Here is a 115,343-nt window from a genome sequence, read left to right on the forward strand (position 1 = left end):
CCAGTTTCCTCGGCGCATGGAGCAGCTACTTCCTCGATGGCGCGACCGGCGGCGTAATTGTGGTCGCGCAAACGCTGGTCTTTTTAGTGGCCTTTGTCTTCGCGCCAAAACATGGCGTACTGGCTTCGCGACGCCGTGCGCGTCAGACCATGGAGGACGGCGTAAATGGCTGAATTATTGTTGAGTCCGTTCCAGTTCGAATTTATGAACATGGCGCTGATCACCACCTTGGTACTGTCGCTGCCGTGCGCGATGCTGTCGGCGTTTCTGGTGCTGAAAGGTTGGTCGTTGCTCGGTGATGCGATGAGCCACGCGGTATTTCCTGGCGTGGTGATCGCCTGGCTGATTGGCCTGCCGTACGCCATCGGCGCGTTTGTCGCTGGCATGGTGTGCGCCGTCGCTACCGGTTACATCAGTGAGAACAGCCGCATCAAACCCGATACGGTAATGGGCATCGTCTTCTCCGGCATGTTTGGCGCCGGTTTGGTGCTGTATCTGAAATTGCAGCCCGAAGTGCATCTCGACCACATCTTGTTCGGCGATATGTTGGGCATCAGCCTGGCGGATATTATGCAGACATCATCTATCGCGCTGATTGTTAGCCTGTTGATTGGCATCAAATGGCGAGATTTACTGCTGCACGCGTTCGATCCCAATCAGGCGCGCGCCTGCGGCATCAACGGCAAACTGATGCATTACGGCTTGTTGTGTTTAATCTCGTTAACCATCGTCGCTGCGCTGAAATCGGTGGGCGTGATTTTGTCAATTTCCATGCTGATCGCGCCTGGCGCTATCGCTTTACTGCTGGCACGTCGTTTCGTGCAGGTGATGTTGCTGGCGATTGGCATTGCGGTGGTGACAGGTTTCAGCGGCGTGTACGCCTCGTTCTTCCTCGACAGCGCGCCGGGCCCAACCATTGTGGTGATCTACGCGGCGCTGTTCGTGCTGGCGTTTTTGTATGTCACGGTGAAGGATCGGCGCACGCAGCACGTGCCTGGCTAATGATTTTGGTCGCCAGGCATTAAGTCGCCTCTAACCCCTCATCCTCGAGGGGTTGAAAACCACTTATCTTGACGCACTCCAGCATGCGCGATGGACAGGCTGAATTTAAAACGACCACCTCACGCCCGCGTTATAGCGCCAGCCTTTGGCGCCGTTGCCGTCGATCTCTTTGCGGTAATCGGCTTCGGCATACAGCGCAACGTCGTTATTCAGCGTGGCGCTGCCGCCTAAACCAACGTCCCACATCTGACCAAACTTGCCGCTTTCGAAGATTTGACTGTCTTCAGTATCCGCCGCACCGATTTTGGTTTTCGCGGTGCCGCCCCAGCCTTTGTAGTAGTTGGCGCGAACGTACGGCGTGTAGGCATTCTGGCTGGCGTCCAGCCAGGTGCGATCGAGGCGCGCGCCGAGTCGTCCGATGGTTTGATCGTAATCGTTGTACGACACGCGCGTGCGATCCTGATCGGTGAAGCTGTCCATCTTCATCTGCAGCCAGGTGATTTGCGCCTGCGGTTCAAGGCGCACGCCGTTGGCGAAGGTGAACGGATAGCCCGATTCCACCGACGCCGTCCAGCCTTTGCCTTTCGGTGTTGCCACCTCTTTCTGCCGGGCGATGTCGGTTTCACCGCGATACCAACCCCAACTCAGCGAGCCATCGAGGTAGAATCCGCTGTCGCGCAGCCAGGTGCCGTACAGCGAAATGCTGTCGCTGTCGAAACTGGTAGAGCTGTAACCGTCGGCTGCATGAGGACGAATGCGCGTGTTACCACGCGTGTAGGCCACGCCGCCGCGCAAGCTGTCTTGTGGGCCGTCGGCGCGCAGTACGTTGCCGCCCAGCTGTACCGCGCTGTAATCCAGATCGAAGTCGTAGCCGTAATCGGCCAAACTGCGATTGCTTTGATATTTCAGGTTGGAGCCGAGATAGCGGATAAACATCTCGCCGCCCACGGCATCGGACGCGGTTTGCTGCTGACGCAGTTCGCCGAGACGTTTATGCAGATCGTCGGTCACCGCCAGCGAGTAATACGCCAAACCCACCGGCGCGGAGATGTAGGACGGCACCTGCGGCGTCACGGCCAGCCGCGCGGCACGCTGATTGCTGCCCGCTTGTGGCTGGCACAGCGAACCGTCTTCACAGACAAAGGAGTTAGCGAGTCGATAATCCCACGCACCGGATGTTGAACTGCCCGGCGCGAAGCTGGCCAAACCATATTGCCACGGCCCGGACGCCACATAGCCGCTCTTGAGCGCAAAACTGGTTGCGCTGGCGCTGCCGGTTACCTGCGCCAGCGACACACCTTCGCTGGCGGCAATCACGCCATCGCGATTGCTATCCAGCTGCGGGCCGCCGATCAGCGTATCGTCGATCAAGGTGGTGCCCGACACATTGCCGTTTACGCGCAGGTTGTCGCTCTGCGTGGCGGTAGAGTTGAGTTTCAGGCTGCCGCCCGCCGATGCCAGTTGGCCATCAATGGTTAAAACATTCGCCGCCGCGTTGCCGCCGTTAGTGAGATCCAGCGTACCGGCGTTATTTACCACCAGCGAATCATCGGTCGCGCCTTGCAGCAGCGGATTGACGTTATCACCGGCAAACAGCGTACTGCCGGCGTCGATATTGATGGTGCTGTGCGCTAGCTTGATGTTGTCGGTTAGCGTCCACTGGGTGGCGAAGAAGTTGAGCGTGCTCCAGCCCGCGCCGAGGTTGGTGCCTTTGCTGACATCATCGCGGGTAAACGAGCCGCCGCGCGCCGTCAGTTCGCTGAGATTGAGCGTGCTGCCAGCGCCGTTTTCGGTGGTGATGTGACGGGTATCGGCCAGGCTGACTCTCTGCACCGTTGCCTGATTCGCCGCACCATTGCCCATCGTCAGGCTGCCGTTCAGCGTGCCGCCGGTCACCACCAGTTCATCGCTGCCGCTGCCGGTATTCACATCGCCGACCACCGCGCCATCGAGCAGCGCGATCACATCATTGCCTGCGCCTCCGGCTACGACGACCTGATCCGGGAACGGCGCGGAGATGGTGCCCTGGTTGATAAATACCGTATCGCCACCGCGCAGATCGATCAGCGGAGAGACGCGGCTGAGTGAGGCAATCGAACCCTGATTGATCACCTGGCTGGCGGTGCTGGTGACGATCGCCGAACCGCCGTTGAAATCGCGAATGCCAATTGAGCCCTGCGAAATCACTTTGCCGCTGGTGTTAGCGCGAACGCCGGTACCCTGGCCGGAAACCAGAATGGCGTAATCCTTGCCGATCACCAGATCGTTGCTGGTGGTTGAGCCATCGGCATTTTCGAAGCGATAACCGGTAGCACCACCGCTGACGTTGAGCAACGCGCGACCATTGGGATCAAATGAGGTCGCCGAACGCACGCCGTTGCCGCCGCTCACATCGAGCATCACGTTATCCAGCGAGATATTGCTGGTTTCCGCGCGGTTGTTGATTACGCTGCCGCTGCCATAAGCGCCGAGAATGATGTCGTTGGCTTCAAAGCCCTGCGCGCCATGATCCAGCAACAAGCCATCGGCTTTGCCCATCGCATAAATATTGCTCGCGCCCTGCCCGTCGCCGTAGATTTTCAGCCAGCCGCCGTTGCCAACGCGTAACGCTGCGGTGCCGTCATCAACGCGTAGGGAACTGTCCACCGGTACGTATTGGCCGTAGCCGCTGCTGACATCCACGCCGATGCCCGATGCGATACGCATGCTGCCACGGTTGATGAAATTACCGCCGTCATGCACGCGCGCGCCGGTGCTGTTTGGTCCGGTGAGATCGACGACGCCTTGATACTGATTAAACAACCGTGCGCCACCGCTCACATCAAAAGCGGTGCTATTGCTGCCGTTACCGGTGATTTGCGAGGCGGCGTAGATTTCCGACTCATCACCGCCGACCACCGCCGCGGTGCCGTTTTCGCCATTCAGGGCAATGTCGCTGGTGATCACGCCCTCGGCGCTGCCGCTGACGCGCATCACGGTGGCATTTTTGCCGGTCACGGTGTAATTGTCGGTGCGGGAAACCATCGCGTCGTATCCGCTCACCTCCATCCCAGTGCTGTTTTCCCCGCTGAGCGTTACATTGCCTGGCGTTTCGGCATACAGCCACGCGCCGTTGACAATCTCGTATAGCCTTGAGTTTTCAGTGCTGACATCAACGCTGCCGCCGTGGCTGATCAAACGCGTGCCGGGATCCGCGGCGCGAAAACCGTATTGGTTCCTGTCGTGGAACACCACGCGATTGCCATCACCTAAATCAAGTAGTCCACCGGCAAACACCGCGCCCGCCAGCGCGTTTGAGCCAAACAAATTGATGGTGCCGTTTTGATAGAAGCGCGCCAGCTCATGATAGGAGATCAATCCTCTGCTGGGTGAGAAACTCTCGGCATCCACGTTATACACATTGAGCAAGCCGATATTGATAACTTCAGTCGGCGTTACGCCATCGGTGTACTCGGGATTGCCGTACGCATACAGACCGGTGCTGCTGCGCGTCACGGTGACATCGCCACGGTTGAAGGCAAAGGCACCATTCTGCGCATAAATACCGTTGGTGCTCTGACCGCCTAAGGTGATGTCGCCGGTATTAATCAACTGGGCGTGATTGCTGACAACCAGCGCCTGCTGATTGTCACCAACGCCGCTGAGCGCCGCATGGTTGACCAGCAGCGTATCGGGATTGAACTGGGTTTGCGGGTTGATCGGGTCGCCTGTCAGGGTGAATTTATTGCCATCCGCCACCGCGCCGGTCGCGCCATTGCTGAGCAGCCTGATGCGGGTCGCCGCATCAATGGTGGCGTGCGCGCCGTCACTGATCTCAATAGCACGCGCGTAATTGCCGGCAACGTTGAAGGTCGCGCCATTGGTGTTGACGTCGGTGAACTCACCGCTGCCGTACACGCCCGTGGAGAACGAGTTGTTCATGGAAAGCGTGCGGCCGGTGCCGTCAAAATCTGCCCCATCTGCAACGCGGAAAATATTGCCGTACGGCACGGTTGCGCTGTAGCTGCCGTTGGCGGGCAAGTTGATTCTGGCGTTGGGGCCAAGGGTGTAAAAACTGATATGCCGTGCGGTATACACGTTGGGATCAGGCACGGATAGCGGCACCGCATTAGCGCTGACATCAACCACCGCAAGCCCTTCGGCACGAATACCAATATTCGAGCTTCCGCCGAGCCGGATCGGTCCGGTCAGTTTCGCGTAAGCCGTGCCGCCCGGCTCGCCCTTCACCCATACCGCCGTGTTAAAGGAATTAACAAACCGATCGCCATCGCCAGGCACGCTGATCGCGCCGCTGGAAAATGCCACGGAGTCATTGCCATCGCGCGCGAAGACTTTTAGGCCAGTGCTGTTGTAGCCGTTGACATTGATGGTGCCGATATTGCCAACCTTGCCGAGGCTGCCCGAATCGAGCACCAACATGCCAACGTTCTCGGCGGGTTGAACTTGCGCCTTGCCGTTAACGTCGATGACGCCATTGTTCAGCGTGACCGCGTGAGGCGCGAGTTCCACCTTCATCCCTGCCGCGTTTTGCACTTTGGATCCAATAACGATGTGGCCATTATTCACGGCTTTTGAATCAAGGAATTGATAGATGCCGCTGGCGCCGCCACTTAGATTGACGGCGACATCTTCGGTGGGATCATTTTTGCGATTTTGCGGTGTGCGCCCGATGTAGATGGTGCCATCTTTGGCGTTAACGAAACCGCCTTTGCCATCGCTGCTCAGCAAGACGCCCGCCGCCGTGCCGCCGCTGCTGACATCGCTTACGCCAACGTTGATGTTGCCGTGGTTCACCACTTTGCTGTTGTAGGCATTGATGCCGGTACTGAAGCCCGCGCCAGGTTGCAGGTTGATCACGCCACGATTGATAAACCGACTTTCATAACTGACGTCAACCGCGCTACCGCCCGCGCCAACCGTGCTGCTATCGACGCCTTTGCCATTGGCGTTATTAAGAAAACCGGCGTTGATGACGCCGTTGTTGAAGCCGCGCGCGCCGCTAAGCAACTCCAGGCCAGAACCGGTGCTGGCGAGTTTGCCATCGACTATCGCCTTCGCCCCGTTGCTGGCACGCATCACCGCGCTGTTGCTGTTCACCACTTCCAGCGTTTTGCCGCGATTGATTTTCACTGTTGCCTTCGGACCAACGGCGCTGAGCACCACCTGATCGAATATCGGTAGCGCCACTTCATCATCGAAGTTGTTGGTGCTCATGCGATACACCACGCGCCCTTCGCGCAGCGCGTAGGCTTTATTGAATTCTGTGTTGTAACTTTCGGTGCTGAGGTTGGCGTTGGAGAGCTGATCGATCAGCCAGTCGTTGTAATTGCGAAGTTCATTGAGATTGGTGACGTTGAACGTGCTAGTGCCGCCATCCAGCGTGTTGACGGTAAACACACCCGCGTATTCCACCACGTTGCCGACATCGTAAGCCAGGCGATCGCCACCGTACGGCGTGGTGCCGGCGGTGAAGGCGATACGGTTATTGGAATTCCAGTTCAAATTGCCTTTTTTGCTGGCGGTAAATAACTGGCTTTGCTTCGCCGCCATCGACCAGCTATTACTGGAGGAAGTCGTCGCCGCGTTATACTTGCCAATATCGATATTCAGCGTGCCATTACTGACGGAAGCGACACGCGCGTTGATATATTGTTTGTCGTTTACATCAAAATAATCTGGCACGACGGTATCCAGACCTACAGCAGGTAAATCAACCAGTTCTGCAGTATTAAATACCTGATAGGTGGTGTAGGTATTTTCTTCGTAATTGGGGATGCCAATAGCGTAATTCTGCGCACCGATTTGCAGCCGCGCCGCGCCAATCACGTTGTCATTGATAATTCGCCCAATATTGCGCAACTCACCAATCGTTACGCTGCCCGTACCGTTTTCACCCGGCGCGAACTGCGGCAATCCGCTCACCGTTTGCGTGCTGCCATTACATAAACAGTAAGCACCAACCTTATTGTCATTAATTTCAGGCGTATAAGGCTTTAATATCGCCGCCGTTGTCGGCAACACAGGGAACATCACGCCTTGCGCAGCCACAAGGCTTAGTAACACCGGATTTAATTTAAACACAATGTTTTCCTCAACAGAGAAAAGACAATACGCGCACGGATTATTACCGTTGCGCTTTAGGTTTGTTTAAGTAATCGAATTATTTTGTTTCAGCTTTTTAATGTTTGAAATCGGGTGAAATGAGTATCTACGCTTTAGCTGGCAAGCGTCCAGTTTGAGTTAAGGATTTGTGAGGTGGGAGATAGGATTTAGGAATTAAGCCAGGGGGATTTTATAATTACCCGGATCTAATAGTCGTAAAGATGATGATATTGAAACATCAAGTAAACTATATGGGATTTAATAAAACTCTCATGAATACATTGTGATTTATTCGAATCTTTTATTCAGCCAAAGGCCAGGCCGCTAATCCCTTTAATTCCTGCAGTACAAACATACTCTGCATCTCCAACTGCGCGATAAATCGCGCCGCTACAAAATGTGCGGAATTTATACTCCAGCGATCGCTTACTTTTGCATTCCCACTCAAGGTGAAATACTCAACATGGATTTCGACGCAAACACCCATCGCTGCACCATCTTGATTGATCAGCAACTGCCCGCCGGATTGGCAATGAACGCTGCCAGCATTATCGGCATTAGTTTTGGCAAATTACCAGGAAATTTGGTGGGGCCGAATCAGCAAAGCCAGGATGGCGTTGATTATCCCGGCGTCATCTACGCGCCGCTGGCGCAATCCTGCAAAACGTACGAAGAGTATGGCGAGCGTATTGCTGACGCGCACAGCGATCAGATTGAGTTGGTGGCGCTCGGTTTGATAGGTCCAAAGAAAAAAAATTACCCTTTTAACCGGCAATTTGAAGCTGTATCGCTAAACATCCTCTTCGGCGGCGAACCACGCAGGCGGCTGGCCGACATAGCGACTGAATGCCACGCTGAAGGCGCTGGCGGAGCAATAGCCAACGCGCTCTGCCACTTCGGCTACCGCCATGCTTTTACCGCGCAGCAGATTTTTCGCCAGCGCCATGCGCCACGTCAGCAGGTAGACCATCGGCGCCACGCCAACCGCTTCGCGGAAACGCACAAAGAAAGAGGAACGTGACAGCGCGGCGGTTTTCGCCAGTTCGGCCACCGTCCAGCTGTGCGCAGGGTTTGCATGGATGGCGCGGATTGCCGCCGCCAGCCGTTCGTCAGCTAACCGCTCATCACGCCCGGACACGCATTGCAGATCGGCATTGATCGCAGCGCTTCGATTAACAGCAGCTCTAGCAAGCGTTCCAGTACCACATGACGCGCCGGACGCTGTGCGCGGCACTCATCCATCACTAACTGCACAAGCGTGGTCAGGCGCGATTCGCCGCGCATGGAGAACACGCAGCTTGAGCCGTATCAGCCGCTATTAGATGGCGTTTTCAGCGCGATGCAGCAGCCACAACCGACCACCAAGGCACTGGATGTGGCGGAAGCGGTGTGGCGTGCGGCGACCGATCCGCATGCTCCGATGCGCATTCCAGCTGGCGAAGATGCGGTGGCGCTGGCGAACGAAGTGGGTTAACTGTGAATTTCGGCGACTGCCATGGTGAAAACCAGCGGCAGTTCGCCGAGGTTCGCATAACTGTGCGGTGCGGCGGTTTTCGCCACCGCTGAACTGCCGCGCGGCACCTGCAACTGCTGTTCATCAACCGTTAACGTAAGTTCACCTTGCTCGACATGCAGCAGTTCGTAAGTGCGCTGCGGATGGCCCGGCGAGGCGAACTGTTCGCCGGGGAACATCTCCCAACGCCATAGCTCGATCATATCCGGGCCTTGCGTGCCCGCCAGCAAACGCGCCGTGCCGCCCTTGTCACCTTGCCAAAGTATTGGAATGTCCTCTTGAGCAACCAGATGCGCCAGCGGATCGGCGGTGACATTCACAATATCGGCCACCGATATTCCTAGCGCTGCCGCCACTTTGCACAAAATGGCGATGCTGGGATTCGCGCTGCCTTTTTCAATCTCAACTAACATGCCTTTACTGACGCCCGCGCGGCGCGAGAGCTCATCCAGCGACAGTTTTTGCTGTTGGCGGAAACTTTTGACGCTGGCTGAAACGGCGGCACTGACATAGTCGATATCAGAACCTGTTTCGGTCAATTTATTGACTTTCGTCTTCATCGGTCACTATTATGGAATAAATTAGTCATTACAGGATTATGTTATGTTCGCCTTTCGCCCGTCAATCGATCCTTCCGTTTCTGCTTTAGCGCCTGACTTTACCGCGCTCAGCATTTTAGTTCAGGCTGCGCCAGTGTTGCGTCCGCAAGTTGGTGAAGAAGCTTTAGCGCAAGCTTGTCGCGATGTGCTGCAGGATGATTTTCCGTGGGCAGAAGCACATCTGACGCAATGGGCGGAAATGTTCAAACATTTTGGTGCCAAACCGAAACGTACGCCCTGTTCGGCAGATGCCTTGCGCAAGCGCGTGCAGCGCGACGGATCATTGGCAGCCATCGATCCAATCGTGGATCTCTACAATGCGGTGAGCATTCGTTTCGCCATTCCGGTTGGTGGTGAGAATGTGGCCGCTTACGTGGGCAACCCGCGGCTAACGCGCGCCGATGGCAACGAACCCTTCGATGTCTATAAAGAAGGCGTCTTGAGCCATGAATCTCCCGAACCTGGCGAAGTGGTGTGGCGGGATGACGCAGGCGTAACCTGTCGTCGCTGGAACTGGCGACAAGGTGTGCGCACGCGTCTCAGTATTGAGCAAACGCAGATGTGGTTTGTGCTGGAGCGATTACCAGCGATGCCACTCGAAGCATTGCAACATGCGGGCGATATGCTGGAGCAAGGTATTCAGCAGATGATGCCCGGCGTTATTATCGAACGCAGTATACTTGGCAATATCAATCACTAATCGCTATGTTGTCACTCTCGCCTGTCACCTTTGAGGAATCGAAATGCACATCAGCCTGCTGGCGCAACAGCCTCAGTTTTTGGATGCGGTGACGCAAATGCTGCATCAAGAATGGTCAGATTTCCCCAACTGGCGCGATGCGGCAGTGATTGAGCAGCGATTACAGGCGCGCAATGCCGCCGAGGCCAAAACGCTGACGCTGGTGGCAACTACAAGCGATGGCGAATTGATGGCGACCGCCAGCATTATCCATTACGAACTGCACGATATCGCCGAGCGCGAGTTTTGGCTCGGCGAAGTCATTACTGCCGCAACACACCGTGGAAAAGGGTTGGCGAGTGGCCTGGTGACGCGCTTAATTACCGAAGCGCGTCAGCGTGGGATCACCGCGTTGTGGCTGTATACGCCGGATCAACAAGCGCTCTATCGCCGCTTCGGCTGGCAGGATGTAGAGCAGCGCGTGATTGCTGATGAAGATGTTACGGTGATGAAGCTGGTGCTCTAAGTGGATTTTGCCAACGCCTGTAACGCCGCCAATCCATCGCGTGCCATCCATGTGCGCAGCGGCGCAAACAGCGGTTGCGGCAGATTCTCAGGTGCGAACCATTGCCAGCCGTGGCACTTTTCAGGCTCCATCAGTTGTGGTTCACCGATTGCGTCCTGCGCCACCATCAGTAGCGTAATGTAGTGCTTGTTGACCTCGGGAAACACATCGCTAACGAACGCGCCGTTTTGCAGTTTACCAAGCTGTAAGCCGGTTTCTTCCAGCACTTCGCGACGCGCGCAGGCTTCCGGCGATTCGCCAAACTCCAGATGCCCGCCCGGCGCAGACCAGTCGCCCGCGCCGTGGCTGCCTTTGCGTTGCCCTAGTAACAGTTTTCCATCGCGGAAAATTAAAACGCCGATTCCCACTTGTGGCGACATGGTTGCTCCCTGGTTTGCCAGGCCGTCATAAATGACGACCCTGCGTTAAAAATTGCCCCACGTTTTATCACATTCTGTGCCGTGCGTTTATCGCTGCGCTTTAAGCCGCAGCGCCATCACCATCAGCAACACAATGCCTACGCTCATGATTATCCACGCACTATCGAGCGAGGCGGCGCGGTCACGCACGATGCCAGCGATCAGCGGCATCAACGCCGCCAGCAAATAACCGCCGCCCTGCACGAAGGATAGCAATGCGCCCGCTTCTTCCGGCGTGTGCGCGTGATCGAGCGTGACGATCAGCGAGAGCGGGAACAGCGCGCCAATGCCTAATCCGAGCAGCAATGTAGGCAACCACGCCTGCGCCCCGCCAAGCCACAGCAGACTGATCAAGCCCAGCAGAATCAAAGTTAACACCACCAGCAGCGGACGGCGACGATCGCGGAAGCGATGAATCAACGCCGACAGCACAAAACCCGCGGCAACTTCCGTCAGCGTGAGCGCGCCCAGCACATAGCCACTTTGTTCAGGTTGCCAGCCGTGCTGCATGTAAAATGGCGGCAGCCACGCCAGCACCAAGGTGTACGCGCCGGTGCCAATGCCAAAGAAGATCATCAACAGCCAGGCACGCGGTGAGCGAGCAGTGCGTGGAGCCTGGCTGCTTTGCATTGGCGTTACGCCGCGTGAAAACGTCAACCACAGCAACAGCGCGATGACTGCGGGGACAACAGGAATTGCCAGCGTTAACGCTAAACCTTGCGATTTCGCCAATGGTGCGGCGCTGGCGGCAGCAATCGCTGCGCCCGCCATAATCCCGGTGGTGAACAGCGCCATCAGCGTGCCTGCTTTCGTACCAAAGTGACGTTTGATCTGCGCTGGCATTAAGGCCTGAATCAATCCGATACCGCACCCCGCCACCAGCGCGCTGGTAATCAACGCTGTGGCAGATTGGTCGAACCCACGCGCGACGCTCGCCAGCGCCAGCAACAGCAATCCGGCAGCGATACCGCGTACTTCGCCGAGCCGGCGCAACAGCAGCGGCCCGGCCAGCGCCGCCAATCCCATCATGATGACCGGCAACGTGGTCAGCAGGCTAAGCTGCGTGGCGCTGAGCTGCGCGTCGCGCTGCAGGAGTGGAAAGAGCGGTCCCATCGCCGCCATAATCGGCCGCAAATTCAGTGCGATAACAAAAACCAGTAAGGCAAACATCCCAACCGCAGGTAAAGTACGATTCACTTTGCATCTCCATGCTCATTAAAAGTATCTTAACGTTAAGATAATTTTCGCAGCAGCAACAGCCCATGCGCACAAAGCAACAAATGGGGATGAGATGGCGAATATTAATCACCGCACAATCCGTAGCGGCGCAATTTATTGCGCGATGAATCGCGCCGCTACGGATTGTGCAAACAGGCAACAACAACATCTGGAGAAATCAATTTGACCGATCACGTCGATTTTGTAGTTGAACAGTGGGCCAGCGCGATGCCGGAGCTGGATGCATCGTCGATGGCGGTATTTGGTCGCATGCTGCGTATCATGAAACATCTGGCGAAAACGCGCGCTGAAGCGCTGGCACCGTTTGGATTTCGCGATGGCGAATTTGATGTGCTGGCGACGCTGCGGCGCGCGGGTGCACCCTATCGCTTATCGCCGACCCAGCTGTATAAATCATTGCTGGTGACATCGGGCGCGATGACCAATCGCCTCAATCGGCTGGAAGAAGTGGGGTCGATTGTGCGCGTTGCCGATCCCGACGATAAGCGCAGCATGCTGGTGGCGCTGACTGAAGAAGGATTAGCGAAGATCGAGCAAGCCCTGCTGGTACACACGCAAACGCAAAATAGCCTGCTGGAAACGCTGGATGCAGCGCAGCAAGCGCAGCTGAAAACCTTGCTGAGTCAATTGTTGGTGGCAACAGAAGCGGAAAGGTAAAAACGCTGTCGCTGATGTGTCAAATAATGAATTAATTCAGCGCATTTTCCATTAAAGTAACCGTCCCGCCAGGCCTTTTTACGGATTAAAAATGAGCAATAAATACGCCCCATCGCAGATTTTTCTTCACTGGTTGACCTTCCTGTTGGTCGTCACTGCGTATTGCACCATGGAATTTCGTGGACTGGCGACGCGCGGTTCGTGGCAAGGCTTTGCCATGATTATTGGTCACTTCAGCGCAGGAAGTTGTGTGCTGGTGATTATGCTGTCACGCATCCTGCTGCGTTTCCGCCATCGCAGCCCGGCGATTTTGCCCAAGCCGCCGCACTGGCAAACCGGTCTGGCGCATCTGATGCATCTGGCGATCTACGTGTTTTTCATTGTCTTGCCCACGCTGGGCATTTTGTCGCGCTTCTATATGGGCCGCACCTGGTGGATTTTTGGCATTCCGATGCCGGTGAGTGGCGATCCGGATCCGGATTTCGCCGACATGATTGCGGACTGGCATGAAACCCTCGCGCCCTACGGATACTGGCTGATCGGCATTCATGCCGTGGCCGCGCTGGCGCACCATTATCTGTTCAAAGACAATACGTTAGTGCGCATGATGCCTGCGCGCCGCGCGCGCGCTAAAACGTCAGACTGAAGCTGTCATCCAGCAACGCCAGAATCTCGCTATCCGGCAAGCCGTTCTCCAGCGTGATGCTCAGCCAATGCTCTTTGTTCATGTGGTAAGCCGGATAAACGCCGGCCAACTGGCGCAGCGACCCAATCAGTTCAGGTCGCGCTTTGATGTTCATCACATCAATTACCGGCCCATCCGGTAAACCGAGTTTGTGACTCTCCAGCGGGAACACCAGCGCAAACCATTTGCGGTGCCGCGGATGACGCAGCACCGCATATTCACTGTGCTTTTTCCACGGGTAATCGGGTTCTACCTGATAGTGCTGAATGATGTAGTCGAACAGCTGCTGGCGTTGCATGCATCCTCCGTGGTGAACGCGGGATAAGGGCCGCCGAAGATGGCGGCCCTGAGACTTTATAAAGCTGAAGCAAAAGTTGCCAGTGTTCGATTAAAACGCGCAGATTCTTCGATAAATGGCGCATGGCCAGAATCAGCAAACATCCGTATCTGAATGCGCGAATTGATACGCTTTACTCTGGCGAGAGATGCAGCAGGATTCACCAATGCATCATGCTCACCGTAGATGAACAGCAGCGGCACACGCACATTTTTTACTCCTTTTTCTAATGCAATGGTCATGGTGGGCACCGCTCGTTGCATGGGCCACGCAGCCAGCGCGGCGTTGGCCAGCAGGCGTTCAAAGGTGGTGCGGTCAGGTTGCTGGTAAAAACACAGCTGCAGAAAGGCCCGCTCGCCATCCAGATGTGTTTTCAAATCACTTGCCGTCATTGCGCCATATACGTCGTGCGCCGGAATCAACGTGGGATTGAGCTCTACCACGCCGCCGACGTAGATAGCGCCACTGATATTACCGTCACCATAGGCCGCCAGATAGTTGGTGATCACCGCCCCGCCCAATGACCATCCGACTAATAACGGCTTATTGGCATGGCTTTGATTAATTACTGCGCGGAGATCGTCGGCCCAGCGTTTCCCATCGCGGTAAGCTGATTCTTGTTCAGGCTTGTCGGATAAACCGTGCCCACGCATATCGAAAGTAATCAGCCGATAGCGTTGCTGTAACTGCGCATCACTGATCTGTTTTTCCCAGTTTAAGTGGCTGCCAAGCAAACCATGAATAAACACAATAGGTAAACCATCAGGATTACCTGATTCCTGTACTGCCAGTTTCACGCCATCTGGCGCGGTAATGGTGTACTGCTTCTCAGCGGCGAACAGCGAGGCAGAAAAGAGCATGAGAACGACGCTAAACAGCGTGCGTTTAAAAAGTAACAGCATAAAAATCTCCTTAAATGAATGATTCCCGGCTATCCTAAACCCTGACACTGATGTCAGAGTCAAGCCGCTTTATGGGGAGTCACTTATGCAGTTATCAATTGGAGAGCTGGCAAGAGAGACAGGCGTGAGCGTGCGCGCCATTCGTCATTACGATCGCCATCATCTGCTAACTTCAACACGTGCCTGCAATGGATACCGTTTTTTCCCGCCACAGGCGATAACCCAGGTGCGCCAGATTCAACGGCTCATCAATACCGGTTTCAGCATTGCCGAAATCTGCTCTTTTCCGGATTGTATGCGCATGATCGAAGGGGCAGCATTTTGCCCGGAAACTCAGGCTGTGCAATATAAGCGACTGGCGGATATTGAACGCCAAATTAGTGAACTCGAATCTCGTCGGGCATTGCTGATGGCCACGCTGGCTGAAGGCATCACCCGATGATGTGGTTTTATCAACAGTGCGGTCAGTAATGTGCTTTGCGGATAAATTTTTGCGCTAAATCAGCGCCCTTAAACCAGGGAAGTGAGTGATGTTCCATCTGATTTTCAGCATACCGAGCTGGTATGTGATCGCCCGATTTTTGTTCCCGTTAGCCATGCCCTTGCTGTTAAAAATCATCCTTTCTCTGCTGGTGTTGCTGGCTTCGCAATATCTGCTGGTGAGCCGTTTTACCTCTGGCAGCATGTTCTCGCCGGAAATGCCGCGCGCCATCGTCATCCTGTTCAACTGGGGTTTCAGCGCCGTTTTATTCCTCGCGCTGACGCAGTTTGTGATTGATGTAGTGGCGCTGGTTTCACTGTTGTTCCGCCATCCGTTCGAAATCGTGCCCGCGGTGCGTTATGTGGCGGCGGCGTTTGCCTTGATTCTGGCCACGGTTGGCGTTTATCAGGCTATCCGCGTTCCGCCCATCAAAGATGTGACCATCGAAATCGACAACCTTCCGAGCGAATTCGAAGGCTATCAACTCTTGCAGTTAACGGACATGCACATCACCAAACTTTTTAATGAGAAATGGACGCGCGCGCTGGTGCAAAAAGCCATGACGCTGGACGTTGACTTGATTCTGGTCACTGGCGATGTGATTGACGGTACGCTGCAGAACCGTCGTGCGGACGTCGAACCGCTGCGCGGATTACACGCCCGCGATGGCGTTTTCGCCATCACCGGCAATCACGAATATTTCTTTGAGCAGGAGCGCTGGACCGCACATCTGGCGTCGCTAGGTCTGGAGCCGTTACTCAATCGCCATACGGTGATTAAGCGCGATAACTCCGAGCTGGTGATCGCCGGCATGCCGGATACGTCAGCAGCACGACGTGGCGCAGTTGGCCCCGATTTGGAACTGGCGCTGGCCGGTGCGCCGGAAAACGCTCCGGTGATCTTGCTCGACCACCAGCCGCGCAACGCCCGGCAAAACGCACAGAAAAACATCGATCTGCAGCTGTCCGGCCACACGCACGGCGGGCTAATTATTGGCTTTGATCGCCTGTTTGCCAAACCCAACGCGGGCTTCGTGTCAGGGCTGTATCATGTCGACGGCATGCAGCTCTACGTCAACAACGGCACCGCGCTCTGGCCTGGCATGGCGGTGCGTTTGGGCCGCCCCTCAGAGTTGACCCGCATTACGCTGCAGCGCAAACCGTAACGCACTTAAGATTGTGGGATTGCCCGCGAGGCATCCCACAATCTCATCATCTGTGCGATTCCGCGCTCAACTTCGTGGAGAGGAACATCATCGCGGGCTAGCGTTGAGATCCCCAGCATAAAACTGTTGAAGCTGACCGCCAGCGAAAGCGTCTCCTCCTCATCCCGCAACTCACCGCTGCCGATCCCTCTTTCAACGCAATGCTTTATCCCTTCACGGGTGCGCATGCGCGATGCTTCAAGCGGTTTAAGCACGTGGCGATTTTCCTCAGAACAGGAAGACATCACGCTTAGCGCAACCATGCATCCACGCGGATGCGCAGGATCGTACTGCATTCTGGCGGAGTTGAGCAGCGCGGTTTCCAGCGCCTGGCGAGCGGGCACGCGGGTATCCCACAAAGCTTCCGTGACCTGAGCATGGGTTTGCAAATAACAGTTCACGGCTTCAGCAAAGAGTGCCTCTTTCGATCCAAACGCGGCGTAGAAGCTTGGCGCGGTGATGCCTTTGCCTATTGAGGCTTTGAGCTGCGCCAGCGAGGTTGATTCATAGCCGTTTTCCCAGAAAAGGTGCATCGCTTTGATCACCGCTTCATCCCGGTCAAATTGTCTTGGTCTGCCTGTTCTCATCATCACATCCTCCGCCATTTATACTAATCGATACAGAATTCATTGACAACGCACAGCTCGCCTCCGCAATATAAATACCGATCGATACATATATCCATGGCGCTTCGCGGCGCTGTTGCAAATCAAGAGCAGGCTAAATAATGAATTCAACGTTTAAGCACGAAGAAGCCCAACGGCTGCCAATCCCGGCGCTTTTGGCGCTCGCAATGGCAGGTTTTATCTGCATCCTGACTGAAACCATACCCGCCGGATTGCTGCCACAAATCAGTCAGGGGCTTAATATTTCCCCCTCGCTGGCCGGTCAATGGGTTACCGCCTATGCAGCCGGTTCGCTACTGGCCGCGATTCCGCTCACATTGCTGACCCGAAGCTGGTCGCGCCGGGTTGTGCTGCTGAGCACCGTGTGTGGATTTCTGCTGTTTAACACTCTTACCGCCGTCTCTTCTGACGTTGTCATCATCTTAATAGCGCGATTTTTTGCGGGTGCGTCAGCCGGTTTGGCGTGGAGTCTGATTGCGGGCTATGCGCGAAGAATGGTGGTTCCATCGCTGCAGGGACGCGCATTGGCGCTCGCCATGGTGGGCACGCCCATCGCTCTTTCACTCGGTGTTCCGGCAGGCACATGGATGGGTTCGTTGCTGGGATGGCGTCTGACATTTGCCGCCATGTCGGGTCTCTCTCTCATTCTTATCGGCTGGATTTTGCTGGCCGTGCCGAACTATCCCGGCCAATCTGCTACGCAAAAAATGCCGCTCGGCGCAGTGTTACGCCTCCCCGGCGTAGGTGCCGTGCTGGGTGTGGTGCTGACCTGGATGCTGGCGCATAACATTCTCTATACCTACATTGCACCGTTCATTGCTTCAGCCGGTCTGGCGCATCGCGTGGATGTGGTGCTGCTGATCTTTGGTATGGCGGCATTGGGGGGAATATTCATCACCGGTAAGATCATTGATACGCATCTGCGCAAAGCGGTGCTGCTGTCACTCTCCATCTTTGCTGCGGTGTCGGTGATTTTTGGTCTGAGTACGCCAACACCCGCCGTGATCTATGCGGGCATAGCCGTTTGGGGACTCACCTTCGGCGGTGCCGCGACGCTGCTGCAAACGGCTCTGGCAGATGCCGCCGGCGAATATGCCGATGTCGCGCTCTCCATGAATGTCGTCACCTGGAACAGCGCTATCGCCCTCGGCGGTTTGACCGGCGGAATGTTGCTGGAACATGTCGGCTCCCAATCTTTTCCGTGGGCGATTCTGCTATTGCTGTTGGTCGCGTTGGGAATTGCGCTGCGTGCTAAGCAGGGTTTCCCGGCTGAGAACAGCCGGGAAACCGGCATTACACCGGTGGCTTAGCGTAAACATACATTGCACATGCTGTAGCGGCGCGATTTATCGCGCAAATAATTGCGCCGCTACGATTCGTGAACTCGGTAATTTACGCTTTCGCAAACGCCAACAAATCAGGATTAATCTGCTCAGGATGCGTCGCGAACATACCGTGCGACAAGCCTGGGTAGGTTTTCAGCGTGCCCTGTTTCAGCAGCTTAATCGCCTTATGCGCCGAATCATTAATCGGCACCACCTGATCGTCTTCCCCGTGCAGCACCAATACCGGCACCGTGATCGCTTTTAAATCTTCGGTAAAATCGGTTTCCGAGAACGCAGCGATACAGTCGTACTGCGCCTTAGCGCCGCCCGCCATGCCCTGACGCCACCAGTTATCGATCAAGCCCTGGCTCACTTTCGCACCCGGACGGTTAAAGCCGTAGAACGGCCCCGCTGGCACATCGATAAAGAACTGCGCGCGGTTAGCGGTTAGCGCCGAGCGGAAACCGTCAAACACTTCTTTTGGCAAACCTTCAGGATTGGCGGCGGTTTGCAACATGATTGGTGGCACGGCGCCCATCAACACTGCTTTCGCCACGCGACCTTTTTCGGCATGCGCCACATAACGCGCCACTTCGCCGCCACCGGTAGAGTGACCGATATGGATGGCATTGCGCAGGTCCAGCGCTTTGGCCAGTTCTGCCACGTCAGCGGCGTATGTGGTCATATCATTGCCGCTATCGGTTTGGTCGGAACGTCCGTGGCCGCGACGGTCGTGGGCGATAACGCGATAACCTTGTGCCAGGAAGAACAACATTTGGTTATCCCAGTCATCGGCGCTTAACGGCCAGCCGTGATGAAACACTACCGGTTGGGCGTTTTTTGGGCCCCAGTCTTTGTAAAAGATTTTGGTACCGTCTTGAGTGGTGATGATGCCGTTGCTCATGAGTAAGTCCTCTGTATGTGATTGTCTGCGTTCGATGGGCTTATTGTTATGGAAAGCGGCAGCGGCTAATATTGTCAAATATGACACATTAAGGGCCGTAACTGACAAATGATAAAAACTGACGAAAGCAGCGTTGTCGCGGAGATTGGCTTGGTGATCTATCCCGATTGCCAACTCGCGGCGATATATGGCTTAACCGATATGTTCAGGATTGCTGCGGAATGGGCCGAGAATATATCGGGTGAAGAGCGCAAGCGGACGATTCGTGTCTCACATTGGCAGATTGATGCGCACAGCGATCACATGGTTTGCGTCTGGGATAGCCATCCCGATACAGCACATCGCCTGAGCCACGTGATTGCGCCGCCAAGTCTGGTGGTGCCAGCGAAAATGGTGCCCATGAAGGTGCCCGCCGACTGGATGGGTGAGCTTTATGACGCAGGCGTAACGCTCTGTTCGGTGTGCGCCGGTGCCTTTGTGCTGGCCGAAACCGGACTAATCGATCACCGTCGCGCCACCACGCACTGGGCCTTTGCGCAGACGCTGTCGGAGCGTTTTCCTTCGGTAGACGTCGCGGTGGAAAATATGGTGATTGACGATGGCGACATTATTACCGCCGGTGGGATTTTGGCGTGGACCGATTTGGGTTTAACGCTGATCGAAAAAGTGCTCGGCACCGGCACCATGCTGGCGACCTCACGCTTTTTACTGATCGACCCGCCGCGACGCGAGCAAAGCACCTATTCGGCATTTATCCCCAATTTCGATCACGGCGATAGCCAGATTCTGCGCGCGCAGCATCATCTTCATGCCCATGTTGCCGAGCATCACAGCATTGAGAGCATGTCGGCGCTGGCAAGCATGACGCCACGTACTTTTCTGCGCCATTTCCAGAAAGCGACCGGCCTGCGGCCAACGGATTATTTGCAGCAGGTACGCATTATGAAAGCGCGCGATGCGCTAGAGCTGAGTAATCGTTCGGTCGATCAGATCGCCTGGGAGATCGGCTACAGCGACCCTTCCGCTTTCCGCAAAATTTTCCGCAAACTCACCGGCGTCACGCCCGGCCAGTATCGGCAGCGGTTTGGTACCCGGCAACATAATTAACGCCCATCACAGCAGGAAAATTGCCGTTTTCCTGCCATGATTACGTTCGTCCCGTTCCGATTACTTGCTAAGGATTCCTATGCCACTGCGTTCGCTTCAGGCTCTGTGTCTGGTTAACTTTTTTATGGCTGACGTACAAGATGGTCTTGGGCCTTTTCTCGGCATATTTCTGACAGAACGCCACTGGAATGCAGGAGATATTGGCTGGGTGATGACCGCCGGTGGCCTTGCAGGTCTGGTTGCCACCCTGCCGGCGGGTTTAGCCACAGACGCTACTCGCCATAAACGATCGTTGCTGCTCATCGGTTCACTCCTGATCACCCTATCCACCTTGCTGCTGTGGTATTTCCATCAGGGATGGATCGTGGTTTTATCGCAGATTGTGACTGGCCTTTCTGCCGCGCTCATCGCGCCGATGTTGACGGGTATTACCCTTGGCCTGGCCGGTCCGCAAGGATTCAGCCATCAAATGGGGAGAAATGAAGCCTTCAACCACGGCGGAAATATGACAGCCGCCATTATTGCGGGTGCTTCAGTGTGGTTGTGGGGCACGGGTGCGGTGTTTGTACTCATGACGACGATGGCGCTGTGCGCAGGTGCAGCCGTGCTGGCTATTCGCCATAACGACATCGATAACCTTGCCGCGCGCGGGCTTTCTGGCAGCGAATCGGCCAGCAACGTCCCGCGTCTTTATCAGATTGCCCGTAATCCTGCCGTCATTATTACGGGAGTTACGCTGTTACTCTTCCATCTTGGCAATGCCGCGCTGTTACCTATGCTGAGCCTGCGGGTGGCGGCAGCGCACAACGCAGCCATCAGCCCCGGACTTTATGCTGCCGCCACGGTGGTTATTTCACAATGTGTGATGATTCCCATGGCGCTGTATGCTGCACGTCACGCACCGCGTTTTGGCTACCCCGTGCTGATCACGGCGGCGCTGCTGGTGCTGCCATTACGTGCGTTGATTGCCTCCGCTTTTGACGGCGCTTATTTCATGATTCCGGTACAGATTCTGGATGGCGTAGCGGCGGGTCTGCTGGGCGTGGCGGTGCCGGGTTATATCGTGAAGGTGCTTGAGGGCAGCGGACATACCAATGCCGGTCAGGGTTTTATCATGCTCATGCAGGGCGTCGGCGCGGCAATGAGTCCCGCGTTGGCGGGAAACATTGCCGCAGCCTATTCCTATCGCAGTGCGTTTGCCGTGCTAGGCGCAATCGCCCTGGCGGCGCTGATCACCTGGTGGATAGGCAGCCGTTATTCAGAGAAAAACGGCGTGCCACGCTCAGCGCGTTCTTAGCTAAGGCTCAATTAACTCAGCTGGAAACGCCCAACGGTGTTCGCCAGCTGCGAGGCCTGATCTTCCAGCGAACTGGCGGCGGCAGACATCTCTTGCACCAGCGCGGCGTTCTGCTGCGTGGTGCTGTCCATCTCGTTCACCGCGATGGTCACCTGACTGATGCCGCGCGCCTGCTCATCGGAAGCAATCACAATTTCACCGATAATGGTGCGCACCGAATTCACCGCCTGCGTCATCTCCTGCATGGTCTTGCCCGCATCCTGCACCAGCTGCACGCCGCTGCCGACGCGCTGCGTGGATTCTTCAATCAGCGCGCCGATATCTTTCACCGCATTGGCGCTGCGTTGGGCCAGATTACGGACTTCCGACGCCACCACGGCAAAGCCGCGTCCTTGTTCTCCGGCACGCGCCGCTTCTACTGCGGCGTTCAGCGCCAGAATATTGGTCTGGAAGGCGATGCTATTGATGATGGCGGTGATGTCACCAATTTTCTTCGCGCTGTCGTCAATTTGCGCCATGGTTTGCACCACTTCGCCCACCAGCGTTTCACCACGGCTGGCAATGTGCGTAGCGTTGTCGGTGAGCGTTGTCGCCTGATGCGCGTTGGTGGCGTTGTGTTTCACCGTGGCAGTGATTTGCTCCATGCTGGCGGCCGTTTGCTCCAGCGCGGCAGCTTGCTGCTCGGTACGCGAGGCGAGATTGAGGTTGCCGCTGGCGATTTCACCCGCGCCCTGACGCACCGACGAACTGGCATCCTGAATCTGTCCCACGATATCGCGCAGCTGGTTCTGCATGGTATGCAGCGCATAGAACAAGCTGCTGTTATCGCGACCTTTCAACGTGATGACGTTATCGAGTTTGCCATCGGCGACGGCCAGCGCGATGGTCGCGGCTTCCAGCGGTTCGCCACCAATCGGCTTCAGCACTTTGCGGCTGAACAGCATGCCAAGCAGCGTACACACCACCAGAATGCTGATGATCATCAGGATCACCGCGTTAATCAGTTGACGATGCGCCGCCGCCATCACCTGGCTGACCGGCGCAACCACGCCGAGATACCATTTCTGATCGCTGTTACCAATCACCACCGGCTGCCAGGTCACCAGCGCATCTTCACCCAGCAACGCATCATGATGTTCCATCACGCTGCTGCTGAAGTTATGGGTATCACCTTTCCACGGCTTGCTGGTCTGGCTTTTATCCGGATAGGAAACCACATTACCCGCGCTGGAGAGCAACATCGCATAGCCGCTGCCATCCCACGGTTTGATTTTGTTGACCTTCTCCTGCAGCGACGCCAGCGAAATATCGGACGTCACCACGCCCCACAGTTTGCCCTGGCTCACAATCGGCGCCGCTACCGAAGTCAGCAGCGTCGGCACGCCGTTGTAGGCGTAGCTGTAAGGCTCAATCAGCATATCTTTCTGACTTTTTTGCGGCAGCAGATAGTAATCGCCCTGACCTGGCGTGAAGATCGAGGTCAGCGGATGCAGGTTAAAATTGCCGGTTTGATCGCGATCGACGAAGAAGGCGTAGCGACCTTTCGGTGCCGCATTGGCTTGGGTGGCGAACTCCGCGTCACGTCCGTCGAAGGCGTTCTCTTCGAAGATCACCGAGATCGACAGGTAATCGGGATTATCGCGCAGCGCCGATTCCATCAGCTTATCAGCAACTTTACGGTCCTGAATGCCCGCCGCTGGCAATGCGATCAAGCTGTGGCCGAGGTTATGCGCCACATCGCGCGCGTAGCTAAGTTCATGCTGAATTTGCAGCGCCTGGCTTTGTGCAATCTGCTGCAGATAGCTTTCGGCCAGTGACTTTTGTTCGTTACTGGATTGCCAGCTCAGCACGCCGATGGTTACGGCAAAGCCGAGTGTGATGGTTAAGGCGCCCGTCAGCAGCATCTGCGTGCGGGTGCTCATTGTTTTCTTGGGTGATGCGTGTTTGGCCATTATGGCGCTCCTGGAGTTGACACTTTTCGGTATTCAGAACCACTCCCTGTGCGCGTGCATCCTTTGAACACTCTATCGGCGCGCGGCGGTGGAACTTGATGGCAACGCACCAAACTCCGTTGGGGCGCCATTTATGGCGACCGTCATCAGGTCAGCGCCCAATACACGCTCTCTCTGCTGGTCAATGAGCCGATTACAGACTATTATTCAGCTCAATATATGAGCCGAATATCCGTTCTATTCAGCTCACGCGATTCAGGAGTGACTTTATGATGTGGATTTGGCAGCAGCCTGATTGGCCGCAGTTTCGCTGGCAGGATGAGAAATTACTGCCGCGCCTGCGCCAGTTGCAGCAGCAGCGCGGCGTCTTGCTGGGCCGCGCCAGCGTGCAAGATAACAGCGATCAACAAACGCTGGATACGCTGCTCAGCAATATCCTCTCTTCCTCAGCGATTGAAGATGAGCGCGTCAACGCGCAGTCGGTACGATCGTCCCTTGCCCGCCGTTTAGGTGTATCGCTCGATCAGCCTTACCCGGTTTCCGAACGTTCCGAAGGTTTGGCAACCATGATGATGGATGCCATCACGCAACGCGATCAGGAACTCACGTTGGCGCGTTTATGCCAGTGGCATCGCTGGTTATTCCCCGCAAGCGAATGGACCATCAAGCGACTGAATGTCGGCACGCTGCGCGGTGATGAACCGATGCAGGTCGTTTCGGGGCGTATCGATCGGCCAACAGTACATTTCGAAGCACCGCCGCGCGCCGGGCTGGAGGCACAGCTTGAAGAATTTATCGCGTGGTTTAATCACAGCCGCGCGGATCCGCTACTCGACCCGCTGTTGCGCGCCGCGCTGTGCCATCTGTGGTTCGTTACGCTGCACCCGTTTGATGACGGTAATGGACGCATCACCCGCGCCCTGACCGATTTGGCGCTGGCGCAGGCGGATAGCCAGAGCATCCGCTTGTATGCCATGTCCGCATCGATTCTGGCGCAACGTGCCGATTATTACCGCATCCTGCAGCAGACGCAGCGCGGTGCGCTGGACGTCACAGATTGGCTGCTGTGGTTTTGTGATGTGCTGAATGACAGCCTTGAGCGCGCGCTGGAAACCGTCACGCGCACGCAAAACAAAGCGCGCTTCTGGTTAATGCACAATGCTGCTGAGCTGAGTGCGGAGCAAACCCGCGTGCTGAATCGCTTACTGGATGGCGGTGAACAGGGATTTAACGCAGGCATAAGCGCCGGCCAGTATCAGAAGGTGGCGAAAGTGAGTAAAGCCACGGCGACGCGACATCTGACAGAACTGCTGGCGAAAGGTTGTCTGGAGAAATTACCCGGCGGCGGGCGCAGCACGCGCTACCAGATTAAACATTGATGAGTAACCAGGTGCGCATCAATGCGCACCTGACAAAACGGCTTAGGCCGCTTTAACCGCGCGGACTTTCTTTTCCGGCGCTACCGCTTCCGCTTCGCTCTCGGTTTCCGCAGCGGCTTCAGGCGTTGGCGCGACCTCTTCTGCCTTTACAATATCCGGCAGCTTGCTGGTGCGCAGGATATGCTGCACCGCGTCTTTCTGTTCAGCCAACAGCAGACCCAATGCTTCGGCCTGCGCTTCACCCAACTCTGGCTGATGTTGCTGTAGCCAATCGGTAAAGGCGTCTGCCATATCGAGCATTTTGTCCCAGGCATCCGCGTCTTTTTTATTGGCAAACGTCATCTTTTCTTCACCCTTTCTGACTACAACATATTTGGTTTCGACTGCCATGATGCACCTCGATTAACTGTATTTATATACAGTATATTCTGATCAAACTTTTCCAGGCAATGACTTTCTGCTGTTAAGCCAGTAATTCTTCCAGGAACAGCGCCAACGCTTTGCGCGGATCGTCCTCTTCCGAGACGATCATCTCAATGCCCCACTGCCCTAATACCTCTTTTGCCACCGGGTTATTGCGGTTGGTGAACAGGTACGATTTAGGACGCGCGGTGGCCAAGCCGGTTCGGCCCCACATTTTTGTCAGGCGGTAGAATAACAGACGAATATTGAAATCGCTGATGCTGTAGCCCACAAACAATACCGAGTTGCCCATGACGTCGTGCGTGAGTTTGATATCCAGCGGCGAATCAAAATAGAGGCGTTCAAAGTAGCTGCTTTCATCCAGCACAATTGACGTATCGTCGTCGAAATCACCATGCAGTTTGATGATGTGGCGCTTATCTTCAGTCAACGACACCAAATCTGCCGCGTTCGCTACTTTACTGTAAGGCACGTTGTGCGCCTCATGCGCCATTTCAAGCCAGCGATCGTAATTGGTGGTGTAGATGCGTGAGAAATTGCCTTGGGTGATCATGGTATGGATTTCAGAACTGCGCACGTCAATATCCGGGCGATGCCATTCGCGATCCATCCAGCTGCGCAGCGGTCCCAGCGAGCCTTTACGCTGCTTGTAATACTCCGCCAGCGACAGATGCGTGCCGTAGGTATTGAAGATTTTCGGGTCGTAGCCCAGCTCTTTAGCCAGGTGCGCAATCAGCTCATGCCATTCCGGCAGGCCAAGATTGCGTGAAATGCCTGCACCGGCGAACAGGATCAGTTTACCGGCGTCGTAGGCGCGTTTTAGCTCGGGTTTCATGCCAATCCCCGCGATGTTTTCAAAAAGGTTGCGAAGCGATCCAGCGCCAGGCGACGCATCGAAATCTCATTTTTCAGCTCGCCCATTTCGGCGAAGGTTTGCGTATGCCCTTCCGGGATAAACACGCAGTCCCATTGAAATTCGCGTGGACCAGCAGGCTCGGTGGCGATGGTGCCGCGCAGTTCGCCTTCGAACTGATACATTTTTTGCCCATCGCAATAGCCAAGCACGGTTTTTGCCGTGACGCAGGCGCTATCTAAACCGTTCACCAGTTTGGTGAAGCGCTCGGCATTCAGGCGGCTCCAGAAGATGCGCGTCAATCCGGCCGGTAAGCCGTTCAGGCCATCCAGATAGAGCCCGGTGTGTTCGACAAACAGTGGACGACCAATAATAGAGAACGCTTTGGTGAGCTTGTCGCGCACCAGTTCAACCTCATTTTCAGTCTGAATCTCTTCAATACGGCGTGCGATGGGCAGCACTTCGACACCGACCGGCTCAAGGATGGTACGCACCTCGGCCAGCTTTAGTTCATTGGCAGACAGGAATCGTATTTTCATTGCAATCAGTATGTTGAAGGTGAGTTTAAGCTCTGTAAAAGCCTTTCCGTTGGTCGTTGATTCTAGCGCGCCTACCGGGCACTGGGTAGGAACAATCTCTGATAGGAGAAAACAAAATTATGACTTTATCGATGCAAGAATCTAGAATAATTATGCGATTCAATTTAATAAATATGACAGTAAAAATGAGAACCTCAGATGATTTCTTATTTTAGCTCCAGATATTCCATGCTAAAAGATTTACCCTTCATTTTGCAGGGTAATAACCCAGAAAAAAAATTGCGCTTAACTCTGCTCATTGCTGGATTTTCCAGCATCCTGGCGGGTTTTTATATGGTAGCGACGAATTTCATTAAGGGAGAAAATGGTGTTTCCGCCTTATATTGCCTGAGCACCGCGATGGGATTTTATATTGTCATTGCGGCATTCCGTGACAAGCTGAACAAACATCTCTACATCATCGTGCATGCTTTGTTACTGATCATAATGCTGTTGTTTCTGCTGGATAATGACCACAGAGTAGAAAAACACTCAGAGTACAATTATCTGGTGGCGTTAACCGTCGGCTCAGCATTGGTATTACGCCAGCAAACACCTTACTTAAGTAAAATATTCCCGTTAATCTGCCTGGTGGTTTATCTGTTTTTTATCTCGACCGGATTAACCTGGCAACATAGCGCGTTTCAGCTCAATATTCCGCATGAATCCGGCTTTTATATCGTCAACTGTGCAGTGCCAATGATCGCGCTGTTGTTGACGGCATTCACGCTGCGCGGCAACTACTCCGAAACCGATTTGATCAAACGCGAACTTTCACAAGCCATCGAAAAGAATCAGCTGGAGCTCTATTACCAGCCACAAGTCGACAGCAATAAAAAGCTGATTGGATTTGAAGCCCTGCTGCGCTGGAAGCATCCTGTTAAAGGCTTTATCTCACCCGAAGTGTTTATTCCAGTGGCCGAAAAAAGTGGCTTGATTATCGACATTGGCAAGTGGGTGATGGAACACACCTTACAGCAAATCGCCGAATGGGATCGCGGTCAGCACCTTAGTGATTTGGTGTTTTCTGTTAACATCAGTCCGCTGCAGTTAATACACCGCGATTTCACCCAGGATACCTTGTTATCGCTGTCGCATTATAAAATCCGCCCCGAACGCCTCAAGTTTGAAATTACTGAAACCACCTTTGTCTACGACCAGAAGCGTATTGGCGACGTAATCAGCCATTTTAGCCAATTAGGTGTTAAATGGGCGATTGATGACTTTGGCGTCGGCTATTCATCGCTTAAATCGATCAGTGATTTTGCCATTGATGATATTAAGATTGATAAATCATTAATCATGCAGATTTTTAAAAATGAGTCATCGGCGATTGTGGTGCAGAAAACCATCGAGTTATCGCGTGAAATGGGTCTGAATGTGCTGGCTGAAGGCATCGAGAGTGAGGAGTATTTCACCTACCTGCGCGATAAAGGCTGTCATCTGTTTCAGGGCTACCATTTCGCCCGCCCGCTGCCGCCCGCAGATGCGCAGGTATGGATCAAAAAAGCCAAAATATAATCTGCTGTTTTACAGGGTCGCCATTTATGGCGACCGGCACACGAAATATTAACTAAAACAGCAGTTTCGCGAGGAAAAGTCCTAACCCAAGTGTCATGAATTGCATTGCTACCAGCCATTTAGTTTGTATCATTATCGCCTCATACAAATCGCTGTTTATCGACTCCACCTTAACTCCTCTGGACTCGACATCTTGCTTAGTCGCATCATTAGATTTGTTCGCTGGCACATCGGTGAAAAGTACATTAACCTGACTTTCAAGTCTGCTGCCTCTTTCCTGCATTCCCTTACCTCCGTTGAATGAATGCACATCACACAAAACCGTAAGCATCCTGGCACTAAAATATTTTTAAAACATTAGCGTTTCGAATAACAGAATGATGTTTTAGGGAGATCATTGGTCTAATTAGTGGAAGCCATAACTAACAATAGAAAATTTAATGTGAGCCGACCTAAAACCCAATGAAATAAAAAAAGCCCACAACTTTCACATCGTGAGCTTTCTCGCAAAATTAAGCAGAACAGAAAATTACTGATAAACAATCCCCGGCGGATTCACCTGCGAGGTTTCCACCGCCTCTTCCTGTTCGCCCCAGCGTGCCAATACTTGTTTGTACTCGCCGCTGGCAATCGCGCCATTGATCGCCTGCTGCAGTGCCACATCCAATCCATTACCTTTTTTAGTGGTCACCGCCACCCAAGCGCGGAACGGGCCGTGACCGACGATTTTGGTCTGCCCGCGCGAAGCGACTTTCCATGCTGCCAATGATTGAGGGCCAAACGTTGCATCCGCACGTCCCGAAAGCAGCGCCAGCGTGGCCGCCGCATCATCGTTGAGATAGATCGGCTGCACCGGCGCTAAGCCCTGCGCGCGGTTCTTCTCATCCCAGCTGAGTAAAATCCGCTCCTGATTGGTGCCCGAACCCACAATGATGCGCTTACCCGCCACATCTTCGCGGCCCTTAATCGCGGTTATCGCGCTGTTGGTTTTCACCGCAAAGGCGTGGTTATCCGCGCGATAAGTGGCGAAATCGAACTTCTTTTTGCGCTCTTCGGTGACGGCAATATTGAACATCGCCACGTCATACCGTCCAGCGGTAATACCCAGCGGCCAATCTTCCCAGGCGGCTGGCACCAGCTTCAGCTTTAAACCCAAACTGTCCGCCAGCAGACGCGCAATATCCGGATCGCTGCCGATCAGCGTTTTATTATCCGACGCCCATAAACCGATCGGCGGCGAGTTCATCGCCGTGGTGGCGACGGTCAAATAACCCGGATTCACAAAGTGAAAACCCGCCGGAATCTTCGCGATAGCCTGGGGATTCGCGGCTATATTGATCGGCGTTTCGTTGTTTTTGGCATCCAGCGTTTCTGCTGCGATGGCTGGCGCGCCTGACATCACTGTCAGCAACGCCGCAATAATCACTCTTTCCATTAAAGTACCCGCGCCAGAAAACGTTTGGTGCGCTCGTGGCGCGGCTGATTCAGCACCTGATTACTGCTGCCCTGCTCAACAATGCGTCCATCGACCATAAACACCACGTTGTCCGCCACTTCACGCGCAAAACCGACTTCGTGCGTGACAATCACCAGCGTGGTGCCGGAACGCGCCAGTTTTTTGATCACATCCAGCACTTCACCCACCAGCTCGGGATCAAGCGCTGACGTCGGTTCATCAAATAGCATCACGCGCGGATTGAGCATCAAGGCGCGCGCAATCGCGATGCGCTGCTGCTGGCCGCCCGACAAATGGCGCGGCCAGGCATCGGCTTTGTGGCGCAAACCGACCACATCCAGCAGCTCACCGGCACGATCAATCGCTTCACGGCGAGACAGTTGACGATGCGCAATCGGCGCTTCAATCAGATTCTCCAGCACCGTCAGATGCGGGAACAGATTGAAGTTCTGGAACACGTAGCCAACGTTGATGCGCTGACGCAGAATTGCCTGCTCTTTCAGCTCATACAGCTTGTCGCCGCGACGCTGATAACCGATGTAATCGCCATCGATCTGGATATAGCCTTCATCAACGCGCTCCAGATGGTTAATGGTGCGCAGCAGCGTCGATTTGCCCGAGCCAGACGGCCCGAGAATCACCGTCACCGATCCCGGTTCCAGCTCCAGTGACACATCATCCAGCGCTTTCAGTTTGCCGAACGACTTGCTCACGCCGGTAATGCTAATGGCGCCAGCGGTATGCAGATTGCGGTAATCAATGGCTTCGGACATGGGAAAGCTCCTCGGTTGCAGGTTTGGCGCTGCGGTTACGCCATTGACGCCAGCGCGACGGCTGCGGTTCACGGGTGACACTGCGCGCCAGCCAGCGCTCAACGCTGTGCTGCAACAGTGACAGAACGGTGGTGATGATCAGATACCAGGCCGCGCCGACCATCAGCAGCGGAATCACCTGCTGTGTGCGGTTGTAGATCATCTGAATGGTGTAAAACAGTTCCGGCATAGCCAGCACGTAAACCATTGAGGTGCCTTTGGCGAGGCTGATGATTTCATTAAAAGTGGTAGGAATAATCGCGCGCAGCGCCTGCGGCAGAATGATGCGGAAGGTACGGCGCGTGGAGGATAATCCCAGCGCCGAAGCCGCTTCAAACTGGCCGTGATCGACACCCAAAAAGCCGCCGCGAATGATCTCAGCACTATAAGCGCTCTGTACCAGCGTCAAACCAATCACCGCCGCCGGGAACTGGCCGAGCACATTGATGGTCTGGAAATGGCCCCACGACAGCGCGGTAAACGGAATGCCCAGCGACAGCGTGTCGTACAGATAGGAGAAGTTGTAGAGGATGATCAGCACCACGATCAGCGGCAGCGAGCGGAACAGCCAGATATAGCCAAACGCCAGCGTACTCAGCAGCCAGGATGACGAGAGGCGCGCCAGCGCCAGCAAACCGCCAAAAATCAGGCTGAGGAGGGTGCCAAACAGCGTCAGCAGCAGCGTTTGCCCCAAACCGCTGAGGATCACCGGATCAAAAAACCATTTGGCGAACACGCCCCATTCCCAGCGCGGATTGAACGCAACCGAATCAATCACGCTGGCCAGAATAAACAGCGCGACAATCGCGCCGACGGTACGTGCCGGATATCGCGCCGGCACCACGGTTAAACGTTGTGGTTCATTACGCATTACAACTCCTTAGCTGGCCTGCGCCACGCTATGTACATCAATCACTTTCAGGAAGCGCAAGCGTCCATCGTGTGGCGGCTGGCTGTAGACTTCCATATCCTCCAGCAGCTCAAACTGCGGCTGATAACCGTGGCCGATATACAACTTCACCGCTTCTGGCTGGCGGAAACCGGTGGTGAGAAACACGCGCTGATAGCCCGCACGCAGCGCACGGCGCTCCAGTTCCTGCAGGATCAGCAGCGCCAATCCCTGACGACGCAGATCGCTGCGCGTCCAGATGCGTTTAAACTCAGCGGTCACCTCGTCGTAGGGTTTATATGCGCCCATCGCGATGATCTCGCCGTCACGCTCCAGCACAATAAACAGCCCGCGCGGCGGCAAATACCATTCGGTCAGCTCCACCTCTTTTTGGCTGGTGAAGAACGCGCCGTAGCGCGCGGTATATTCACCAAACAGTCCGGTCAAAATCGGTTGCAGCTCAGGCGCTTCCGGTGATACTTCGCGGAACAGTTGCTCGCTCATGCTGCCTCCTTAATCGCCCAATCCGGCCGGATTGATCTCTGAACTGTCGATACGCTCCACGCCTTCACCCCAGCGCTTCAGCACCTTGTCGTAATCGCCGTTCTTGATCACGCCATTCAGCGCGGTGTTGATCGGCTGCACTAAACCGCCATCTTTCTTCACCGTCACCGCGATGTGCGCCGCTTTAGGCCAGCCGCCATCGACGCTGCCAACCAAACGCGTCTGCTTGGTCAGCGCCGCTTTCCAGGCGCCAATTACGTTCGGACCAAAGTAGGCATCGGCGCGGCCTGACTGCAGCGCCAGCGTTTGGGCCGCATCGTCTTTGGTATACACCGGCGTAAACGGCTTCAATCCTTTAGCCTGATTCTCTTTATCCCAGGCCAGCAGGATCGATTCCTGATTGGTGCCAGAGCCGACGATAATACGCAGTCCGGCAATATCTTCGGCTTTGGTCAGCGACTTAATTGGACTGCTGGATTTGACGTAAAAACCGAGTGAATCTTTGCGATAGGTGGCGAAATCGAAGCGCTCTTTGCGCTCTTTGGTGACGGTTACGTTACTGATCGCCGCATCGTATTTGCCCGATGCCACGCCCAGCGGCCAGTCTTCCCATGACGTTGGCACCACGTTGAGTTTCAGACCCAGGCTGTCGGCGACTAAGCGGGCGATATCCACTTCGCTGCCGAGCAGGGTTTTGTTGTCATCGCTGAACACCGTCAGCGGCGGCGAATTCAGCGCGGCGACCGCCACGGTGAACGAACCCGGCACGGCGAAGCGATGTCCAGCCGGGATCTGCGCCACTGCGGCGTCATTTTTCGCGGTATTGATCGGCGTTTTGTTGGCTTCAACACTGATGCTCTGACCGTTAACCGCCACATCTTCGGCGAATACGGCGCTGCTCATGCCCAGCAACAACAGCGCAATAAGGGATTTTTTCTGCATAGCGTCTATTCTCAAGTTTTATTTTTGTGTGTATTGGTTAACCGGATCTTTCAGACCAAAGCTGGCGCGCAGCGTGGTTCCGGGGTATTTGCTGCGGGTTAAACCGCGCGCTTGCAGAATCGGTACCACGCGATCAACAAAGCGTTCGAAGGTATCTGGCGTGCCGCCCTGAATGATGAAGCCATCGGTCGCTTCGCTCTCAAACCACAGCTGCAAACCGTCGGCCACCTGCTCTGGCGTGCCGTGGAACAGCGGACGCGGCGTTGCGGCTTCCAGCGCCGCCTGGCGCAGCGTGTGGCCATGCTCGCGCGCCTTGCGTTTGATTTCGTCGGTGGTGCTGCGGAAGCTGTTTTGCCCGATATCGCCGAGTTCCGGGAACGGCTCATCCAGCGGATATTGTGAGAAATCGTGATGATCGAAGAAGCGACCGAGATAGTTGAGCGCATCTTTGATGGAAACCAGCGCGGCGGTGGTTTGATACTGCTGCTCCACATCTTCCGCACTGTCGCCAACAATCACGCCAACGCCCTGGAAAATGTGCAGATCGCCCGGTTCGCGGCCATTCGCCACCAGCTGTTTTTTCACATCGCGGTAGAACGCCTGCGCCTCTTCGCGCGTCGGCTGATGGGTAAAGATGGCGTCGGCGTGTTTAGCGGCCAGCTTGCGGCCATCTTCCGATGCGCCCGCCTGGAACACCACCGGACGTCCTTGCGGCGTACGTTCGATATTCAGCGGCCCTTGCACCTGGAAGAAATCGCCGTGGTGATTCAGCGTGTGCAGCTTCTCAGGATCAAAGAACTGGCCGCTCTCTTTATTACGCACGAAAGCGTCGCCTTCCCACGAATCCCACAGCCCTTTCACCACTTGCAGATACTCATCAGCGATGCGGTAGCGCAGCGCGTGTTCCGGATGCTGCTGGCGCGAGAAGTTCTTCGCCGAACCTTCCAGCGGCGAGGTCACCACGTTCCAGCCCGCGCGACCGCCGCTCAGATGATCGAGGCTGGCAAACTGCCGCGCCACGGTGAACGGCTCGCTGTATGAGGTGGAAACCGTGCCGACCAAACCAAGATGCTCAGTAACGCCCGCCAGCGCCGACAGCAAGGTCAGCGGCTCGAAGCGATTGAGGAAGTGGGGAATCGATTTTTCGTTGATAAACAGGCCATCAGCAACAAACAGGAAATCCAGCTTGCCCGCTTCAGCCTTGCGCGCAATGTGTTTGGCGTAATCAAAATTGATGCTGGCATCGGCCAGCGCCGCCGGATGACGCCACGCGGACATATTGCCGGACGCGCCATGCAGAATGGTGCCCAATCGCAGTTGTCTTGCAGTCATAATGTTCTCTCTTTTGCCAAGGCGCAGCCTGACGGCGACATGCCTGTCGCCGTGCAGAACCGGAATTAAAAGGGTGAATCGCGTTAGTTCAGAATGGCGTCACGACATCGCGCGTTGAGGTGCTGCAACGCTTGCTGAGCCAGTTGCGTAAAATAGTGAGCAGCGGGGGCAATCAGCGCTTCATCAGGATTGAAGCCGCCATGATGCAGACCAAATTCGCTCGCGCTGCCAATGCTGACAAACGCGCCGGGGATCTGCTGTAAGTAGTAGGCAAAATCTTCGCCGCCGAGATGTAACTCAGCGGTCTGCACGCGGTATCCCGCCTGCTGCGCCACGTTGCTGGCAAACTGCGCCCAGCGCGCATCGTTCTCCAGCACCGGCGGACCCGGATGCCAGCTGAAGGTGGCGCTGGCACCGTTGGCGGCGGCGATATTCTCCACCAGCGTGCGGGCGCGCTGCTCCAGCTCCGCGCGCACCTGTTTGTCATGGGTGCGCACCGTGCCGCCAAATTCGGCCTCGCCGGGCAGTACGTTCCAGGTTTTGCCAGCGTCGATACGCGTGACGCTGAGCACTAAGCTGTCCAGCGTATTGAAGCTGCGGCTGGTGAGCGATTGCAGCGCCTGAATAATCTGGCTGGCGACCACAATGCTGTCCACGCCCTCTTCCGGATGCGCGGCATGCGCGCCTTTGCCGGAAACGCGCACGATAAATTTATCCGCATTGGCGTAAAACGCGCCGCCACGGGTGGCGAAGGTGCCGGTCGACAAACCGGGTTCATTGTGCATGCCGAAAATCGCCTGCACACCGTCCAGCACGCCCGCATTGATCAACTGGCGTGCGCCGGTGGCGTTCTCTTCCGCCGGTTGGAACAGAATACGGATGCGCCCCGGCAAGTGATCTTCAACGGCTTTCAGCTGCAAGGCCGCGCCCAGCATCACCGCGCTGTGAACATCGTGGCCGCAGGCGTGCATTACGCCGCTGTTGCGCGAGCGGTAAGTGAGTCCGGTGGCTTCGTGAATCGGTAGCGCATCGATATCGGCGCGCAGCGCAATCAACGTGTCGCCGTGCCCCACTTCTACGATTACGCCGGTTTCCAGCGGATAATCCAGCAGACGCAAACCGGCGTCCTGTAACCAGCGGCGCAGGCGCGCGGTGGTTTCGACTTCGCGACCGGATAACTCCGGCCAGCTGTGCAGCTCACGTCGCCAGTCAATCAGCTGATGTTCGCTAAATTGCGTCATACCTGCCTCCGGAAGCAGCGAATCATGCGGTGACTAAACGGTGAGTGGCCAACAGTTCGAGTGATTTCACGCGCGCCTGCTCTTCAGCCACCGGCGTATCAATCACGAACTCTTCAATGCCAAAATTCTGATGCAGCTCATCCAGCTTGGCATGCACCTGCGCGGCGGTGCCTTTCAGCAGCGATGGCGTGCGCGGTTCAATCACGTAATCGGTATAACCGCCCTGACGCACGTAGCGTTCGGCCTGCTCGACGCTGCCGACGTTAACGCTGGGGCCATCTTTCACGCTGACGTGGTAAACGCGCAGGTTATCCACCAGCAGATCGGCTTCCGCCGGCGAATCCGCCACCACCACTTGCACCGCCACCAGCGCGCGCTGGCCGTTGCTGTGTTGGCGATAGCTGTTGAGGACTTTTTCCATCAGTTGCGGATCGCCGTTGTGATGCGCCGCAAACACCAGCTGCCAGCCGAGTTCTGCCGCCAGTTTAGCGCTCTCTTCGCTGGCACCCAGCAGGAAGCGATTGGCCGGACGCGGCGGCTGCGGCGTGGCGCGCAGAATCTCTTCATCGCCCACTGGCGGCACTTGCAACCAGCTATCCAGCAGCGTCAATTGCTCGGCGAAGCTGCCTTTCTCCTGCGGATGCACGCCGAGCTGCAACGCACGCGTTGAGAGTGGCAAGCCGCCTGGCGCTTTGCCGACCCCAACGTCAATGCGGCCCGGCGCTAAGGACGCCAGCAAGTTGAAGTTTTCCGCCACTTTGTACGGGCTGTAGTGTTGCAGCATCACGCCGCCGGAGCCGACGCGAATATGTTGCGTCTGGCCGATGATCCAGGCGATCAGCAGTTCCGGCGACGGACTCGCCAGGCGATCGGTATTGTGGTGTTCCGCTAACCAGAAACGGTGATAGCCCCAGGCTTCCGCCTGCTGCGCCAGCTGTAACGTGCGGTGAAGCGCGTGGCTGGCTGTCTCTCCGTCGGCAATCGGCGATTTATCCAGCAAACTCAGTCGGTATGACATGCGCCTTATCCTTTTCGTCATGAATATGGCGAGTAGTTTGTGGCGGAGAAGGCGGATTCGTAAAACATGATATTGTCGTATCTATATTTACTTTATGCATATCAGGGAGATAGATTGGACCATGTGGTTTAAACTCCTTTGAAAACACACAATTATCCCCACAGGATATGGATTGTTGTGGTGATGTTTTGAAAATGTGACACTCAATATAAAATTATTAAAACATCGTTTCAAAATGTGACGCAATTCATCCAATCGCCATTCCCTTATTTTTCCAGCCACTATTTTCTCTATGCTGACACCACGCGGCATCCTTCGACAAATTAATGCGCCGCACCTTCCTGCCTCCCCTTAGCTGGAGAAAAAGCATGACGTTTAAAAAATTACTTCTGGTCGTTTCGTTATCCTCTGCAGCAGCGTTTTGCCCGGCAGTGGCTTCCGCCAAGGTCATTAAAGTGGCCGAAGTTCAACCGGCGGGTTATCCCACCGTGGTGGCGCTTGAACACATGGGCGAGAAGCTAAAAAAAGCCACTGATGGCCGATTAGAAATGAAGGTTTACGCCGGTGGCGTACTAGGCGATGAAGACCAAACGCTGCAGCAGGTGCAACTGGGCGCCATTGACATGATCCGTGTTTCGCTGGCACCGGTCACCACCATCGCGCCAGAAACCAGCGTATTAACCTTGCCGTATGTTTTTCGCGATGAGGATCATATGCACAAGGTGCTTGATGGTGATATCGGGAAAAATATCGTCGAGAAATTCGATAACGATCCTAACGCCCGCATGATATTCCTCGGCTGGACCGACGCCGGTGTGCGCAACATGATCACTAAAAAGCCAATCGCCAAACCCGACGATCTTAAGGGTATGAAAATCCGCGTGCAAAACAGTGCGATTTCGTTGGCGACCTTAAAAGCCATGGGCGCAAACCCGGTGGCAATGGGCGTGAGCGAAGTGTTTAGCGCCATGCAAACCGGCGTGGTGGATGGCACTGAAAACAACCCGCCAACCTTTGTTGCCCACAACTATATGCCCGTCGCCAAATACTACACCCTCACCAGCCACTTCATTCAGCCTGAAATGATTCTCTACTCTAAACCGTTGTGGAATCGCCTCTCGGCTGACGACCAGGCGTTGCTGAAGAAATTAGGCAAAGAGGCACAGGAGGAAGAACGTCAGCTCTGGGCAACTTACACCCAACAATCCATTGAGAAGATGAAAGCCGGTGGCGTGACCTTCCAGGAAACCGATCGTGAAACCTTCATGAAAGCCACCCAGCCAGTGCGCGATCAGTTTGGCGGGAAATATCAGGATTTGATGAAACAAATTGCTGATGTGAAGTAATCCTCCCCACGCCACGTGCCTGCGTGGCGTTTTAATCAGGTAAACATTATGACTGCATACTCTCGTCTGATGGATGGGCTTTATTTGCTGTGCATGGCGATCGCCGCTGTTGCCTTGTTGATCATGGTGACGGTGATTCCCATCGGGATTTTCACCCGCTATGTGCTGAACGACGCGTTATCCTGGCCAGAACCGGTCGCCATCATTTGCATGGTCATCTTTACCTTTATTGGTGCGCCAGTCGGGTTCCGCGCCGGTACGCATATTTGCGTCTCGATAATGACCGACCGGCTCTCGCCGGTGAATCAGCGCTGGCTGCTGAAGTTGTCTGACGCGCTGATGATCATCACCTGTCTGGTGATTTTCCGCGCCAGTTACAACCTGTGTGAAGCGATGTGGGTGCAAACGCTGGCCTCATTACCGGTGGTGACCTATGGCGAAATGTATCTGCCGATCCCAATCGGCGCGATTTTCACCCTGCTGTTTGTCATTGAAAGATTGGTTAATGGCGATCAAAGCCAACGCGCCATCGTGACTCTTGGCGGCACCCACTAAGCGGAGAAGAAAATGGACGCACTGATTTTGATAGGCAGTTTGGTGGTATTACTGCTGGTGGGTTTCCCGGTGGCATTTGCCGTTGGATTGAGCGCGTTTATCGGGGCATGGTGGATCGATTTACCACTGGAAGCGGTGGTAATTCAGATTACCAACGGCATAAATAAGTTTTCACTGTTAACCATTCCGTTCTTCATTTTGGCTGGTGCGATTATGGCGGAAGGCGGCATTGCCCGACGGCTGGTCAACTTTGCCTATATTTTCGTTGGTTTTATTCGTGGCGGTTTGTCGCTGGTGAATATTGTCGCCTCAACCTTTTTTGGCGCGATTTCGGGCTCTTCGGTGGCGGATACCGCCTCGATTGGTTCCGTGATGATTCCGCAGATGGAGGAGAAAGGCTATCCGCGTGATTTCGCTGCGGCGGTAACGGCCAGCGGCTCGGTACAAGCGGTGTTAACCCCGCCCAGCCATAACTCGGTGATTTATTCGCTCGCCACCGGCGGTGTTGTCACCATCTCATCGCTGTTTGTCGCCGGCATCATTCCTGGCCTGTTACTGGGTTTTTGCTTAATGGTAATGTGCCTGGGATTTGCGCGTAAACGCGGCTATCCCAAAGGTGAGCGCATCCCTTACAAGCAGGCGTTGAAAATCTTCTTCGATGCGTTTTGGGGATTGTTCACCATTTTCATCATTCTCGGCGGAATTCTGTCCGGCGTGTTCACCGCCTCGGAATCGGCAGCCATTGCCTGCATCTGGGCGTTCTTTGTCACCATGTTTATTTATCGTGATTTCAAATGGACGCAATTGCATATTCTGGTGTTTCGTACCATCAAAACGGTAACCATTGTGATGGTGTTGATCGCCTTCGCCGCCGGTTTTGGTGCGGTAATGACCTTTATGCAATTACCCACCATTATTACCGAAGCCTTTACCCAATTTTCCAGTAACAAGTATGTGATTTTGATGTGCATTAATCTGCTGCTACTGGTGGTGGGGACGCTAATGGATATGGCACCGCTGATCCTGATTCTGACGCCGGTACTATTACCGGTAGCCACCGCACTCGGCGTCGATCCGGTGCATTTCGGCATGATAATGCTAACCAACTTAGGCATTGGTTTAATTACGCCACCGGTCGGCACGGTACTATTTGTCGCCAGCGCAGTGAGTAAGCAAAAGATTGAGCAAGTGGTCACCGCCATGCTGCCTTTCTATGGCGTGTTGTTTATTGTGCTGATGTTGATTACCTATATTCCGGCGTTATCGCTATGGCTACCGCGTTTAATGGGCGTGATGTAACAACCGGTCAAATCATTGTGCTTTAAATCTGCTGCGGGCTCTGACACATCTACTGCGTCACGGGCCGTCCTCGCACCGCTAGCGCGGTACCTTCGGCTTTCACGTCGTGCCGACGGATCATTCGGGGATCGGCCGTCCTGGCCGGCCCCGAACTGCCTCACGCATCCCTGCGTGAGGCTCCTGGCCCAACGTAAAAGCCTCAGCGCTGCGGATAGCCCTTTTGCCGCAGCAGACGCGTCAGCGCCTCTGGCAAATGTGCCCTTTTCAACAACACGCACTGAAGGTTTGGAGCAGGCCGGGGCCGCTTTTGGGCCGGCAATCCGCAGCGCTGAACGAAGCGAGGAAGCCAGGAGAGCCCGCAGGACGCGGGCGAAAGGCGGAGCCGGGACAGGACGTCCCGTCTCCGCCGGTCCGTCAGGCAGACGAGCGAAGTGAAGGTACCGCGTAAGCGGCGCGAGGACCGCCGGACCAAAAGTGGCACCGGTCAGCGCCATCGCCAATGGCTTAGCTAATAAGCATTACGCCATTTATGGCGCCCCATCGTATGAACAGAACGCCTATTTATTTTTTTTAGCAAAGCTTAGTGCAATTCCTTGGTTCAACTCCCGTGTGCGGCATTCAATGATGAAAACCGCCCGTCGGGCTATTGATTAAAAAGGGAAACACCATGACTAAGCATTTTCACTTGCAGGCGTTGAGTTTGGCCCTGCTATCAGGGATTTTTAGCGCCCACGCGGCAGACACGCCCGTTAAAGGCGGCACGCTGGTTTACCTCGAACAACAGGCACATACCAACCTTTATCCACCCGCCGGTGGCTTTTATCCCAATGGCGGTATTCTGAATCAAATTACCGATAAGCTGACGTGGCAGAATCCTGAAACCTTAAAAGTGGAACCGTGGATTGCCGAAAGCTGGAGCAGTAACGCCGATAAAACCGAATATACCTTTAAAATTCGTCCCGGCGTCACTTTCTCCGATGGCACGCCATTAGATGCCAATGCGGTAGCCAAAAACTTTGATACTTACGGTCTGGGAAATAAAGCCCAGCGCCTGCCGGTTTCCGAAGTGATCAATAATTACGACCGCAGTGAAGTTATTGATCCTCAGACGGTGAAATTCTATTTCAAAAAGCCATCTCCCGGTTTTTTACAGGGCACCGCTACCATCGGTTCGGGCCTGGTTTCCCTCAGTACGCTGCAGCGTAGCTTCGACCAACTCGGCGATGCGCGTCATATTATTGGTTCCGGTCCATTTGTGGTCAGCGATGAGAAACTCGGCCGCGAGGTCGATTTAACCGCGCGCAAAGATTATCAATGGGGCCCGAAAAACCTCGCCCAGCAAGGTCCCGCCAATCTCGACGGCATTAAATTCATCGTCACGCCGGAAGACAGCGTGCGTATTGGCGCGCTGCTGGCCGGCCAGGCAGACTTTATTCGTCAGGTGCAAGCCTACGACGAAAAACAGGCGCAGCAGCAAAACTTCCCGATTTACGCTGCACCCACACGTGGCGTTAACGACAGCATCAGCTTCCGCCCGGATAACCCGCTGGTCAGCGATGTGAAAGTCCGTCAGGCGCTGCTGCACGCCACCAACGCTCAGCAAGTGGTGCAAACCCTGTTCTCACCGAACTATCCGCAGGCCACCTCGGTGATCGCCACCTCGGCGGCCGGTTACGTCAATCTGGCCGACAAGCTGAAATTCGATCCGGCGTTATCGAAAAAGCTGCTGGATGAAGCGGGCTGGAAACCGGGCAGCGACGGCATCCGCGAAAAGGATGGCAAGAAACTGGCGCTGACCATTTATGAATCGCTGCCGCAACCGCAGAACAAAGAGGTGCTGCAGCTGGTGGCACAGCAGTGGCGTCAGGTTGGCGCCGCGCTGGCGGTGAAAGCCGGTGATGCCGGCAGCCGCGTGCTGGATAACCTCGATCCGCTGAAAACCCCGCTGGTGGTGTCCGAAGTGGGCCGCGCCGATCCTGACGTGGTGAAGAGCCAGTTCTATCCGACTAACCGTGATGCGCTGCTGCAAAAAGGCGGCTCCAGCGACAAGGTGCAGAACTTCCGCGACGACAAGCTGAACACGCTGTTGCTGGGGATCTCCTCGGAAGTCGATCCGGCAAAACGCCTGGCTGTGACCGGCGAGGCGCAGCGCTATCTGCTCGATCAGGCCTATGTGATTCCGATCTTTGAAGAACCGCAGGTGTTTGCCGGTGCGCCGTGGCTGAAAGGCGTGAATTTTGAAGCCGTGGGTCGTCCGTCGTTCTACGGCGCGTGGCTGGAAAAACACTAAGGCAGGTTAATGATGCAACGTTCACTGCTGCGAAGAGTGGGCCAAAGCGTTTTGGTGCTGTGGGCCGCGTTTACCCTGTCGTTCTTTCTGCTGCAGGTGCTGCCCGGCGATGCGGTGCTGATCAAGTTTCAGAACCCGGATCTGGGCCTTAGCCCGGATCAAATTGCCGAAATGCGACTGGCTTACGGCGCGGATAATCCGCTCTGGCAGCAGTACGTGCACACGCTGCTGGCGATGGTGCGCGGCGATTTTGGTTACTCGGTGCAGGCGGGCGTGCCGGTCAGCGAACAGCTGATCAGCAACCTGCCCGCCACGCTGCAACTGGCGCTGCTCGGTTTTGTGCTGGCAACCCTTATCGCGTTCGCGCTGGCGGCGTTATCGCGCTTGCCAGCGCTGCGCTTCCTGCGTTCGGTGCTGCAATCAATTCCGGCGCTGTTTATCTCCCTACCGACCTTCTGGCTCGGCATCGCGCTGATTCAGCTGTTCTCCTTCCAGCTGCGCTGGATCCCGGTGATCAATCCGTCGGCGCTACAGGGTTTGATTCTGCCGGTGATTACCGTGGCGATCCCAATCTCCGCGCCGCTGGCGCAGATTCTGTTGCGCAGCATCGATCAGGTTTCTACCCAGCCGTTCGTGGCGGTCGCGCGCGCTAAAGGCGCCAGCGAAAGCCATGTGCTGTGGCATCACGTGATGCGCAATGCGCTGCTGCCGGTGCTGAACGTTGCCGGTTTGCTGCTCGGGGAACTGATCGCCGGTGCGCTGATTACCGAAACCGTGTTTGGCCTAAGCGGCGTCGGTCAGCTGACGCAGCAGGCGGTGAATAATCAGGACGTCGCGGTGTTACAGGCGGTGGTGATGATCTCGGCGCTGGCGTTTGTGCTGATTAACCTGCTGGTCGATGCGCTGATGCCGCTGTTCGATCCGCGTCTGCAATCCATTGCCGGAGGCAACCGATGAGTCTGGTCGATTACTCAACTGCGCGTCAAAGCAACGGCAACGCACGTGCGTCCCGCGTGCTCAACATCCAGCCAGGTTTGTGGCTGGCGTGGGGCGTGATGCTGTTGGCGCTGCTGGCGGCATTTGCGCCGGGTCTGTTTACCCATTTCAGCCCGACGGAAGGCGTGCCTGGCGCGCAACGTCTGCCGCCGCAGGCCGCTTACTGGCTCGGCACCGATCAGCTGGGCCGCGATCTCTACGCGCGCATTATTTATGGTGCGTCACAGTCGCTGTCGGCGGCGGTCGCAGCGGTGGCGATGGGGCTGATTGGCGGCACCACGCTCGGCGTGCTGGCGGGCGCGATGGGCGGTCGCACTGAGAACTGGCTGATGCGCTTAGTGGATGTGCTGCTGTCGATTCCTTCGCTGCTGCTGTCGCTCAGCATTCTGATTCTGCTGGGTTTTGGCACCGTGCACGCCGCGCTGGCGGTGGGCATCGCCTCGATTGCCAGCTTTGCCCGCCTGGCGCGTGGCGAAGTGGTCCGCGTACGCCGCAGCGAGTTCGTCGAAGCGGCTTACGGCAGCGGCGGCAGTTTCGGGCGCGTGTTGTGGCGTCACATTTTACCCAACTCGCTAACGGCGGTGATCGCCTTCGCCGCCTTGCAGTTTGGCCAGGCGATTCTGGCGTTATCCACGCTCAGCTTCCTCGGCTACGGCACGCCGCCGCCGACGCCTGAATGGGGTTTATTGATCGCCGAAGGACGTAACTATCTGGCGACCGCGTGGTGGCTCACCACCTTCCCCGGCATTGTGGTAGTCGCCGTGGTGCTGGCCGCCAACCGCATCAGTCGTCAACTGGCCGGAGGTGACGCATGAGCGCGTTATTAGCCATTGAAAATTTAACCCTCAGCTATCGCCAGCGCGGCGAGTGGCGCGCGGTGGTTCACAACGTCAGCTTTGAGTTGCAGCCGGGTGAAATGGTGGCGCTGGTCGGTGAATCCGGATCCGGCAAAACCACCACCGCGCAGGCCATTATTGGTTTGATGGCGGAAAATGGCCGTCGTGACAGCGGCAAAATTGTGCTGAACGGCACCGATATCGCCGGCTGGTCTTCTAAACGTCTTGATAGCTTGCGCGGCGTCAGCATCAGCTTAGTGCCGCAGGATCCGGGCAACTCGCTCAATCCGGTGAAAACCATTGGCGATCAGGTCGGTGAAATGTTGCAGCTGCACCTGAAAATCAGCAAAACCGAACGTCAGCAGCGCGTACTGGAGCTGCTGCAAAAAGTGGGGCTGAGCCATCCGGAACAGCGTCTGACGCAGTATCCGCATCAGCTTTCCGGCGGCATGAAACAGCGCGTGCTGATTGCTATCGCCCTCGCCCTGCGTCCGCAGATTATCATTGCCGATGAACCCACCAGCGCGCTGGATGTCACGGTGCAAAAACGCATTCTCGATCTGCTGGATGTGCTGCGCCGCGAATCCGGTACGGCGGTGCTGTTTGTCACGCACGATTTGGCGCTGGCGGCAGAACGCGCCGATCGCCTGCTGGTATTTCGTCATGGCGAAGTTCAGGAACAAGGCCCGGCGCCGCAGGTGATCAACGCGCCTAAGCATGCTTACACGCGGCAGCTGTTGCAGGACGCCGATCCGGGCGACAGCGCGCTGTCCGTGCCGACACAGGCCAACTTCTCGTCGCCAGCGATTCAGCTCTCCGGTATCAATAAACAGTTTTCCCTCGGTCGCCAGCAGCAGCTGCAGGTAGCGAAAGAGGTATGCGTGACCGTAGCGCGCGGCACCACGCACGCGCTGGTAGGCGAATCCGGCTCGGGGAAAACCACGCTGGCGCGCATTCTTTTAGGCTTTGAGCAGGCCGATAGCGGCCGCGTGGTGATCGATGGCATCGATGCCACCGCGCTGCGCGGCGAAGCGCAACGTCAGCTGCGCCGCAAGATTCAGTTTGTGTATCAAAACCCGTTTGCCTCACTGGATCCGCGCCAGACGCTGTTCGCCATCATTGAAGAGCCACTGCGTAACTTTGAGAAACTCAGCAGCGACGAGCGCCGGCAACGCGTCGCAGCCGTGGCGCAGCGCGTGGCGTTACCGCTGGAGCTGCTGACGCGCAAACCGCGCGAGTTGTCTGGCGGCCAGCGTCAGCGCGTAGCCATCGCCCGCGCCCTGATTCTGCAACCGGCGATTCTGGTGCTGGATGAAGCGACCTCAGCGCTGGATGTCACGGTGCAGGCGCAGATTCTGCAACTGCTGCAACAACTGCAACGCGAGCTCGGCCTTACTTATCTGTTTATCACCCACGACCTCGCCACCGTGCGCCGCATTGCGCACAGCGTCACCGTGCTGCGCGCCGGTGAAGTGGTGGAGCAAGGTGACACTGTCACGCTATTTAGCGCGCCGCAGCATCCGTATACCCGATCGCTGATTGACGCGATACCCGCTTTCCGTCCGCTGATTAAGGAGTCTGCATGACGCGCAAACGCATTGGTTTTTTCACTCGCCTGCTGGATGACACTTCCGCACAGCAGCGCTATCGCCTGGCAACTGAACAGATTCAGCACGCCGAGCGCACCGGTTTTGACAGCGCGTGGATTGCTCAGCACCACTTTCACGAGAAAGAAGGCGGCTTGCCTTCACCGCTGCTGTTTCTGGCCCACGTTGCGGCGCACACCCGCACTATTCGGCTTGGCACCGGCATCATCACGCTGGCGATGGAGAACGCGCTGCGCGTCGCCGAAGATGCAGCGGTGCTGGATTTGCTGAGCAACGGTCGGCTCGAAGTCGGTTTAGGTTCGGGCGGCACCGCGACCTCGTTTCTGCCGTTCGGTATCACTATCGACCAGCGCGCCAGCGTGTTTGCCGATCATCTGCATCAGCTGCTGAGCGCCTGGCGCGGCGATACGCTGGGCCATCCGGAGAATCATCTTTACCCCGCAGCGCCGACGCTGGCGCAGCGCGTGTGGATCGCCACCTTCTCGGTGGAAGGTGCGGCGCGCGCAGGCCTTGCCGGGCACGGTTTGATGCTGTCGCGCACCCAGCCGCGTCCGGCGGGCCAGCCTGATTTGCCGCTCCACCAGATACAAAACCCGATGATTGATGCCTATCTGGCGGCTTTACCAGCAGGCATTGCGCCGCGCATTCTGGCATCGCGCACCGCTTTTGTGGCCGATTCCAACGACTACGCGCGCCGTCTTGCCGAGCCGGGCTTAAAGCGCCAGGCGCAGCATTTCCGTGAATCGGGACACGTGATTGGCAACACGCTGGACGAACAGGCGCGTCAGCTGGATGCGCACTTCGGCGATGCCGACACGGTGCGGCAATCGCTGCTGGCCGATACGTCGCTGCAACGCGTCACCGATATCAGCTTCCAGGTGCACTCCATTGATCCGCCACACGCCGACATTCTGCGTTCTATCGAATTGATTGCCGAGCATATTGCGCCCGCGCTGCGTGCGCTAAGCCACGCTTAACAGGAGAATTTCATGTCTCAAACGTTTGATTTACTGGCCGCGCTGGCGGATATCGATCCCGCGTCTGAACTGGCGCAAGCCCGCGCCGAGCGTCACGCCGCCACCCAGCACACGCAAGGCAGCTACGACGTGCTGTTTTCGCAGGATGATGAGGATTTGCCGTTAGCAGAACGTTTCGCCCTCGCCGCGCAGGTCGCGGCCTGGCATGGCGCGTCGAGTCTCGAAGCGCATTACCGCCAGCCGGATCAGCCTAACAACGCACGCTTCGCTGCGGGTCTGGCGTTTGCGGAACTGCTGAGCCTGCATCCGGTCGATGCTGCGCCGCAGCACATCGAGACGCTGCAAACTGCCGGATGGTCGCCACGTGGCATCGTCACGCTGGCGCAGCTGATTGCCTTTGTCAGCTTCCAGAGCCGCTTGCTTGCGGGTTTGCGTTTGCTCAACGGTGAAGAGACGGCGTCGCAGCCGCATGCGGTGGCCGGTAAATGGCACGATGCGCCGCTCACCGTCAGCGGGAAAACCGCCCTCACCGCCTTTACCCAACAGGAACTCGGCTGGGAACCGTGGCTGGCAGCAAAACCGCTGCATGAATTTAGCGCTGAAGAGCAGGCAACGCTGGCGAAATTCGGCCATAGCGACTCTGATTACTTCCGCCTGCTGGGCCGCAATCAGCCGCTGCTTGAGCAGCGCACGCTAACCGATAAAGGCATCTTCTACACCGCAGGCGGACTCTCGCGCGCCGAGCGAGAACTCGCCGCCACGGTGGTGAGCAAGGTCAACGGCTGCATCTACTGCGCCTCGGTGCATGCGCGCAAAGCCAGCCAGCTGTCGAAAGATGAACCGGCGGTGCAGAAGCTGCTGAATGTCGCGCCGGGCGCTGAGCTGTCGCACGGACAATCGGCGCGCTGGGCGGCGCAGATCGATCTGGTTGCTACCTTATCGATTACGCCTGCCGCCACCAGCCTGAAACAGCTGCAGGCGCTGCGCGCTCAGGGATTCAGCACGCTGGAGCTGCTGGACCTGATTCAATCCGCCGCCTTCTTTGCCTGGGCAAATCGCCTGATGCTGACGCTCGGCGAACCTTTCTTACCTGAACACACACAAGGATGACCATGACGGATCTTTCACATCAACAGCTGGTGCGCTGGCGACGCGAGCTGCATCAGCATCCTGAACTGTCGGATCAGGAATTTGCCACCACCGAGCGCCTTACCCGCTGGTTGCAGGAACTCAACGTCAAGCTGCTGCCGCTGGATTTGAAAACCGGTGTCGTGGCAGAAATCGGTCACGGTGAACCGCTGATTGCGCTGCGTGCCGACATCGACGCCCTGCCCATCGACGAGCAAACCGATCAAGTATGGCGCTCCCAACAGCCGGGCGTGATGCACGCCTGCGGCCACGATCTGCATAGCAGCGTGATGCTGGGCGTCGCACAGCAGTTGCAACGCATCGAATCCCAGCTGCCTGGCCGCGTGCGCATTCTGTTCCAGCCAGCCGAAGAGATTTTTACCGGCGCGAAACAGCTGCTGGCGGCGGGCGCGCTGAAAGAGGTGCAGGCGATTTTCGGCCTGCATAATGCGCCGGATCTGCCAACCGGCACGCTGCGGACGCGCGGCGGTGCCTATTATGCCAACGTCGATCGTTTCCAGATCACTATCAACGGCAAAGGTGCGCACGCCGCGCGTCCGCATGAAGGCATTGATAGCATCGTGATTGGCAGCCACATCGTCACCGCGCTGCAAACGCTGCCGAGCCGCGTGTTCAGTTCGCTGGAGTCGGTGGTGGTCAGCGTGACGCGCTTTACCGCAGGCAACAGCTGGAACGTGCTGCCACAAACGGTGGAGGTGGAAGGCACGGTGCGCACCCATAATGCGGCGATTCGCGCACAAATCCCGCAGAAAATTGATGCGCTGATAAACGGGATCGCCGCCGGATTTGGCGCACAGGCGGAGCTGGTGTGGCAGGAAGGTCCGCCTTCGCTGTTCAACACCCCGCAATGGGCCGATTTCGCGCTGGATCTGGCCGCAGAGCAAGGCTATCAAACACAGGTCGGCACGCCGCAGATGGGTGGCGAAGACTTCGCCTTCTACCTGCAGCAGCTGCCGGGCGCGTTCGTCAGCATCGGCAGCGCCAGTGAATTTGGCCTGCATCACGCCGGATTCGATCCGGATGAAGCGATGCTGGAACCGGCGGTGCATTACTTTACCGAGCTGGCCCAGCGCGCGCTGCTGACGCTGCGCCAACAACAGGCGCTGGCATCGTGACCATGAGAGCAAGGAGAAAAGCGATGGCGATTTCTGTACCTGTTCCACGTCTCGACCATGTGGTGATCAACGTTACCAGCCAGTTGGATGACGCCAGCGCGCTGTTTCGTCGCCTGGGATTTCAGCTGACCGAGCGCGGCCATCATTCGCTCGGCTCCAGTAATCATCTGGCGATTTTTGGAGATAACTATCTGGAGCTGTTGGGGTTTGAGCCTGGGCGCGGCAATCTGCGCCAGGATTTGTGGCAGTCGCCGATTGGCCTCAGCGGATTAGTGTGGAAAACCGAGGATGCCGATGCGGTGTGGCGCTATCTTGAGAGCCAGGATATCGACGGCGATCTGCCTGCGAGCTTTTTCCGTCCCGTTACTTTGCCGGACGGCACCGAGCAGGAAGCACGCTTCCGCACCGTGCGGTTGCGCCCGTCGCTGGTTGCGAACGGCCGCAGCTTCTTTTGTCAGCACGACACACCGGATTCGGTGTGGCAGGACGCGTGGCGCGTCCATCCGAATGGCGTGAGCGATATCGTCGAGTTCGTGGTGGTGGCGCAGGATCCCGCCGCCGCTGCGCAGCCCTACAGCCGTTTATTCGGTGCAGATAAACTCACCGCCTGTCAGGAAGGCGCGTTTGTGCTCAAAGCGGGCGTGGCAACGGTACGCTTTGCCGCCGCGGAATACGTTACGCAGCGCTTCGCCGGATTGCCGATTGATTACGACGGCAGCGCGCGCATGGCCGGATTGAGTTTGCGCACCTCGGATCTGCGCAAAGTGAAAGCCAGCCTTCTGCTCGGTGATGTGCCGTTCCGCGAAGAAGAGTCGGCGATTATTGTTGGTGCCGAGCAGGCGTTTGGTGTGGCGTTGCGGTTCCAGCAATAATCACGTTTTGCATGTATCCGTAGCGGCGCGATTTATCGCGCAATGTGATGGCGATTGCGCAACTAGCCTGATATTGCGCAATAAATTGCGCCGCTACGTTATGAGCGTTGTAAAATATCGTTGTGGAGTAATCTGAATTCTAAAGGTGAAAAGTGACCGCTAACCTGCATCTCGACACGCCCAGACTCACTTGCTCGCAGATCGCGGAAGACGACTGGGACTTCTTCCGTCAGCTCCAGCTCTCGCCTCACGTCATGCATTACGTCGCCGATGCAAAATCCGATGAAAAAATTCACGCCGATTTTACAGCAAGATTGCCGCGCTGGTCGCCATTCAGCGCGCATTGGCTGTGTCTGGTGGTGCGGGAAAAACAGTCAGGCAATCGCCTCGGCGTCAGCGGTTATATTCGTAGGGAAAATGACTGCGCCGAAGTCGGCTTTCTGTTCGCACCTGAAGCGCATGGCAAAGGCTATGCGCACGAGTCGCTCCGCGCGATTTGTGACTATGCATTCAGCGACGGCGGCATTCGACGCCTAAGCGCTACCGTCACCGCAGGCAATACGCCCTCACGGCGACTGCTGGAAAAAGTCGGTTTTGTATTAGAAGGTGAACTGCGAGAAAGTTACTGGCTGAGAAATGCGTGGCATAACGATTGGCTGTTTGGGTTGTTGCGCGAGGAATATGGGTTGTAGTGCAGGTGTGATCAACTCAGCTCGGGATCAAGGTTATTTAACGAATTAGCCATATTTAACCCGACCAAACATAGAGATGTCTACTAACTCCTATATCGTCACCCACGTTGAACGCCATTCCCGCTTTGTTATGCTGTCCAAAATCAGCGACAACAAAACCATAACTGTTGTATCTGCACTCATCAAACAAGCGCGGAATTACCAGCTGAGCTTTTATAAAACACTAACATGGGATCGAGGCGCCAAACGACCAGCCACGCTCGATTTACGGTAGCGACAGACATTTGGATTTATTTCTGTGGTCCTCAATCTCCCTGACAGCGTGGCTCAAATGAAAATACGAACAAGCTGGTCAGACAATATTCCCAAAAGGAACTGACTTTGGACGCTCAAGTTATTCTGTCCAATTCATAATATTTCGCGAATCAGTAAATGAATACGAGGCGGTTTGGTGCGATTTTTAGATGCATTCTAAATAAGCTGCAAAAAATTCTCAAGAAATGAATCGTCAAATATTATCAGCCTAACTATTAAGAACGTTACAAGCCAGGCGTAATATCCCACTATGGAAAACTGAATATGAGCTTTTGAACGATCATTTATGTTAATTATAAAGCCTTTTTTGTTGGGAACGCTGCCTCCGCTCGTCATACTCCTTCGCTTTTTCCTTATGCCACATATTGCTGCATCCTGGATCGCTAGGGGTAAGACAATAGTGAGTTTTATCATCTTGAGACTCACTTTTCTCCCAAGATAGTTTTGGCGTTACCTCTGTGGACCAGGAATAATCCTTCGCTTTTTCCTCATGCCACATTTTGCTGCATCCAGGATCGCGAGGAGTAAGACAATATTGGGTTTTATCACCTTGAGACTCACTTTTATCCCAGGAAAATTGTGGCGTTACCTCTGTTGACACCGAATAGTCCTTCTTATCAATGTCATACATCAAATCTGGTGAGGCCAATGCTGAAACACCATAAAGTAGTGATATAAATGGGGCATATGCATATTTTTTTAAGCATGACATATTCGTTATTCCTTTAAACGTAAATTCGTTTAACTTCAATTTAGAAGCCCAGGTTCCTGACACGACTAGAAGCATGAGTAAAGTAACGTAAAATGTAGAACTGTCGATTATATCCTCATTACTGGGGAAGACCCACTATACATATTTTTTTAAGCATGACATATTCATCATTCCGTTAAACGTAGATTCGTTTGACTTCAATTTAGAATCCCAGGCTCCTGATTTAAGATTCGTTATCGCATCGTAAAAATCGTGCTTTCCTACATGGACGAAAAGCATATTCGGAAAGAATTTTTAGTGACAAAGTCAGTCAGATCAGAATTAATCATCTTGCTTGATTGCGTAATTTCAAAACCACCAGCATCTGTAAACGTTATGTCAGTTCTTTGCTCATTACAGATATCCGCTTCTTACAACAAGCAACTTTGTGCCAGAAGTAGACATTGCAAAATTTGCGATCCGTAGAATGATGAAAAGTCGTTTCCGCTCAGTTTTTAAGGTCTTCTACATTCAATCCAGCAAATGACAATAATAGCATTCACTCACTTACTGTATTAACGCCTCTCGCTGTTCGCTTACGCATAGCGCCCGGCGGATACCCATTAATGCGCTTGAACGCTCTGCTAAAGGCTGCCTGCGAGGCATAGCCGAGGCGAAGCGCTACGGTGTCAATTGAGATCTTATCGTGAGTAATCCAGTGACCCGCGATGCGCATTCGCACTTCCCTTACATAGCGCTGCGGAGGTATGCCGATAATTGATTTGAAGCGTTCAGCAAAAACAGAACGTGATACATGCGACTGGGCAGCAAGCTCGGCAACAGACCACTCCCGGCTTGTATCACGATGAATCGCCAGAATGGCACGGGCAAGTCGTGGATCACGTAACGCAGCGATCAGACCAGCGGCGTTCTCGCTGCCGTTTTCAATCCATCCACGCACAATCATGGCCGCCGCCACTTCTGCGAGGCGTGCCATAATGCCCGCGAAGCCCGCGCGTCCGGAACAGATTTCAGATTTCATTGCGCCCAGAACGGGAACCAGCCCCGGATAAATCTGTTCATTTGCCTCAACCACGATGGCTTGCGGCATCAGTTTACCCAGGCCCTGCATTCCACCAAGATCGAACTCCATACAGCCATAAAACAGAACTGTGCTGGGTGTCGGATGCGAACTCGGGCAGGTATTAATTCCGCTGACGGCCTCGCCTAAAGGAGCAGAGCCGAACGTGTCGATATGTTGAAATGAACAGCTGACATCCGATAAAAGCTGATGCTCCTCGCCCTGCGGCATGAATACCATGCTCCCGGCTTTCAGTTCGTGCAACGTACCATCGTGTGTGCGCAGCACAGCAGTACCCACTGCGATGTAATGAAAATAGGCATGTCCGGGTCTGTTGCTGAAACCGACGCCAAACTCAGAGCCCGTCTGTAAACGGCGATACTGCACGCCACGCAGACGCATTTCCAGCAGCAATTCACTAATGAGTTCGGATGACAGGGCAAAGTGTTTATTCACATGCATAACCGGAGTTTCGGGTAAAAAATCAGGATGTGGCATCATAGATCGTCCGGCCGCTGAACTCTAGACTTGGAGTTATCATTTTTTCTCCAATAAAAGAGTGTGTTATGAGAAATGAAGCAACTGAAGCTGCATCCGTTAGTTTGAACAGTGCGGAACCCAAAGAATCCGCATGGATGGCCGTTATTTCACTGACGATGGGCGTGTTTGGCTTGCTGACTGCAGAATATCTTCCTGCCAGCCTGTTAACACCCATGGCCGCGGATCTAGGTGTAACCGAAGCGCTTGCTGGTCAGGCTGTGACGGTGACAGCTGTGGTGGCCCTGTTTGCGGGTCTGATGGTTCCCCGCCTGACGCGTAATTATGATCGCCGAGCTGTTTTGCTTGGTTTTACCGTGCTGATGATCGCCTCCAACCTGCTTGTCGCACTCTCCTCCAGTCTGGCTGTTCTGCTGGTCATGCGCATTCTGCTGGGCATCGCGCTGGGAGGCTTCTGGAGTATGGCTGCTGCCGTAGCTATGCGACTGGTCCCTGCAAAAAGCGTCCCGTGTGCTCTCTCTATTATTTTTAGCGGTATTGCTGTCGGTACCGTGGTTTCGATCCCGCTGGGAAGCTATTTAGGTGGGCTTTATGGCTGGCGTAGTGCTTTTATCGCTGCAACCGCAGTTGGCCTGCTGACACTGCTTTTCCAGCTGTTTACGCTTCCTGGGATGGCTCCGCGTAAAATGATGATTACGGCATCTGTCATGGATTTACTCCGCCGCCCAGGCATTGCGGTGGGAATGACGGGTTGTGTGATTGCCCATACGGGTCAATATGCGCTGTTTACCTATATTCGTCCGGCTCTTGAAAATATCGTTCAACTTGATGTGGATCGTTTGTCTTTGATACTGCTTGGATTTGGCGTCGCTAATTTTATCGGTACGCTGCTGGCCGGGTGGCTGATGGAGAAAAGCCTGCGTCTTACCCTGGTACTGATGCCAGCACTTGTTGGTTTAGCGGCATTAAGCATGATTTTGCTGCCACTTGAGGAAGCAGGATTGATGTTGTTCGTCGCGTTGTGGGGGATGGCATTTGGTGGCGTACCCGTTGCGTGGTCAAACTGGGTAGCGCGTTCCGTTCCCGATCAGGCTGAAACCGCTGGCGGCATGGTAGTCGCAGCAGTTCAATCCTCAATTGCTATGGGTGCTGCATTGGGAGGATTACTTTTTGGTCTCAGCGGCGTAACCGGTGTTTTCATTACCGCGGGTTGCATAATGTGTTTTGCCGCGCTGGTGATTGCACTAAAAGTGAGGGTCGCGCTGAGCTGACCACTTCCCTTATTAAAAACGTTTAAATAAAGGCCAGCTGAACCATTTGGCTGGCCTGAAAAAAGTAGCGAGGTTTCCTGGCTCTTCCGCTCACTTAAAATCTCTACTACTTTGTTCGGTACCTCAGCGTCCAAATGAATTGGCTTTGAGGTGTCAGTGTAATAAAGCAGTAATGTCCGGAATTAATTATTTCCCATCGAAGAAATTGTCCGGAAGTTGACCTGGGGGCATATTAATAACAGCATCATTATCAGGCCCTTCATTTTTCATATACGTGACCCTGGCAAATTCGGGTATCACAACATAGGGATATGCCGGTCCTTCATCGCGAAAGCGATGCATATCCTCAATGAACTCATTTTGATAACAAATTGTTTTTTCAGGATGTTGATTTTCACCTGCAATCCACTGAGGAAAGAAGATGGTGCCATGAATGATCTTTCTTTCAATATCAAATAACAGGCTCACACAGGTTCCTGTCGGCTCGTGCCAGTCGACTTTATAAATGCCAGGTGCGAACTGCACGGCATTCATTTTTTGATTTGTCACCCAACGACCACCTACCAACCCCTGATGAATCCTGTAATCACACGTATTGTCATTACGCGCATACCATTCATATTTCCATCCATTATCATAGGTATAGACAAAATGCGTCCCTACAAAGGCGGATAAGTCTTTTGATATATCATTAACTGATTCACTTGACATAACGACCTCATATTTTCCGATATAGTGGCAAAGTGTGGAATGTTACTTGCTGCACCCGCGTAATCTAAATACTGTAGTATTACTAAGTGAGCATGTTATGAAACAATGCGCAAGCATTTGCATATCAATTATTTACATAATATTAGCATTTAGATGACAGATACAAGTCATTTGCTTAGGAATAATATAGCCACTTTGCATGAGTTTTCCATAATGATTAACCATTTTATAATGCTTAATAGTTTGACTCAGTCGAAAAATGAATAAAAAGGTTAACCGTATGTAATAAATTGCCGGTTCGCCTTCAAAATGTAACGATTAAAATCAGACTATTTATCAGTATTTTGCACTCCCTTGAACCTGTTTTTTAGGGTTTTAATTTGCGAAAGTAAATTATAAAGCTACCCTGAGATAAGCATCAAACGCTGACGTTTCTTCTAACTGAATAATCACTCTTCAGGCAGAAAAATATGCCTGAGCCCTAAGAATTTTCTCTGCGGGATATATTTCTATGGATTTGATTCATGAAGTTTTTCGATTATCACCGGAGCTGGCGCTTTTTCTTTCTCTCGCTGTAGGCACGTGGAGTGGTAAATTTAAACTGGGCGCATATTTGCGCTGGACAAGAGAATTGCGGTCGCCATCGCAAAACTGAACTTGATCCAGCACAGCTCCAGCAGATGCAGGGGAATGTCGCGGTGCGATATGCGTTGACATACATCTTCGGCTCCCTGAGTACCATCATTATCCGCGTTAACATTCTTGCCAAAATTATGGGGCGCTCTATTCGTCAAGACGCAATGAAAGCTGAACAGGGACTGATGCATGGCGCAATCATACTGGCGCCAGGACAGATGCCTGCTTTACCTGAACTGATAGGTCGGGTGTTTCTGGCAGGAGCGGCCGCGAGCAGAAGCATTGCTCAGATTAAAGCGTTAGCTAACCCACTTTCCCGGTTACCGTTGAACGCATGAAACGCGGCGATAAAGTCATCGCCGTTCCGCCTGACATGCCGCTTAATGACAACGACATTCTGTTACTTGTGGGCCGCCGCAAAGGCATCGTTGCCCTCGCCTCCACGCCGGGAAAAAAGCTGAATGCAGAGGATGGGCCGGAAATGCCCATGAAGACATCTGAAGTCTTTTAGATGGTATCAAGCGCGGAAGTCCCTGACAGGAAATTTGCCTTTGCCGGCCTCTGGCCTGCGGGCCGTAGAGACCATCAGGAACAACGGTATTTCTAAGGAGTTAATCGATAAGGCTGTGCAGAGAAACAGCTATGAGCATTATCCCGCCGACAATGTTGACGTACTTTTGCAGCATTCGCGGGTTAGTTTTTTTGGCTGAGAATATGAGCGTTTGAGTGATTGCAAAAAGCCAGATACTCATAACCACTATATGAACTGATGCCAGTATAAGGTAGTTGTAAACGCCACCCTTCGCGCCTGCGAACTGTGAAACGACCGTCAAATAAAAAAGGATGGCTTTAGGGTTCAAAACATTAGCCAGCCAAGCCTCTTTTAAAGTCACGGAATGCTTTGCACCAGTAAACCCGCCTGAATTTACCGCTATCCCTCTCCGGATAAGCATCGCGCCTAACCAAAGCAGATAGACAGTTCCGGTTACTTTAAGCACAGCAAACGCTGCTGACGACGAGATGAGCACTGCCGTGATACCAAACCCTATAAAAATTGCATGGGTATATATGCCCAGAGCGGTTCCGGCGAGGGTTCTAAATAAACCTTTGTTACCTCCTGTCAGAGCACTGTTCATAACGAGAGTGAAGCTCGCTCCGGGAGACAGGGCAACAGGGAGTAAGGCTGGCATAAAGCCCAAAATGTTCATATCCATAGATTCTGGATAGTAATTGGCACTCTCTGAAATTGCCAGTGCAAGCGTTTCGCATATAGGCAATGTTCAGCTAAGCAAAAACGGGGATCTTTTTGACTAAAAGTCCGCTCTTCGCTCATAGCGACCTCGACTCAGTTAGCTTGTCCGCTTCGTGCCAGAAGCGGACATTGAGTATCACTTTCATGTAATCGATCGGAAGTGTTGTTATTCCATAAACGAATAATTTGACGTTACACTGGTATTGGCGCTATTAGTATGGCCCTTTCTGTCTGTATGACTTCCTCAATAAGGATTAAAAGATGGTCTCGTTTCGCTCAATGACAGAAGAAGAGTACTCTGCTTATCTGGAATATTTTATTCCTGATTATGCAATTGAGATAGCGTCAAATTATAGAATGTCTAAAAGTGATTCTCTAACGATGGCCAGGCAGGAAATATCAAAGTTGCTTGCGGAAGGAGTGAATACGCACGGGCAAATTTTACTGTCCATTTTCGCGAAATTAGATGTATTTGAGAGGCACGTAGGCTATCTCTGGTACAAACCAGACGCGGCAATGCGCACAGTATTTATCTATGATTTTCATATTTTTAATTCACTTCAGGGAGGGGGATTGGGTAAACAGGCTCTTCGCGCTTTTGAAGAGGATCTTCAGGATAAGGGTTTTAAAGAGATTAGACTACGCGTAGCTGGAGATAATGCTCGTGCTTTCCATGTATACGAGAGCAGCGGTTTTGGAGTAACGGGTATCAATATGAGCAAGTCAATCGTGCGTTAGGATATTAAATAAAAGAATCAGCAATTGAAAACTACGCCTGCTTTCGTTCGCAGCGGACCTTCAGTTCAGTCCGATGGTCAGCTACGTGCTAAAAGCAGACATTGCTAACATCGGAATGTACTAATATGCGGGGTTCTGGCCAGAACTTCAGCGAATCACTTTCGCAAACTAAACCGTATAAAATCGTGAGGAAATAATGGTTGCATCATTAAATTATCATTAAATATAAAGACATTAGATGATATGGAGATAACATCGTAGATATTATCGACAATGAGTTGTAGATGCGTTTTGAACACAGGCACATTAGCATCATCCGCTATGACAAATACAGTTTCATTACCTAAGCCGCCCCCATTAAACATCTCATCAGTAATTTCATGATCGCTGAATTCCATTTCATGCCACATAATTTTACCGCTATGCCATGGATATTGATGAAAAATATCCATTACCATGCTCAAATCATCTCCTTCCACAACATCAAAATCTGCCTTGAGCAATTCCTTACATTCTTCAAACAATGTCATGTCCATTCCCTTTGTAGCTGTTTATTTCTAGCATAACCGCTTAGAAGATTGTCGAAAAAATTATGAACTTCCGCTCCTCACTCATAGCGGACCTTGCCATATGCACACATTCTTTCAATGCCAGATGCGGGAGATGTTAAAGCGCTTTACCCAGATCAACGGTGAGCAGATGAACATGGGTAATCCACCCTAAAACCATTATGGTAACGAAGTCACGACTCATATTCACTGCCCTGGCCAGACGTTGAGGCAGTGAATACATCGTTTCTGAATAATTTATTGCAAATCTACATTCAACGCCGGTGCACCAAAACTTACTAACTCTGCATTAGACGCAGTAAAATAGTCGCGCCAGAATATCTCAAGCTGCTGAATGATTTTGCCTGAGCGATAATTATTTTTCGCGTCGGTATCAATCAATCCTGCACCTGCGACAAATACCTTAGCGCCGGCAAAATCCGCTAACAAATTCTGCTGTTTAACCTGCTGCAACGCTTTCTCAGGCGAAAGCAAACGCAGCGCGTTATTGCGATAGAAGCTATCAAAAGCGCTGTTTTCCAACATATCGGAGATCAGAAACAGAGTGCGTGACGCGTTTTCATCCTGCTCAAGATCGTGACTAATGCGTTTCAGGCTATCGAGGATCTCGCTTTTAGCGATGTTATCGCCCTTCTCAGCGAAACTTTTTGCCATCAACCCACCCATTGCGCTCGCGAAATATTGCTTTTGCTCACTCAGGCATTTGTCGAGGTTCTTCAAACTCTCCATGCCTTGATTGTCGCGGATCTTCTTGTCCGTGAGTAGCGGCTCCAGACGTCCATCAAATAAGCGCTGCATGAAATTGTTCTGCAACAACGCCGAGAACTGATACAGCACCACATGATCGCCGGGCTGGCTAAAACGCATAATCTGCTGCCAACTGGCATTTTTGATCTGCAGCGGCACTTTAACCGTTTGATCAATAATCACCACCAGCTCACGACCGCTGTTGGCCGGGCGATATTGACTGAGTTTGGCATAGTCATAACAGCTCGGGATATCGTTGCGATCCGCAGCCTGCGCCAGGGCACTCACCCCGGCTAACAGCAGCAAACACCATTTGCTGATCTTCACCTGATTACCCTCTGGCCTTATTAAGCACGCGCTGCACTTTACGACGACTGAGCAGTGCTTCCATTGGCAGACCCAAATCCTCAGCCACCAAACGCAGTTCTTCATCATCTAAGGCTGTCAAATCGCCCAACTCCGCGATGCGCGCCTTTTCATCGGCGTTAGCAACAGGTGCCGTTTGCAGTGCCACCGGTGCAGGTGTTGGCGTTGTAGGTTCAAATACTAAAGCCGGTTCTGGCTGATGTACCGGTCGCTCTTGAGCAACGGTTGCGCGCGTGGCGTTAAATTGCTGATGCTGATCGTCAGCCAGTGCTTTATCGCGCTGCTTACCGCGCACGTAATCGTCGAAGGTCCGAACATCAGTTTGTGCAATGCTGGCGCTACTGGCGCGTTGCATCGCCATACGATTCTGCAAGCTTGCCAGTTTATCCTGCGCATCACGCTCTACGCGCTCACGGCGCATGGCGTACCACGCGGCAAACTCTTCAGAGCTACTGAAATTACCAATATATTTCGCCGCCAGGCGCGATTCGATGCCGACCAGAGAACGGTAATAACCAATCAAAATACCGATAATCTGCACGCCAATGAAAATCACCGACAAAATAATGAAGGTCAATTTGGAGGCGAACACGCGGTTGTCACTGACCTCTTTCGCCGCTTGTTTATCAGCCAGCTGATTATCTTCCACCGCTTGCTGTGGCAACTCAAAAGGTGAAGCGTTGCTCGCCGCGCTGGTTTGGCTGAACGGCGTGCCATTAACGGCCTGGGTTTCGGCGGCATTAATGGTTGCCGCACGAATGAAATAGGCGCCTACCGCAAAGGTGACGATCAGCAGCAGCGTCACAACCGTTTGTACATATTGCGGTTTTGCGCCAATACCGTGGTTCACACGGTTGAGCATTTGCAAATAGCTTGGTGCGTCATCGTCAATGCGGCTGTTTTCCAGCGAGACGCGGTTGTCTTTGACCAACGCCTGCGCATGGCCTTCCAGACGCGCTTCTTTATGCCAGTAGCGGATTTTGCTCAGCAGCGTATTTTTGTGTAACTGCGTGCCCATTAAATGCGTTGCGGGCACTAAAATCACACCAATCAGCACCGAAACCACAATCGCCGACAGCTCCGCCTGGTTCGCAGAGATGTTGTTGGCAATGAATGGCGAAAGTACCAGCGCAAAGATAAAGGCCTCCAGAATGACGAGGGCGATACTGCATAACCACAACACCACGCTGGTCGGTTTGCGGCCCCGCTCATCCACTTTGTTCAGATAGTTAACGCAGCGCAGATAAAAATCGGCATCGCGGTTTGAAATGCTATGAAATTGATAAAACTTGCCACACAACGCTTCTTCAGCCGGATGCCAGATGCGTCCGCCGGTGCCCGCACGGCGAGATTCATGGCTACGCGACAAACGGGTGATGTGGCCAAAGAGCGGTAGGGAACAAAACAGGTTGAGAAAGAAGTAACGAACTTGATCCCACCATTTGATCACGCCAAGTGTTAGCGCCAATAGCCCGAAAAGCGGCCAGAAGATGTAGCGATAGGTGGCGATCGCCTGCATTAAGGTATCTAAAATTTCCATAAGAGTTTTATCCGTTTATCCACGCTGAGGAGCGTAATTGGCCAGCCACGGCTGACGATGATTGCTATAAAAGAGCTGTCCTTGTTGCGCAGGCTTGCCCGATTTCGGCAGCAAGAGGTCGACGCAGGAGATCGGTTGATGCTGGGCATCGGCGATGTAGACGCGGTAAAGAATGCTGTCTTCACCTTCCCAACTGTTGGCGACACTTGCCATGCCTTGTAGCGCCTTGCGGTTGCCCTGCGCATAGTTTGGCGTGATGAGCACTTGAGGGTTTTGCGTCACCACGGCACCCTCCTTGAGAACAAACACTGGCGTCAATGTCACCAGGTTGCCATTCACCAATCCAGCCCACGCGCGCCCGTTCATATTGGGCAGATATTCCCGCGTATCATGCTGATCGATCGCCTTACCGCTGGCTAAATTCTTAGCCAGCCCACTGACGCGGGGAAGATCGGTGAGACAGCTACCGCTGACACTGCTGGCCTGCGCCTGACTAATCAGGCTGAAACCTTGCGACAGCGGCTTTAAGTTGCTGGCGAGACCCGTAACCTTTGCGCTGGTGGGCTTGCCACCAAAATCGACAAAGTTAACGGGATTGCTCTCAGCAATGGCTTGAGTGGGTTGGGTCACCACTTCCGGCGCTTTTACTTCAACGCTTTTAGTCGCAGCCTTCTTGCTCGCTATACGTGGTGCCGCCCTGGTGGTTGAAGTACGCGCCAGCGTATTTTCAGCAGCAGAGCTGTGGCGCAAATACAGTGGGTTATTGCTTTCCAGCGCCAGACGTTGGCGTAACAGTGCTTCATTCGCCAACGCCACGATTTCAACCCGGCGGTTTTGTGCCCGACCCGAAAGGGAATCGTTATCCGCCAGTGGACGTGAGGAACCCACGCCCTGGAAATAGAGTTGGCTGGCTTTAATGCCACTTTGCTCCAGTACCAGCCCAACGTTGCGGGCACGCGCTTCAGAAAGTTGCTGATTGTGTTCGGCGTTGCCCGTGGCGTCCGTATGTCCCACCACCAGCAAAACATCGTTGGAGGATTGCTGGCCGCCTTTCATCGCTGTGGCAATTTTTTGCACCTGACGCATGCCGCTGCTGGTCAGTTCTGCACTGTCGATGGCGAACATGGTACCGTCCTCAACTTGTGCAACAATCCCAACCGGCTCCTGCTTGCTGTTCTCCTGCGCCTTAAGCGCCTGAGTGCTGATGCGAATTTTTTCTTCCTCGGCGACTTTAGCCAGAGCCTGTTCACGATTCTGCCAAACGTTTCCGACCACGCATCCCGCTACGCCGCCTGCCAGTCCACCCACCAGGGCTTTCCTGGCGTCGTGAGTCACCAGATAAGTGATGCCGCCACCCAGTGCGGCACCGCCGATACAACCGGCAGCGGTACCGTAATCACGAGCAAAGTCATTCATTGAGGCACAACTGGAAGTCAGAGAAGCGGCGATCAGCACGAATGCAGCTTTTTTAGAAAAGGGTAAATTCACATCAAATCCTTGATTGAAAAATCCTCTGTCGTGCGGAGGAAACAATGATTAATGGTTGAGGCTAATTGATAAAAAAAATTCACAGGTTTGTATCGGCAGCAATGCCGATGACTTTAGACCTCAGTGGAGAATTTCTTCTATTCAAGGAGATAGAGGATTAAAACGGATTGACGCAGGAGGAAGTGATGAAATTACGTTAGTAATATTATCTAATCACCGCGCGATTTATCGCGCAATAGGTGTTTGATGAATATGGGCACGCGTGGCAAGTTTGACCAAACGCCAATCCTGATGGCCGTTAATCATCGGGTTCGCCTGCGCTTTTGCCGGCTCAACCGCCGGTTTGCCGTTTTGAGTTTCCTGCGTCAGGAGGCGCACGCGATTATCGGAAAGATCTTCGATCAACCATGCATGCAGCACGTCCAGACGATCGTCGCTGCCCCACCCTGGAAATCTCACGTTAACCACTTCTGCGCACAGAATCACGCGCTGGTGTCTTATCTCGGCGGGAATTTTCACGGCGTCACCGATGCGGCTTTGAATGCGATGGGACGCGCGCGCCGCCGCTGGAGATTCAGGCTTCACCAAAACCGTGGCGTAGCATGAAAGAACGCACCGCGATGCCGGGCATCGCTGGTTGCGCGAATTATTGTTCACCACGGTCAGCCGCAATGATGCTGTCTAAAGATAAATCTGCCTCAAAGGATTCAGCCTAAGGTTGACTTAACCTTCTTTTCTTAATCTGGCGCCATCTTCACTGTTACGGATGGACCAATGACGTTTTCGCTGCGCAAAAGACCGACGCTAAGTCGGCTGACGTTTATTTCGCTATTTTCAATTTATATTGCGGTGTTCCTGAATATTGCCTTTTATCGTCAGGTGATTGCAGCAATGCCGCTTGATACGCTGCGCACGATATTCGTCTTCGTCTCAATGCCGCTGGTGGCATTTAGCGTGATCAATATTATCGCCACCCTCGCCTCTTTTGTTTGGCTTGACCGGCTTATTCTTGCGCTGTTCGTATTAGTGGCGGCGGCTGCGCAATATTTCATCTGGACCTTCGGCATTGTTATTGATCGCTCGATGATCGTGAATATTCTGGATACCACACCGTCCGAGTCCTTTGCTCTATTGTCGCCTAAGTTAATTATCACGCTGGGTGGCAGCGGCCTGCTCGCTGCCCTTTTGGTATTCTGGATTCGGATTAAACATAACGAACCTCTGTGGAAAAACATCGCCAAACGCGCCGCGTCAATTGTGGTGTCGGTCATCTGCATCGCCCTGGTGGCGACATTTTTCTATAAGGATTACGCCTCGCTGTTTCGTAACCAAAAAGAGCTGATCAAATCGCTCAGCCCGTCGAACTCCATTGTGGCGACACTTTCCTGGTATCGCCACAGCCGCACCGCCAATTTGCCGCTGGTGAAAATTGGCTTAGATGCCAAACAAAAGCCGCAGATGCTGGCGGGTGCAAAGCGCAATCTAACGATTTTGGTGGTGGGTGAAACCACGCGCGCGGTGAATTTCCAGCTTAATGGTTATGGCCGCGAAACCACGCCGTTGCTGGCGAAAGATGACGTCTCTTATTTCCCCAATACGCAATCCTGCGGTACCGCTACTGCGGTCTCTTTGCCATGCATGTTCTCGAATATGCCGCGCGCGCATTATGACGATCAGCTCGCTGAACATCAGGAAGGCATGCTCGATATTATCCAGCGCGCCGGCGTGCAGGTTTTATGGAATGACAATGACGGCGGCTGTAAAGGTGCCTGCGATCGCGTCCCGCATCAGGATATGACCAGTCTGAATCTGCCGAATATGTGTCACGATGGGGAGTGTTATGACGAGGTATTATTTCACGGTATCGAGGACTATATTAAAAACCTCAAAGGCAACGGCGTGATCGTACTGCATACCATTGGCAGTCACGGCCCAACCTATTACAACCGTTATCCGCCGCAGTTTAAAAAATTCACGCCGACCTGCGATACCAATCAAATTCAGGATTGTTCGCAACAGCAGCTGGTGAATACCTACGACAACACCATTCTGTATATCGATTACATTGTCGATAAGGCGATCAATGTATTGAAGGCGCATCAGGATCAATACACCACCAGCCTGGTGTATTTATCGGATCACGGTGAGTCGTTGGGGGAAAATGGCGCTTATTTGCACGGTATGCCGTATGCGATTGCACCGGATGTGCAGAAACATGTGCCGATGCTGATTTGGCTGTCACCAGATTACCAGCAGCGTTATGGCGTGAGTAAACGCTGTGTCGATAAACAAGCGGCGCATCAGGGTTATTCGCAGGATAATCTGTTCTCCACCGTGCTGGGATTGACGGGGATTCAAACCAGCGAGTATCAACCTGCGGATGATATTTTGGCCGGTTGCCGGATCGTGCAGGGGTAAATGCCAGAAGGTCGCCATGAATGGCGACCCACATCACGCAGCTACCCGATCCGCCCCCAACAAATCCAATATCCTGCTGCGCAGCGCCACCAGCTGCGGATCATCGCGACGGCGCGGCCACGGCAGATCCACCTCGATCACATCCACCACTTTCGCCGGTCTTGGGCTGAATACCACCACGCGATTCGCCATCACCAACGCTTCTTCAACATCGTGCGTCACCATCAGCGTGGTGAACTGCTGCTCCTGCCACAGGTCGACAATCTCCTGCTGCATCCGCAACCGCGTCAGGGAATCGAGCTTGCCGAGCGGTTCATCGAGGATCAGCAAACGCGGCACGTTAACCAGCGCGCGAGCCAGCGCTGCACGCTGCGCCATACCGCCCGAAAGCTGATGTGGCCAGGCACGGGCAAACTGCCTGAGGCCGACGCGATCCAGCATCGCGTTGATACGCTGTTCGCGCACTGGCCGGCTCTCCCCACGAATCTGCAAACCGAGACCGACGTTGTCATAGACGGTGCGCCACGGATAGAGCGTGGGATCCTGAAACACCACCACGCGCGACGGATCGGGCGCGGTGATCGCTTTGCCCTCCTCCGCCAGTAACCCGCTGGCGGGCGGTTCGAGGCCTGCCAGCAAACGCAGCAGCGTCGATTTGCCACAGCCGGACGGCCCCAGCAGCGCGACAAATTCACCGGCCTCTACCTGCAAATTAATATTCTCCAGCACCGGTAAATCTTCGCCTTCTAAGGTGAAGTGATGATTCACCTTCTCAATCGCAATATTAACGCCCGCCGAAGTGGTAGCCATATTTTCGCTCCTGCTTGATTTGCTAAGAAATAAAGCATAAGCCTCGCCTTTCCCACACTGAAATAGCCATTTCGGCAAACCTATCCGCAAATATTCATAATGAAAAACTGCATGATGTCATGCGGGATTGTTATTTGGTCGCGCTAATTGCCTTTGCCATAGTGCCTGTGAACTTTATCTACAAGGAAGACAGGATGGCATTGCAACAATTCTCTCTGAGCCGCCGCGCGTTATTACGCGGGCTGGGTCTCTTTAGTGCCGGCGTGGCGGTGAATCCGTTGCTGAGCAGCAACGTGTTTGCCGACGAAATATCCCTCAAAACCATCAAGCTGGCCTGGGGGCAAACCGCAGTGTGTCAGTCACCGATTTCGGTGGCGCTGAAGCAAGGCTTCTTTAAAAAGTACGGCTTGAATGTTGAGCCGGTGAACTTCAGCGGCCCCACCGATGCGCTGTTACAGGCGATTGCCACCGGCCAGGCCGATGGCGGCATCGGCATGGCGCTGCGCTGGCTGAAACCGCTGGAGCAGGGTTTTGATGTGGATCTCACCGTCGGCACGCACGGCGGCTGCATGCGTTTACTCGCGGCGCAAAATAGCGGCATCCGCGATGTGAAAGATTTGGTGGGCAAATCGGTGGCGGTCAGCGATCAGGCCAGCCCGATTCGCAACTTCTTCGCCATTCAGCTGGCGAAACAGGGCATCGATCCCGATAAGCAGGTCAACTGGCTGCAATATCCGCCCGACCTGTTTGGCGAAGCGCTGCGCAAAGGCGAAGTGCAGGCGCTGGCTACCGACGATCCACAGGGCTGGCTGCTGAAGAAGCAGCACAACCTGGTGGAAGTCGATAACAACCTGAAAGGCGAATACGCCAACCTCACCTGCTGCGTGCTGGGCCTGCGCGGCTCGCTGGTACGTGACGATCCCGCCACCGCGCGTGCTATCACTCAGGCGATTGTCGATGCGCAGCAGTGGACCGCCGAACATCCGGACGAGACGGCGAAAATCTTCCAGCCGTTTGTGCCCGGCTCCGTTGCGGTGGAGGATATCGCCGCGATGCTGAAAGAGCACACTCATAGTCATCACTCCACCGGCGTGCAGCTGCGCAAAGAGGTGGCGGTTTATATCGATGAGCTGAAAAAAATCAACGTGATCCGCCCGGATACCGATGCGCAGCGCTTCGCCGAACACTATGTGCCGGAGCTGTTGCCGGCGGAATCCGCCCATCAGCACGCCAGCAACATGGCGCACATGAGCAACATGTCGAGTTAAGGAGACGAGAATGGCCAGTGAAACCCTGACGATTGCCCGCAACCGTGATGTGCCGCGCCGCCTTCAACCGGCGGTTTGGGGTGCACTCCTGCTGTGGTGGGCGCTGGTCGCGCTGATGGTGGCGGTGCCGGATAAGCCGCAGGGTTTTGCCGCCCCGCGCTTTGTCAATGAAACGCACGAGCTGTTTGCCGCCATCGCGCTGCTTCTCACCGGGCTGGCGATTGCCTCGGGTCTGTTCCCGCGACTGACCTTACTCGCGCCGCTCAAACGCAGCGGTCCGTGGCTGATTGTGCTGGCGCTGCTGATCGGCCTGTGGGAAACCGTCACCGGCAAACTGGCGCTGCTGCCGGCGCCGTTTTTCGCCCCGCCGCGTGCGCTGGTCGAAGCCTATGCCACCGATTGGCCGCGCCTGCTGGATAGCGTGCTCAATTCGCTGCGTCTGCTGGCCTTCGGCTTTATCTACGGCAGCGTGGTCGGCTTTATTACCGGCGTAGCGATTGGCTGGTCGCGCGGCTTGGGTTATTGGGTGCATCCGATTCTGCGCTTCCTTGGCCCGGTGCCTTCTACCGCGCTGCTGCCGCTGTCGCTCTACTTCTTCCCGTCAAGCTTCTCGGCGGCGGTATTTCTGATTGCGCTGGCGACCTGGTTCCCGGTGACGGTGCTAACCTGGTCGGGCGTTTCCAGCGTTGATACGCGTTATTACGATGTGGCGCGCACGCTCGGTGCCAATTCGCTGTTCCTCGTGTTGCGCGTGGCGGTGCCGGCAGCGCTGCCGCACTTGTTTGTTGGCCTGTTTATGGGTTTGGGCGCGTCGTTCTCGGTGCTGGTAGCGGCGGAGATGATGGGCGTGAAATCCGGGCTCGGCTGGTATCTGCAGTGGGCGCAAGGCTGGGCGGCTTACGCCAATATGTACGCCGCGCTGATTGTGATGGCGCTGCTGTTCTCTTCGCTGATCTCCCTGCTGTTCCTGGTGCGCGATCGCCTGTTGTCATGGCAGCGCAGCGCGGTGAAATGGTAACGACATACATTGCGTAATAAATTGCGCCGCCACGGTATGTGCACCCATCCGTAGCGGCGCGATTTATCGTGCAATCATTCAGGCTCATCTCATCTATTTATGAGGTCGATTATGGCTGCAAAAATTTCTGCTTCTATCACTGAACTGATTGGTAACACGCCGCTGCTGCGCCTGTCTCGCTTCGCACAGCAACACGATATTCAGGCCGATTTGGTCGCCAAACTCGAACTGTTTAATCCCAATCACAGCGTGAAAGATCGCATCGCCCTCAGCATGATTGAAGCCGCCGAACGCAACGGCATTATTCAGCCCGGCGATACGCTGGTTGAAACCACCAGCGGCAACACCGGCATTGGGTTAGCGGCGATTGCGGCGGCGAAAGGCTACAAGTTCCGCGTCTATATCAATGATTTTGTTAGCATCGAACGCAGCCAGATTATTCAGGCGTACGGTGCCGAAGTGGTGCCGTTCAGCACCATTGAAGGGTTCAAAGCGTTTTACGATGCCAGCAACGGCGATTTCGTCGCCGCCACCAAATGGCTGGCCGAGCAGGTCACCGCAGCGGAACCGGAAGTGCACTTCCTGCTGCAGCTGGATAATCCGGCCAATCCGGCGGTGCATGAACGCACCACCGGGCCGGAGATCTGGCGCGACAGCGGCGGCGAGCTGGATATCTTTATCGCCGCCGTCGGCACCGGCGGCACGCTCTCCGGCACCGGACGCTATCTCAAACAGCAGCATCCGGGATTACAGGTTATCGCCGTGGAGCCGGGCGTGGGTTCACAGCCGAGCGAACTGCGTCCGGATCCACTGGAGATCACCGGCGTGCATGCGTTTAGCAACCAGACGCCTGAGCGTATTCCTGCCAATCTCGATCACCGCGTTTACGATGAAGTGATCGCGGTGGAAACCTGGCAGGCGTATACAGCGGCGCGGCAGCTGGCGTTGAGCGAAGGTGTGCTGGTAGGGGATTCGTCCGGGGCAGTGTTGTGGGCGGCCCAACAGGTTGCAGCGCGACCGGAGAACCGTGGCAAGCGCATTGTGGTGTTGCTGGCTGATGGCGGCAGCAGTTATTTAACCACCCAGCTGTTCGCGCATCAGGTACCAGCCGAATCGCTGAAGCTGGCGAGCGCCGTGCAAACCTCCAGGAAAATCGCCTGAAAATAATGCGCGATAAATCGCACCGCTACAGAATCCTGCATGTATTCTTAGCGGCGCGATTTCAATTTAAACCAGCACGTTGCTGGTAATCCCCTTAGCAAACAGCAGCGGATCGGTTTCCGGTCGTAACACGTTGATCGCCTTTAAATCGCGCGCATACACGTCGATCTCATTCACAAACGCGTTCCCCACCGAATAGTGTCCGTGCGTATGGGTTTTCAGCACGCTGGCGATCTCCTGCGGCGTGGTGTTGAGTGCCTGGCCGTTAAACTCGCTGCCAATTGCTTCCGGGTGTTTGGCCGCATAAGCATGCGCCTGCAAAATCGCGTGGGTGATCGCCGCCGCCACTTCCGGCTGCTCGCGAATCAAACTGCCGCGCGTGCCCACCACACAGCAACTCAGTCTGGCGTACTCGTCCATTAAGTTGGTGCCAATCTCACGGTAGCCCGGCTTCTGGGTTAAGCGCCACATCACCGGATCGGAACCGCTGGCGGCCTGAATCTCGCCCTTCTCCAGCACCATCGGCAGCAAATCCTGCGGGAACACGCGCCAGTCGACATCGGTATTGGGATCGACGCCGTGCTTTTTCAGCATCAGCGAGAAGAAGTTTTTATCCGCGCCCGCCATGTCGGTGACACCGATGGTTTTGCCTTTCAGCTGCTCCAGCGTGGTCGGCCCGCCATCGCGCGCCAGCAGGCGCATACAGCCGCCATGCGTGCCGGCGGTGAGTTTGACGTCAAAGCCCTGCTCCAGCGCTTTCAGCCAGCGCAGCGCCATGCCAATAGCGGCTTCGGCTTTGCCGGTGGCGATGGATTCCAGCAGCAGTTCGGTGGAGTTGCCGAAGTTAACGAACTCCACTTCCAGGTTGTGCGCTTTAAAGAAGTTATGCTGATCGGCCACCACTACCGGCGCAAGGCAGATGGCGTTGAGATTGACCGCCAGACGCACATGCGTTGGCTTCGCCAGCGCCCATTTTCCGGGGCCATCTTGCAGTAAATCGCCGGGCATCTGCATGCCCGCCATATGATCATCGGCAAACACGCGGCCCGGTAACGTTGCCGCCATCGCCGCAGCGGCGGAATATCCCAGAAAATGCCGACGGGAAACTAAATAATTATTTGGCATTAAATGACTCCCAAAAATAAATGCAGGTGAAGGTGTTGACCCTAATTAATGGCTCGCGCAGAAACAGCCATTGCAAATTAACACTTCCACCGGCGGCATAATTATGCCGATTCCGCATGTATATAGCCGGTTTATTGCTTTTACAGCGGTGGCAGAACAGGAAACAATTAAGCCTGATTTAATAAGGGGATTAATAACGCATGGCAAATAACCCGCCCTTTCTGGCTGAAATATTGCCGGTGATTATTCAGGCCTTAGAAAAAGACGCTGAAGAGGTTGATCGCAGCGGCGAATTTCCTAAAACCGCTTTTAGCGTGTTGCAGCAGCATGGCTTGCTGCATTTTGTATTGCCGACGGCGTCGGGCGGCAGCGGCGGCGATCTGCTGGCAAGCCAGGCGATTATCCAGGCCGTGGCGCGCGGCGAACCTTCTGCAGCGCTGATCCTCATCATGCAGTATCTCAACACGCGTCGCCTCGACGACAGCTCAAACTGGCCAGACGCGGTGCGCCGCAGGGTGGCGGAGAGCGTGATTCGCGACGGTGCGCTGATCAATGCGCTGCGCGTCGAACCCGAATTAGGCACGCCCGCGCGCGGCGGATTGCCCGCCACCCGCGCACGCCGCACCGCTGAAGGCTGGCGCATCAGCGGCGAGAAGATTTACTCCACCGGCAGCTATGGACTGAGTTGGTTTCTGGTGTGGGCCAGCAGCGACGATGCCGATCCGCTGGTCGGCGGCTATCTGGTGCCGGCCAACGCGCCCGGCATCCACATTATTGATGAGTGGGATCACCTCGGCATGCGCGGCACCTGTAGCCATCGAGTGGTGCTGGACGAGGTGCTGATCCCGCTCGATCACGCGGTCAACGTCGCGCCGTGGAGCACGCCGCGAGCGGGCCTCAACGAAGAAGAATCAGTTTGGATGGCGGTGCTGCTCGGTTCGCTGTACGACGCCATTGCGCACAGCGCGCGCGACTGGTTTATCGGCTTTTTGCAGCAGCGCGTGCCGGCCAATCTTGGCGCACCGCTGGCATCATTGCCGCGCTTCCAGGAGCTGGTTGGCCGCATCGATACGCTGCTGTTTACCAGTCAAACTATGCTAAGCAGCGCCGCCCACGGCCACATCGCCAGCGGACATGCCGCACAAATCAAACAGGTGGTAACCGAAAACGCCATTCGCAGTGTGCAGCTGATGGTCGAAAGCATTGGCAACCACGCGCTGACGCGCCACCATCCGTTACAACGTCACCTACGTAACGTGTTGTGCGGCCGCATTCATACGCCGCAGGACGACGCTATTTTCACTTCCGTGGGCAAATCCGCCCTTTCTGCTGAGAGGAGTACATCATGACGCTGGAATTTATTGGTCTGGAGGGTAATCAGAAGAAATGCGGGCTGCCATAAAAGGCCAGCTTAAGGTGATTTGACGGGGTTATTATTGGGTGCGCATGACACGCACCCTTAATTTTGATTAAAAACGATACGTCGCCGAGACAGAGAAATTACGTGGATCGCCGTACACGATACCGCCGTTGCTGACATTGGTGTCGTACTCTTTGTCGAACAGGTTGTTAATGTTCGCCTGCAGTGAGACGTTTTTGGTGACGTCGTAGCGTGCGAACAGATCCACCACCGAGTAGCTGCCCTGACGTGCGCGCCAGGTGCCTTCGCCATCTGGACCGCCAATGTCGCCGTAGGTTTTCGACTGCCAGGTCACGCCACCACCCAGGGTCAACTGATCCAGCATAGGCAAGCGATAGCTGGTGAAGAGGTTGAATGAGGTGCGTGGCAGCTTAGAATTGTAATTCTCGCCTTCGCGATCTTGCGCCACATAACTGGTACCGCCGAAGGTCATCTGCCAGTTATCGGTTACCGCGCCGTTGACTTCAAACTCTACGCCACGGCTCACTACGCCACTTTTACCCACATAGATGGCATTGCCCGTTTCCGGGTTAGTTTCGCCGGTCGCTTCGCCAACATTATCCAGCTCGGTGCGGAATACGGAGATCGAGGTAGTCAGGCGGCTGTTAAACCAGTCCGATTTCACGCCCGCTTCGTAGTTTTTGCCAATCACCGGCGCCAGGAATCCGCCCGAGGCATCCTGATAATCCTGCGGCTGGAATACCGAGGTGTAGCTGGCATACGCCGACCAGTTGTCGTAGAAGTCCCAAATCACACCACCGTACGGCGTGATGTTGTTCTTCTCCATCTCTTCGCTCAGCGTCTGACGATTCCAGTTGGTATAACGCGCGCCGAGAATCACATGCAGCGGATCGGCCAGCGAGATGCGGGTTGCCAGATAAGCAGATTTCTGACGCACCAGCTGTGTATCTGAAGCCGGTTCGCGCGGATCCCAGTTAGATTCCGGGAAATCGCCGTTGTAGTTATTGAAGTTACCCAGCTCTGCTGATGAGATGTTCTCCCACGAGCTGTAGTACTTATTGTCCTGACGACTGTAGTTAACGCCGATCATCAGCTCATGCTGACGTCCCAACAATTCGTATGGGCCGCTGGCGAAGGCATCCACCGCATCCACTTTACGTTTGCCGGTGTTATAGCCGGTGCCGCCGATAACCGGATAGCCGGCGTAAGAGGAAGAGCCCGCGCCGGTGGTTTTATCAAAGAAGCCATCGATATACAGCTGTTTGCTGTCGAGGAACATTTCGTTATGCGTGCCGTTAAGCGTGATGTTCCAGCCGTTATCGAAGTTTTGCTGCAGGTTAACAAAGACCTTTTTGTTTTCTTTGTTGTTGTAAGCCCAGTCTGGCGCGGTGTTGTAACCACGACGCGCTTTGATCTGAGAACCGTCGGTATACCAGCGCGGGGAACCGCTCCACATTGGCGAATCGGTGTTTACCTGGGTAAATTCGTAACCAACCGACAATTTGGTGGAGTCGGTCAGATCAGCGTCAACCACGCCATAAACGAACTTTTTGTCTGCGCCGTAGCGTTCGATAAAGCTGTTTTTGTCTTCATAGCCCGCAACTAGCCGACCACGCACGTTCCCTTCAGGCGACAGCGGTGCAGAGAGATCGGCTACGTAACGCTGCTTGTTCCAGCTGCCGTAGCTGGCGGAAACATCACCGGTGAACTCTTTGCTATCGGCGTGCTTACGCACCATGTTGATGGAGGCGGAAGGATTACCTGGGCCAGTCAGCAAGCCGGTGGCACCGCGCACCACTTCGACGCGCTCATACAGCGCCATGTCGCTCTGCGCGTCGCCAAGGTTCCAGCGTGAGGCGAAGGCAGTTGGAATACCGTCGACCATATAGTTGTCGATCAGGAAACCGCGCGAATAGTAGTTGGTGCGGTCCATATCGGAAGAGACGCCGTGGATACCGGTGGTGTTCTTCAGCACATCGTTCAGCGATTGCAGCTGTTGGTCTTGCATACGCTGCTTGCTGACGATTGAAACCGATTGCGGAATATCGCGCGCGGTGAGCGCCATTTTGGTACCGGCACGCGTCACCGGTACGCTGTAATCCTGTGCCGCCTGCTGTTGCTGATCGGCGTTGGCGCTGGCATCCACGTTCAGCGTCTGTTCGATGGTGGTGGTCTCTGCTGCCTGCGCGATACCTGACGCAACCATCACAGCCAGTAAAGAGAGACGTAACGCACGCTGAGGCGCACTGCCGGGCTTCCTGACGCGCAAATCACTGAAAGACATACGATTCCTCAATCAACTTATCGTTATTTTTTTGCGGCACCGCTGCTGACGTCGGAAAGAGGAACGACAGTAAGGAAGCCGTTAAGAAAGCAAATGAGAAATATACGCATTAAGATTTCCAATGCAAGAAAATGTTACCAGTTTACTGACACTTTTACACTTGGTGAAAAGCCTTATTCTTCAACGAGTAATAGTTGACTTACGTTATTTTCAGGAAGGTTCATGGCGGGGCTTTCGGCAACTATGTGAAATTGAACAGATTCTTATGTGTACGGTAACCATTTATGGCGACCTTCACACGCACCGCATACACACGCATATTAAATCACCCACTATTATTCTCCTTACTCTCCCGCTTCACGTGAATAAGCCAAATAGCTCGATAAAGCGTCACGGAATATAAAGGAATCTCTGATCACCCGGATATTTTACAGACAATTCTGCCCACGTTTGATTATTTTAATTTGGCAAAAAATCTCGTAGAATGCTTCCCTTTACACCAGTCAAATAAGTAATAAGGATTAATACATGAGCGATGCACTTAAAGCATTGAACAATCTTCGTACGCTGCGTGCCGAGGCGCGTAATATTGACGTCGCAGCATTAGAAGAGATGCTGGAAAAATTCGCCGTGGTCGTCGCAGAGCGCCGTGAAGAAGCGGAAGCAGAAACTGCAGCTCAGCGCGAAAAAGAAGAAAAGCTGGCGCTGTATAAAGAAATGTTGTTGAAAGACGGCATTGATATTAGTGACCTGGCGCAATTAACTACCCAGGAAAGCAAACCCAAGTCGAAACGTGCTCCGCGCCCCGCGAAGTATAAATTCATCGACGAACAGGGGAACGAGAAATTGTGGACCGGCCAGGGCCGTACGCCATCACCGATTAAAGCCGCACTGGAAGCGGGCGGTTCAATGGATGATTTCCTGATTTAATCGGTGACTTGCTGTACAGCGCATGAACAGTAAAAACGCAGCGTAAGTGCTGCGTTTTTTCGTTATTACTTCTGCGCGTTAATCTGTTTGATATACGCTTTTAAAACGTCGTAAACATAATCCTGGCAAGCGATACCGGATTGCGCATCATACTTGTCGTTAAGTCAGATAATCCCCCGGAAATATCTGACGTCTTTTACTAATAAGCTTATTTCAGAACCGCACAGGCCTGCGCAATTCTGCGGCCCGCTTCACGCACCGTTTCAATGTCGGTGGCAATCGACAAACGGAAATAAGGTGATAATCCGTACGCGCTGCCCGCCACGCCAGAGACACCGCTTTCCAGCAGATAATTCATCACATCCTGCTCGCTTTCGATCTTCTGACCATCGGGACGCGTTTTGCCTAATAAACCGGCGCAGCGACAGAAAATAAAGAACGCGCCATCAGGATTAAGCACGTCAATTTCCTGCACCGGCTTTAACAGCGCCATAATCGCATCGCGGCGATCCTGATAAGCCGTGCGTTGCGGCGGCAGGAAGTCGAGTCCACCGTTATACGCCGCCACCGCTGCAGCCTGACTGATCGCGCTGGCACCGGAGCTGTTTTGCGACTGCACCACCACCATCGCGTCGATCAACGCTTTAGGCCCGGCACCGAAACCGATGCGCCAGCCGGTCATGGCGTAGGTTTTCGACACGCCGCCCACCAGCAGAATACGGTCGGCTAAATCCGGCGCAACGTGCAGCAGGCTAATATGTTCACGACCATCAAACAGAATATGCTCGTAGAGTTCATCCAGCATGATCAGCACATCAGGATGATCGCGCAGCACCGTCGCCAGCGCGGTCAGCTCATCTGCGCTGTACACCATGCCAGAAGGATTGCCGGGATTGTTCAGCACCAGCCAGCGGGTTTTAGCAGTGATCGCCTGCGCCAGCTGCTGCGGCTGCAACTTGTATTCCTGCTCCAGCGGACACGCCAGCAGCACCGCTTCGCCGCCGTTGAAACGCACGCTATCCGGAAACGTCGGCCAATACGGCACCGGCACAATCACCTCATCGCCTTCATTCAGCGTGGCGGCAAAGGCGTTGAAAATAATCTGCTTGGCGCCGTTGGCGATGCATATTTGCGACAGCTCATAATCAAGCTGATTTTCATTTTTCAGCTTAGCCAGCACCGCTTTGCGCAGCGGCGTGGTGCCGTTGGTCGGCGTGTAGCGCGTTTCACCGGCTTCCATTGCCGCCACCGCCGCCTGGCGAATATGCGCGGGCGTATCAAAATCTGGCTCACCAGTGGTGAGATCGAGAATATCCACGCCCTGCTCTTTCAGCTGGCGCGTCAGTTGACGCGCCGCCGCATTGGCAGAGAGCGACACGGACTGCACACGCTTTGATAAGGTGACCATGTTGAGCTCCTTAATGGGTTAGACCACCGGCAAGCCGAGGTTTTCACGCAGCGTGGCGAACTCGTAATCGTCACGGAACAGGCCGCGACGGCGCAGTTCAGGGATCACTAGCTCAACAAACAGATCCAGCTGCTCGGACATGATCGCCGGCATGATATTGAAACCATCCGCGCCGCCCTCGTTCATCCACAGCTCGAAATCGTCAGCGATATCTTCGGCGGTACCGACAATCACGCGATGTCCGCGTGAACCAGCAGCCACCGCCGCCAGCTCGCGCAGCGTCAGATTTTCGCGTTTCGCCATATCGGTCATCAGTTTAACGCGGCTCTGGTTGCCCTCGCCCAGCGGCACTTCTGGCACCGGACCATCCAGCGGGAACTGGCTGAGATCCATGCTGAAACGCAGCGACAGCTGACGCAGACCGTTTTCGATGTCCACCAGCGTGTTGAGCTCTTTCCACAGTGCTTTGGCCTCTTCACGCGTGCGGCCCACAATCGGCATCACGCCCGGCATAATCACCACATGATCCGGATTACGACCAGCGGCAATGACCTGATCTTTCTGCGAACGGTAGAAAGTTTGTGCTTCTTCGAGGCTGGCAGCCGCGGTGAAGATCACTTCCGCGGTTTCCGCCGCCAGTTTCTGACCATCGGCGGAGGAACCGGCTTCGATGATCACTGGACGACCCTGCGGCGAACGGGTGATATTCAGCGGACCCTGCACCTGGAAGTGCTCGCCTTCATGGTTAATCGGCTGGATTTTTTCATCAACAAAGTACGCACCGGTCTCTTTGTTCGGCTGCACCGCGCCCTCTTCCCAACCGGCCCACAGCTTGTCAGCCACTTCGAGGAATTCGCGCGCACGCGCATAACGCTCGGCATGGTTTGGCATATCGTTGCGGCTAAAGTTACGCGCTACATCGGTAGAGAACGAGGTCACCACGTTCCATGCCGCGCGACCACGGCTGATGTGATCCAGCGAAGAGAAGCTGCGCGCCATGGTGAACGGATCGCTAAAGGTGGTAGACGCCGTTGCCGCCAGACCGATGCGTTTGGTATTCACCGCCAGCGCCGACAGCATGGTCAGCGGCTCAAGGCGCGCCATGGTCGAGGGCAGACGATACATGCTGGTGGCCAGCGCATCGCCTACGAAGAACAGATCGAATTTACCGGCTTCGGCTTTTTTGGCGATGGTGATCAGCCAGTCGATGTCAGTTGGATCGCCGAGCTTTTCCGTCAGACGCCAGCCGCTGACGTGTTGTCCTACCGGCTGCACGAAAAGGCCTAAACGGATGCGGCGTTGTTGTTTTGAGTTAGCCATTAATTTGTCCTGGTCAATAAAAAGTGGTGCGATTTAAAACGTGTTCTCGGTCGCCAGCAGCGCCTGTTCCAGCGCATCGGCAGAGATGCGGAATGGCAGACGTTCGGCGCTGGCCGCCGGGAATTTAATCTGTTCTGCGATGGTGCGAATCGTCGCCGCGCGGTCACCGGTTAACGGCGCTAAGGTCAGCGGCATGTCGTACGCACGCAGCAGCGTCAGCAGATCGGCATCCGGCACGCCGTCATGCTCAATCAGCGATTGCACCAGCAGGCTGTAACCCACTTTTTCACCGTGCAGCCATTGATGCAGTTCCGGCTGATGCGTCAGACGATTGTGAATGGCGTGAGCAAAACCTGGCGTCGGCAGCACATCGCGCACGCTGTTGGCTAATCCGGCCAACACGATATTGGCATCGATGATTTTCACCAGCTCCGGCGTGACCTGCTGTTGCTGGTTAGCGGCTACCGCCGCCGGGCCCAGCTCGCGATAGAGATCCAGCGCGCGTTTGGCGGTCATCACTTTGAGATCCAGCGCCAGATCGTTAGGATTGTTACGCTGATACGGATAGAACTCGTAATATTTTGCCAGCGCATCAACGATGCCGGCCTTCAGGTAACGCACGTCGCTGCGCGCGATAATCTCGCTATCGACCAGTACCAAATCCGGCATTTTGCCCAGCGGCTGGCTGCGCACATGGCCGCCCTGCTCGTTGTAAACAATCGCCACCGGCGACCAGGCAGCGCAAGTCGCGGCAACCGTCGCGAAGTTGATCACCTTGAGATTGGGCAGCTGGCTACCCACCGCTTTTGCCGCATCCAGCACGCGCCCGCCGCCAATCGCAAACAGCAGTTCAGCGCCCTGCTGCTCGACATTGTGCTTCAGGGTTTCAATCGCGGCATCGGTGCATTCACCGGTCAGATACTCTATTTTCCAGCGAATATTATTGGCTTCAAGGCTCTGGGTTAATTCCGGATTAACGGCCTGCCAGGCGCGGGGGGAAGTAAAGACGCGAATATGGGAAGCGTAAGGTTTGATAAATTCACCGGCGCGCGCACGCAAACCGGATTCATGTGCATATGCACGCGGAGATTTGATCGCTAACACGGCGTCACCCTGATTAAGAATAAGGCTATAACGGATTAAATTAAGATAATTCAGAGGGTTAATACAGAATAGTTATAGCGCTATGTATTTTCTGCATACTACGGTAAATAACGATTTAAGCAATGCAAAAGGGGCGATTTCATTTTCACAAATTCGCATTAGCTTAGTTATTTTTCACATATAGCGGGGAATGGCTTTGCTGGTAATCTGAACCCTTATAACAGACGAGTACCTTGCGTAGAGGCGCAATTTATTGCGCGATGAATCGCGCCGCTATGGAAGGTGCCTGTTTTTTGATTCTCCGCCTGATGGCGGTTTTTTCCCGGGAATGTCTATGTCACTTGAATTTCGTCAGGTTAGAGAAGACGAGGTGGAAACCTATCAGGCGCTGATGCATGCCGCGTATGCACCCACGCTGGCGCTCGGTATTAAATTTGATGCCGCCACCGCCGATCTTGCCAAAACGCTGCGTCATCTGCAGAGCCACGGTGTTTATGCCCTGTATGCCGATGATGTGATGGTCTCATCTGTGACCGTACGCTATCCGTGGGGACCGCTGCCCGGCCCGTTTGGCCTGCCGCATATCGGCTGGTTTGGCGCGCATCCCGATTATCCCGGCCAGCAATTTGGTCGTCAGGTGCAGGATCGTCTCGAGCAGGAGATCTTGCTGGGCCAGTTACGCGCGCCTGCGGTGTCGCTCGGCACCGCCACTAGCCATCCGTGGCTGATCGAGATGTACAAAAAGCGCGGTTTCCAGCTGATGCACACCACCGATCTCGGCAAAGGGCATATCACGCAATATATGAAGAAAGTACTGGATGAAAGCGCGCACGATGCGTGGTTAACACGCCAGGCGGCACAACAAGGAGTAAAAGCATGAGCCAATCTCTCGACACCTTAGGCGAACAGCTGATCGCTTTCCGCCATGAACTGCACCGTTTTCCCGAGCTCTCCAATCAAGAGTTTGAAACCACCGCACGAATTCGTCAGCAATTAGAGCAACACCAGATTCGCGTGCTGGATCTCCCGCTCAAAACCGGTTTAGTGGCGGAAATTGGGGCGGAAAGTGGCCCATTGATGGTGTTACGCTCCGATATTGACGCGCTGCCGATTGAAGAGCAGTCAGATGTGAGCTTCCGATCTGAACGTCCCGGCGTGATGCACGCCTGCGGCCACGACTTTCACAGTTCGGCGGCGCTGGGGGCAGCGATTCTGCTCAAACAGCAGGAAGATACGCTGCCAGGTCGCGTGCGTATTCTGTTCCAGGCCGCTGAAGAGACCGGCCAGGGCGCGCCCGACGTGGTCGCGACCGGCGCGCTGGATGATGCGGTGGCAATCTTCGGCATCCACAACGATCCGTCGCTGCCGCCAGGCGTGATTGGCAGCAAAGCCGGTCCGCTCACCGCCGCAGTCGATCGCTTTGATATCAGCATCACCGGCATGGGTAGCCACGCCGCCAAACCGCATCAGGGTAACGATCCGATTGTGATTGCCGCGCAAATTGTCTCGGCCGCACAAACGTTGATTAGCCGCAATGCCCCATCCGGCGATAACGCGGTGGTCTCGATTACCCAGATTCACAGCGGCAGCACCTGGAACGTGATTCCTGATAGCGCCTGGCTGGAAGGCACGGTGCGCTCCTTCTCGCAGGAAACGCGCGAACGTCTGGAGCAGCGCTTCCGTGAAATCGTGCAAGGTATCGGCGCCGCTTTCGCCGCCGAGGTGAAATTCAACTGGCACGCGGGTCCGCCATCGGTGGTAAATGATGCGCATTGGGCGGATTTTGCCTTGCAGCAGGCCAGCGCCAGCGGCTTTGAGGCGCGCGTGGTGGAAGCCAGCCCAATCGGCGAAGACTTCGCGTTCTATCAGCAACAGCTGCCGGGCGCGTTTATGATGATTGGCACCGGCGAGCCTTATGCGCTGCACCATCCGGCGTTTCGCATCAATGATGATGTGCTGCTGCCGACGTCGCGCTATCTCGCCAATCTGGCGGTCGCAGCGCTGAAGAGCCTGAGCTGATGAGCCTGACTGCCGCGCTGGCTGAGCGCATTGTTCACAGCCAACCGGACGCCGCCGCACGTGATGCGGCGCGCGAAGGGGTGCGTGATTTCCTCGCCGTCAGCTGGCCGGTGCTGCAAGGTCAGGTGCCAGACAGCGGATTACCGGCGCTGCGCAGCGTATATGGCGACGGCAGCGCGCGAGCCAACGCGCTGCTGCTCGGATATGCCAGCCACGCGCTGGATTACGATGATTTCCATGCGGATTTTCGCGGGCATCCCAGCGTTGTGATTCTGCCTGCGCTCTTTGCCTGGCAGCAGTTGCAGCCCTCTGAGCTGGATCAGTTTCTTGATGCCTATGCGGTCGGCGTGGAGGTTGCCGGACGTTTAGGCCTCGCCGTCAGCCAGCAGCATTACGCTTTAGGTCATCACAATACCGCGACGATTGGCACAGTTGCCGCTGCCGCCGCGCTGGCGCGTTTGCTGGCGTTAGATGTGGCTGCCACCGCAACGCTGCTCGGCATCGCCACCACGCAGGCCAGCGGCTTACGCGCGCAGTTTGGTTCGGCGGTAAAGCCGCTGCATGCCGGGTTTGCAGCTGAACGCGCGGTGAGCGCCGCACAGCTGACGCTGGCAGGCTTTGATGGCAAGCAGGACGGCGTGATTGACGCTTTCATCTCCGCCACCAGCAATGGCCAGGCGCAGCCGGAAAAACTGATTGAGCATTGGGCGCAGCCGTGGCGCATCGTCGCGCCTGGGCTGGAATTCAAACCCTTCCCCACCTGCGCCGGTACGCACAGCGCCGCCGAAGCCACGCGCATCTTGCGCAATCAATGGCTGGCGAGCGGTAAATCACTGGAAAGTTTGCTGGAAAACATTATCGAGATTAGCGTGGCGTTTCCGCCGGGCGGTGATATTGCGGCATCGGTGCGCGTGCCAACCAACGGCATCGAAGCGCGTTTCAGTCTGGAATATGTGATCGCCGCGATGCTGATGTATGGCGATTTGCGTTTGCAGGATTTTGCCGAAGGCGAGTTGAATCAAGAGGTGATGCCGCTGGCAGCAAAGGTGCGTCGTATGCCAGATGAAGGTGCGCCACCGGATGCGATTAACCCGGCGCTGCGTTTTCATCTGGTGACGATTACGCTACGCGACGGCTTGCAGATGCAGCATCACCGCACACGTCAGCAATCGCTGGCCGATGCGGTGGATGTCGCAGGCAAGCTGCGCGCGGCACTGCAGCAGGAATCCTCGCTACGTCAGCAACAACTGCTGAACAGCAGCGAGTTGGCTAACAGCGCGCATCTGGCGCAGTTAACCCAGTTGCTCGCTTAAAGCGTTTCGACCGGCTCCAGCGCATCCTGAATGGCATCGGCCAGATTTGCGATCTCATTGGCAACCGCCTGCAAATCCCACGATGCCTTTGATCCGCTGGCAGAGGTTGAGGCGCTAACTGACTCTTTTGCCACCGCTAATGCCGCCGCAACCGCAACGGTGCGTTTATGCTGCTCAACCGTGACGCCAATCGGTGGCTGTGTGAAATAGTCGTTGACCATCGTATCTCTCCCTTAAGTGTTAAAAAAATAAATGAATCCTGGAGAGGTATTATGGGGGAATTACAGCAGAGTGCACTCTAAATAGTGAGCCGCCAGCGGCGGCTCGACCGATTTTCAGATTTTAGGTTGCTGATCTTCAGGGAATTCAGTATCGCGGGGTAAATCATCATCTTCGTCAGGTAATGTTTCATCATCACCTGGCAGTGGAATTACATCATCATCTGGACGTTCTGACATACGTACCTCCGTAAACCCGAATTGGGTTAATTAAAGTGTAGTAATGAAATAAATTAAACATCGCCCTTCTTTTCATTATGTGAGTTAAGCGTAAGAAAACGCGCAACAATAATATCTTCATTTCTTTGCACCGCTTCACTTAAATAAGAAAAACTCACGCTGGGCTTATTTTCTTTTCAGCTTAGCCATTTGCGCTAAGCCAAAGCGTGGTTATAATTTGAATTAGGTTCAACAGTCGATTTCCCTGGTTGCCTTAAATGGCGCCCCTATAACACGATTAACTTCTTTTATTTATTGCTATTTCCTGAATGTTATTCCGGGGGAACTCCATGTCGCCATTTTCCAGCTTTTGGCAAGCCGGTTATGAGGGAGCGGATCATATCAATCCCTTCGGCGAGCGGCTTTCAATGAATGCTTTGACCGACCATTTATCGCAATACCATAACGATTACGCCGCGCTGCAGCAGTTTGGCATAACCTCCGCCCGCGAAAGTATTGGCTGGCGACTAGCGGAAATGGAACCGCAAACCACGCTCGAAAGTTTAAAAAAACGCATGAATTCGGCGCGCTCCTTTGGCGTGCAAATTAACTGGACCTTTTGCCATTACGGCTGGCCGGATGACTTAACCTTATTTTCCAGCGAATTTGTGCCGCGCTTCGCCGCTTTTTGTCAGCGCATGGCGCGCTTTCTCGCGGAATATTATGAAGACGCACCCATTTATTCGCCGATGAATGAAATCTCGTTTATGGCGTGGGGAATTTCTGTCGGCCTGTTTGGTAATAATGCCCATAACGATCCCGATGAGATTAAACGTCAATTGATTCGCGCCACGCTGGCGGGTTGCGCCGCCATTCGCCTTGCAGATCCGCGTGCGCGTTTCCTGCACTGCGACCCGATTATTCACGTGGTGCCGGATGAAAACAGCGATGCGTGTCGGCAGCACACCCGCGAGATCAACGCTTCGCAATATCAGGCGTGGGACATGATCGCCGGTTTGCGCGAGCCGGAACTCGGCGGCAAACCGCACTATCTCGATGTGGTTGGCGCCAATTATTACCACAGCAATCAGTGGCTCACCGGGTCGGGTTGCCTGCTGGAGTGGCATCTGGGCGATACGCGCCGCGTGCCGCTGCATCCGCTGCTGGCGCAGTTAACTGAGCGTTACCAGCGGCCCATTTTGCTGGCGGAAACCAGCCACGTCGGCAGCGGACGCGCCGCCTGGATTTCACAAGTAACCGCAGATGTCGCGCAGGCACAGCTGAACGGCTGTGATATCCGCGGCATCTGTCTTTATCCGATTATCGATCGCCCACTTTGGGAAGATCTCGAACACTGGCCACGCAGCGGATTGTGGGATGTCGATCCCCACAAAAAGCGCCTGCTGAACCCGGTTTATGCCGCGTCATTACAGCAATCACAACGATTATTAGCCCGTTTTCAGGGTCTGATCACCGCGGCCAGCAGGCCAGAGGAAAGCGTCATGAAACAATCCGTATTAGTGGTATTCAGTCATTTACGTTGGGGATTTGTCTTTCAACGTCCACAGCATCTGTTGTCGCGCCTCGCCCAGTTCCACCGCATTGTGTTTATTGAAGAGCCGATTTATCAGCCCGGTGAAGCCGCGTTACGCCAATATCAGCCCGCACCAAACGTGACGGTGATCGAACCGCATACCGATGTGGCCGCGCCTGGCTTTCACGATAGCCAAATCGCCGTGCTGCAACCGCTGCTGGCTGAACTGCTTGATGACGATGAAACGCCGCTGGTGTGGTTTTATACGCCGATGGCGCTACCGCTGCTGGCCTGCTTTACACCGAGCGCGATTATCTATGACTGCATGGATGAACTCTCCGCCTTTAACCAGGCGCCGCGCCAGCTTCAGCAGCGTGAATCGGCGCTGTTGAGCCGCGCCGATTTGGTGTTCACCGGCGGCACCAGCCTGTATGAAGCGAAGAAACATCGCCATCCGCAGGTTTTCTGCTGCCCAAGCAGCGTCGATGCGGGACATTTCGAACAGGCGCTGGACCGCACTAACAGTCATCCGCTGCAGGAAAACCTGCCAAAACCGCGCCTCGGCTATTACGGCGTAATTGATGAACGCCTCGATTTGACGCTGATTGCCGCGCTGGCCGATGCGCATCCCGACTGGCAGATCGTGATGGTCGGTCCGGTGGTGAAAATTGATGCCGCCAGCCTGCCCCAGCGCAGCAATCTGCACTGGTTCGGCCAGCAACCGTACGCCGCCTTGCCGCACTTTCTCGCCGGCTGGGATCTTTGCCTGATGCCGTTCGCGCTCAATGCTTCGACGCGCTTTATCAGTCCTACCAAAGTGCTGGAGTACATGGCAGCGCAGCTGCCGATTGTCAGCACCGCGATTGCCGATGTGGCGCGACACTATGCCGACGTGGTGAGCATCGCCGACTCGCATCAGAGCTTTGTTCAGGCCTGTGAAGCGGCGCTCAGCATGCCGGTGGAAACCCGCTATCAGCTAGCGAAAAACATGGCGACACGCGTTGCGGAAACCTCGTGGGATCGCACTGTCGATGAGATGCAGGCGCATATCGTGGCGCTGACCCAACGTCAGATTTCCCATCCCAAAATAGCCGCCGCCCCTCCGCCCGCGCTGGCGCACAACACCGTTGCGTGCTTGATTTTGGGGGCCGGCCCAACGGGGTTGAGCGCCGGTTATCACTACGGCGCGGGCGCAGTGGTGCTGGAGAAAAATGCCACCGTGGGCGGCTGGTGCCGTTCGGTCGTGGATCAGGGATTCACCTTCGATCACGCCGGCCACATTATGTTCTCCAACGATCCTTACGTGTTGCGCCTGTACGATATCCTGCTGGGCGACAATCAGCACTGGCAAACGCGTGAAGCTTGGGTTTACAGCCATGATGTTTACACCCGCTATCCGTTCCAGTCGGCGCTGCATGGTTTGCCTGCCGAAGTGATTGGCGAGTGTGTGTTAGGCGCGATTGAAGCGCGCTATGCGTCGCCTCCCGCTTTACAGGCGGTGGCCACCGAGGCGCGGCGTGATTGCTGCGCCGATGGCGCCATCCCGGATGGTGAAAGCCTGGTTTGTCAGCCGGAGAGCGAAGATTTCGAAAGCTTTATTTTCCGTACCTGGGGCAAAGGCATCGCCCGCCATTTCGCCCTGCCGTATAACCAAAAACTGTGGAAAACCCCGCTGGTGAATATGGAAACCTCATGGCTCGGCGGACGCGTGCCGCTGCCCGATTTGGAGCAGATCATCTCTGGCGCGCTGGCGCCGCTGGATAAGCCGGTCGGCCCTAATGCGCGCTTTGGCTATCCGCTGCGCGGCGGTTTTCAGGCGCTGATGGAAGGATTTCTGCCACATCTGAACTGCACGCTGGAGATGGAAGCAGGCGTCAGCGAAATTCAGCCGTTGCAACGGCGCGTGCTGTTAAGTGATGGCCGACAGTTTCATTATGACCAGATGATCAGCACCTTGCCGCTGCCAGAACTGGTGCGATTGATGGGCAGCTTTGCACCAGAAGCGGTGCAGAAAGCGGCGAAGCAACTGCGTCATATCTCGGTGCGCTGCGTCAATCTGGGCATTGGCCGCGCCAATATCAGCGACAAACACTGGATTTACTATCCCGGCAACACGCTGTTCCACCGCATCTTTTTACAGGGCAACGCCAGCCCGCACTGCAATCCAGAAGGCGGTTTTGGCCTGACCTGCGAAATGACCTATCGCGACGATCAGCCGCTTCCTTGCGAAGGCGATGCGTTGATTGAACGCTGCATTGCGGATTGTATTCGGGTCGGCATCATCAATGCCGATGATGAGATCGTTACCGCCAGCGAAGTGGATATGCCTTACGCCTATGTGGTTTATGACCATCAACGTACCGCCAACGTCACGCTGATTCGCAGCTGGCTGGCAACGCAAGGCATCCATCTTTCCGGGCGCTACAGCGAATGGGAATATTACAACTCGGACCACGCGTTCCTCGCCGGTAAACGTGCAGCGGAAACGGTGAAAGATTTGACCCATAACCGGAAAACCACGGCGTGAGATGAAAAAGCTAGTCAGTTAGGGTGAACGGGGCGGCATTCATGAATGGCGTCCCTACGATTGTCATCGTGATTTTCGTAGGGTGCGCATTCAGCTTTTTAACGCGGATCAATCAAATCCACTACCATCGACAGGATTTCATCCATGACGTGCGATTCAACTTTCGCGGCGAAACTTGCCTTCCGCGCGGTCAGGTCAAGAGAACGAAGTTGGTAGCACAACGCTACGCCAGTTACGCTGCCGGTATCCGTGCTGCTGCCATCCAGATACACCGCAACAGCACTCGAGCGTGATGCGCCGCCACCGCTGGTTACCGGAATGCAAACCGCTGTCCCTAAAGCAGCGACGAGTTCCCGCCGTGAAATCACCAGATAATAATGCGGCCCTTTAAACTCCCTGCCTTCAACGGGATCACCGTTGACGTGCCAGATTTCACCTAACTGCGGAACTCTGCGCGATATCATCAGATAGCCTCCTTGCCCTGCGGTTTATCCTGCAAATCGTCGCTGACGGCTTCATTAAACTGGCGAATCTCTTCCTGATCAATGCCAGCTAACAGTTGGTCCATCGTTTTCCTGCCGCGTGCGAGCCGGTTAACAGGTTTGATGTTGATTGACTCGTCAGTTGCAGTGACATCTAGCTCAATCCCCACATGCCAACCCGCTTTGGTCGCGATGTCACTGGGAATCGTTAGCACAACGGCTCCGCCTTGCTGACGCAGTTTGGTTAAAGCCATACATCCTCCAAAGTGTAACTTTGTCACACTGAGTCTATCACTCGGTGAGACAAAGTCACACTTTGATTTATTGAGATGCATCTGCTTTTAGGCAGGCGGAATAAACGCCTGAACCGGCGTCACTTCGCCGCGATATTTCCGCACCTGCACGACGGTGATTTGCCCGCTGCAACCTTGTGCCAATGAAGACGTGCCGATATCCAGCGTCAACACATTGGGATTACCGTGACGGCACAGCGGACGCAGCGCGGTAGGATCGACGGGATCATACCAGGCGCCGGTCGGCAACTGCACCACGCCGCGCATGATGGTTTCGGTGAGACGCGCACTGGCGAGCACGTGGCCGCGCGCGTTGTAGAGCTCGATAATATCGCCATCATTAATGTCTGACGCCGCCGCATCCGCCGGATGCAAACTGCACACTTCGCGGCCATGGCGTTTGCCGCTCAGGCTGTAATCACCAAAATCGAGCTGGCTGTGCAAACGCGTCGCCGGCTGATTGGCGATCAACCAAAACGGATGATCGGGATTCGGTTTTTGCTGCGGTTCACGCCACACCGGATGTCCCGGACAGTTTTCGTAGTTAAAGCTGGCGATGGTGGCAGAGAAAATTTCAATTTTCCCGCTCGGCGTCGGCAGCGGCGACGCTTCCGGGTCGGCGCGGAACGCGTTGATCATACGGCCGCCGTCTTTCAGCTGCGGCAACTCCAGCACGCCTTGTTGCCAAAACTTCTCGAAGTCGGGGATCTCAACCTGATGCGCCGCCAGCTTTTGCTGCAGCTGGGCGTAATGATGCTGCAACCAGCCGCGCGTATCGCGCCCTTCGGTGAAGGCCTCTTCGCGGCCTAAACGGCGCGCCAGCTCGGTGAAAATCGCGTAATCATCTTTGGCTTCACCGAACGGTTGCGCCACCGGTTGCATGGCAAACAAGTGGCGATCGGTGGGTGCGCCGCCAATGTCTTCGCGCTCCAGCGTCATGGTGGCTGGCAAAACGATATCGGCATGGCGCGCGCTGGCGGTCCAGGCGATCTCATGCACGATCAGCGTATCCAGCTGACAAAAAGCCTGACGCAAGCGAGCGAGATCCTGATGATGATGGAACGGATTGCCGCCGGCCCAATATGCCAGACGGATGTGCGGATAGGTTAAGCGGCGACCATTGTAATCAAACGGCTTGCCGGGATTGAGCAGCATATCGGAAATTCGCGCCACCGGAATCAGGCGATCGATACCGTTTTTGCCCTGCGGTAGCGCCGGAAAACTCACCAGATTGTGATGCTTACCGTAATGGCCTAGCGCACCCAGCGCATAGGTGTAGCCACCGCCCGGCAAGCCTGGCTGACCAAGCGCAGCCGCCAGCACCAATCCCAGCCACACCGGCTGTTCGCCGTTTTCGGCGCGCTGCAAGGCATGCGCCACCGTCACCAGCACGCGTTTGCCGTGCAGCTGGCGTGCAAAATCGCTGATGAACACAGCACTCACGCCGCAAATTTCTGCTGCCCACGCCGCATCGCGCGGCGTGCCATCCTCTTCGCCACGAATGTAGGCCGCCATTTCTGGCCAGCCCACGGTGTAGCGCGCGAGGAAAGCCTCATCGGTCAGCTGTTCAGCGATCAATACCGATAACACGCCGAGGATGAAGGCCGCGTCAGTGCCCGGACGCAGCGCCAGCCATTCGCCCTGCGCTTCTTCAGGGAGATCGCTTTGCAGCGGGCTGACCGAGATAAAGCGAGTGCCGCGCTCAGCCGCCTGCTGCATAAAGCCGCGCTCGGTATGTTCGCTCAAACCGCCGCTGGCGACCTGCGAGTTTTTCAGCGCCAAACCGCCAAATGCCACCACGATTTCGCTGTGCTGGGCGATCTCTTCCCAACTGACGCCGCGACGGGCAATTTCATTCATGTCGCCGACGATATGCGGCAGCAACACCGACGCGGAGCCGGAACTATAGCTGTTGACTGAACGCACGTAGCCGCCGAGCGTGGTGTTGAGGAAGCGATGCACCTGACTTTTCGCGTGGTGGAAGCGCCCCGCGCTTGACCAGCCGTAAGAGCCGCCGAAGATGCCTTCCGGGCCGTACTTATCGCCGACGCGTTGCAGTTCGCGCGTGACTAGCGCGTAAGCTTCATCCCAGCTCACCGCGACGTACTCATCGTTGCCACGACGATCGTCCGCGCCCGGGCCGTTCTCCAGCCAGCCACGGCGCACCATCGGACGGGATACGCGCGCCGGATGGTTTAACGCAGTGTGGAAATTTTGCAGCAGCGGGCTGGGATCGGGATCGCCCTTGAACGGTTCGATGGTGAGCCGATCGCCCTGTTGCTGGGCATGAAAAGCGCCCCAATGGGCGCTGTGCATTACCGGTTTTTGCGTCATCACTGTTCCTGGCATCAAAAAAGAAAAACGGTGCCTAAAGCACCGTTGCAATAAAGTTTCTTACGCGCCCGTTTTCCGGGTCGTCGAGCACTTGCTGGGTTGGCCCCGCCGCCACGATTTTGCCGCTTTCCATAAACACAATGTTGTCAGCAACCTCGCGCGCAAAACCAATCTCATGCGTCACCACCACCATGGTGATGCCGGAGTGCGCCAGCTGTTTGATCACCTGCAGCACTTCGCCAACCAGTTCGGGATCGAGCGCTGAAGTGGGTTCATCAAACAGCATTACGCCGGGATCCATCGCCAGCGCGCGGGCAATCGCCACACGTTGCTGCTGTCCTCCGGAGAGATTCTGCGGCCACTCATCTTCGCGGCCAGACAAACCCACTTGCTTCAGCAACGACAGCGCTTTGCTGGTCGCCTGCTGACGACTCTGCTTCTTGACGCGCATCGGCGCATCGACGATGTTTTGCAACACGGTACGGTGCGGGAACAGGTTGAATTGCTGGAACACCATGCCGATTTCGGCACGCTGACGCGCAACTTCACCGCTGCTTAACTCGTACAGCGCCTGGCCTTTCTGCTTATAGCCGATGATCTCGCCGCCGATGCGAATGGTGCCACCGTCCAGTTTTTCCAGGTGGTTGATGCAGCGCAGCAGCGTGGATTTCCCCGAACCCGACGGCCCAAGGATCACCGTGACTGAACCGGCCGGAATATCCAGATTCACTTCATCCAGAATGGTGACGCCAGAGAAGCGCTTAGTGACTTTACGTAAGGCGATCGCTTCACCCATTGCTGACGCTCCTTTCTGCTTTTGGCGCTGAGAAGCCCGGCAGCGATTTCAACAGGCTGCGTTTTTCCCGGCGGGAAACGCCACGGCCAAAATAGCGTTCCACATAGAACTGACCCACCGACAGCACCGAAGTCATCAGCAGATACCACAAGGTAGCCACCAGCAGCAGCGGAATCACTTCATAGGTGCGCTGGTAAATAATCTGCGCCGAAAACAGCACGTCCTGCAGCGAGATCACTGAGACCACCGCCGTGGTTTTCAGCTGACCAATGATTTCGTTGCCAGCGGGCGGCATGATGGCGCGCATCGCCTGCGGCAGCACGGTGTGACGGAAAATCTGCGAAGGGCGATAGCCGAGCGCACGCGCGGCTTCCAGCTGGCCGTTGCCGACGCTTTGGATACCCGCACGCACAATTTCGGCGGCATAGGCAGATTGGTGCATCACCAGCGCGATCACTGCCGCACTAAATGGGCTCACCAGCGCGTTCGATTGCGTGCTCCAGACTTCGCCGAGGCCCGGAATCGACAGAGCGATGGTGGGATAAAGCGCCGCGATGTTGTACCACAGGAACAGTTGCACCAACATCGGTACACCACGGAAGAACCAGGTGTAGAACCAGCTCACGCCCACCAGCACCGGATTGGAGGAGAGGCGCATCAGCGCCAGCACCGTACCGAAGGCAAAACCCAGCACCACAGAGATCGCAGTGAGCTGCAGCGTCATTAATACGCCTTGCAGGATCGATTCGCCGGTAAAGTTCTCCGCAATCACGCTCCATTCGAAGCGTGGATTATTAATCATCGAGTTCGCCATCGCCACCACGCACAACAACACGACCAGCGCACTCAGCCAGCGTCCGTAGTAACGTTTGCCGACGATTTTCAAATCGCCGGTGTGGTCGTGAATGTCACTCATTGAAAGATTTCCTGATTGCGTTTGGCTTGTTTAACAGCACCAAAGCCGATGCCCCAGTTGTCGAGGATCTTGTTGTAGCTGCCATCTTTGATCAGCGAGTTAAGCGCGGCCTGTACGGCGGGCTCCAGCGCGGAATCTTTCGGGAAAGCGACGGAAACGGGTGCGTCATGGACGGTGATCTCACCGCTCATGGTCAGCGGTTTAATCACCTTCACCTGCCACAGCAAACCTTCATACGGGCCGAGGAACATTGGCACGCGACCGCTTACCACCGCCTGCACGCCAGCTGGACGATCCGGGAAGACGGAGACTTTGATTGGCTTTTTACCCGCCGCTTCACAGGCTTTGCTGGCGTCTTCAAGGCGCGTAACCTGAGTGGTACCGGAACCGGCGCCCACTTCTTTACCACAGACATCGGCCAGCTCTTTGAATGGCGCGATGTTGGCATCTTTACGCGAGATAATGCCGAGGCGGCTGGCATCGTAATAACCCACGAAGTCGATGATTTTGGCACGCGCTGGCGTGGCGTTAATATTGGAGAGCGCCACATCGTAACGACCGGTTTTCAGGCCTGGAATGATGTTGTCGAAACCGCCGGTGTCGCGCCACTGAACCTGGATTCCCAGACGCTCGCCCACGGCATTCATGATATCGATTTCACGGCCGGCCAGCGTTTTGTTGTCTTCTTTATAGAAGGTGGTTGGCGGCGTGTTGGGGTTGGTTCCGGCAACAATATAGCCCCGTTTCACCACATCCGCAGGCAGCAGGCTTTTCAGCGCAGGATCGGCCTGCACATGGATTGAGCTGTCAGTTGGGACGTTTTCATCGGCGGCGAACGCGGTGTGTGCACTCAGCGCGAGCGCAAGAAGAGTCATGCCTTTGGCGAATTTCACTGGAACCTTTCTCCTGATTTATAAAAAGTTTCCCCACAGGGAAAAGGCGTTGAGGTAGCGATGGTTTTGTCTCCTGACTCACCTCGTGCGAACGGCGTGCGGTGAGTGGAATTGTCATCCTCATATACCCTAAATAATTCCAGCTGCAACAAGGCGGCAAGTGTGTGAATCCCCGGGAGCTTACTTAAGTAAGTGACTGGGGTGAACACGCGGAGCCAACGCAGTTGCGGCTGAAATTATGACGGGTATTTACGTCCCGATTAGCATTCTCTGGAAGATAGATAACAATCACAAATGCGAAAAAAACATATCTATTGCCGAAATATGGCAATAGCCGCTAGCACGGTTGCAAGGCGGGATTTCCGCCCGAGATTTGGCACGTAACACTCAGCAGAATTCAGAATATGCTAGTGAATCAATAGCCTGCTTATCCAGTATTCATCGACACATTTCTTCTTACTCATAACGGTTTCTTCTAAGCAAATGAGAAATTCCCCTCTCCGCAACTCATACCCCGCAACCGAACAACCTTTGTAAAGGTTTGTATTGTCAGGCATGTTGCCGTCTCACTGAATAGACAATGAGAACCGTTATCATTATCATGCGCATTTACTTACAATTGTTAACGTTACAGGGAGAAAACTTAAGTGAATGTAACCATGCGTGGCAAAAAGCGTCCAATTGCGCTTTTTTTAGCGGGAATGCTAACGTCGCCTGCCTTTGCAGCTGAAACCACCGAAAAGCTGGCTGACGATGAATCAATGATCGTCACCGCCGAGCAGGAGCTGAAACAGCAACCGGGCGTGTCCACCATCACCGCTGAAGACATCAAAAAAAATCCCCCTGTTAACGATCTCTCCGACATCATTCGCAAAATGCCCGGCGTAAACCTTACCGGTAACGGCGCCAGCGGCAGCCGCGGCAATAACCGGCAAATCGATATCCGTGGCATGGGCCCGGAAAACACCCTGGTGATGATCGATGGCGTGCCGGTTTCCTCTCGTAACTCGGTGCGCTACAGCTGGCGCGGCGAGCGTGATTCACGCGGCGATACCAACTGGGTGCCAGTTGAAATGGTTGAGCGCATTGAAGTGATTCGAGGCCCGGCCGCTGCTCGATACGGTTCTGGCGCGGCGGGCGGCGTGGTGAACATCATTACCAAGCGTCCCACCAACGACTGGCACGGCTCGCTGTCGCTCTATACCAGCCAGCCGGAAAATAGCAAAGAAGGCGATACCCGACGCGCTAACTTCAATCTCAGCGGCCCGCTGGCCGGTGATGCGTTGACCATGCGCCTGTACGGCAACATCAACCGCACCGATGCCGATGCGTTCGATATCAACACCGCAGAAAACGGTTCATACGCGGCGGGCCGTGAAGGCGTGCGCAACAAAGACATCAATACCGTGCTGTCGTGGAAAATCACGCCGCTGCAAATCATCGACTTCTCCTGGGGCTACAGCCGTCAGGGCAATATTTATGCCGGTGACACGCAGAACAGTAACAGCAACGCCAGCACCGACGGTTTAGTGGAGTCGCTGTACGGTGATGAAACTAACCGCATGTATCGCCAGAGCTACGGCATCGCGCACAACGGTATCTGGGATTGGGGAACCTCGAAGCTCAATTTCAACTACGAGAAAACCAATAACACCCGCCTGCAGGAAGGCACTGCCGGGCGTACTGAAGGAATGATCAACAGCGATACGTACGCCACCAGCCGCCTGGAAAGCTATCGCGCGGGCGGAGAGATCAACTTCCCGCTGCAGCTGCTGGTCGATCAAACCGTGACGCTGGGCGCGGAGTGGAACCGCGACGAGCTGAACGATCCAGCATCAATGCTTGCGGCCAGCGCGAGCGGCGTGAATTTGCCAGGCAGTTCTGGCGATCCATCGCAGCGCAGCAGTAAGAACAGCGCCACCATCAGTTCACTGTTCTTTGAAGACAACATTGCCGCCACCGATAGCACCGAAGTGATTCCGGGCCTGCGCTTTGATTATCACGATCAGTTTGGCGCCAACTGGAGCCCAAGCCTGAACCTCTCACAAGGTCTGGGCGACTATTTCACCCTGAAGGCCGGTATCGCACGGGTGTTTAAAGCGCCAAACCTGTATCAATCAACGCCGGGTTATCTGCTCTCCACGCGCGGCAACGGCTGCCCGATTGGGCTCAGCCAATGTTATCTGCTGGGGAACAACGATCTTGATGCAGAAACCAGCGTCAACAAAGAGATTGGACTGGAGTTCAGCAACCAGGGCTACGTTGCGGGCATCACCTGGTTCCGCAATGACTACAAGAACAAGATTGTGTCCGGCACCGAGCCGGTTTATTCCAGCACTCGCCCGGTTTACAACGTGCTGCGCTGGGAAAACGGCGGCAAAGCGATTGTGGAAGGACTGGAAGGAAATCTGACTATTCCTTTGATCGCCGATACGCTGGAATGGCGCTCCAACGCCACCTACATGTTCCGCTCCGAGAGCAAGAAAACCGGCAATCCGCTGTCGGTGATCCCGGAATTCACCATCAACTCGCAGCTGGAGTGGCAGGCGACGCAGGATCTCAGCGCCAACATCAACTGGACGCAGTATGGCCGCCAGAAACCGCGTCAGAATGTTGAGACTAATATCGATACCTCGAGCATGACGACCCAGGAAATCAGCCCGTATTCGGTGTTTGGTTTGAGCGTCAATTACGACATCAGCAAAAACCTGCGCGCCAATGCCGGTATCAATAACCTGTTTGATAAACGCATTTACCGCGAAAATTCGGGTGCTTCGACCTATAACGAACCGGGCCGCGCCTATTATGCCGGTGTGACGATGTCGTTTTGATTGAGCGGTTTTTAGTCGCCAGACATGGCGACCTGACGTTTAATTAAAAAACTCACCCAACGCCTCTGCCAGCGCCTGCGGTTGCTCATCCGGAATGAAGTGACCGCAGTGCGCGATCTTAATTCCCGTCACATCCGCAGCGAATTCTCGCAATGGTAAGGCCATATCCGGAATCGAACCCTGATCGGCGCTGATCGCCAGTAACGGCAACGCTAATTTGCCGCGCTCTTTCAGCAACGCACGGTTTTGCGCCGCCGAAACCGTCACTTCACGATAAGTCGCCATTCCGGCGCGTATCGCGCCCTTCTGCTGTAACAAACGGGTATATTCCGCCATGTCCTCATCGCCAAACACCATCGGACTGGCCGCTTTGCGTTTCAGGAACCATTCGAGATAGATCGCTTCGCGCCCTTCTATCAGCGCCTCCGGCAAATCCGGTAAGAGATGAAACGCGAAGTGCCAGGTTTTCCACGCTTTATCCGGCGTCGCGGGCAGCGATTCTGGCAACGTCACGCCAGGAATACCGGCATCAAGCAGCGCCAATTTCTTCACCTGATCGCTAAACAGCGTGGCATACGGCCAGGCAACCCACGCGCCGACGTCGTGCGCGGCGAGGTAATAGCTTTCATGACCCAATTGCTGCATCAAGCCCTGTACATTCTGCGCCAGCGATGTGGTGTCGTAGCCGCGGAGCGGTTTATCTGAGTCGCCTTGACCGGGTAAATCCTGCGCGATGATGAAATAGCGATCGCCCAGCAGCGCCATCACCTGGCGCCAGGCAAACCAGCTTTGCGGAAATCCCGCCAGCAGCAGCAACGTTTCTCCATTTGCATTGCCGCCGCTGACGTAGTGCAAACGCACGCCGTCTACCGTGGCGTAATGATGGGAAAATCCGTCTAACGCGTTGAATGGTTGCGTCCAGCCCTGTGCGTGTTTGATAACTGATGCTGACATTTTCGCTCTCCGCTCATTTAGGAAATGATCAATTCCTAAATACTACCTGATGATTGCGCTGCCTGGGAATATTTCTGCAAAGCGGTAATCAGTCGCCGTTAATAGCGGCCCGACGGAGCGGGTTATTTGCTATTCTGTGCGCGACTCTTTCTTAACAATTGTGAAACTTATGCGAACATCGGATTTGTTGCGGCTGCTGCTTTTAGCCGGTATTTGGGGTGCCAGTTTTCTTTTTATGCGCATTGCGGTACCGGCGCTGGGCGCGGTGAACACCGCGTTTTTACGCGTGTTTTGCGGCATGTTGGGTTTACTGATCATCATGGCGATGATGCGCATTCCACGCCGCTTTGAGGGCAAATTAGGTTGGGCGATGCTGCTGGGCGTTATCAACTCAGCGATTCCGTTCCTGATGTATTGTCTGGCGGCGCGCGTGCTACCGGCGGGCTATTCCGCAATTCTTAACGCCACCACACCGTTGATGGGCGTAATCATTGGTGCGGCGTTTTTCGATGAAAAACTGACGATCACCAAAGTTCTCGGCATGATAGCCGGATTCAGCGGCATCATTGTCATCAGCACCACCGGCGAAGCGCATCTGAGCAGCACTTTAATCGGAGGGATTTTGGCTTGCCTGGTCGCCACCGCCTGTTATGGATTTGCCGGTTTCCTGACCAAGCGCTGGATTGGTGCACGCGGCGTACTGGATGCCACCAAAGTGGCTTTTGGCAGCCAATTGGGTGCATCGCTGTTTTTACTGCCGGTCTTTGCCTTTAGTGCACCGCAAACGTCCGCCAGCAGCTGGCAAATCCCGGAAGTGTGGGCTTCTATTTTGGCGATTGGGTTTATCTGTACCGCGCTGGCCTACATTATTTATTTCCGTCTGCTGGCCGATATTGGCCCGCTGCGCACGCTGACCGTCACTTTTATGATTCCGCCGTTCGGGATTTTGTGGGGCTGGTTAGTGTTGGACGAGCAGATCAATCAGGGTTTTATCGGCGGTTCGCTGCTGATTGTTTGCGCGGTGTGGCTGGTGACCAGCAACGGCTTTGGCAAACGCGCCGCTGTAAACAGCAGCGCCAGCAAATAGCGTTACTTTTTGCCGGATGGCTTCAGCGATCGATTGAGATCCTGAATACGCTTCATGGTTTTTACCGTACGCGATGAGGTCGCGGAAGCCACCGACAATATCAACATCTCCAGACACACCAACACCGTTCCGTGCAGCGGCATGCGACCATTCTCGCCACCGCGCGGCACGTTAATAATGACATCCGCCTGTTTAGCGAAAGCCGAATCAAGCGCATTAGTGAGCAAAATCACCGGCATGCCGAGACGCTTCGCCTCTTTCAGCGCGGTCATGCCTTCACGATGCGCCGACTTCTGCGCCATCATAATCAGCACATCGCCGCGTTGCAGCCCAATCAACTGTTCCGCTAGCGCAATCCCAGAGCGATTGAGCGTTACCGCCGGAATACCAATGCGCGTGAACAGACGCGCGCTGTAATCCGCCAAAATCCCGGAGGCATTAATGCCAAATAGCGCCACCTGACGCGCGTCAATCAAGTGCGTTACCGCTTTGGCGACGGCTTCACGATTGTGCGGTTCGGACAGCGCATCGCAGGCATGTTTATGGCCGCTCAACACAAAATCGATGCCGGAATTGATATCGCACGACAGTTCGCTGACGGTGGCGCTCATCTTCTCTTCAGAGTTCATCGCCGGTCCAAACCAAGCGTTTAACGTGGTTTTTAAATCGCGCAAACCGGCAAAACCTAATGCCTGCACCGCGCGCACCACCGTCGCATCCGAGGTGTTAGTGGCCCTGGCAATTTCCAGCGCCGTGGCATCCAATACCACCTCGCGATGGTCGTGGATGTAACGCGCCACCGCTTGCAGACCGGATGATAATGTCGGTGCGCGCAACCGATAGCGTTCACCCAGCAAATCCACACGACTTTTAATGCTATATCGACTCATCTGCTGATTGCTCTTTAAAGTGTCAGAGTTTTACTGAAGGTTTGTAGTGAATTACCCACTTACTACTTAGATCTAAGATGTAAGCCAATGAATTTAAGATAATAAAAATGTAACGGTTTCGTAATCATTTCCATTTACTACTACATTACAACATGGTTGAATGATTCTCAATTGCATTGCACCAGGTTAATAAAGAATGAATAACAACAAGCCGTCGGCTTTTAAATCTCAACGCCATCCCGCCATTCTGGCTGCGATTTACGGCGTCAGCATTTGGGGTTCCACCAGCAGTTTTGCCGCCGAGGAGAGCAACACGCTCACCGTTTCGGCGCAGGAAAATAACGCACAAGGTTACAACGTCACTAATAGCGCGATCGGCGGTAAAACTTCTACGCCGCGCATTAACCAGGCGCAGTCGGTCAGCGTGGTTACGCAGCAGCAGCTGGAGGATTATCAGGCGTCGAGTCTTGCCGACGCGATGCGTTTTGTCAGCGGCGTTACGGAAGGCAACACGCTGGCCGGCACTGAAGATGGCTTCGTGCGTCGCGGCTTTGGCAGCAACTCGGATGGTTCGATCTATCGCGATGGCGTGCGCAGCAGCCAGGGTTTGAACTTTGATGCCACCACCGAGCGCGTTGAAGTGTTGAAAGGCTCCGCATCGCTGCTGTACGGCATCCAGAATCCGGGTGGCGTAATCAATGTGATAAGTAAAAAGCCGCAGTATGAGTGGCACAGCAAAGTCAGCGGCCGAACCTCCAGTGAAGGCGGTGGCGCGGGCACGGTGGATGTCACCGGACCGCTTGGCAACGGCTTCGCCTTCCGCCTGATTGCGGAGAAACAGAATCAGGATTACTGGCGCAATTTCGGCAGCGAAAAGCACACGCTGATCGCGCCCTCGCTGCAGTGGTTTGGTGAGCAAGCCAGCTTCCTGATTAGCTATTCAGATTATCAGTACGACATTCCTTACGATCGTGGCACCGCATTCATTAACGGTAAGCCGCTGGATATGGGCTACAAAGATCGTCTGGATGACAAAGCCAACCATGCATGGGGCCACAACAAAACCCTCAACGCCCATTATGACTGGCAGTTTAATGATGACTGGAGCACGCGCGTCACGCTCGGCTGGAACCAGCGTCAATACGATAATAATGAAGTGCGCGTCACGGCGGTCAATGCTAACACTGGCGTGGTGACGCGTCGTGCCGATGCCAATCGCGGTTTTAACCATAAAACCAAATACGTTTCGTGGGACGTGATCGGCTCACAGCAAGTGTTTGGGATGACGCACGATCTGGTGCTGGGCACCGATTACGAGATGATCCAAACCTATCGCGCGCATCAGTATCAGGGCAAAGCCAACACCGGTTTCAACTTCACCGATCCGCAGTACGATATTCTGTCGCCTGTTACCAACAGCAGCACCGAAAACAGCGCCAATGCCAATAACCTCAACCGCACGCACAGCCGTTCAATCTATGCCAAAGACAGCATCAGCCTGACGGAAAACTGGATTGCAGTGCTGGGCGGACGCTATCAGCATTACGAGCAACGCGCCTCGAAAGGTTTTGATCCGGTGGTGCAAACGCTGGACAGCGAAGGCAACAAATTCCTGCCGCAGGCCGGTTTGATCTACAAAGTGACGCCGGACGTTTCGCTCTACACCAGCGTGAGTAAATCCTTCACTCCATCGACCGATGTTGATGATGATGGCAACGTCGGTAAACCGGAACAGGGCACCACATGGGAAGTCGGCAGCAAGTGGCAGATTTCACCGAAGCTGTTTGCCAGCGTCGCGCTGTATCGCATCAACGAGCGCGATATGTCACTAAGCATTAACGGCACCACGCGCGCCATCAATAAAGCGCGCTCCAGCGGCGCGGAATTTGAGTTAAATGGCGAAGTGCTGCCGGGCTGGGATCTCAGCGCCAACTACAGCTACGACAAAGCCGAGATCGTGGATGACGGTGTTAACGCGGCTAATAACGGCAATCGCCTGCAGAATGCGCCGCGCCACGCAGGCGCGCTCTATCTGAGCCATAATCTGGCGATCTCCGGCATTCCGGGCGATTTCCGCGTAGGCGGCGGTGCGCGCTATGTGGGAACGCGCGCCGGCGATCCGGAAAACAGCTTTACCCTGCCCGATTATGTGGTAGCGGACAGCTTTGTCGCCTGGAACAACCAGTTGTTTGGCGAGAAAACCCAGCTGAAGCTCAATCTGAATAACCTGTTCAACAAACATTATTACCCCTCCAGCGGCGGCAATCTGCGCGTGCGTGAAGGAGAAACCCGCAACCTGATGCTCGAGGCCAGCGTTGAATTCTGATTCGATATTTGTACGACGTGCGCCAGGCTTGTCCGGCCCGATGTTGGTGGTGCTGGCCTGTTTTCTGCTGGTGCTCAGCAGCGTGGCCTCAGCAAAAACCATCACCGATATCGACGGCAATCGCGTTGAGATCCCCGATCGTCCGCAGCGTATCGTGCTGGGTGAAAGCCGCATGCTGTATACGCTGGCGTTACTGGAGCCTGGCGATCCGTTTCAGCACATTGTGGCGTGGCCGCAGGATCTGAAGAAGTACGACAGCCAAACCTGGAACAGTTTTGCCCGTCACTTTCCCCAGATGCTGAAAATCCCGTCGCTGGGTGCTGGCGGGCCGAACGCCATCAATCCCGAGCAGATTCTGGCGCTGAAACCGGACGTGGTGATTTTGCCGAGTCTGGCACGCTACGATGATGCCGACCTGCGCCTTGTCACCATGCTGAAAGCGGCGCACATTCCGGTGGTGAAGATCGATCTGCGCGTGCATCTGCTGAAAAACACCCGCCGTAGCGTGGAGATATTTGGCGAAGTGCTGAATCAGCAGGCGCGGGCAGAAGCGTTTAATCGTTTCTACCAGCAGCATATGCAGGTAATTTATGATCGCTTAGCCAGCTATCAGGGCGCGAAACCGTCGGTGCTGCTGCAACTGCATCTTGGACGCCGTAACGAATGTTGCGTGACGGCGATCAACGGCAGCCTCGGCGAATTACTCAACGCGGCGGGCGGCGACAATATCGCCAACAAAACCCAGCACGGCGTGTTTGGTCGCCTGAGTGAAGAGAGCGTGATTGCCGCTCAGCCGCAGTACTATTTTGCTACCGGCTTTGGCGATAACGCCTCGCAGGGCTTACTGAAATTAGGGCCAGACGTGGCACCCGAAACCGTGCTGACTAGTTTCAAACAGCTCACCGCGCAGCAAAACGGTTTACGCGAATTATCGGCATTGAAAAATGGTCACTCGGCGGTGATCTGGATGAATTTCTACCTCAGTCCGTGGCACATTGCGGCGACAGAATTTATGGCTAAAACACTCTATCCACAGCTGTTTGCGGACCTGGAACCCGAAAAGACCCTGCAGCAGATTTTTCGTGATTTCTTACCCATTCCCTATAGCGGCACTTATTTTATTAACATCCCGCCAGCGAGCAATAAATAATCACTTCCGCTCCGCTTGTGATTAATCCGAACCTCGCTAATCTTAAATTGCAGCACGGGCATGGCGTTGAAGCCCTTATTTCCGCCATGCAACAACAACTCACGAGAGGATGTTTTATGGCTGAGCATAGAGGCGGTTCCGGTAATTTTGCTGACGATAAAAAGAAAGCATCAGAAGCCGGTAAAAAAGGCGGAGAAAAAAGCGGTGGTAGTTTCAAAGATGACCCCGCTAAAGCATCAGAAGCAGGTAAGAAAGGCGGCAAGAAGTAGCCAACCATGTTTTAAATAGCACATAGCACCTTGGAAATCCGCCAGGGCACGGACGCCCTAAGCATTATCCCCTTCTGCAGTCGCACCTCGATAAATATTGTTAATTACCTCACGTTACTGCTGCCACTTTCTAAACCTCTTTCGTTTACCGTTTCGTCTTAATAAATCTGATTGCTCACTTTCTAACGTGACAAACATCACATTTATGCCAGGCTTAGTTTATTCACCCCATGCGACAAGGAGATATATATGACATCGCAAACCACAAATAAAACCCTTATTACTGAAACGTATCCGGTTCCGCCATTTAAAAAGCAGACGCAACCGATGCCGGGTTTGGCGAGCAAAATGGATCCCCGTCCCGATCATGGTGAAACCAGCTATCGTGGTACCGGTAAATTGACCGGTCGTAAAGCGCTCATCACCGGCGGTGATTCCGGTATTGGCCGCGCCGTGGCAATTGCTTATGCCCGCGAAGGCGCTGATGTCGCCATCAACTTCCTGCCGGAAGAAGAGGCTGATGCGGCAGAAGTGGTAAAACTGATTGAAGCTGAAGGCCGCAAAGCGGTGGCGATTCCGGGTGATATTCGTTCGGAAGAGTTCTGTCAGAAGCTGGTGGATCAGGCTGCTGAGCAGCTAGGCGGATTGGATATTCTGGTGAATAACGCCGGACGTCAGCAGTTTAATGAATCCATCCTGACACTCTCTACTGAAGATTTTGACGCCACCTTTAAGACCAACGTCTATGCGATGTTCTGGATCACCAAAGCGGCGCTGAAATATCTGCCAGCTGGATCGTCCATCATCAACACCTCGTCGGTGCAGGCGTATCAGCCAAGCGCGATCCTGCTGGATTATGCGCAGACCAAAGCGTCGATTGTCGCGTTTACCAAAGCGCTTGCGAAACAGCTGGGTGAAAAGCAGATTCGCGTCAACGCGGTTGCGCCTGGCCCGTACTGGACCGCGCTCCAGGTGAGCGGCGGACAACCGCAAGAGAAAGTGGAGAAGTTCGGTGAATCCGCACCGCTGGGTCGTCCGGGACAACCGGCTGAAATCGCCCCGCTGTACGTCACGTTTGCCGATGTGAAAAACAGCTTCACCTCCGGCCAGGTGTGGTGCTCTGATGGCGGCACCGGCACGCTGTAATCATCTTTGGGGTCGCCATTCGTGGCGATCCCGCTCTACCCGTTCAATCGTTCAGGAAACACGTCCCTCAGCCATCCGATAAACACCCGTAATCGCTGCGTAAGATGACGATTCTGCGGATAAACCACATGAAAAGGATAATTCCCCTGACGCCACGCCGCCAGAATCTCAACCAATTTCCCTGCCTGTAAATCTGCTGCCGCTGCATAGCGGAAGGTCTGAATAATCCCTAAACCCGCAACCGCTGCCGCCAAATGCGCGTTACTTTCATTGACGCCAATCCGATGCTCACTCTTAATCTCAAGCTGCTCTTCGCCCTGGGTAAAACGAAACGGAAACGCCCTGCCGCTCTGCGGTGACAAATAGCTCACCATGCGATGTCCATTTTTCAGCTCCTGCGGATAAGCCGGTACGCCATAGGTTTTCAGATAGCCCGGCGCGGCGCAGGTAATCATCTCCGCATCCCCCAAATGACGCGCCACCAGCGACGAATCGCTAAGCGGACCGCCGCGTATCACGCAATCGACGTTACCGCTGATCAAATCCACCGCGCGATCCGCAACGCCAAGATCGATACGAATGTCCGGATAGCGGGCAATGAAATCGGGCAGCGCCGGAATCAACACATCGCGCGCGGTTGAGCCGCCAATATCAATACGCAGATAGCCGCCAGGTTTGGCGCTTTCCGCATTAAACGAGTGATCGATATCTTCCAAATCGCGCACGATGCGCAGCGCTTTTTCATAGTAATCGCGCCCTTCTGGCGTCACCGTGACGCGCCGCGTGGTGCGTTGCAGCAAGCGAACGTCGAGATGCGCTTCCAGTTCCTGCACCAGTTTGCTCAGCGTGGCATTCGGCATATCAAGAGAATCCGCCGCACGCGTAAAGTTGCCCGCTTCGACGACGCGCGCAAAGGCCTTTATCGCCAATAACTGATCCATGCTGTTTTCCGCCGCCTTTAATTATCCACACACAGAAATAGTCATTTCGATTTTACACCATTTATCAGCAAACGCCGTGAAGATAGATTGCTTGTCATGCACTGCAACGCAGTCATCAAAACCTCATCACTCATTGGAGAAGCAATCATGAATGCACTCAACGGCAAAATCGCATTGGTAACCGGCGGCACAACTGGCATTGGTCTGGCATCCGCGCAGGAGTTGGCGACACAAGGCGCTCGCGTGTTTATCACCGGTCGTCGTCAGGCGGAGCTTGATGAGGCAGTCGCCAGCATCGGTGCCAGCGCCAGCGGTATTCGCGCTGATGCTGCGGTGCTAAGCGACCTCGACAACGTTTACGCAGAAATCGCCAAACAAGCAGGCCGCCTCGATATCCTGTTCGCCAACGCCGGTGGCGGCGACATGCTGCCGCTTGGCGCCATCACCGAAGAGCATTTTGACCGTATCTTTGGCACCAACGTGCGCGGCGTGCTGTTTACCGTGCAGAAGGCGTTGCCACTACTGAGTGACAATGCCTCGGTGATCCTCACCTCGTCCACCACATCGGTTCAGGGTACTGCCGGATTCAGCGTATACAGCGCCAGTAAAGCCGCAGTGCGCAACTTTGCCCGCTCGTGGGCGCTGGATGTGAAAGATCGCGGTATTCGCGTTAACGTTGTGAGTCCCGGCCCGGTGCGCACGCCAGGTTTGGGTGGTTTGGTGCCGGAAGATCAGCAGCAAGGATTGTTTGATGCGCTGGCGGCGCAGGTGCCGTTAGGTCGTCTTGGCGAACCTCGCGAAATTGGCAAAGTGGTGGCGTTTTTAGCGTCCGATGCTTCCAGCTTTATTAACGCCGCTGAGCTATTCGTCGATGGCGGTATGGCGCAGGTCTGAAAGCTATTTTGTAGGTCGCCATTTATGGCGACCACGCTCTCAAGCCGCACTGGGTTCCGCCTCCACATACAAATAACCAATCCCCAGCACCTGCCGCGACCGATCCAGCTGACCAAAATGCACATTGGTGCCTTTGCTTTTCAACGCATCACGCGGATCGAACGGATTGAAATCGATCTGCCGCACAATGGTCTGCAACCAACTGTCACCAAAGGTACAGCTGCGACCATATAACCAAATCTGATTAATATTCAGCGTGTTGAGAAAATTATATAAGCTCATACCAATCGCTTCGGCGGCGCGCTGTGCCCACGCTACAATCCAGGGTTCGCCCGCTTGCCACGCTTGCAATAACTGCGTGCTGCTGGGCTGCGGCGCTTCGGGATCGCGCTGATGAGCCGCCTGTTTTAAGGTGCTGAGTGAGGCCACCGTTTCCAGACAACCCTGACGGCCGCAACTGCAGCGCTGACCGTTCGGCTCAATGATGGTGTGGCCGATTTGTCCGCTGCCGTACAAATTGCCGCGAAAAATCTCACCGTTGATCACAAATGATGAGCCGATGCCGTAATCCACATTGATGACGCAGAATTCGCTGAGCGCATTGCGATTTAACCACTTCTCAGCCAGCGCCAGCATCACGCAGTCGTTATCCACACGCACTTCCACGCCGAGCTTCTCCTCCAGCAGAAATTTTAACTGCAACGGCGTTTTCCACGCGGCTTGCGGCATATGCTGTGACACACCGGTGACCGGATCGACCTGACCATGCACTGCCAGCGCCAGATTAATGCGTCGCTTCGGCCACTGTTTGCAGGTCTTCCGCCACACCGCCTCAATCTCACTGAGCAATGTTTCCGGCGTTTCCGCTTTGATAGCGACTTGCTCAAATTCTCCCTGCGCTACCAGCTGCGCATCGGCCAGTTGCCGTTCAATGCTGCTCGGCTTGACGCATAAACACAGCGTCCAGGCTCCGTTGGATGGCAGCTGAAAACTGCCATTGCTGTTACCGCGTGCGCTCATCAGCGCCTCAGAGTGTTGCAGTTTTCCTTCATCCAGCAGCGCCTGCAAAATTTTGCTGGTGGCTGGAATGGTTAAGCCGCTGAGGAGTGCCAATTGAGATTTACTGAGTTGTTTATGCCGCCACATCAGCGACATAAACAGCGCCTTATTATGTTTTCGCACCTGCAAATTGTTCAAACCAACCGGCTTCATTTTGTCTCCATCACACCTAATTTGCCCCGTTTACTAAACAGAGTTTACTGTCTTTTGTGATGGTCTCGCCATCCTCTTCACTACCGTTGCCTTAAAGTTCGTGCTCATCCCAATAACAAAAAAATATCCTCACCTCTCAAGAGACATTGAACATGACAACATCACCTGCAAACCATCCGTGGCTGATCCGCCTCGGCATTCCACCCGCGCTGGCCTGGGGCTACGTCGCTGTATTGCTGTTTATGATTGGCGATGGCGTAGAGTCGAACTATCTCGCGCCTTACCTGCATGAAAATGGTTTCTCACTCAATATCGCGGCGGCAGTGATCGCTTTCTACGGCGTCACCGTTACGCTCGGTTCGTGGCTGGCCGGTTCACTCTCCACACTCATTGGCCCGCGCAAAGTGATGCTGGCAGGCGGTGTGATCTGGATTGTGTTTGAAGTGCTGTTCCTCGCCATCGCCTTGCCTTCCCACAGTGTGGCCTTGCTGGCGTTAACCTACGGTTTGCGCGGCGTTGCCTACCCCATGTTTGCCTATGCCTTTCTGGTGTGGATTCAGGCCGCCGCACCCGCCGATATGCGCGGTTCAGCAACCGGTTGGTTCTGGCTGGCGTTTACCGGCGGCTTGCCCACGCTGGGATCGCTGGTGGCGATCTTCTCAATACAGTTGATTGGTGAATATGCCACGTTCTGGCTTTCGCTTGGGCTGGTTGTGTTGGGGTTGCTGGTCATGGTGATCGCGCTGAAAGAACGCAGCGGCTATCAGTCGTTGCTCGATGAGCAACACCGTCAGCAGAGCGTTGCGCGTACGCTAATGGGCGGCATCGATATTTTGTGGCGTGAACCGCGCATCGCCGCGGCTGCCGTGGTTCGCATCATCAACACCACGCCTTACTTCGGCTTCTTTATTTTCCTGCCAGGCTTTTTCACCGAGCAGATCGGATTTACGCAAACCGAATACCTCAGCCTGATCACCATCATGGGTTTAGTCGGCATGAGTTTTAATCCCATTGTCGGAAAGCTCAGCGATCGCATCGGCTGGCGCAAAGTGCTGACGGTATTTGGTGGACTCGGCTCCGGCATCTCAATGTTGCTGATGTATTTTGTGCCGCAATGGAGCCACGGCAGCTTTGTCCTCAGCGTCATCTGCGCGTGTTTATATGGCATCACCTTGTGCGGCTATGTTCCCGCTGCCGCGCTGTTCTCTTCCCTGTGTCAGCCAAAAGATAAAGGTAACGCGATGGCGATTTACTGCTTTGCTGCCGGGCTTTCCACTTTCTTTGGCCCCGCGCTCTATGGCGCCTTCAACGCACTGTTTGGCACCTCGGGCGTGGTGTGGGGTTACGCCGCGTTGTACTTGATCAGCGCTCTGGTTTCCTGGTGCTTCCTGCTCAGCCCGCTTGATCCCGGCGAGCAGCATAATCCCGAGGCGCAGCGCCTGCGTCGTTTAGATTCTGTCGCTTCAGAGTAAAGAGAGAACCATGAAAGAGTTTGATTACATTGTGGTGGGCGGCGGCAGCGCCGGTTGTATCGTCGCCGCCAGGTTAGTCACGGAAGGCAACGCGCGCGTGCTGCTGCTGGAAGCCGGGCGCGATGAGTATCACCCGGTGCTAAAGATGCCCGCAGGTTACATGAAGTTTCTCGCCAGCGACAAATTCCTCACCATGCACCAGACCGAGCCGCAGCCACAGCTCAACGGACGCGGCGTGATTGTGCCGCAGGCGAAAGTATTAGGCGGCGGTTCGACGGTCAATGCGATGGTGTATATGCGCGGCCATCGCCAGGATTACGCCGACTGGAACAGCGCGCTCGGCAATCAGGGCATCGACTGGTCGTGGGATGCGCTGCTACCGCACTTTACCGCCATCGAGGATAACGATCATCTCGGTGCGCCCCATCACGGCGTCGGCGGGCCAATGAAAGTGTCGCATCTCGGCCACTTCAGCCCTCTGAGCCGCGCTTATGTGAAAACTCTGCAGGGATTGGGCATTCCTTACACGCCGGATTTCAATACAGGCAATCCGTTTGGCGTAGGCTTTATGCAGCACACCATTAACGGTCAGACGCGCCAGCGCTGCAGCGTGGTGGATGCCTTTATTACGCCGCTGCGCCATGACGCGCGCTTGACCATTGTCACCGGCGCGCAGGTAGAGGAGATTCTGTTCGAGGGCGCAAATGCCAGCGGTGTACGCTACACACAGGATGGCCGTCCGCAACGTGCCAGCGCGCGTAAAGAGGTGATTCTGGCTGCCGGTGCCTATCAAACGCCGAAGCTGCTGATGCTCTCCGGCATCGGTCCACAAGCCCAGCTAAAACAGCATGGCATTACGCTGCGTCAGCATTTGCCGGGTGTCGGCAAGAATTTGCAGGATCACTATGAAGTGCCGGTGGTGGCCAGCACCAACGGTGCCTTTGGCTATTACGGCCAGGATCGTGGCTGGCCGATGGTCAAAGCCGGCTTGCAATATATGTTGTTCAAAACCGGTCCGGTCACCACCACCGGCGTGGAAACCTGCGCCTTCTTTGATCCGCTCGATTTCAGGGCCACGCCAACGATTCAGATGTTTTGCGTGCCCACGGTGTATCTCGACCGCGACGTGATGGGCGCCGATCCCGGCCATGGCGTTACCGTCAATTCGCTGCTGCTGCGCCCCAAAGCGACCGGCGAGGTCACGCTGCGCGATAGCAGCGCCAGCAGCTTGCCGATTATCGATACGCAAATCTTTGGTCATCCCGACGATTTGGCGCGCACCATCGCCGGTTTCCGTTTTGCGCGTAAGGTCATCACCGCGACGCCCATCGGCGCGATGGTGCAGCAAGAGATCTTCCCCGGTGCAGAGATTACGTCAGATGAAACTATCGTCGAACACTGCAAACGCATGGTGAAAACCGGCTATCACCCGGTCGGCACTTGCCGCATGGGCCACGATAACGATCCGCTGGCGGTGTTACACGACGACCTGCGCGTGCGCGGCGTTAACCGCCTGCGCGTGGTCGATGCCTCAATGATGCCCAACATTATCAGCGGCAACACCAATGCCATTGTGATGGCAGTGGCCCATCGCGCCGCTGAACTGATGTTGCAGAGGCAGCAGAGCGAGAAAAAGGAGCACGCTTATGAGTGAAAAATTATCCCGCCTGCAGCGCGTACTTGCCTCCTGGCAACTCGATGGTGTGCTGCTTACCCGGCGCGATAACATCGCCTGGCTGACCGAAGGTGCCAGTTTTTACGTGGTGGAACGCGCCGAAGTCGGCGTGGCCAGCTTGCTCATCACGCAGGACAAGGTTCTACTGCTCGCCCCTGAAAATGAGATGCCGCGTATCCTCGCCGAAGAATCGCTGCCGTTTGCCTGTGAAACGCTGAGCTATCCGTGGTTTCAATCGTTAAATACCCTGTTGCCTGAGGGCAAATTCGGCAGCGATACGCCGCAAAACGGCATGTCTGATATTCAACAAGCGATGGTCGCACTGCGACAGGGCCTGAACAGCAGCGAACAGCAGCGATTTAGAGCGTTGGGGCGCGAAGCCGCGCAGATTGTTGAAGGTGTGGCGCGCCAGCTACAAGCGGGCGTGACGGAATGGCAAGTGGAGGCCGAGATTGTGGCAGCCTGTCTGGCACGCGGTATTCGTCCGATGTGCACCTTAGTGGCGGCCGATGAGCGTATTAGCGCGTTCAAACATCCGGTGCCCACGCAGAAAAGGCTGCAACAACACATGCTGATCACGCTCGGCGCCGAGCGCCACGGGCTGCACGTGAGCCTGACGCGGTTAGTGCATATCGGCGAACCTGGTCCCGCGTTACGCCAGCACCTCAACACCTTGTGCCAGATCCACGCCGATATTCTCTGTGCAACGCAGCCGGGCCAAAGCTGGTCAACGCTATTTCAGGCAATTAAAGATGCCTATCAGCGGCACGGACATGGCGATGCGTGGCGCGATCATCATCAGGGCGGCCCGGCGGGTTATGGTTGCCGCGACGTGATCCTAACGCCAGATACGCGCGGCGATATTCACTCTGATATTGCCGTGGCGTGGAATCCCACGCTCAGCGGCGTAAAAAGCGAAGATACCTTTTTACTTACCGCTGAGGGCTGCGAAGCCTTAACGCGCAGTGGCGAATGGCCAATGATTACTGTGCAGCACGGCGAGCGCACGTTGTACTTCCCAGACTGGCTGGCATTACCGGCATCTTCATAAGGAGGCGATTATGTCATCACGATTAGCTAATAAAACCGCGATTATCACCGGTGCTGGCAGCGGCATAGGCAGCGCAATCGCTACACTGTTTGCGCAACAAGGTGCTCGCGTGGCGCTGTTCGATCTTGACGGTGAAACCACCGAAGCGCTGGCGGCAGAGTTGCAGCAGCAAAGTGGCCAACACTGTATTGCCTATAGCGCAGATGTCACGCAACCCGAGGAGGTGCAGCGGGGGGTGAGCGAAGCGCAGCAAGCGCTGGGCCCGATTGATATTCTGATCAACTGCGCGGGCGTGAATGTGTTTCGCGATCCGCTGGCACTGGAAGATGACGACTGGCAGCGCTGTATGGAGGTCAATCTGAAAGGACCCTACAACCTGATCCGCAGCGTGCTGCCGGGCATGCTGGCGCGCCAGTACGGCAATATCGTTAACGTCGCGTCGGTACATGGGCACAAAATCATTCCCGGCGCGTTTCCCTATCCGGTTGCCAAGCACGGTTTGATTGGCCTCACGCGTTCGCTGGGCGTGGAGTACGCCAGCCAGGGCATTCGCATTAATAGCATTTCTCCGGGTTTGATCATGACGCCCGCCGCTGAAGCCTGGCTGGCAAGCTGTCCCGATCCGCAAGCCGAGCGTGAACGGCAGGCCGCTTTGCTACCGTGCAAACGAATTGGTGAACCGCAGGAAGTGGCATATACCGCGCTATTTCTCGCCTCGGACGAAGCGCGCTTCATCAATGCCACCGATATCCTGGTTGATGGCGGACGCAGCCAGATCTATCACGAGTAATAAATGATATTTTTATCGGGTCGCCATTCATGGCGACCACGCTTAATCTAACTCTCAATCACCGGAATCTCATCCAGTTGGGTAAAGATCGCCATTCCCCGCTCCTTGCCAATCCGCACATCGTTATCAGCCCCCTGCGACGCGCCCGGAATGCGTAAAATAGCATCGCAACAGTGAATCAAACGATGCGCCACCGGATAGAGAAAAGATTCACTGATTTCATCGCCAATTGTCTGCGAACCGGCGGCGCTCGCCAGCGGCAACGCCAGCCACTCACCAATCACCGGCGTATGTCCGCGCTGGTAGACCTGCAGGGCAATCTGGTCTAATTTCTTAATGTTTTCATGAATTAACACTTCATTGCCATTGGTGCCGCTGCGTACCGGTCCTGCGATAAGAATTAACATTGGGCTTCTCCAGAGGTTCGATGTTTAAGGCTCGCGTTTTTTTGCACGTTTACCCGATTCTTGATGACAAAATCTACGCTAACATGCATAATCGTGCAGATACAAGCAAAAACATGAATGAGAAAATGATGCTCTCCAGCCAACGTAAACAGCACATCCTCGCCATTCTGGCCGAAGAAAAACAGGTGATGTCGAGCGAGCTCAGCCAGCGTTTCGCGGTGTCGGAAGACTCAATCCGCCGCGATCTGCGTGAGTTAGCCGCCGAAGGATTATTGCAACGTGTACACGGCGGTGCGCTGCCGGTTTCTGCCGCTATCGCACCGTTTGAAACACGCAAAAGCGTGCAGATTAGCTCTAAACGCCTTATCGCGCAGAAAGCGGTCCAGCTAATCCAGCCCGGCCAGGTCGTGATTATCGATGGCGGCACTACCACCGCCGAGATGGTGAAATTGCTGCCGCCGGACCTGGCATTTACCGTGGTGACGCACAGCCCAGGCATCGCCGTGGCGCTGGTGGATTATCCGCAGGTTGACGTGATCATGATTGGCGGCCTGCTCTATCGCCATTCGGTGGTGGCGGTGGGTGCGGCGGTGCTGGAAGGCATTGCGCGGATTAATGCCGATCTGTTCTTCATGGGCGTGACCGGCGTGCACAAAACGGCGGGATTAACCACCGGCAACTACGAAGAGGCCGGGGTGAAACGTGCGCTTTCCGCACGCGCGGCGGAAACGGTGGTAATGGTGTCGAATGAGAAGCTGAATTCCGCTTCGGCGTTTGCCATCGGCGAATTATCACTGGCCAGCACCTTGATCGTTGATGCTCAACCCGATGACGAAATGTGCCAACTGCTGCGGAAAAAGCACATAACTGTGCTGTAAACGGCTATTCTTCGCTGCTAAACAATTAAGGTCATCGTACGCTTTCCAATCAAAGCCTATCCCGTAGCGGCGCGATTTATCGCGCATTGAATTGCGCCGCTACGATCCCTGCAAGCATTTTGATAATCAGGAGCTTAATAAGATGTCTGAGAATCCCACCATCGCCCTTATTGGACCGGGCGCGATTGGCACTACCATCGCGGCAGCGCTGCATGAAGCTGGACGCACGCCCACGATTTGCGGGCGTACCGCACATCCGCAGCTGGAGTTGCGTCACGACAGCGGCAAAATTATTGTTCCCGGCCCGGTGCTCACCAATCCCGCCGAGATCGCGCAACCGTTCGATCTGGTGTTTGTGGCGGTGAAAACCACCCAGGTTGAGGATACCGCGCCATGGCTGGCGGCGCTGTGTGATGAAAATACCGTGGTGTGCGCGCTGCAGAATGGCGTGGAGCAGAAAAGCCAACTCGCGCCCTATGTCAATGGCGCGACCGTGCTGCCGTCGGTGGTGTGGTTCCCGGCCCAGCGCGAACCGGACGCCTCGGTGTGGCTGCGAGAAAAGCCGCGCCTGACGCTGCCGGAAACGCCGCACGCTGAGTTGGTGGTTGCGGCACTGCGCGACACGCGCTGCGCGGTCGATCTCTCCGCCGATTTCCTGACCATTGCCTGGCGCAAACTGCTGCAAAACGCGGTTGCCGGTTTGATGGTGCTGTCGAATCGTCGTGCGGGTATGTTCCAGCGCGAAGACATCAGCGCGCTGGCGCTGGCCTATTTGCAGGAGTGCCTGACGGTAGCGCGCGCTGAAGGTGCCGCGTTAAACGATGAGGTGCCGCAGGAGATTGTAGAACGCTTCCACCGCGCACCGACTGATTTAGGCACCTCGATCCTTGCCGACCGCCAGGCCGACCGTCCGCTGGAGTGGGACATCCGCAACGGCGTCGTGCAGCGTTATGGCCGGGCGCGCGGTATTCCCACACCAATCAGCGATGTGATTGTGCCGCTGCTGGCGGCCGGTAGTGAGGGGCCGGGCTGATCATCTACATTCACGGTCGCCATCCATGGCGACCTCCCTCAACCGTCCTATCTAGCCGTGTTTTATCCTGCCAACTTGCGAGATGTTAAAATCTTTACTAGGGTTTGCGCTTCTTCTGCCTCTTATAGCTTTCTTTTCCATTTATGAAATTACGGCTGCGAAAGCTATAAGATCGCGCCATTTTCTCAACTGGGGAATTTATGAGCACAGGAACGGATACAACACACTCAGCCACAGCCAGTGGCTTGACCGTTGATGACATCACCGTTATCGACAACAAATTGCTGAAACGCGCGGTCGGTGCCGCCGCATTGGGTAATGCGATGGAGTGGTTTGACTTCGGCGTTTACAGCTATCTCGCCGTGATCATTGGCCAGGTCTTCTTCGCCGATGCCAGCGCTGCCGCGCAGCTGATCGCTTCGTTCGGTACTTTCGCCGCGGCGTTTTTGGTGCGTCCGATTGGCGGCATGGTGTTTGGTCCACTCGGCGACCGCATTGGACGTCAGAAGGTATTGGCGTTAACCATGATCATGATGTCGATCGGTACTTTCTGTATCGGTCTGATTCCGAGCTATGCCAGCATTGGTATCGCTGCGCCGATTCTGCTGCTGCTGGCGCGCTTGCTGCAAGGGTTCTCCACCGGTGGTGAATATGGCGGTGCCGCGACCTTTATCGCGGAATACTCCACCGACAAACGTCGCGGCTTTATGGGTAGCTTCCTTGAGTTCGGTACGCTGGGTGGCTATCTGCTGGGCGCCAGTCTGGTGACAGCAATGATCGCTTTCTTACCGCATCAAACCATGATGGATTGGGGCTGGCGTGTGCCGTTCTTCCTCGCCGCGCCGTTGGGTCTGTTCGGTTTGTATATCCGCTTAAAGCTGGAAGAGACGCCCGCGTTTAAAGATCACATGGATAAGCGCGAAGAGATGGAGCACAACAAGCCGCGCCTTAGCGTGTGGCAGATACTGCGCGATCAACGTAAACCGCTGCTGAAATGTATTGGTCTGGTGCTGTTGTTCAACGTCTCCAATTATATGCTGACCGCCTATATGCCGAGCTATTTAACTGGCGTGCTGGGAATGAGTGAACTATCCGGCCTGATGTTGGTGATGGTGATTATGTTTATCATGATGCCGCTGACGTTAATGTGGGGATATCTCACCGACCGCATTGGTCGCCGTCCGGTGATTGGTTTAGGCGCGTTGGGCTTAATCGTGCTGGCAATTCCGAGCTACATGTTGATTGGTTCCGGCAATATGCTGCTGGTGTTTGCCGGACTGGCGATTCTGGGCTTATTGCATACTTGTTTCAGCGGCACCATGCCGGCAACGTTACCGGCGCTATTTGTCACCGATATTCGTTATAGCGCGCTGGCAATTGGTTTTAACTTATCGGTTTCGCTATTTGGTGGCACCACGCCGCTGATTACCGCATGGCTGGTGGATACCACGCACAATAATCTGATGCCGGCGTATTACATGATCGGTGCCGGGATTATTGGTTTGCTGACGGTTTTAACCTTGAGTGAAACGGCACGCAAACCGCTGAAAGGTTCATCGCCTGCGGTGGCAACAGAAGCGGAAGCGCATCGTTTGATCGATAAATTGCGTAAACGTAAGGTCAAGCATAAACCGGCTTAGGTTCGAGTCGGCATTAACAAAGGTCGCAGTCGGATTTAAAGCGATTTTGAGTTAAGAATACGCACGACTGCGGCAGCGCGGATGTTGAGGCGACATCCCAATCCGCTGAACGAATGAGGGATTCCAGGGCGAGCCGCAGGGATGCGGCGAGAGGCGGCGCTGAGCAGGAGCGAATCGCCGCCGGTCCGTCAGGAATTGTGAATGAGTGAAGGCACCGCGCAGCGGCGGGTTGGGCTGGCGCAAGGCCCGGGAGTGCAGAGGGCGCGGCCAGGCGTCCTCTGCTCGGTCGCCGCACGAAGACACTGCAACTGCCTCAGCATAGGGCGAACGAAAGTCGCTCGGCGCTTAACTGAGCAGCATTACGCCATTCATGGCGACCTCATCTAACCGAAGCGTAAAAATCCCCCGCTTATTCGATTATTTCTTAAACCCACCTGAAATCCTCTCGCGCGCGCCAGAAAACGCCAAAATATCGACTATGATTTGTTGTCCGACCTAACTTTCATCCCAAATTATTTATCGTTTTCAGCCAGTAGCGAATCGCTTGATGTCGTCCATTGCCCCTGCGTGGGCTAAACGAGGCAATTGAATGGAATTCAGATCATTTGAAAAATCCTGGGGCGCTGAGATTCTTGCTGATGACAGCGTCCGTTTTCGTGTTTGGGCACCAGGGCAGCAGCACATCACCTTAAGACTTGCCGATAACGACACCGCCATGTTCGACGCAGGCGACGGTTGGTTTGAGC

Annotated in this window: 104 protein-coding genes and 4 pseudogenes (2 of these 108 cut by a window edge); 58 read left to right on the top strand and 50 right to left on the bottom strand. The window is 55.0% G+C overall.

All coding sequences use genetic code 11. The features are described from left to right. Together sitC and ACYAC5_RS22205 are read left to right on the top strand one after the other, a co-directional pair. Positions 1-173 carry the 3' end of an iron/manganese ABC transporter permease subunit SitC gene (gene sitC / locus ACYAC5_RS22200; protein ID WP_101761431.1) on the top strand. It extends 691 nt beyond the left edge of the window, so only the last 173 of its 864 coding nucleotides appear in the window; the start codon falls outside the window, past its left edge; it ends in the stop codon at positions 171-173. Continuing rightward, the gene (locus ACYAC5_RS22205) at positions 166-1,002 is read left to right on the top strand and encodes a metal ABC transporter permease (protein ID WP_462063076.1); all 837 of its coding nucleotides are present in this window, start codon (positions 166-168) and stop codon (positions 1,000-1,002) included. Before sitC ends, ACYAC5_RS22205 begins: the two co-directional genes overlap by 8 nt. 105 nt (positions 1,003-1,107) lie before the next feature. On the opposite strand, the gene ACYAC5_RS22210 is transcribed toward ACYAC5_RS22205, so the two are convergent. Together ACYAC5_RS22210 and ACYAC5_RS22215 are read right to left on the bottom strand one after the other, a co-directional pair. Then, the gene (locus ACYAC5_RS22210; protein WP_462063077.1) at positions 1,108-7,083 is read right to left on the bottom strand and encodes an autotransporter outer membrane beta-barrel domain-containing protein; all 5,976 of its coding nucleotides are present in this window, start codon (positions 7,081-7,083) and stop codon (positions 1,108-1,110) included. A gap of 322 nt (positions 7,084-7,405) precedes the next feature. Next, positions 7,406-7,618 (bottom strand): hypothetical protein, encoded by a 213-nt coding sequence (locus tag ACYAC5_RS22215; RefSeq protein WP_462063424.1) that lies wholly within the window; start codon positions 7,616-7,618, stop codon positions 7,406-7,408. On the opposite strand from ACYAC5_RS22215, the pseudogene ACYAC5_RS22220 reads away from it, so the two are divergent. Continuing rightward, positions 7,568-7,898 (top strand): annotated as a pseudogene (locus ACYAC5_RS22220) (DUF2000 domain-containing protein). The gene ACYAC5_RS22215 and the pseudogene ACYAC5_RS22220 overlap by 51 nt on opposite strands. On the opposite strand, the pseudogene ACYAC5_RS22225 reads toward ACYAC5_RS22220, so the two are convergent. Beyond that, positions 7,895-8,388 (bottom strand): annotated as a pseudogene (locus tag ACYAC5_RS22225) (helix-turn-helix domain-containing protein); the annotation flags it as partial. The pseudogenes ACYAC5_RS22220 and ACYAC5_RS22225 sit on opposite strands and share 4 nt — an antisense overlap. Between ACYAC5_RS22225 and ACYAC5_RS22230 the strand changes: the two are divergent. Continuing rightward, a complete protein-coding gene (locus tag ACYAC5_RS22230) occupies positions 8,387-8,578 on the top strand; it encodes a Rossmann-fold NAD(P)-binding domain-containing protein (RefSeq protein WP_435530564.1) in 192 nt (63 codons plus the stop codon). The pseudogene ACYAC5_RS22225 and the gene ACYAC5_RS22230 sit on opposite strands and share 2 nt — an antisense overlap. Here the strand turns inward: ACYAC5_RS22230 and ACYAC5_RS22235 are convergent. Then, positions 8,575-9,177, bottom strand: a complete 603-nt coding sequence (locus ACYAC5_RS22235; RefSeq protein ID WP_462063078.1) for a helix-turn-helix domain-containing protein — start codon at positions 9,175-9,177, stop codon at positions 8,575-8,577. The genes ACYAC5_RS22230 and ACYAC5_RS22235 overlap by 4 nt on opposite strands. Positions 9,178-9,220: 43 nt before the next feature. On the opposite strand from ACYAC5_RS22235, the gene ACYAC5_RS22240 reads away from it, so the two are divergent. Continuing rightward, positions 9,221-9,916 (top strand): B3/B4 domain-containing protein, encoded by a 696-nt coding sequence (locus tag ACYAC5_RS22240; protein ID WP_462063079.1) that lies wholly within the window; start codon positions 9,221-9,223, stop codon positions 9,914-9,916. 43 nt (positions 9,917-9,959) lie between these two features. Next, on the top strand, positions 9,960-10,421 hold the full coding sequence (locus ACYAC5_RS22245; protein WP_277975319.1) for a GNAT family N-acetyltransferase: 462 nt from the start codon (positions 9,960-9,962) through the stop codon (positions 10,419-10,421). Here the strand turns inward: ACYAC5_RS22245 and ACYAC5_RS22250 are convergent. Further along, positions 10,418-10,840, bottom strand: coding sequence for a nucleotide triphosphate diphosphatase NUDT15 (locus ACYAC5_RS22250; protein WP_462063081.1), 423 nt, complete (start codon positions 10,838-10,840; stop codon positions 10,418-10,420). The two genes, ACYAC5_RS22245 and ACYAC5_RS22250, sit on opposite strands and share 4 nt — an antisense overlap. An 87-nt stretch (positions 10,841-10,927) precedes the next feature. Continuing rightward, the gene (locus ACYAC5_RS22255; RefSeq protein WP_462063083.1) at positions 10,928-12,076 is read right to left on the bottom strand and encodes an MFS transporter; all 1,149 of its coding nucleotides are present in this window, start codon (positions 12,074-12,076) and stop codon (positions 10,928-10,930) included. A gap of 204 nt (positions 12,077-12,280) precedes the next feature. Between ACYAC5_RS22255 and ACYAC5_RS22260 the strand changes: the two genes are divergently transcribed. Continuing rightward, positions 12,281-12,775 carry a MarR family winged helix-turn-helix transcriptional regulator gene (locus ACYAC5_RS22260; RefSeq protein WP_101761421.1) on the top strand — a complete coding sequence of 165 codons (495 nt, stop codon included), beginning with the start codon at positions 12,281-12,283 and terminating at the stop codon, positions 12,773-12,775. 91 nt (positions 12,776-12,866) lie between these two features. After that, positions 12,867-13,421 (top strand): cytochrome b561, encoded by a 555-nt coding sequence (gene cybB / locus ACYAC5_RS22265; RefSeq protein ID WP_192412903.1) that lies wholly within the window; start codon positions 12,867-12,869, stop codon positions 13,419-13,421. Here the strand turns inward: cybB and ACYAC5_RS22270 are convergent. Together ACYAC5_RS22270 and ACYAC5_RS22275 are read right to left on the bottom strand one after the other, a co-directional pair. Continuing rightward, positions 13,405-13,758, bottom strand: coding sequence for an MmcQ/YjbR family DNA-binding protein (locus ACYAC5_RS22270; protein WP_101761419.1), 354 nt, complete (start codon positions 13,756-13,758; stop codon positions 13,405-13,407). The genes cybB and ACYAC5_RS22270 overlap by 17 nt on opposite strands. A gap of 56 nt (positions 13,759-13,814) precedes the next feature. Further along, on the bottom strand, positions 13,815-14,699 hold the full coding sequence (locus ACYAC5_RS22275; RefSeq protein ID WP_192412901.1) for an alpha/beta fold hydrolase: 885 nt from the start codon (positions 14,697-14,699) through the stop codon (positions 13,815-13,817). Between the two features lie 85 nt (positions 14,700-14,784). Here ACYAC5_RS22275 and ACYAC5_RS22280 point away from each other — a divergent pair, with 85 nt between their 5' ends. Both ACYAC5_RS22280 and ACYAC5_RS22285 read left to right on the top strand, forming a co-directional pair. Then, positions 14,785-15,141 (top strand): MerR family transcriptional regulator, encoded by a 357-nt coding sequence (locus tag ACYAC5_RS22280; RefSeq protein ID WP_110866970.1) that lies wholly within the window; start codon positions 14,785-14,787, stop codon positions 15,139-15,141. Positions 15,142-15,229: 88 nt separating this feature from the next. Then, positions 15,230-16,345 carry a metallophosphoesterase gene (locus ACYAC5_RS22285; protein ID WP_192412899.1) on the top strand — a complete coding sequence of 372 codons (1,116 nt, stop codon included), beginning with the start codon at positions 15,230-15,232 and terminating at the stop codon, positions 16,343-16,345. Positions 16,346-16,350: 5 nt separating this feature from the next. Here ACYAC5_RS22285 and ACYAC5_RS22290 read toward each other — a convergent pair whose 3' ends face one another. Beyond that, complete coding sequence (locus ACYAC5_RS22290; protein WP_137386958.1) at positions 16,351-16,974, bottom strand: TetR/AcrR family transcriptional regulator; 624 nt, start codon at positions 16,972-16,974, stop codon at positions 16,351-16,353. A 137-nt stretch (positions 16,975-17,111) separates the two neighbouring features. Here ACYAC5_RS22290 and ACYAC5_RS22295 point away from each other — a divergent pair, with 137 nt between their 5' ends. Then, positions 17,112-18,320: an MFS transporter gene (locus ACYAC5_RS22295; protein WP_462063086.1), complete on the top strand. Its 1,209-nt coding sequence runs from the start codon at positions 17,112-17,114 to the stop codon at positions 18,318-18,320. Positions 18,321-18,402: 82 nt separating this feature from the next. Here ACYAC5_RS22295 and ACYAC5_RS22300 read toward each other — a convergent pair whose 3' ends face one another. Beyond that, positions 18,403-19,239, bottom strand: a complete 837-nt coding sequence (locus ACYAC5_RS22300; protein ID WP_271460351.1) for an alpha/beta fold hydrolase — start codon at positions 19,237-19,239, stop codon at positions 18,403-18,405. Positions 19,240-19,347: 108 nt separating this feature from the next. Between ACYAC5_RS22300 and ACYAC5_RS22305 the strand changes: the two genes are divergently transcribed. Beyond that, entirely contained in the window at positions 19,348-20,346 is a 999-nt protein-coding gene (locus ACYAC5_RS22305) for a GlxA family transcriptional regulator (protein WP_462063088.1), read from the top strand. Between the two features lie 79 nt (positions 20,347-20,425). Then, entirely contained in the window at positions 20,426-21,643 is a 1,218-nt protein-coding gene (locus tag ACYAC5_RS22310; protein WP_462063091.1) for an MFS transporter, read from the top strand. 11 nt (positions 21,644-21,654) lie between these two features. Here the strand turns inward: ACYAC5_RS22310 and ACYAC5_RS22315 are convergent, their stop codons facing one another. Then, positions 21,655-23,595, bottom strand: a complete 1,941-nt coding sequence (locus ACYAC5_RS22315; RefSeq protein ID WP_110866973.1) for a methyl-accepting chemotaxis protein — start codon at positions 23,593-23,595, stop codon at positions 21,655-21,657. A gap of 272 nt (positions 23,596-23,867) precedes the next feature. On the opposite strand from ACYAC5_RS22315, the gene ACYAC5_RS22320 reads away from it, so the two are divergent. Next, entirely contained in the window at positions 23,868-24,974 is a 1,107-nt protein-coding gene (locus ACYAC5_RS22320) for a Fic family protein (RefSeq protein ID WP_462063419.1), read from the top strand. Positions 24,975-25,016: 42 nt separating this feature from the next. Here the strand turns inward: ACYAC5_RS22320 and ACYAC5_RS22325 are convergent, their stop codons facing one another. The 3 genes from ACYAC5_RS22325 to ACYAC5_RS22335 all read right to left on the bottom strand — a co-directional run bounded on the left by ACYAC5_RS22325 (position 25,017) and on the right by ACYAC5_RS22335 (position 26,789). Further along, positions 25,017-25,364 (bottom strand): YebG family protein, encoded by a 348-nt coding sequence (locus ACYAC5_RS22325; RefSeq protein WP_217548088.1) that lies wholly within the window; start codon positions 25,362-25,364, stop codon positions 25,017-25,019. A 73-nt stretch (positions 25,365-25,437) separates the two neighbouring features. Then, positions 25,438-26,232 (bottom strand): SIR2 family protein, encoded by a 795-nt coding sequence (locus ACYAC5_RS22330; protein ID WP_008108794.1) that lies wholly within the window; start codon positions 26,230-26,232, stop codon positions 25,438-25,440. After that, entirely contained in the window at positions 26,229-26,789 is a 561-nt protein-coding gene (locus ACYAC5_RS22335; protein ID WP_101761408.1) for a non-canonical purine NTP pyrophosphatase, read from the bottom strand. The genes ACYAC5_RS22330 and ACYAC5_RS22335 overlap by 4 nt, the downstream gene beginning before the upstream one ends. A 399-nt stretch (positions 26,790-27,188) precedes the next feature. On the opposite strand from ACYAC5_RS22335, the gene ACYAC5_RS22340 reads away from it, so the two are divergent. After that, entirely contained in the window at positions 27,189-28,349 is a 1,161-nt protein-coding gene (locus ACYAC5_RS22340) for a putative bifunctional diguanylate cyclase/phosphodiesterase (RefSeq protein WP_225614485.1), read from the top strand. A 529-nt stretch (positions 28,350-28,878) separates the two neighbouring features. Here the strand turns inward: ACYAC5_RS22340 and ACYAC5_RS22345 are convergent. The 8 genes from ACYAC5_RS22345 to ACYAC5_RS22380 form a co-directional block, all read right to left on the bottom strand. Then, the gene (locus ACYAC5_RS22345; protein ID WP_192235003.1) at positions 28,879-29,784 is read right to left on the bottom strand and encodes an ABC transporter substrate-binding protein; all 906 of its coding nucleotides are present in this window, start codon (positions 29,782-29,784) and stop codon (positions 28,879-28,881) included. After that, on the bottom strand, positions 29,784-30,578 hold the full coding sequence (locus tag ACYAC5_RS22350) for an amino acid ABC transporter ATP-binding protein (protein ID WP_110868468.1): 795 nt from the start codon (positions 30,576-30,578) through the stop codon (positions 29,784-29,786). The genes ACYAC5_RS22345 and ACYAC5_RS22350 overlap by 1 nt, the downstream gene beginning before the upstream one ends. Then, positions 30,562-31,488 (bottom strand): amino acid ABC transporter permease, encoded by a 927-nt coding sequence (locus tag ACYAC5_RS22355; RefSeq protein WP_462063094.1) that lies wholly within the window; start codon positions 31,486-31,488, stop codon positions 30,562-30,564. Before ACYAC5_RS22355 ends, ACYAC5_RS22350 begins: the two co-directional genes overlap by 17 nt. A gap of 9 nt (positions 31,489-31,497) precedes the next feature. After that, on the bottom strand, positions 31,498-32,010 hold the full coding sequence (locus tag ACYAC5_RS22360; RefSeq protein WP_101761402.1) for a GNAT family N-acetyltransferase: 513 nt from the start codon (positions 32,008-32,010) through the stop codon (positions 31,498-31,500). Between the two features lie 9 nt (positions 32,011-32,019). Then, positions 32,020-32,952, bottom strand: a complete 933-nt coding sequence (locus ACYAC5_RS22365; protein ID WP_462063095.1) for an ABC transporter substrate-binding protein — start codon at positions 32,950-32,952, stop codon at positions 32,020-32,022. A gap of 18 nt (positions 32,953-32,970) precedes the next feature. Further along, entirely contained in the window at positions 32,971-34,284 is a 1,314-nt protein-coding gene (locus ACYAC5_RS22370; RefSeq protein ID WP_462063096.1) for an LLM class flavin-dependent oxidoreductase, read from the bottom strand. Positions 34,285-34,367: 83 nt separating this feature from the next. Further along, positions 34,368-35,525 (bottom strand): amidohydrolase, encoded by a 1,158-nt coding sequence (locus ACYAC5_RS22375; protein WP_309837688.1) that lies wholly within the window; start codon positions 35,523-35,525, stop codon positions 34,368-34,370. Between the two features lie 22 nt (positions 35,526-35,547). Then, positions 35,548-36,543: an MsnO8 family LLM class oxidoreductase gene (locus tag ACYAC5_RS22380; protein WP_462063098.1), complete on the bottom strand. Its 996-nt coding sequence runs from the start codon at positions 36,541-36,543 to the stop codon at positions 35,548-35,550. A 368-nt stretch (positions 36,544-36,911) separates the two neighbouring features. On the opposite strand from ACYAC5_RS22380, the gene ACYAC5_RS22385 reads away from it, so the two are divergent. From ACYAC5_RS22385 to ACYAC5_RS22450, 14 genes and pseudogenes are all read left to right on the top strand, one after another. Next, positions 36,912-37,889, top strand: coding sequence for a TRAP transporter substrate-binding protein (locus ACYAC5_RS22385; RefSeq protein ID WP_462063099.1), 978 nt, complete (start codon positions 36,912-36,914; stop codon positions 37,887-37,889). A gap of 48 nt (positions 37,890-37,937) precedes the next feature. Then, a complete protein-coding gene (locus ACYAC5_RS22390; protein WP_462063100.1) occupies positions 37,938-38,444 on the top strand; it encodes a TRAP transporter small permease in 507 nt (168 codons plus the stop codon). A 12-nt stretch (positions 38,445-38,456) separates the two neighbouring features. Beyond that, a complete protein-coding gene (locus ACYAC5_RS22395) occupies positions 38,457-39,743 on the top strand; it encodes a TRAP transporter large permease (RefSeq protein ID WP_101761395.1) in 1,287 nt (428 codons plus the stop codon). A 474-nt stretch (positions 39,744-40,217) separates the two neighbouring features. Then, positions 40,218-40,397: a hypothetical protein gene (locus ACYAC5_RS22400; RefSeq protein WP_210080278.1), complete on the top strand. Its 180-nt coding sequence runs from the start codon at positions 40,218-40,220 to the stop codon at positions 40,395-40,397. Positions 40,398-40,410: 13 nt separating this feature from the next. Next, complete coding sequence (locus tag ACYAC5_RS22405; protein WP_309837694.1) at positions 40,411-42,033, top strand: TIGR04028 family ABC transporter substrate-binding protein; 1,623 nt, start codon at positions 40,411-40,413, stop codon at positions 42,031-42,033. A gap of 12 nt (positions 42,034-42,045) precedes the next feature. Beyond that, positions 42,046-42,990 (top strand): ABC transporter permease, encoded by a 945-nt coding sequence (locus tag ACYAC5_RS22410; RefSeq protein WP_309837918.1) that lies wholly within the window; start codon positions 42,046-42,048, stop codon positions 42,988-42,990. Further along, complete coding sequence (locus tag ACYAC5_RS22415; RefSeq protein WP_110868458.1) at positions 42,987-43,844, top strand: ABC transporter permease; 858 nt, start codon at positions 42,987-42,989, stop codon at positions 43,842-43,844. The genes ACYAC5_RS22410 and ACYAC5_RS22415 overlap by 4 nt, the downstream gene beginning before the upstream one ends. Continuing rightward, the gene (locus tag ACYAC5_RS22420) at positions 43,841-45,451 is read left to right on the top strand and encodes a dipeptide ABC transporter ATP-binding protein (protein ID WP_462063103.1); all 1,611 of its coding nucleotides are present in this window, start codon (positions 43,841-43,843) and stop codon (positions 45,449-45,451) included. Before ACYAC5_RS22415 ends, ACYAC5_RS22420 begins: the two co-directional genes overlap by 4 nt. Beyond that, complete coding sequence (locus ACYAC5_RS22425) at positions 45,448-46,449, top strand: putative FMN-dependent luciferase-like monooxygenase (RefSeq protein WP_277975304.1); 1,002 nt, start codon at positions 45,448-45,450, stop codon at positions 46,447-46,449. The genes ACYAC5_RS22420 and ACYAC5_RS22425 overlap by 4 nt, the downstream gene beginning before the upstream one ends. A 12-nt stretch (positions 46,450-46,461) precedes the next feature. Then, positions 46,462-47,559: an alkylhydroperoxidase domain protein gene (locus ACYAC5_RS22430; protein WP_277975303.1), complete on the top strand. Its 1,098-nt coding sequence runs from the start codon at positions 46,462-46,464 to the stop codon at positions 47,557-47,559. 2 nt (positions 47,560-47,561) lie between these two features. Continuing rightward, positions 47,562-48,713, top strand: coding sequence for an amidohydrolase (locus ACYAC5_RS22435; RefSeq protein ID WP_309837701.1), 1,152 nt, complete (start codon positions 47,562-47,564; stop codon positions 48,711-48,713). A 23-nt stretch (positions 48,714-48,736) separates the two neighbouring features. Beyond that, positions 48,737-49,585, top strand: coding sequence for a VOC family protein (locus tag ACYAC5_RS22440; protein WP_277975301.1), 849 nt, complete (start codon positions 48,737-48,739; stop codon positions 49,583-49,585). Positions 49,586-49,737: 152 nt separating this feature from the next. Next, positions 49,738-50,277 carry a GNAT family N-acetyltransferase gene (locus ACYAC5_RS22445; RefSeq protein WP_277975300.1) on the top strand — a complete coding sequence of 180 codons (540 nt, stop codon included), beginning with the start codon at positions 49,738-49,740 and terminating at the stop codon, positions 50,275-50,277. A 70-nt stretch (positions 50,278-50,347) separates the two neighbouring features. Continuing rightward, a pseudogene (locus tag ACYAC5_RS22450) lies at positions 50,348-50,657 on the top strand (IS30 family transposase); the annotation flags it as partial. A gap of 224 nt (positions 50,658-50,881) precedes the next feature. On the opposite strand, the gene ACYAC5_RS22455 reads toward ACYAC5_RS22450, so the two are convergent. Both ACYAC5_RS22455 and ACYAC5_RS22460 read right to left on the bottom strand, forming a co-directional pair. Further along, positions 50,882-51,304: a hypothetical protein gene (locus tag ACYAC5_RS22455; protein ID WP_462063107.1), complete on the bottom strand. Its 423-nt coding sequence runs from the start codon at positions 51,302-51,304 to the stop codon at positions 50,882-50,884. Between the two features lie 538 nt (positions 51,305-51,842). Then, positions 51,843-52,865: an AraC family transcriptional regulator gene (locus ACYAC5_RS22460; protein ID WP_462063109.1), complete on the bottom strand. Its 1,023-nt coding sequence runs from the start codon at positions 52,863-52,865 to the stop codon at positions 51,843-51,845. Positions 52,866-52,930: 65 nt separating this feature from the next. Here ACYAC5_RS22460 and ACYAC5_RS22465 point away from each other — a divergent pair, with 65 nt between their 5' ends. Continuing rightward, positions 52,931-54,133: an MFS transporter gene (locus ACYAC5_RS22465; RefSeq protein ID WP_462063111.1), complete on the top strand. Its 1,203-nt coding sequence runs from the start codon at positions 52,931-52,933 to the stop codon at positions 54,131-54,133. A 186-nt stretch (positions 54,134-54,319) separates the two neighbouring features. Here the strand turns inward: ACYAC5_RS22465 and ACYAC5_RS22470 are convergent, their stop codons facing one another. Next, positions 54,320-54,844, bottom strand: a complete 525-nt coding sequence (locus ACYAC5_RS22470; RefSeq protein WP_110868449.1) for a phenolic acid decarboxylase — start codon at positions 54,842-54,844, stop codon at positions 54,320-54,322. A 587-nt stretch (positions 54,845-55,431) separates the two neighbouring features. Here ACYAC5_RS22470 and ACYAC5_RS22475 point away from each other — a divergent pair. Next, positions 55,432-55,818: a hypothetical protein gene (locus ACYAC5_RS22475; RefSeq protein ID WP_462063112.1), complete on the top strand. Its 387-nt coding sequence runs from the start codon at positions 55,432-55,434 to the stop codon at positions 55,816-55,818. Further along, the gene (locus tag ACYAC5_RS22480) at positions 55,815-55,991 is read left to right on the top strand and encodes a hypothetical protein (protein ID WP_462063114.1); all 177 of its coding nucleotides are present in this window, start codon (positions 55,815-55,817) and stop codon (positions 55,989-55,991) included. Before ACYAC5_RS22475 ends, ACYAC5_RS22480 begins: the two co-directional genes overlap by 4 nt. 100 nt (positions 55,992-56,091) lie before the next feature. On the opposite strand, the gene ACYAC5_RS22485 is transcribed toward ACYAC5_RS22480, so the two are convergent. Next, complete coding sequence (locus tag ACYAC5_RS22485; RefSeq protein ID WP_462063115.1) at positions 56,092-56,694, bottom strand: LysE family translocator; 603 nt, start codon at positions 56,692-56,694, stop codon at positions 56,092-56,094. 299 nt (positions 56,695-56,993) lie between these two features. Here ACYAC5_RS22485 and ACYAC5_RS22490 point away from each other — a divergent pair, with 299 nt between their 5' ends. After that, positions 56,994-57,470 (top strand): GNAT family N-acetyltransferase, encoded by a 477-nt coding sequence (locus ACYAC5_RS22490; RefSeq protein ID WP_271460330.1) that lies wholly within the window; start codon positions 56,994-56,996, stop codon positions 57,468-57,470. 155 nt (positions 57,471-57,625) lie between these two features. On the opposite strand, the gene ACYAC5_RS22495 is transcribed toward ACYAC5_RS22490, so the two are convergent. The 5 genes and pseudogenes from ACYAC5_RS22495 to ACYAC5_RS22515 form a co-directional block, all read right to left on the bottom strand. Beyond that, positions 57,626-58,000, bottom strand: coding sequence for a CDI toxin immunity protein (locus ACYAC5_RS22495; protein WP_110867228.1), 375 nt, complete (start codon positions 57,998-58,000; stop codon positions 57,626-57,628). 276 nt (positions 58,001-58,276) lie between these two features. Next, positions 58,277-59,113 carry a hypothetical protein gene (locus ACYAC5_RS22500; protein ID WP_277975296.1) on the bottom strand — a complete coding sequence of 279 codons (837 nt, stop codon included), beginning with the start codon at positions 59,111-59,113 and terminating at the stop codon, positions 58,277-58,279. A gap of 4 nt (positions 59,114-59,117) precedes the next feature. Beyond that, entirely contained in the window at positions 59,118-60,692 is a 1,575-nt protein-coding gene (locus tag ACYAC5_RS22505) for a hypothetical protein (RefSeq protein WP_271460327.1), read from the bottom strand. Between the two features lie 15 nt (positions 60,693-60,707). Continuing rightward, the gene (locus ACYAC5_RS22510; protein ID WP_462063117.1) at positions 60,708-62,180 is read right to left on the bottom strand and encodes an OmpA family protein; all 1,473 of its coding nucleotides are present in this window, start codon (positions 62,178-62,180) and stop codon (positions 60,708-60,710) included. A 225-nt stretch (positions 62,181-62,405) separates the two neighbouring features. Further along, positions 62,406-62,627, bottom strand: a pseudogene (locus ACYAC5_RS22515) (SRPBCC family protein); the annotation flags it as partial. Positions 62,628-62,954: 327 nt separating this feature from the next. Between ACYAC5_RS22515 and eptA the strand changes: the two are divergent. After that, complete coding sequence (gene eptA / locus ACYAC5_RS22520) at positions 62,955-64,598, top strand: phosphoethanolamine transferase EptA (protein WP_277975294.1); 1,644 nt, start codon at positions 62,955-62,957, stop codon at positions 64,596-64,598. Positions 64,599-64,631: 33 nt separating this feature from the next. On the opposite strand, the gene ACYAC5_RS22525 is transcribed toward eptA, so the two are convergent. Further along, positions 64,632-65,408 carry an ABC transporter ATP-binding protein gene (locus tag ACYAC5_RS22525; protein ID WP_137386993.1) on the bottom strand — a complete coding sequence of 259 codons (777 nt, stop codon included), beginning with the start codon at positions 65,406-65,408 and terminating at the stop codon, positions 64,632-64,634. Between the two features lie 194 nt (positions 65,409-65,602). Here ACYAC5_RS22525 and ACYAC5_RS22530 point away from each other — a divergent pair, with 194 nt between their 5' ends. From ACYAC5_RS22530 to ACYAC5_RS22540, 3 genes are all read left to right on the top strand, one after another. After that, positions 65,603-66,676 carry an ABC transporter substrate-binding protein gene (locus ACYAC5_RS22530; protein ID WP_462063119.1) on the top strand — a complete coding sequence of 358 codons (1,074 nt, stop codon included), beginning with the start codon at positions 65,603-65,605 and terminating at the stop codon, positions 66,674-66,676. A 10-nt stretch (positions 66,677-66,686) separates the two neighbouring features. Beyond that, complete coding sequence (locus tag ACYAC5_RS22535) at positions 66,687-67,694, top strand: ABC transporter permease (RefSeq protein ID WP_137386995.1); 1,008 nt, start codon at positions 66,687-66,689, stop codon at positions 67,692-67,694. Positions 67,695-67,805: 111 nt separating this feature from the next. Further along, positions 67,806-68,855, top strand: a complete 1,050-nt coding sequence (locus ACYAC5_RS22540; RefSeq protein ID WP_192412839.1) for a PLP-dependent cysteine synthase family protein — start codon at positions 67,806-67,808, stop codon at positions 68,853-68,855. 66 nt (positions 68,856-68,921) lie between these two features. Here ACYAC5_RS22540 and ACYAC5_RS22545 read toward each other — a convergent pair whose 3' ends face one another. Then, positions 68,922-69,980, bottom strand: a complete 1,059-nt coding sequence (locus tag ACYAC5_RS22545) for an ABC transporter substrate-binding protein (RefSeq protein ID WP_210080245.1) — start codon at positions 69,978-69,980, stop codon at positions 68,922-68,924. A 200-nt stretch (positions 69,981-70,180) separates the two neighbouring features. On the opposite strand from ACYAC5_RS22545, the gene ACYAC5_RS22550 reads away from it, so the two are divergent. Next, entirely contained in the window at positions 70,181-71,329 is a 1,149-nt protein-coding gene (locus ACYAC5_RS22550) for an acyl-CoA dehydrogenase family protein (protein WP_462063122.1), read from the top strand. A 120-nt stretch (positions 71,330-71,449) separates the two neighbouring features. Here ACYAC5_RS22550 and fhuE read toward each other — a convergent pair whose 3' ends face one another. Continuing rightward, positions 71,450-73,645, bottom strand: coding sequence for a ferric-rhodotorulic acid/ferric-coprogen receptor FhuE (gene fhuE, locus ACYAC5_RS22555; RefSeq protein WP_462063123.1), 2,196 nt, complete (start codon positions 73,643-73,645; stop codon positions 71,450-71,452). Between the two features lie 528 nt (positions 73,646-74,173). Here fhuE and ACYAC5_RS22560 point away from each other — a divergent pair. Next, positions 74,174-74,575 carry an H-NS family histone-like protein gene (locus tag ACYAC5_RS22560; protein WP_101761355.1) on the top strand — a complete coding sequence of 134 codons (402 nt, stop codon included), beginning with the start codon at positions 74,174-74,176 and terminating at the stop codon, positions 74,573-74,575. A 208-nt stretch (positions 74,576-74,783) separates the two neighbouring features. Here the strand turns inward: ACYAC5_RS22560 and ACYAC5_RS22565 are convergent, their stop codons facing one another. Genes ACYAC5_RS22565 through ACYAC5_RS22575 form a run of 3 tightly spaced genes read right to left on the bottom strand, consistent with a single transcriptional unit; the run spans position 74,784 to position 78,407 of the window. Next, positions 74,784-75,983, bottom strand: coding sequence for an aminotransferase class I/II-fold pyridoxal phosphate-dependent enzyme (locus ACYAC5_RS22565; protein WP_280173055.1), 1,200 nt, complete (start codon positions 75,981-75,983; stop codon positions 74,784-74,786). A gap of 18 nt (positions 75,984-76,001) precedes the next feature. Continuing rightward, positions 76,002-77,303 carry an LLM class flavin-dependent oxidoreductase gene (locus tag ACYAC5_RS22570; RefSeq protein WP_101761353.1) on the bottom strand — a complete coding sequence of 434 codons (1,302 nt, stop codon included), beginning with the start codon at positions 77,301-77,303 and terminating at the stop codon, positions 76,002-76,004. Positions 77,304-77,336: 33 nt separating this feature from the next. Then, on the bottom strand, positions 77,337-78,407 hold the full coding sequence (locus tag ACYAC5_RS22575) for an iron-containing alcohol dehydrogenase family protein (protein ID WP_312463860.1): 1,071 nt from the start codon (positions 78,405-78,407) through the stop codon (positions 77,337-77,339). Positions 78,408-78,741: 334 nt separating this feature from the next. Between ACYAC5_RS22575 and ACYAC5_RS22580 the strand changes: the two genes are divergently transcribed. The 3 genes from ACYAC5_RS22580 to ACYAC5_RS22590 are packed head-to-tail and all read left to right on the top strand — an operon-like array spanning position 78,742 to position 81,739. Further along, a complete protein-coding gene (locus ACYAC5_RS22580) occupies positions 78,742-79,287 on the top strand; it encodes a GNAT family N-acetyltransferase (RefSeq protein WP_101761773.1) in 546 nt (181 codons plus the stop codon). Then, positions 79,284-80,426, top strand: coding sequence for an amidohydrolase (locus ACYAC5_RS22585; RefSeq protein ID WP_312463859.1), 1,143 nt, complete (start codon positions 79,284-79,286; stop codon positions 80,424-80,426). Before ACYAC5_RS22580 ends, ACYAC5_RS22585 begins: the two co-directional genes overlap by 4 nt. Next, the gene (locus tag ACYAC5_RS22590; RefSeq protein ID WP_312463858.1) at positions 80,426-81,739 is read left to right on the top strand and encodes an MmgE/PrpD family protein; all 1,314 of its coding nucleotides are present in this window, start codon (positions 80,426-80,428) and stop codon (positions 81,737-81,739) included. The genes ACYAC5_RS22585 and ACYAC5_RS22590 overlap by 1 nt, the downstream gene beginning before the upstream one ends. Here the strand turns inward: ACYAC5_RS22590 and ACYAC5_RS22595 are convergent. Both ACYAC5_RS22595 and ACYAC5_RS22600 read right to left on the bottom strand, forming a co-directional pair. Further along, the gene (locus ACYAC5_RS22595) at positions 81,736-81,960 is read right to left on the bottom strand and encodes a hypothetical protein (RefSeq protein ID WP_007890034.1); all 225 of its coding nucleotides are present in this window, start codon (positions 81,958-81,960) and stop codon (positions 81,736-81,738) included. The two genes, ACYAC5_RS22590 and ACYAC5_RS22595, sit on opposite strands and share 4 nt — an antisense overlap. A 114-nt stretch (positions 81,961-82,074) precedes the next feature. Next, entirely contained in the window at positions 82,075-82,197 is a 123-nt protein-coding gene (locus tag ACYAC5_RS22600; RefSeq protein WP_255421536.1) for a hypothetical protein, read from the bottom strand. Between the two features lie 329 nt (positions 82,198-82,526). Between ACYAC5_RS22600 and ACYAC5_RS22605 the strand changes: the two genes are divergently transcribed. After that, the gene (locus ACYAC5_RS22605) at positions 82,527-86,237 is read left to right on the top strand and encodes an FAD-dependent oxidoreductase (RefSeq protein WP_462063127.1); all 3,711 of its coding nucleotides are present in this window, start codon (positions 82,527-82,529) and stop codon (positions 86,235-86,237) included. Between the two features lie 98 nt (positions 86,238-86,335). On the opposite strand, the gene ACYAC5_RS22610 is transcribed toward ACYAC5_RS22605, so the two are convergent. The 6 genes from ACYAC5_RS22610 to ACYAC5_RS22635 form a co-directional block, all read right to left on the bottom strand. Then, positions 86,336-86,701 carry a type II toxin-antitoxin system PemK/MazF family toxin gene (locus ACYAC5_RS22610; protein ID WP_217548016.1) on the bottom strand — a complete coding sequence of 122 codons (366 nt, stop codon included), beginning with the start codon at positions 86,699-86,701 and terminating at the stop codon, positions 86,336-86,338. Further along, positions 86,701-86,973 (bottom strand): AbrB/MazE/SpoVT family DNA-binding domain-containing protein, encoded by a 273-nt coding sequence (locus ACYAC5_RS22615; RefSeq protein ID WP_110867195.1) that lies wholly within the window; start codon positions 86,971-86,973, stop codon positions 86,701-86,703. The genes ACYAC5_RS22610 and ACYAC5_RS22615 overlap by 1 nt, the downstream gene beginning before the upstream one ends. Positions 86,974-87,060: 87 nt before the next feature. Then, complete coding sequence (locus tag ACYAC5_RS22620; protein ID WP_462063128.1) at positions 87,061-89,346, bottom strand: molybdopterin-dependent oxidoreductase; 2,286 nt, start codon at positions 89,344-89,346, stop codon at positions 87,061-87,063. A gap of 34 nt (positions 89,347-89,380) precedes the next feature. After that, positions 89,381-90,142, bottom strand: coding sequence for an amino acid ABC transporter ATP-binding protein (locus ACYAC5_RS22625; protein ID WP_101761347.1), 762 nt, complete (start codon positions 90,140-90,142; stop codon positions 89,381-89,383). After that, on the bottom strand, positions 90,135-91,058 hold the full coding sequence (locus ACYAC5_RS22630; protein WP_101761346.1) for an amino acid ABC transporter permease: 924 nt from the start codon (positions 91,056-91,058) through the stop codon (positions 90,135-90,137). Before ACYAC5_RS22630 ends, ACYAC5_RS22625 begins: the two co-directional genes overlap by 8 nt. Next, entirely contained in the window at positions 91,055-91,951 is an 897-nt protein-coding gene (locus tag ACYAC5_RS22635) for an ABC transporter substrate-binding protein (RefSeq protein WP_110867191.1), read from the bottom strand. The genes ACYAC5_RS22630 and ACYAC5_RS22635 overlap by 4 nt, the downstream gene beginning before the upstream one ends. Positions 91,952-92,610: 659 nt before the next feature. Between ACYAC5_RS22635 and ACYAC5_RS22640 the strand changes: the two genes are divergently transcribed. After that, positions 92,611-94,782 carry a TonB-dependent siderophore receptor gene (locus ACYAC5_RS22640; protein WP_462063420.1) on the top strand — a complete coding sequence of 724 codons (2,172 nt, stop codon included), beginning with the start codon at positions 92,611-92,613 and terminating at the stop codon, positions 94,780-94,782. 39 nt (positions 94,783-94,821) lie between these two features. Here ACYAC5_RS22640 and ACYAC5_RS22645 read toward each other — a convergent pair whose 3' ends face one another. Beyond that, positions 94,822-95,736, bottom strand: a complete 915-nt coding sequence (locus ACYAC5_RS22645) for an alpha/beta fold hydrolase (protein WP_312463854.1) — start codon at positions 95,734-95,736, stop codon at positions 94,822-94,824. Between the two features lie 169 nt (positions 95,737-95,905). Here ACYAC5_RS22645 and ACYAC5_RS22650 point away from each other — a divergent pair, with 169 nt between their 5' ends. Beyond that, positions 95,906-96,823 (top strand): DMT family transporter, encoded by a 918-nt coding sequence (locus ACYAC5_RS22650; protein ID WP_462063129.1) that lies wholly within the window; start codon positions 95,906-95,908, stop codon positions 96,821-96,823. 2 nt (positions 96,824-96,825) lie between these two features. Here ACYAC5_RS22650 and ACYAC5_RS22655 read toward each other — a convergent pair whose 3' ends face one another. Beyond that, positions 96,826-97,713, bottom strand: coding sequence for a MurR/RpiR family transcriptional regulator (locus tag ACYAC5_RS22655; protein ID WP_462063130.1), 888 nt, complete (start codon positions 97,711-97,713; stop codon positions 96,826-96,828). A 196-nt stretch (positions 97,714-97,909) separates the two neighbouring features. Between ACYAC5_RS22655 and ACYAC5_RS22660 the strand changes: the two genes are divergently transcribed. The 4 genes from ACYAC5_RS22660 to ACYAC5_RS22675 all read left to right on the top strand — a co-directional run bounded on the left by ACYAC5_RS22660 (position 97,910) and on the right by ACYAC5_RS22675 (position 102,604). Continuing rightward, on the top strand, positions 97,910-100,039 hold the full coding sequence (locus ACYAC5_RS22660; protein ID WP_462063131.1) for a TonB-dependent siderophore receptor: 2,130 nt from the start codon (positions 97,910-97,912) through the stop codon (positions 100,037-100,039). A 40-nt stretch (positions 100,040-100,079) separates the two neighbouring features. Next, a complete protein-coding gene (locus tag ACYAC5_RS22665; protein WP_309837923.1) occupies positions 100,080-101,189 on the top strand; it encodes an ABC transporter substrate-binding protein in 1,110 nt (369 codons plus the stop codon). Between the two features lie 116 nt (positions 101,190-101,305). Beyond that, on the top strand, positions 101,306-101,458 hold the full coding sequence (locus ACYAC5_RS22670; protein WP_101761338.1) for a con-10 family general stress protein: 153 nt from the start codon (positions 101,306-101,308) through the stop codon (positions 101,456-101,458). Positions 101,459-101,707: 249 nt separating this feature from the next. Continuing rightward, the gene (locus tag ACYAC5_RS22675; RefSeq protein WP_101761337.1) at positions 101,708-102,604 is read left to right on the top strand and encodes an SDR family oxidoreductase; all 897 of its coding nucleotides are present in this window, start codon (positions 101,708-101,710) and stop codon (positions 102,602-102,604) included. A 35-nt stretch (positions 102,605-102,639) separates the two neighbouring features. Here the strand turns inward: ACYAC5_RS22675 and ACYAC5_RS22680 are convergent, their stop codons facing one another. Then, positions 102,640-103,545, bottom strand: a complete 906-nt coding sequence (locus tag ACYAC5_RS22680; protein ID WP_462063132.1) for a LysR family transcriptional regulator — start codon at positions 103,543-103,545, stop codon at positions 102,640-102,642. Between the two features lie 147 nt (positions 103,546-103,692). Between ACYAC5_RS22680 and ACYAC5_RS22685 the strand changes: the two genes are divergently transcribed. Continuing rightward, a complete protein-coding gene (locus ACYAC5_RS22685) occupies positions 103,693-104,439 on the top strand; it encodes an SDR family NAD(P)-dependent oxidoreductase (RefSeq protein ID WP_462063134.1) in 747 nt (248 codons plus the stop codon). A 39-nt stretch (positions 104,440-104,478) separates the two neighbouring features. On the opposite strand, the gene ACYAC5_RS22690 is transcribed toward ACYAC5_RS22685, so the two are convergent. Further along, positions 104,479-105,651, bottom strand: coding sequence for an ROK family protein (locus tag ACYAC5_RS22690; RefSeq protein ID WP_192412808.1), 1,173 nt, complete (start codon positions 105,649-105,651; stop codon positions 104,479-104,481). A gap of 152 nt (positions 105,652-105,803) precedes the next feature. Here ACYAC5_RS22690 and ACYAC5_RS22695 point away from each other — a divergent pair, with 152 nt between their 5' ends. Genes ACYAC5_RS22695 through ACYAC5_RS22710 form a run of 4 tightly spaced genes read left to right on the top strand, consistent with a single transcriptional unit; the run spans position 105,804 to position 110,639 of the window. Then, complete coding sequence (locus tag ACYAC5_RS22695; protein WP_271460308.1) at positions 105,804-107,123, top strand: MFS transporter; 1,320 nt, start codon at positions 105,804-105,806, stop codon at positions 107,121-107,123. A 10-nt stretch (positions 107,124-107,133) separates the two neighbouring features. Further along, on the top strand, positions 107,134-108,777 hold the full coding sequence (locus ACYAC5_RS22700) for a GMC family oxidoreductase (RefSeq protein ID WP_462063136.1): 1,644 nt from the start codon (positions 107,134-107,136) through the stop codon (positions 108,775-108,777). Then, complete coding sequence (locus tag ACYAC5_RS22705; protein ID WP_277975272.1) at positions 108,770-109,849, top strand: M24 family metallopeptidase; 1,080 nt, start codon at positions 108,770-108,772, stop codon at positions 109,847-109,849. The genes ACYAC5_RS22700 and ACYAC5_RS22705 overlap by 8 nt, the downstream gene beginning before the upstream one ends. A gap of 10 nt (positions 109,850-109,859) precedes the next feature. After that, positions 109,860-110,639, top strand: coding sequence for an SDR family oxidoreductase (locus tag ACYAC5_RS22710; RefSeq protein ID WP_277975271.1), 780 nt, complete (start codon positions 109,860-109,862; stop codon positions 110,637-110,639). 47 nt (positions 110,640-110,686) lie between these two features. Here the strand turns inward: ACYAC5_RS22710 and ACYAC5_RS22715 are convergent, their stop codons facing one another. Further along, a complete protein-coding gene (locus tag ACYAC5_RS22715; RefSeq protein WP_277975270.1) occupies positions 110,687-111,046 on the bottom strand; it encodes an NUDIX hydrolase in 360 nt (119 codons plus the stop codon). A 128-nt stretch (positions 111,047-111,174) separates the two neighbouring features. On the opposite strand from ACYAC5_RS22715, the gene ACYAC5_RS22720 reads away from it, so the two are divergent. The 4 genes from ACYAC5_RS22720 to treZ all read left to right on the top strand — a co-directional run. Then, positions 111,175-111,924 carry a DeoR/GlpR family DNA-binding transcription regulator gene (locus ACYAC5_RS22720; protein ID WP_277975338.1) on the top strand — a complete coding sequence of 250 codons (750 nt, stop codon included), beginning with the start codon at positions 111,175-111,177 and terminating at the stop codon, positions 111,922-111,924. Positions 111,925-112,066: 142 nt separating this feature from the next. Continuing rightward, positions 112,067-112,957 (top strand): oxidoreductase, encoded by an 891-nt coding sequence (locus ACYAC5_RS22725; RefSeq protein WP_462063137.1) that lies wholly within the window; start codon positions 112,067-112,069, stop codon positions 112,955-112,957. Positions 112,958-113,157: 200 nt separating this feature from the next. Beyond that, positions 113,158-114,597, top strand: coding sequence for a glycine betaine/L-proline transporter ProP (gene proP, locus ACYAC5_RS22730; protein WP_462063138.1), 1,440 nt, complete (start codon positions 113,158-113,160; stop codon positions 114,595-114,597). Between the two features lie 589 nt (positions 114,598-115,186). Further along, on the top strand, positions 115,187-115,343 hold the start of the coding sequence (treZ, locus tag ACYAC5_RS22735; protein ID WP_462063139.1) for a malto-oligosyltrehalose trehalohydrolase. It continues 1,628 nt past the right edge of the window; the window shows 157 of its 1,785 coding nt (coding positions 1-157); it begins with the start codon at positions 115,187-115,189; its stop codon lies off the right edge, out of view.

The organism is Pantoea sp. y20, from assembly GCF_054903455.1.

Coding starts and splice junctions, on each gene's coding strand:
- ACYAC5_RS22345 (WP_192235003.1), bottom strand. CDS start 29,784: ATGGAAAGAGTGATTATTGCGGCGTTGCTGACAGTGATGTCAGGCGCG.
- ACYAC5_RS22455 (WP_462063107.1), bottom strand. CDS start 51,304: ATGTCATGCTTAAAAAAATATGCATATGCCCCATTTATATCACTACTT.
- ACYAC5_RS22285 (WP_192412899.1), top strand. CDS start 15,230: ATGTTCCATCTGATTTTCAGCATACCGAGCTGGTATGTGATCGCCCGA.
- ACYAC5_RS22460 (WP_462063109.1), bottom strand. CDS start 52,865: ATGATGCCACATCCTGATTTTTTACCCGAAACTCCGGTTATGCATGTG.
- ACYAC5_RS22605 (WP_462063127.1), top strand. CDS start 82,527: ATGTCGCCATTTTCCAGCTTTTGGCAAGCCGGTTATGAGGGAGCGGAT.
- ACYAC5_RS22395 (WP_101761395.1), top strand. CDS start 38,457: ATGGACGCACTGATTTTGATAGGCAGTTTGGTGGTATTACTGCTGGTG.
- ACYAC5_RS22350 (WP_110868468.1), bottom strand. CDS start 30,578: ATGTCCGAAGCCATTGATTACCGCAATCTGCATACCGCTGGCGCCATT.
- ACYAC5_RS22405 (WP_309837694.1), top strand. CDS start 40,411: ATGACTAAGCATTTTCACTTGCAGGCGTTGAGTTTGGCCCTGCTATCA.
- ACYAC5_RS22470 (WP_110868449.1), bottom strand. CDS start 54,844: ATGTCAAGTGAATCAGTTAATGATATATCAAAAGACTTATCCGCCTTT.
- ACYAC5_RS22375 (WP_309837688.1), bottom strand. CDS start 35,525: ATGACGCAATTTAGCGAACATCAGCTGATTGACTGGCGACGTGAGCTG.
- ACYAC5_RS22525 (WP_137386993.1), bottom strand. CDS start 65,408: ATGGCTACCACTTCGGCGGGCGTTAATATTGCGATTGAGAAGGTGAAT.
- fhuE (WP_462063123.1), bottom strand. CDS start 73,645: ATGTCTTTCAGTGATTTGCGCGTCAGGAAGCCCGGCAGTGCGCCTCAG.
- ACYAC5_RS22425 (WP_277975304.1), top strand. CDS start 45,448: ATGACGCGCAAACGCATTGGTTTTTTCACTCGCCTGCTGGATGACACT.
- ACYAC5_RS22325 (WP_217548088.1), bottom strand. CDS start 25,364: ATGGCAGTCGAAACCAAATATGTTGTAGTCAGAAAGGGTGAAGAAAAG.
- ACYAC5_RS22390 (WP_462063100.1), top strand. CDS start 37,938: ATGACTGCATACTCTCGTCTGATGGATGGGCTTTATTTGCTGTGCATG.
- ACYAC5_RS22415 (WP_110868458.1), top strand. CDS start 42,987: ATGAGTCTGGTCGATTACTCAACTGCGCGTCAAAGCAACGGCAACGCA.
- ACYAC5_RS22495 (WP_110867228.1), bottom strand. CDS start 58,000: ATGACATTGTTTGAAGAATGTAAGGAATTGCTCAAGGCAGATTTTGAT.
- ACYAC5_RS22355 (WP_462063094.1), bottom strand. CDS start 31,488: ATGCGTAATGAACCACAACGTTTAACCGTGGTGCCGGCGCGATATCCG.
- ACYAC5_RS22615 (WP_110867195.1), bottom strand. CDS start 86,973: ATGGCTTTAACCAAACTGCGTCAGCAAGGCGGAGCCGTTGTGCTAACG.
- ACYAC5_RS22540 (WP_192412839.1), top strand. CDS start 67,806: ATGGCTGCAAAAATTTCTGCTTCTATCACTGAACTGATTGGTAACACG.
- proP (WP_462063138.1), top strand. CDS start 113,158: ATGAGCACAGGAACGGATACAACACACTCAGCCACAGCCAGTGGCTTG.
- ACYAC5_RS22320 (WP_462063419.1), top strand. CDS start 23,868: ATGTGGATTTGGCAGCAGCCTGATTGGCCGCAGTTTCGCTGGCAGGAT.
- ACYAC5_RS22490 (WP_271460330.1), top strand. CDS start 56,994: ATGGTCTCGTTTCGCTCAATGACAGAAGAAGAGTACTCTGCTTATCTG.
- ACYAC5_RS22710 (WP_277975271.1), top strand. CDS start 109,860: ATGTCATCACGATTAGCTAATAAAACCGCGATTATCACCGGTGCTGGC.
- ACYAC5_RS22630 (WP_101761346.1), bottom strand. CDS start 91,058: ATGAGTGACATTCACGACCACACCGGCGATTTGAAAATCGTCGGCAAA.
- ACYAC5_RS22505 (WP_271460327.1), bottom strand. CDS start 60,692: ATGGAAATTTTAGATACCTTAATGCAGGCGATCGCCACCTATCGCTAC.
- ACYAC5_RS22315 (WP_110866973.1), bottom strand. CDS start 23,595: ATGGCCAAACACGCATCACCCAAGAAAACAATGAGCACCCGCACGCAG.
- ACYAC5_RS22330 (WP_008108794.1), bottom strand. CDS start 26,232: ATGAAACCCGAGCTAAAACGCGCCTACGACGCCGGTAAACTGATCCTG.
- ACYAC5_RS22715 (WP_277975270.1), bottom strand. CDS start 111,046: ATGTTAATTCTTATCGCAGGACCGGTACGCAGCGGCACCAATGGCAAT.
- ACYAC5_RS22305 (WP_462063088.1), top strand. CDS start 19,348: ATGATAAAAACTGACGAAAGCAGCGTTGTCGCGGAGATTGGCTTGGTG.
- ACYAC5_RS22640 (WP_462063420.1), top strand. CDS start 92,611: ATGCGTGGCAAAAAGCGTCCAATTGCGCTTTTTTTAGCGGGAATGCTA.
- ACYAC5_RS22230 (WP_435530564.1), top strand. CDS start 8,387: ATGGAGAACACGCAGCTTGAGCCGTATCAGCCGCTATTAGATGGCGTT.
- ACYAC5_RS22560 (WP_101761355.1), top strand. CDS start 74,174: ATGAGCGATGCACTTAAAGCATTGAACAATCTTCGTACGCTGCGTGCC.
- ACYAC5_RS22620 (WP_462063128.1), bottom strand. CDS start 89,346: ATGACGCAAAAACCGGTAATGCACAGCGCCCATTGGGGCGCTTTTCAT.
- ACYAC5_RS22205 (WP_462063076.1), top strand. CDS start 166: ATGGCTGAATTATTGTTGAGTCCGTTCCAGTTCGAATTTATGAACATG.
- ACYAC5_RS22365 (WP_462063095.1), bottom strand. CDS start 32,952: ATGCAGAAAAAATCCCTTATTGCGCTGTTGTTGCTGGGCATGAGCAGC.
- ACYAC5_RS22665 (WP_309837923.1), top strand. CDS start 100,080: ATGTTGGTGGTGCTGGCCTGTTTTCTGCTGGTGCTCAGCAGCGTGGCC.
- ACYAC5_RS22720 (WP_277975338.1), top strand. CDS start 111,175: ATGCTCTCCAGCCAACGTAAACAGCACATCCTCGCCATTCTGGCCGAA.
- ACYAC5_RS22590 (WP_312463858.1), top strand. CDS start 80,426: ATGAGCCTGACTGCCGCGCTGGCTGAGCGCATTGTTCACAGCCAACCG.
- ACYAC5_RS22480 (WP_462063114.1), top strand. CDS start 55,815: ATGAAACGCGGCGATAAAGTCATCGCCGTTCCGCCTGACATGCCGCTT.
- ACYAC5_RS22250 (WP_462063081.1), bottom strand. CDS start 10,840: ATGTCGCCACAAGTGGGAATCGGCGTTTTAATTTTCCGCGATGGAAAA.
- ACYAC5_RS22655 (WP_462063130.1), bottom strand. CDS start 97,713: ATGAGTCGATATAGCATTAAAAGTCGTGTGGATTTGCTGGGTGAACGC.
- ACYAC5_RS22690 (WP_192412808.1), bottom strand. CDS start 105,651: ATGAAGCCGGTTGGTTTGAACAATTTGCAGGTGCGAAAACATAATAAG.
- ACYAC5_RS22310 (WP_462063091.1), top strand. CDS start 20,426: ATGCCACTGCGTTCGCTTCAGGCTCTGTGTCTGGTTAACTTTTTTATG.
- ACYAC5_RS22625 (WP_101761347.1), bottom strand. CDS start 90,142: ATGGGTGAAGCGATCGCCTTACGTAAAGTCACTAAGCGCTTCTCTGGC.
- ACYAC5_RS22360 (WP_101761402.1), bottom strand. CDS start 32,010: ATGAGCGAGCAACTGTTCCGCGAAGTATCACCGGAAGCGCCTGAGCTG.
- ACYAC5_RS22675 (WP_101761337.1), top strand. CDS start 101,708: ATGACATCGCAAACCACAAATAAAACCCTTATTACTGAAACGTATCCG.
- ACYAC5_RS22295 (WP_462063086.1), top strand. CDS start 17,112: ATGAATTCAACGTTTAAGCACGAAGAAGCCCAACGGCTGCCAATCCCG.
- ACYAC5_RS22545 (WP_210080245.1), bottom strand. CDS start 69,980: ATGCCAAATAATTATTTAGTTTCCCGTCGGCATTTTCTGGGATATTCC.
- ACYAC5_RS22695 (WP_271460308.1), top strand. CDS start 105,804: ATGACAACATCACCTGCAAACCATCCGTGGCTGATCCGCCTCGGCATT.
- ACYAC5_RS22245 (WP_277975319.1), top strand. CDS start 9,960: ATGCACATCAGCCTGCTGGCGCAACAGCCTCAGTTTTTGGATGCGGTG.
- ACYAC5_RS22680 (WP_462063132.1), bottom strand. CDS start 103,545: ATGGATCAGTTATTGGCGATAAAGGCCTTTGCGCGCGTCGTCGAAGCG.
- ACYAC5_RS22705 (WP_277975272.1), top strand. CDS start 108,770: ATGAGTGAAAAATTATCCCGCCTGCAGCGCGTACTTGCCTCCTGGCAA.
- ACYAC5_RS22585 (WP_312463859.1), top strand. CDS start 79,284: ATGAGCCAATCTCTCGACACCTTAGGCGAACAGCTGATCGCTTTCCGC.
- ACYAC5_RS22300 (WP_271460351.1), bottom strand. CDS start 19,239: ATGAGCAACGGCATCATCACCACTCAAGACGGTACCAAAATCTTTTAC.
- ACYAC5_RS22565 (WP_280173055.1), bottom strand. CDS start 75,983: ATGGTCACCTTATCAAAGCGTGTGCAGTCCGTGTCGCTCTCTGCCAAT.
- ACYAC5_RS22595 (WP_007890034.1), bottom strand. CDS start 81,960: ATGGTCAACGACTATTTCACACAGCCACCGATTGGCGTCACGGTTGAG.
- ACYAC5_RS22435 (WP_309837701.1), top strand. CDS start 47,562: ATGACGGATCTTTCACATCAACAGCTGGTGCGCTGGCGACGCGAGCTG.
- ACYAC5_RS22485 (WP_462063115.1), bottom strand. CDS start 56,694: ATGGATATGAACATTTTGGGCTTTATGCCAGCCTTACTCCCTGTTGCC.
- ACYAC5_RS22440 (WP_277975301.1), top strand. CDS start 48,737: ATGGCGATTTCTGTACCTGTTCCACGTCTCGACCATGTGGTGATCAAC.
- ACYAC5_RS22430 (WP_277975303.1), top strand. CDS start 46,462: ATGTCTCAAACGTTTGATTTACTGGCCGCGCTGGCGGATATCGATCCC.
- ACYAC5_RS22270 (WP_101761419.1), bottom strand. CDS start 13,758: ATGCAACGCCAGCAGCTGTTCGACTACATCATTCAGCACTATCAGGTA.
- ACYAC5_RS22410 (WP_309837918.1), top strand. CDS start 42,046: ATGCAACGTTCACTGCTGCGAAGAGTGGGCCAAAGCGTTTTGGTGCTG.
- ACYAC5_RS22685 (WP_462063134.1), top strand. CDS start 103,693: ATGAATGCACTCAACGGCAAAATCGCATTGGTAACCGGCGGCACAACT.
- ACYAC5_RS22385 (WP_462063099.1), top strand. CDS start 36,912: ATGACGTTTAAAAAATTACTTCTGGTCGTTTCGTTATCCTCTGCAGCA.
- ACYAC5_RS22530 (WP_462063119.1), top strand. CDS start 65,603: ATGGCATTGCAACAATTCTCTCTGAGCCGCCGCGCGTTATTACGCGGG.
- ACYAC5_RS22610 (WP_217548016.1), bottom strand. CDS start 86,701: ATGATATCGCGCAGAGTTCCGCAGTTAGGTGAAATCTGGCACGTCAAC.
- ACYAC5_RS22380 (WP_462063098.1), bottom strand. CDS start 36,543: ATGTCATACCGACTGAGTTTGCTGGATAAATCGCCGATTGCCGACGGA.
- ACYAC5_RS22290 (WP_137386958.1), bottom strand. CDS start 16,974: ATGATGAGAACAGGCAGACCAAGACAATTTGACCGGGATGAAGCGGTG.
- ACYAC5_RS22700 (WP_462063136.1), top strand. CDS start 107,134: ATGAAAGAGTTTGATTACATTGTGGTGGGCGGCGGCAGCGCCGGTTGT.
- ACYAC5_RS22420 (WP_462063103.1), top strand. CDS start 43,841: ATGAGCGCGTTATTAGCCATTGAAAATTTAACCCTCAGCTATCGCCAG.
- ACYAC5_RS22275 (WP_192412901.1), bottom strand. CDS start 14,699: ATGCTGTTACTTTTTAAACGCACGCTGTTTAGCGTCGTTCTCATGCTC.
- ACYAC5_RS22280 (WP_110866970.1), top strand. CDS start 14,785: ATGCAGTTATCAATTGGAGAGCTGGCAAGAGAGACAGGCGTGAGCGTG.
- ACYAC5_RS22335 (WP_101761408.1), bottom strand. CDS start 26,789: ATGAAAATACGATTCCTGTCTGCCAATGAACTAAAGCTGGCCGAGGTG.
- ACYAC5_RS22600 (WP_255421536.1), bottom strand. CDS start 82,197: ATGTCAGAACGTCCAGATGATGATGTAATTCCACTGCCAGGTGATGAT.
- ACYAC5_RS22465 (WP_462063111.1), top strand. CDS start 52,931: ATGAGAAATGAAGCAACTGAAGCTGCATCCGTTAGTTTGAACAGTGCG.
- cybB (WP_192412903.1), top strand. CDS start 12,867: ATGAGCAATAAATACGCCCCATCGCAGATTTTTCTTCACTGGTTGACC.
- ACYAC5_RS22650 (WP_462063129.1), top strand. CDS start 95,906: ATGCGAACATCGGATTTGTTGCGGCTGCTGCTTTTAGCCGGTATTTGG.
- ACYAC5_RS22535 (WP_137386995.1), top strand. CDS start 66,687: ATGGCCAGTGAAACCCTGACGATTGCCCGCAACCGTGATGTGCCGCGC.
- ACYAC5_RS22645 (WP_312463854.1), bottom strand. CDS start 95,736: ATGTCAGCATCAGTTATCAAACACGCACAGGGCTGGACGCAACCATTC.
- ACYAC5_RS22340 (WP_225614485.1), top strand. CDS start 27,189: ATGGGATTTTATATTGTCATTGCGGCATTCCGTGACAAGCTGAACAAA.
- ACYAC5_RS22235 (WP_462063078.1), bottom strand. CDS start 9,177: ATGAAGACGAAAGTCAATAAATTGACCGAAACAGGTTCTGATATCGAC.
- ACYAC5_RS22660 (WP_462063131.1), top strand. CDS start 97,910: ATGAATAACAACAAGCCGTCGGCTTTTAAATCTCAACGCCATCCCGCC.
- ACYAC5_RS22550 (WP_462063122.1), top strand. CDS start 70,181: ATGGCAAATAACCCGCCCTTTCTGGCTGAAATATTGCCGGTGATTATT.
- eptA (WP_277975294.1), top strand. CDS start 62,955: ATGACGTTTTCGCTGCGCAAAAGACCGACGCTAAGTCGGCTGACGTTT.
- ACYAC5_RS22370 (WP_462063096.1), bottom strand. CDS start 34,284: ATGACTGCAAGACAACTGCGATTGGGCACCATTCTGCATGGCGCGTCC.
- ACYAC5_RS22570 (WP_101761353.1), bottom strand. CDS start 77,303: ATGGCTAACTCAAAACAACAACGCCGCATCCGTTTAGGCCTTTTCGTG.
- ACYAC5_RS22725 (WP_462063137.1), top strand. CDS start 112,067: ATGTCTGAGAATCCCACCATCGCCCTTATTGGACCGGGCGCGATTGGC.
- ACYAC5_RS22240 (WP_462063079.1), top strand. CDS start 9,221: ATGTTCGCCTTTCGCCCGTCAATCGATCCTTCCGTTTCTGCTTTAGCG.
- ACYAC5_RS22580 (WP_101761773.1), top strand. CDS start 78,742: ATGTCACTTGAATTTCGTCAGGTTAGAGAAGACGAGGTGGAAACCTAT.
- ACYAC5_RS22670 (WP_101761338.1), top strand. CDS start 101,306: ATGGCTGAGCATAGAGGCGGTTCCGGTAATTTTGCTGACGATAAAAAG.